We start from the raw sequence: 110,299 nt of genomic DNA, 5'->3' as shown, positions 1-110,299 counted from the left end.
CTCCGCAGCGTGTGGGGCTGGGAGATCGGAGACCTGTCGACGGTCACGGTGACGACGCGAAGGCTCCGGGAGAAGATCGAAGCCGACCCCGGCAACCCCGTGGTACTGGTGACCGTGTGGGGCGTCGGCTACCGCCTCGAACTCGGAGGCGCCTGATGCCCTTCGCCGACATCGCCGCGATCGCGGGGATCGCTCTGTCCTGTGCCCTCGTGGTGGGCGTGCTCGGCGTGATCGTACTGTGGCTGGTGCGACGGCGATCGCTCATGCTGCAGTTGTGCGTCGTGATCGGCAGCGTGGTGCTGTCGTTCGGCGCCGGTGTCCTCGCCGTCGCCGAGGCGATGTACATCTCCCCTCACGATCTCCTGGTCGTCGTCGTGGTGACCGTGATCTCGTCCGTCGTCGCCCTGGCCGTCGCGGTCCTGCTGGCTACGCAGCTCATCCGAGGCACGCGCTCGCTCCAGCGACTGACGCACTCGGTCGGTGACGGCGAGAGACTCGGCTCTACCGGTGCCCTCGCCGTGAACGCAGATTTCGCCCGGGTGGCCGACGAACTCGTCATGACGAGTGAGCGTCTAGCCGTCGCGAGAGACGAAGTGCAGATGCTCGACCGGTCGCGTCGCGAGCTCATCGCGTGGATCTCGCACGATCTGCGAAGCCCACTGGCGGGCCTGCGCGCCATGACCGAGGCTCTCGACGACGGCCTCGCCGACGACCCCGCGCGCTTCCACCGGCAGATGCGACGCCAGGTCGACCACATGACCGACCTCGTGGACAGTCTCTTCCAGCTGTCGAAGATCACCTCCGGAACGCTCGTCCTCCACCCCGAGCCGATGTCACTGCACGACCTTGTCAGCGACGCTGTCGCCGAGCTGGCGCCGATCGCTCGCGCGAAGCAGGTTTCGCTCGTCGAACTGACCAGCTCTGATCACACCGTCGTCGGCGACGCCCGCGAACTCGCTCGCGTCATGATCAACCTCCTCGCCAACGCCATCGAGCACACGCCAGCGGGAGGAACGATCCGCATCAGCACCGCCCGCGAGGAGGAGACGATGGTGCTTTCGGTCGAGGACTCCGGGTCGGGGATCCACGAGGCCGACCTCACCCGGGTCTTCGAGCCGGGATGGCGCGGCACCGACGCCCGCACGCCCGGCGTCGATATCCATGGCACCAGCGGCGCGGGTCTCGGCCTTGCGATCGCGCGCGGCATCGTCGAGGCGCACGACGGCGTAATCAGCGCCCACCACGTCGAGGTCGGCTCCCGGTTCGACATCCGCCTCCCCGCGCAGATCTGAGCCGCGATCACTGCCATCAGCGGCGGGCGCCGCGGCACTAGATCCGTACGACGATGCCGGTAGATGATCAAGGCGTCTTCGCCCGAAGTCCGGGAACCGCCCCTCTTGAGTCAACGAAGTCCTCGAAAACAATGAGGTCGTGTCGCGCTTCCTCCGAGAGGGCGCGCCAGTAGCCCGATTGATCATCCCGCCGTACGCGACGGCCGTGAATCGGTTGAACTGACAGCTCAGGCGATTGACGGGTCCAGGAAATCGCCGCGCCAAGAACGGGATGGCGAAGTCCCGCGTGGGGGTGAGGAACGGAAGCGGGAGCGAGGCGACGAACGGGATGCCGAGTCGTTCCGCGATGTGGATTCCGGCCAGCGCCTTGGGGGTGGGACACGATGATGGTCGGTTCGACCGTCTGCGCCACCGCCCACTGGTCGGTAAGGGAGAGTCGCATCGTGCCATCCGCCGGGCGACCGCCGCGGCTTCGAACGGTCCCTGTGCGTCGGCCCATCAGCGCCCGCATCGCCGCATGCATGGCATCGCCCATGGGCTCGAACCCGATGCCCCGACGTTCGAGGTCTTCGCGGTACGCCTCTGGAGCGGACAGAGTGACGTCATGGCCCTCACGCTTCCGCCGTTCGGCGAGGGCCGCGTAGGGCTCGACATCACCCCGCGTGCCGAAGGTCGAGATGAGTGCGCGCATCGACTCAGCCGATCACGTCGCGGCGGTGCAACGTCCACCCGCATGCCGCGACGAGCGCGAGACTCAGGCCCCAGAGCGCGATGGCACCGTTCGGACTGAGTCCCTCCACGAGGGGAGGCTGATGGAATGCCCAGGAGTACGGCGAGATCGCCCGTAGCCATTCCGCCTCCTCAACCTGGTTCGCGATCGCGTTGAACGCGTACCCGGCGACAGCGGTCCCCGCGCCTGCGGCGATCGCCCAAGAACGTCGACCGAAGAGCGCACCCACGAACAGCGCGGCGCTCCCCGCGAGCATCGTGAGGCCGACGAAGACGACGGTGGCGTCGACGATGCGGATCGGATCGATGTCGAGCTGGGCAGAATCGTTGAGCAAGGCGACCACAGCGCCCGCGAACACACCCAGCCAAACGAGCCGGACCAAGATCGAGGCGGCGGACTCCAGCGCGTAGCTCACCCGACCCACACCATGAGCCAGGTCGATTTCGAGACGCCCGGACTCTTCAGCTCCGGCGATGGCGCCGGCACCCCAGGAAGTGGCGGCGATGGTCAGCAGCAGGAATCCGATGAGGCCGTAGAAAGTGCCCTGCGCGTATCCGGCGCCGGTGCCGATCTGATCGTAGCCGAGCGCTCCCACCAGCTCGGGTGGCAGACTGTCGATGATCTGCTGCATCTGCCCGTTGCCTCCGATGCTGGGAAACAGCGGCAAGTACATGAACAGCACCGCCGCGACGCCGACGGTCCAGCCCAGCGTCCCGCGCCAGCTCTCACGCAGCGAACGACGGAAGATGGGAAGCGCGTCACGCATCGCGCTCACCCGTTTCCGGACGCGAGGGTTCACCGTAGAGCCTCAGCACGGATTCCTCCAGGTCGGGCTCCTCGACTGCAAGATCGATGACTCGGCATTGGGCGAGCCACTTCACCAAAGGATCGATGTCGCCGTCGACGGTGGCGCTCACCCGCACGATGTCCGTCTCGCTGCGCACGTCCAGCTCCGAGATGTGCGGCAGCGCACCGAGCTGTTCGCGGATCACGGTCGCATTCGTGGCGGCGAGACCGACGCGCACCCGCCGGATCGCACCGAGTCTGAGTGACGCCACGTCACCTTCCGCGACGATCTTCCCCTGGCTGAGGACGGCGACGACGTCTGCTGTCTGCTGGATCTCGCTGAGCACGTGCGAGCTCAGCAGCACGGTCTGGCCCCGGTCTCTCGCGTCCGTGACGAGGCGGAGGAACTCTCGCTGGACGAGCGGGTCGAGTCCGCTGGTCGGCTCGTCCAGAACGAGCAGCGGCGGTTCGTGCATGAAGGCTTGGACGATGCCGAGCTTCTGCTTGTTGCCCTTCGAGAGCGCGTGCACCGGGCGGCTCAGGTCGAGGTCGAGCCGGTCCGCGAGACGGTCGATCGTGCCGGAGGTCACTGGACTGGACACCTCGCTGTAGAAGTCAAGCAGGCGGCGTCCGGTCATCCGGCCGTCGAGCCGCAGCTCACCGGGAATGAAGCCGATGCGTCGCCGAAGTGCGGGACCGCCTCGACGGGGATCCTCACCCAGGACCCGGATGGCGCCTGCCGTAGGGCGGATGATGTCGAGGATCATGCGCAGCGTGGTGGTCTTTCCGGCCCCGTTGGGGCCGATGAGTCCGAAGACGCTGCCGGGCTCGATGCGCAGGTCGAGGGAGTCGACGGCCGTGCGTCGGCCGTACTGCTTGCGAAGACGGGTCAGTTCGATGGCAGGGGTCATTTCCCTGCTCCTTTCGGAAGAGTGGAGAGGAATCAGGTTCGGAGGTCGCGTCAGCGCGGCGGATCCGGGTCTTGATTCGGGTCGTTCTCTCCCTTGTCCGAACGAGGGCCGCTGCGCCGGGACAGCGCCTCTTTCGCGGCGACGAGCAGACGGTCATCGGCATAGAGACCGTGCGTGTACAGCTCCAGCACCGGGATCGTAGAGCGCTCCAGCAACGACGTCGTCAGCGTGTTCTCCCCGAAGGCGCGTGCGAGGTGGCGGCGCAGGATAACGGGACCGAGGCCGTAGAGCGTCATGTACACGGCGGTGGCTTCGAGGTCGGACTGCTCGCGCATCGTGCCCGCGGCGATCTGCTCGCGCAACATCTCTCTCGTGCTGGCGAGGAACGTATCGAAGAGCCGGTCGGACGCGGCAGAGTCGTCGACGAGCATCCCAGCGAGGTAGTCCAGCGCGACGCTGCGCCCCTCCAGTGAGTCCAGCGCCTCCCGCATCAGGCGTGAAGCGTCGGCACCCGTCATGCCATCCCGCTCTGAGAGGAGTGTGTTCACGACGTGCGCGTCGCACGCCTCCCGCAGCCCCTCCTTGCTTCCGAAGTGGTGCAGGATGAGCGCCGGGCTCACCGCCGCATCCTGCGCGATCTGCCGCAGACTCGTACCGGCGAATCCGCGCGCGCTGAACCGCGCGATCGCCGCGTCGCGAATGCGCGCCCTGGTCGTGAGATCTTCGGATGCTGAACGCATAATCAGTATGCTAAACGCTCGTTCAGCCAACGGTAAGGGCTATTGCTCACCCAGAGTGTTAGTGACTAACATGGCTTCATGAACGCTCTTGTTCCCACCTCTGAGCGCCTCCGCGAGTCGGCGCTGCGATTGTTCTCGGAACGCGGCTTCGACGCCGTGACGGTCGAGGAGATCGCCCGTGACGCCGGGTTGTCGCACATGACGTTCTTCCGGTACTTCCCGACGAAGGAAGACGCCATCCTCGACGACCCGTACGACCCCTTCATCGCGGATGCGGTGGCCGCGCAACCCGTCGATCTCCGACCCCTGGAACGCGTGCGACGGGGCCTGCTGCGCGCGTGGGAGTCCGCGCCGGAGGCGACGCCGGAGGAGACTCGCACTCGGGTGGCGATCATCGCCGCCCATCCGCGGCTGCGTGCACGGGCGTGGCAGAACACCCAGCAGACGGAATCCCTCATCGTTGAGGCGCTGACCGCGCAGGGAACGTCGAGGCGAGAGGCGGTCGTCGCCGCGGGCGCCTGCCTCGGCGCCGTGATGGCAGCCCTTCTAGAGTGGGGATCCGAATCCTCCGCTGCCCCGCTGGGCCCGAGGATCCTCGAAGCGCTCAGCATGCTCGTCCCCGAGGCGACGGCATGACCACCGAGACGGCATCGCAGGTGATGCTCTCCGCCCATCAGGTCCACAAGAGGTACGGCGACGAGACAGCTCTCAACGATGTGAGCCTCGACCTGCGCAGTGGCAGCATCCATGCGCTCGTCGGCTTGAACGGAGCGGGAAAGACCACGCTCATGCGATCGATGCTCGGCATGATCCGCGCTGACGCCGGCACGGTGCGCGTGCGGTGCGACGAGGAGATGATCCCGCTGGATCGTCTGCCGCGATCGGAATGGCGTCACGTCGGTCATCTGATCGAGACGCCCTTTGCCTATGCCGAGCTCACGGTCACGGAAACCGTGATTGCCGCTGCCCGGCTGCGCGGCGTGCCGCGTGCAGTCGCCGCGGCTGCGGCGTACGACACTATCGAGCAGCTTGAGCTCGGCCACTGGACGCACCGGAGAACGCACACCCTGTCACTCGGGAACAGGCAGCGACTGGGGCTGGCCAGCGCGGTGGTGCATCGTCCTCGTCTGCTGGTACTCGACGAACCCGCTAACGGACTCGACCCCGCGGGCGTGCACGTCATCCGCCGGATGCTGCAGCAGGCCGCGGCGAGCGGTGCCGCGATCCTGGTCTCGAGCCATCATCTCGACGAGATGGCGCGCATCGCCGACACGATCAGCGTGATGCATCGGGGAAGAGTCATCGGGACGCTCCCGCCGCGGGGGATCGACATCGAACGGCAGTTCTTCGACATGGTCTCCGCCAGCGAGGGAATCTCGACGCGAGGCGTCGCGTGAACGCCGCGCTTCACCTCGAGTGGCTCAAGGCGCGTCGCGCGACGACGGTGCGCGCCGCGACTGTCATCCTCGCTGTCCTCGTCCCGGCGATGAGCGCCGGGCTACTCGCCGTGGTGCGCTCCGATTCGGGCAGCTCCCTCGCTCGGAAGGCCACCGCGCTCCTCACCGACACGGGCTGGGCGGGCATCACCGGCTTCTCCGCGCAGATCATGTCGGTCGCAGGCCTGCTCGGCGTCGGGATCGTCGCCTCCTGGGTGTTCGGGCGGGAGTTCACCGATGGGACGTTTGGGGCGCTTTTCGCCACGCCCACACCGCTGGGTTCCGTCGCCACTGCGAAGCTTCTCATCGTGACGGCATGGGGCGTCCTGACGTCCTGTCTCGCGGCTCTTCTCACACTCGCGGCCGGCGTGCTGATCGGACTCGGCGTCCCCGACTCCGACGCTTGGGTCGGGGCGGGGCGTATCGCGGTCGTCGGCGCCCTCACGGTGCTGCTCACGTTGCCGCTGGCACTGGTCGCCAGCTTTGCGCGAGGCTATCTCCCCGCGATCTCGGCGTTGCTCGCACTCGTCGTGATCACGCAGGTGGTCGTCGCGCTGGGGGCAGGATCCTGGTTCCCGTATGCTGCGCCGGGGATCTGGTCGGGCCTCGGTGGTCCGGAGCTCGCCGATACAGTGACCGCACCGCAGCTGCTCCTCGCGCTGCCCGTCGGTGTCACTGCAGCCGCAGGGACCTGGCTGTGGTGGCAGAAGGCCACTGTGCCGTGAGAGGTTTCCGGCACCCGTCGGATCAGACGTCGTCGTCAGAGTCGTCAGAGGTCGCGAGCCGCCGGTAGCGGCGATTGCGGGCCCCGAGGAGCACCGAGGCGCCGACGGCAGCGATGACGGATGCGGTCAGGATGGCGACCTTGGCGTGGTCGTGATGCTCGCTCGTGACGGCGAAGCTGAGCTCGGCGACCAGAAGAGAGACCGTGAACCCGATGCCGGCGAGGAGGCCGACGCCGATGATGTCGATCCATCTCAGGGATGGGTCGAGGTTGATGCGCCGGATTCTCGTGATGATCCAGGTCGCCGCGGTGATCCCGAGCGGCTTCCCGATCACCAGGGCGAGGACGATACCGACCACCACGGGGTCTGCGAAAGCCGACGCGAATCCTTCCCCGCCGCCGATCGCCACACCCGCCGAGAAGAACGCGAAGACAGGCACCGCGAAACCGGCCGACAGCGGGCGGAACCGATGCTCGAAGACTTCGGCGAGCCCCGGGCCGGCATCCGGTCCGCGGTCTGCCTTCTTGTGGAGCACGGGGATCATGAAGCCGAGCAGCACACCGGCGATCGTGGCGTGGATGCCCGACGCGTGCACGAGTGCCCAGGCGACCACACCGATGGGCAGCAGGATCAGCCAGGCGGCGGTCGGGCGCAGGTGGAAGAAGGCGCGGTACCGCTGCGCGATCACGCCGTACACCGCGATCGCGATGAACGCGAGCACCAGGGGCAGGACCTCGATCGTCTCCGTGTAGAACAACGCGATGATGCCGATGGCGATGAGGTCGTCGACGACCGCCAGGGTGAGCAGGAAGATCCGCAGCGCGCTCGGGAGGTGCGATCCGATGATGGCGAGCACGGCCACTGCGAATGCGATGTCGGTCGCGGTCGGGATCGCCCACCCGTGAGATTCCTGCGCGGAACCGGCCACAACGGCCAGGTAGATCACGGCGGGCACGATCACCCCGCCCACCGCCGCGACGATCGGGACCACTGCCGTGCTGAACTTGCGCAGGTCCCCGGCGACGAACTCCCGCTTGAGCTCGAGACCGACCAGGAAGAAGAAGATCGCGAGCAGGCCGTCGGCGGCCCAGGCGCCGAGACTCAGGCGTAGATGCCAGGGCTCATATCCGATCTCGAAGTCCCTCAGTGCGAAGTACGACTCCGACCAGGGCGAGTTCGCCCACAGCAGCGCGATCACCGCGAGGGACACGAGGAGGATTCCGCCAACCGTCTCCTTGCGCAGGATCTCGCCGATGCGGCGTGACTCGGTGCGGGAAGCGGAGGGAAAGACGGCGCGGACTCTGGCGAGACGCGAGGAAGACTTGTCCATGAGGGAGCTTTCGGGTCGATGAGCGTGCAATCGTCGACCAGGCTTCCCGACACTCCGCGTACCATTCTAGCCGGGCTGCGTCTTCTCATCCTGTGCGAAGCGGACTACTGTGAGTGCTCGGTGTGCCGGGAAGTCTGGTCGGCGTCTCTTCTTCGACCCCAAGGAGCCTGTGATGACGCAAGCCCAGCCGAGCTTCCGGATCGCGCGATTGCGGGCGCCGGTGCGCTGGATCGCCGACATTCCGCGTCGGTCTCCGGCGCGAGCATCGATCGTCGTGTTCGTCCTCGCGGCGATGCTGTTCACGGTTCTGTTACGCCTCCCGATCGCCGCAGCCGATGGCGTCGCCGTACCGTGGCAGGACGCGACGTTCACCGCGTCATCGGCTGTGACCGTCACCGGGCTGACATCCGTCGACACTGGGACGTCGTGGTCGCTGTTCGGGCACATCGTGATCCTGCTCGCCATCCAGACGGGCGGCCTTGGAATCGTTACGGTGGCGCTCCTCCTCACCCAGGCGGTCACCCGCCGACTGGGCCTGGGAGGGCGCGTCTTCGCTCAGCAGGTTATGGGGGCGACACCGCTGGGTGACGTGAAGCGACTGCTGAAGATCGTCGTGCTGACCACGTTCGTCATCGAGGGTTCGCTCTGCCTTCTGCTGCTGCCTGCCTTCATCATCGAAGACGGCTGGGTTCGCGGCCCGTGGCATGCACTGTTCTACAGCATCTCAGCCTTCAACAACGCAGGGTTCGTCCTCGACCCCGGCGGACTCGCCGTCTATAGCCACAACGTCTGGATCATGACCTTCCTGGTCATCGGAGTAGTCGCCGGCAGCCTCGGGTTCCCGGTCTACCTCGCCGTCATCGCCCATCTGTGGGGACGCGGACGCTGGTCTCTTCACACGAAGCTGACCGTCATGACGACGCTCCTGCTGTTCGTGGTCGGCTCGGTCAGCTGGGCGGCGAGCGAGTGGAACAACGCCGCGACGATCGGCACCCTGAATCCGCTCGATCGGATCCTCCACGCGCTGTTCGCGTCGACGATGATGCGATCCGGCGGATTCGCGATCATCGACACGGAACAATCCACATCGACGACCCTGCTTCTCACCGACGCGCTCATGTTCGTCGGTGGCGGGTCGATCTCCACTGCCGGCGGTATCAAGGTGACCACGCTCGCCGTCCTCTTCCTCGCCATCGTCGCCGAAGCACGAGGCACCAAGCACATTACGATCTTCGAACGCCGGCTGCCCGACAGCGTCCTCCGGGTCGCTATCTCCGTAACGTTCCTCGGGGCCTCGCTCGTGCTCGCGGGCACCGTGCTCCTCACCCTCACGAACAAGGCTCCGCTGGACCATATCCTCTTCGAGGTCATCTCGGCCTTCGCGACGTGCGGGCTCTCGGTCGGGCTGTCCGCGGACCTCGACCCCTTCGGCAAGTACGTGCTGTCCGCCCTGATGCTCGCGGGGCGCGTCGGGCCTATCGGTCTCGCCGCCGCCCTCGCCGTGCGACAGCGCACCGAGCACTTTACTTACCCCACCGACCGCCCGATCCTCGGATGACCGCTTCGACACGCCTGCGCGGACGCCCGGGCCCGACCCGTGCGGCTTAGACTTCCTTCACGCCCGCAGTACGGGCCGGAGAGCCGGGAAGCCTGGTCGGCACCATCGATCAACGACCGAGAAGACCCGATGCACACCACAGTCGCGTACATGGGTGACGTCGCCGACGCCCATCCCTCACAGCTCCCCGCAGGCGGGACGGCCCAAACCTGCTGCCTCGTCTGGACCATCGACCTGTCCGGTGTCGAACGGCCCCGGGAAGCACGACGCATACTGCGTTCGGGCGCGGCCGAGGCCCTCGCTTCCAGCCGGTTCTATGGCGATCTCAGACACCTCATCATCACTTACCGGAAAGCCGGTGTGCGTCGACGCGCACTGCGCTCCACTGCGCAGAGCATTGCGCGCCGACTGCACAGCGAGTTCGAGCGCGCGCGCGGCCGATACGTCGATGTCGTCGTCATCGACCTTTCCGGGATCGACAGCCAGAGCCTCCTCCCGCAGCGCATCGAGGAGCTCGCCAGTACCGGCCGCGGCATCGTCGGGTACGCCGCCATCCCCTGGGAGGACCTGCGCGGCGAGAGCATCCGCGATACCTGCACCCGCGAGGTTATCTAGCGTTTGCTTACCACTTCGGACGAGGGTGCGGAGAAGGTCCTCGAGGGATCGCCCCGAAGTCGATGCGGCGCGTAGCGTGGAACGCATGCCAGATGGACCTCCCACTCTCTCGGCCAAGCCAGCGAATCCGACACATCTGAAACCGCAGACGTGGCTATATGCGTGGCGTCGCACGCTGCAGGAGTTCGTGCGGGACGGTTGTGTCGACGCGGCGGGCGCGCTGACATTCTTCGCGGTGCTGTCGGTCTTCCCCGCGGGCCTGGCGTTCATCGCTTCGATCGGAGTGATTGCCGATGGCGAGGCGGTTCTGGATCGGCTTCTCTCGCTGTTGGGTGAAGTCGCGCCGGCGGAGGTGGTCGAGACTCTTCGAACCCCTCTGACCGAAGTCGCAGAGTCATCGGCTGCCGGCTTTACCCTGATCGTCGCGATCGCCACAGCGGTGTGGTCGGCATCCATCTACGTGGGAGCTTTCGGGCGCGCGCTCAACCGGATCTATGGGGTCGAGGAAGGGCGGCCATATTGGAAGCGCAAGCTCTCGCAACTCGCCGTCACGGTCGTCTTGCTGTTCCTCCTCGCGATCATGGCAGGGGTCGTCGTTCTCTCCGGTCCCATCGCTCGAGTCGTCGGCGATGCCCTCGACATTGGTGACACCTCTCTGGCCGCTTGGGACATCCTGAAATGGCCGCTCCTCGCTGCCGCAATCGTCACCACGATCACGCTGCTGTACAAGGGAACCTCGAACCTGACGCAGCCGCCGCTGCGGTGGCTGACCCTCGGCGCGGGTCTAGCCGTGCTGACGCTCGCGATCGCGTCCGCGGGCTTCGTTCTCTACGTGTCGAACTTCGCCGACTACAACCGCACCTTCGGGGCATTGGCCGGAGTGGTGATCTTCTTGCTCTGGTTGTTCCTTATCAACCTCGCCCTGTTGCTGGGGGCTGAGTTCAACGCCGAGGTCGAGCGCGGACGGCAGCTGCAGGCGGGACAGCAGGCGGAGTCGCGGTTGCAATTGCCCGTGCGCGACACCGCTGTGAGTGAGAGACGCACTCGTTCCCGGAAGCTCACCGAACAGCGGGGCACACGGCTACGCCAAGGACAAGCGCTACCGCCGAGGCGGGACTCGCTGTTTGCCTGGGCTTTGCGGTTGGTGCGGGGTACGTGGCGCCGACTAACCCGCAGGGCCGACTGACCCGGAGGCAAGGGGTCAGTGACCGGCACCAAGGTTGCCGGTGAGGCGGCCGTGGAAGGCGGCTGCCGTGTCGTTGAGGCCCTGGATGGTGACGTTCTTCCCGTGGTTCTCATACTTGGTGACGATCGCGTCGAGGGCTGCGACGGTGGAGGCATCCCAGACGTGAGATCGGCTCATGTCGATGACCACGGTGTCTGGGTCATCGGCGTACTCGAACTGGGTGGTGAGGTCGTTGCTGGAGGCGAAGAACAGCTCGCCGTCGACGGAGTAGTACGCCGTCGCGGTGTCGTCACTGATGGTGCGGGTGACGCTCACGAAGTGAGCGACGCGGCGGGCGAACATGATCATTGCAGCGATCACACCGAGGATGACGCCGACCGCGAGATTGTGTGTCCAGACGGTCGCAATGACGGTGATGAGCATCACGGCGGTCTCGCTCTTGGGCATCCGCTTAAGGGTGCCCCAACGGATGCTGTGCCAGTCGAACGTGGCGATCGAGACGACGACCATGACGGCAACAAGCGCCGCCATGGGGATGATCGCGACGACTTCGCCAAGGGCGAGAATGAGGACGAGCAGGAACACTCCGGCGAGGAAGGTCGAGATGCGGGTGCGTGCGCCGGAGGCCTTGACGTTGATCATGGTTTGTCCGATCATCGCGCAACCGCCCATGCCGCCGAACGCTCCCGAGAGGATGTTCGCAGCCCCCTGGCCAAGTGCCTCGCGGGTCTTGCGCGAGTGGGTGTCGGTGATGTCGTCGACGAGCTTCGCGGTCATGAGTGACTCGAGAAGGCCGACGACGGCCATGGCGAGAGCGTAGGGGGCGATGATCTGCAGAGTCTCTAGGTTCAGCGGCACGTTCGGGATGAATAGCTCGGGCAGGCTCTGGGGGAGTTCGCCTTGGTCACCCACGTTTGGGACGTTCCAGGCGAAGACGACGACGGCAGCTGTGAGCAGCACGATCGCGACGAGCGGAGCCGGGACGACCTTCGTGATGCGCGGCATGAGGAACATCACCAGGAGTCCGACTGCCACGAGCGGGTAGACCAGCCAGGGCACGTCGAAGAGCTGGGGAAGTTGGGACGTGAAGATGAGGATCGCCAGGGCGTTCACGAACCCGACCATCACCGAGCGCGGGATGAAGCGCATCAGTTTGGCGACGCCGAGGAGGGCGAGGACGATCTGGATGAGCCCGCCGAGAAGAACAGTGGCGATGAAGTAGTCCATGCCATACTCGCGGGCCACCGGCGCGATGACGAGCGCGATCGCGCCGGTCGCCGCGGTGATCATCGCGGGACGGCCACCGAGGAACGCGATCGCGACCGCCATGATGAACGACGAGAACAGGCCTACGCGCGGGTCGACCCCCGCGATGATCGAAAATGCGATCGCCTCCGGGATCAGCGCGAGGGCGACGACGAGGCCCGCGAGCACTTCACGGGTGAGCAGACGCGGGCTGCGCAGCGCCTGCATGACGGTGGGTTCGATGCGGTAACGGGAGGCGGAATCGCGGGTGGGTGTGACGGCAGTCATGTGCCCTCCGAGTGTTGGGCTCTCTCGTGAGAGCGTGGATACGAGTGGGAGCGCAGAAGTGCGCAGGCATCGGTCAGGCCGACGCGAGAAGATGAGGGGTAGGGGCGCAAGAACCACGCCGAACCCAACTCTAACGTAACGTGAGTGTTGCGAGGAAATTGATAGGAGGCACCCGTTGGGCGACGACGAAACCATGCGCATCGGTGAGGTCACCGAACGTACATCCCTGTCTCTCCGTACCCTCCGACACTGGGAAGATGCCGGCCTTGTGGCACCGTCCGCGCGCACCGAGGGCAATTTCCGGCTCTACACCGAGAAAGACGTCGAACGTCTCCTGCTTATCCGTCGTATGAAGCCTCTCGGATACACCCTCGATGAGATGCGGGAGCTACTGGACGTTGTCGATGCTCTGGCGCTGACACCCGATAGTGCTCCTCTGCGTGCCCGTCTCGACGACATCAGAGAGGGTGCGCGGGTTCGACGAGGGAAGCTCACCGAACAACTCGCAATGGCCGACGAGTTCGTGGGATTGCTCAGTCACCTGTCATCGGGAACGCCACTGCCTTAGCCCACGCCTATCTGAGTTCGGAAGCGCAGGCTCGGAAGGTGAGGACTTCTCAAGGGCGGCCAAGATCATCGAAACGGTCGACCGCAGTTGCGATCTTGTCGACGTTCTCGAGCGTGAGGCCCACGAACTTGTCGGGCCGCACGACGAACGCAGGAACCTCTGCCCTAGTCGATCGACGCCTCGGGCGTCGGGACCGAACATGAGCGCGACTGGGGGCGTCCCCTGAGCCGAATCCCGACACACTCTCGTGAGACAAAACGGGCAGTCCCCATCCTTGTACGATCAGTGCGGTGCCCCTGCACCGCACCACGCAGTCGCCGGAAGCAGTGAATGAAGTTCATCGAAGTCCCCATGCTCCCGATCGTGATTCCGTTCGGAGTCGTGATCTTCTTCGTGCTCATCGGGGTTCTCCGCTCCCGCGGGCGCGTCACGCTTGCCCGGGCGAGTGTCGCCGCGGTCCTCGCGGTCTACGCGGGCGGAGTGCTCGCCAACACGGTCTTCCCGATCTTCCTCCGGGTCGGCACAGGGTTCTATGACGGGCCGCGCCCGTTCCCGCTCTACCTCGTGCCGTTCGTCGACTACGGGTTCGAGGACGCTCTCATCAACGTCGCGGTGTTCGTGCCGCTCGGTGGGCTCGTCCCTCTGCTCACCGCGCGGCCGAGCTGGTGGAAGGTGTTGGCGATCGTTGCCGGTGCGAGCCTCTTCATCGAGCTGGCGCAGATGGCCACCTCGCGGCTCGCCCTCAGCGGACACCTCGCGGACATCAACGACTGGCTGACGAACATCCTGGGCGGGATGATCGGGTACGGCCTGTTCGTCGTCCTGACGCGCTCGAAGACGATCGCTGGATTCGTGCAACGGTTCCGGTGGCCAGCGCGTCAGCGCGCGAACAGCCAGCCAGCCTGAATCCGGAGGATGGGCCGGGGGCGGGTCAACCGCGGTCGAGAGATTCGGTCTGCCTGAAGTGGGATCCGTGAGCTGCCGAGTCGTCATCTGCGGCACGAGAGCGCCCGGACCGAGCCCGAATCGCATGCCGTGCGAGGCGTCAGCAGACTTCGTGGAGCTTCTGGAACCGGCGGCGACCTCTGGTTCGGTCACGCGGACGAGGGGCTCTGGCTTTGGCCGCTCCCGGCCGTCGATCACCTGCGCCTCAGTGCCCGGTGGCCCGCGTTCGCGGTCGAAGAATCGTCGATCGAGATCGATGCCTCGAGATTCGGCGAACTCGCCGCGCACTCCGAATCCCTCTGGGCTCGACGGTGAGACGCAGCATCCGCGCCCTTCTGTCTCTCGCGGCCGCCATGGAGCCTCGGGCTGCGCTGCCACGGGCAAGCGCGTCGAAGTAGAGCTCAGAGCGTCGGCGGGCGTTCGGGCGCGGGGGCGGGCCAGGTGCCGTACCGGCGGTCGAGGTCGGAACTGGAGAGCTCCAGAGACGATCCATCGGCATACCTCTCCGAAGCGATGTCCAACGATGCGAGGAGCGCCTGGGTGGTGTCGACCGTCTGACCAGGTGCGTCGAACGTGAATCGCACGAGGCGGCCCCGATCGATCTCGGTCTGGGAGGCGAGCTGGCCCAGCGCATAGTCGATGAGGGCTGCAGGATCTCCCTCAAAGGTGTCGCTCGCCGAGAGCGTCGCGGTGACGTACGAAGTCGTGCCATCCCACGCGCGCGCGGCCGTGAAACGCACCCCGGGGATGTCGTCGACCGCTGCTTCGACGGTTTCCATCGATCTGGCCTCCGGCTGGGGAGCAGGGGGCGTTGCGGGGTGGCCCCCGAGCGAGCATCCGCTGAGCAGGACGCCGATCAGGATCGTGACGGCCGCGAGGAGCGCGGTGCGTCGCGCGCGGATCATGAGGCACTCGTCTCGTGCGGGGGCGCAGAACGGCGAGTGAGCATCGACATCCACGATAGCTCGACTCCCAGGCGGCAGTGACGACGCGAATTGATGCCTGACCTCGACCGAGGCCTAGGATCCCTTGCTATGGACTCGACGGTGAGACGCAGCATCCGCCCCCTTTCGTCTCTCGCGGCCGCCGTGCTGGCGGTCGGGCTCGTGGGATGCGCGCCTCCGGCCGGGCCGGTCGATGCAGCGTCGCCCTCGCCCTCTCCGACGCCGACGGCGGCGTGCCCGCAGGTGGAGGGTGTCGACCTGCCACCCGACTGTGCTCCTTACGATCCTCAGGAATCGATGGATCTGAACGATCAGTACCGCGATCGCATGGACATCGACGAGGCGGCGCGCGAGGCGAGCACCGGGCCCGCCGAGACGGTGCGTGCCGAACTCGAAGGTCTCCGAGCCGCAGGCGATGTCACGGTCGATCAGGTGCAGGAAGTGCTGATCTCGGCCGGGCTGGCCGATCCGTTCGTGCGAGAGGACTACGGCGACGTGCTCTTCGGTGTGAACGGACCGAAGGGCGGATGCATCTTCGGCGAGGTGAGCGCTGAGGCCGTCGTCGTCGATGTCGGCGGCTACATCCTCGACGGCGGATGCCTGCCCGCGCAGTGAGCGTGGCAGTTGCGGCTCGTCGAGCCCATTGGTAGCGTCACCCGGATGTTCGTGATCGGAATCATCGTCGCCGTGGTCGGGATCATCATCTTCGTGGCCGGTCTCCTGCGCACCGCGCGGGCCAATCCCGAGGACCGCGTGCCGTACTTCGGCGAAGCGAAGACATCCCCGAGATGGACCTATGCGATGCGGGCGAGCGGGGCTGCACTGGTCGTCATCAGCGGTTCCCTTCTGGGCGGGGAGTCCTGGTGGTGGGTGGCCGGCGTGCTCGTCGTGTGGCTGGGCGCAACGATCGCGGTGATCGCTGCGCACAATGCGCGCGTCGCCGCGTGATCAGGCCTCGACGTATTCCTGCCGCACGGCCCCTCGGGTGGCTTCCTCGATGTGACCGAAGTCGTGATCGGAGTTCAAGATGACGGCTTGGTTCACGAGCGCGTAGGCGGCGATGAGGCAGTCGAATGCGGCCGCCGCACGTACGAGGCCGCTGTTCCAGAGCGTCTGCTGAATGTCGAAGGCATCCTGTTCTGTTGGATGCTCCCAGGCAGGGAGCAAACCTTCCATGTCTGCGCGCAGTTCGCGATACTCCTCAGGGGACCGGGCTGAGTGGCAGTATTCGAGCACCTGCGGAGGGCAGGTGATGATGAGGTCCTGTGGGGAGATCTCGCGCAGACGGCGCGCGATGGCATCGCTGGTCGCCGCCTTCTGCCAGATGCTGTCGTCGACGAGGTAGGTCGTCACGACGCAGTTGATGATGGGGTGATCGTGGGCGCGTCGATCTGATCTGCCTCGAAGCGTCGGGCGATGATTCGCTCGACGGCTGCAGGCTGGCGGCGCACGGCGATGAGTGTGCGCAGGGCGAGATCGACGGTCTCGCGATTGGAAGTCGTTCCCGCGAGTTCCTTCGCCTGGCGAAGTTCTTGAGGATCGATGTCGATCGATGTGACGGTCATGCGACTCCCTTCCTTATATAGGCCACTATACAAGGATCATCGGCTCCGAAGGACCCCTCGGATCGAGACATCCGATGATTGAGGTTGCGTTTCTCGGCTCGTCGTAGTTATATTACGACGTAAAGTAATCCTCCCCCCGAGAGGGAAATCATGACGCTCGACGTTGAGCAAGAACTCCCCACCGCCCCCGCGGTGGCGACCGAGACGAAGGTTCGCGCACCCCGCAGTTCGCGGTTCAAGCGCAGCCTGCGCCGGTACTGGCAGCTGTACCTGCTGCTTCTCCTGCCGATCATCTGGTTCATCGTGTTCCGATACATCCCGATGGCCAACGCGGTCATCGCGTTCAAGAACTACAACCCGATCGACGGCGTCTGGGGAAGCCCCTGGGTCGGCTTCGACAACTTTGCGAACCTGTTCCGCAACCCGGTCTTCCCGCGGCTCGTCGGCAACACCTTCATCCTCGCGGCGTACACGCTGATCGCGAGCTTCCCGCTGCCGATCATCCTCGCGCTCGCGCTCAACGAGGTGCGACTGCGGTTCTTCAAGCGCACCGTGCAGCTCGTCACCTACGCGCCGTACTTCATCTCGACCGTCGTGGTCGTGTCGATGACGATCCTGCTGCTGTCGCCCCGCGTCGGACTCCTCGGACGCACGCTCAGCTTCTTCGGGGCCGGCCAGGTCGACCTGCTGGCGGATGCCGACTTCTTCCGCCACATCTACGTCGCCACCGACATCTGGACGACCACCGGCTACTCGGCCGTGATCTACCTCGCCGCGCTGGCCTCGGTCGACACCTCGCTCTACGAGGCGGCGAAGATCGACGGCGCGACCAGGCTGCAGAAGATCTGGAACGTCGACATCCCCGCCCTCCTGCCCACGGCCACGATCATCCTCATCCTGGGCGTCGGCAACATCATGGCGATCGGGTTCGAGAAGGCCTTCCTGCTGCAGAACGCGCTGAACCTCTCGACCTCCGAGATCATCCCGACGTACGTCTACAAAACAGGCATCCTGAACGCCAATTTCAGTCTGGGAGCGACGATCGGACTCTTCAATGCCGTCATCAGCCTCGTGCTGCTGCTCGTGGTGAACGGCGTATCCAAGCGAGTGACGGGTAACGGGCTATGGTGACCACGATCAATACCGAGGCGCTCCTCACCGAGGAGATCGTCGTCGCGAAGAACAAGAAGCGCCGCCGCCAGCGCGACCCGCTCTCGCGGGGCGTGAAGGTCAAGGAGACCCGCGCCGACCGCACCTTCGTGATCGCCGCGTACGTGCTTCTGACCGTCTTCCTGCTGGTCGTGCTGCTGCCGCTGCTGAACATCGTCGCCAGTTCGCTCTCGAGCCCGCAGGCGGTCTCGTCGGGCCGGGTGCTGTTCTGGCCGGTCGACTTCACCTTCCGCGGATATGCCGAGGCGCTCGCCAACCCCGCGATCCTGCGCGGCTTCGGCAACTCGCTCTTCTACACGGTGGTCGGCACCGCGATCAGCATCTTCGGCACCGTCGCGATCGCCTACCCGCTCTCGCGCACCCAGCTGTTCGGACGCAAGGTCATCACCGGCGGTGTCGTCTTCACGATGCTGTTCAGCGGCGGCGTGATCCCGATGTACCTCGTGGTGCAATCGCTCGGCCTGCTCGACACCCGCTGGTCGATGCTGCTTCCGAACGCGATCGGCGTGTGGCAGGTCATCATCGCGATCGTGTACTTCCGCTCGGCGGTGCCGGACGAGGTCTACGAGGCGGCCCAGCTCGACGGCGCGAGCGAACTGCGCATCCTCTGGACCGTCGTGCTGCCGCTCGCCAAGCCGCTGATCGCCGTCATCGCTTTGATGTACGCGATCATGCAGTGGAACTCGTACTTCGACGCCCTGCTCTATCTGCGCAACGCCGATCTGCAGCCCCTCCAGCTCGTGCTGCGCGGCCTGCTCATCCTGAACGATTCGGGTGCCGGCGGCGATGTCGCCGAGCAGCTGCGCCGTCGGGAGCTGGCCGACCTGCTGCGGTACTCGACCGTCGTCATCGCGACGATCCCGATGCTCGTCGCCTACCCGTTCGTCGCCAAGTACTTCAACAAGGGCATCATGGTCGGCGCCGTCAAGGGCTGACCCGCATCCCCCACAGACCCACCACACACATCCATGAACCGGTCGAAGGAGATTCCGGCAATGAGACACAGCATCATCAGAGGTGCCGCCGCCGTCAGCGTCATCGCCATGGCGACGTTCACGATGGCCGCCTGCACATCGCCCAGCGACGACAACGGGCAACTCGTGGCCTTCGGGCCGCAGGGTGAGAACGGCTCACTCGAGGACAACGCGTTCACCCAGGCTCTCGAGAAGAAGTTCGACATCGACTTCGACTGGCAGACCACCACCTACGACGGCAGCGTCGCGGGCGAGAAGCGACAGGTGTCGCTCGCCAGCGGTGACTACCCCGACGCGTACTTCCTCGTGCCGTGGGTCGACGCCTTCTCGCGCAGCGAGATCCTCAAGTACGGCCAGCAGGGCGTGCTCGTGCCCCTCGAAGACCTCATCGACGAGTACGCGCCGAACCTCAAGGAGCGCTTCGACGAGAAGCCCGACTGGAAGGAGTCGGTCACCGCGCCCGATGGTCACATCTACGCCATCACCCAGTGGACCGAGTGCTACCACTGCAGCTACCCGTCGAAGCTGTGGATGAACACGACCTGGCTCGACAAGCTCGGACTCGAACAGCCCACGACCACCGAAGAGCTGCGCGAGGTGCTGCGGGCGTTCAAGAACGACGACCCCAACGGCAACGGTGTCGCCGATGAGGTGGCGCTGAGCGCCTCGGCATCCGAACCCGTCATCAACTACTTCATGAACGCGTTCGCCTACGCCCCGTACGGCAGCCCGTCGAGCCCGCCCCCGCTGGTGCTCGACGGCGACAAGGTGGCCATCTCGGCGACGTCCGACGGATGGCGTGCGGGCCTGCAGTACATCGCCTCGCTCGCCGATGAAGGACTCATCGACACGGCATCGTTCACGCAGAACGGCAACGCGCTGCGTGCGCTGGGCGACAATGCGGATGCCGAGATCCTCGGGTCCGCCGCCGTGCTGCACCCCTACGAGATCGTTACGGCCGAATCGCCCGACGGTCGCGACACGCACTACGACGCGGTTCCTCCGGTGAAGGGTCCCGACGGCACGCAGTTCGCCACGTTCCGCTCGCCGGTCAGCCCGCTCGGCATGTTCGCGCTGACGAACAAGTCGACCGAAGAGGAGCGCATCAAGGCGATCAAGGTGATCGACTACCTCGTGACCGACGAGGGCGACAAGCTCGGTGCCATGGGCCCCGAGGGCGAAGCCTGGGTGCCCGCCGTCGAGGGTGACGTCGCGCTCGACCCCGAGCTCGAGCCGACGTTCAAGCCGCTCACGTACGACGAGACCTCGAACGCCGCGTGGCGCTCGATGGGTCAGTACTGGGACTCGCTCGAGTACCGCAACGCGCAGGTCGTGCCGGAAGACGTGTACTCGCCCGACGGCTACGAGCGCCGGCTGCTCAACGCATCGAAGGAGTACGAGCCCTTCGCCCCCGACGAGAGCATCCTGTTCCCCTCGGAGAAGCTGTGGCCGAACCCCGACACCTCGGCCGAGCTCGCCGAACTGCAGACGAACATCGCCACGTACATCACGCAGGCCCAGGCGGAGTTCGTCACCGGTCAGCGCGACGTCAACGACGACGCGACATGGCAGGCGTACATTGACGACCTGAACGGTCTCGGTGTCGAGCGCTACCTCGAGCTGCAGCAGGAGCTCTACGACGCCCTGTGATCTGAGGGTCAGGAACTGCCCGGTGGGATGCTCCCGCCGGGCAGTTCTGCGTGCGGGGGCGACGCTTCGACAGGCTCAGCGACCCCAGGGTGCGGGTGGGTCCCTGAGCCCGTCGAAGGGCCCGGGACGGATGCGCGCGTCAGCGGACGAGCGCCTGGATGGCCGCCGCGGCCGCGCCGCGCGCCCAGTCCTGGAAAGTGTGGGGTCGCGTGATGATCGGGCAGCGGGCGGCAGCGCCGAACGCGTGCGCGTCGAACGCGTTGCGGAGCGTCTCGTCGAAGAGGTCGAAGTTCGACACGCCCTCGCCGCCGATGAGAACGACCTGGGGGCCGGTCAGGTTCACGAGCGTCGCAATCGCCGTGCCGATGATCGTCGCCGCCTCGCGGAACGCCGCTTCAGCGGCGGGGTCTGCGTCGTGGGCGAGGCGCACGGCCTCGTCGATGCCGATCGGGCGACCGTGCGCGGCAGACACCGCTGCCTCGATCGCGCCGGTCGATGCCGCAGCTTCCACGCAGCCCCGTCGCCCGCACGGGCAGAGGTGCCGGGGGTCGGCGAGCGGCAGGTGGCCGATCTCGCCCGAGACCCCGTAGGCGCCGGTGACGACTTCGCCGTTCAGGTGCAGGCCGCTGCCGATGCCCCGCCCGATCGTGACGATCGCGAACGAGTCGGTTCCGACTCCCACCCCGAACCAGTGCTCACCGACGGTGAGGGCGTGCACGTCGTTCTCGAGCGTGACGGGGCGACCGAGGCGTTCCTGCAGCGCGCCGCCGAAGTCTTCGTCGGTCCAGCCCATGAGTGCGGAGTCGCGCACGATGCCGGTCTCGGAATCGACGTCGCCCGAGACCGAGACGCCGAGGCCGGCGATCGCATCGGCCCTGCCGTCGAGCTGTCGCTCGAGCTCACCGACGACGTCGACGATCGCCTCGAGCACCGTCTCGGGGTCGTGCGCGGCGAGCGGGCGCCGCTCACCGGCGAGCACGGTGGTGGTGAGGTCGGTCGCGACGGCGATGATCTCGTCGACGTTCACCTTGACGCCGAGCATGATCATCGCTCCGGGGATGATCGAGACGGGGGCGACCGGGCGTCCCGGGTTTCCGTCGCGGTGCGCGGCGGGCGGGGCGTCAACGAGACCGGCTGCGACGAGCGGGGAGACGGCCTTGGTCACCGCCGCCTGCGACAGGCCGGTGTGCCGGGCGATGTCGATGCGGCTGATCGGGCTGCGCGTGAGGATCGTCGCGAACACCTTCGACCCGGCATCCGACGCGGAGCGGATGAGGGTGGTGCGTGCTGCGGTGTCGTGATCCATCGGTTTCCTCGCTTGTCATCGGCAACGCTAGCGAATCGGCGCGAGATGCGTCGCAGCGAACTCGAGTGCGTTCTCTTCGTCGAGGTCTCCGCCGGCCTCGTGCCCGTTGTAGGGCCACAGCACGATTCGCTTCTCGCCGGCGTAGGCCGTGAAGGCGGGCAGGACGGATGCCGGGGGCGTGACGCCGTCGCGCAGGCCGGTGCTGAGCAGCGCCGGGGCGTTGGCCCGCTTGGCGTGGTTGACGCCGTCGAAGTAGCGCAGGGTGTCGAGAGCCGTCGCCGTGTCGAGACGGCGATCGGCGAAGTACTGGGTGAGCAGGGCGTAGGGGGCTTCGTCGCTGAGGTCGGCCGCCCGGTCGAGTTCGCTCAGGAACGGTGCCTGGATGATCGCGACCGCCAGGTCGGGCACGAGTCCGGCCATCGCGAGTGCGATGCCGCCGCCCTGGCTGGCTCCGACGACGCCCACCCGCGCGGGGTCGACCCGGGGGAGCGAGCGCAGCGCCTCGACGGCCCGCACGGCGTCGGCGTACACGCGACGGTAGTAGTACTCGTGGGGGGAGCGCAGGCCCCGGGTGAGGAATCCGCCTGCCGACGGACCGCCATCGGGATGGTCGTCGTCGGTGTCGCCGTGCCCTTGTCCGCGGGCGTCGACGACGAGGTGCGCGTAGCCCGCGGCGGCCCAGCGCAGATCGCGCAGCGCGTGCCCGCGTCCGTTGCCGTAGCCGAAGAACTGCACGAGTCCGGGCAGTGGTTCCGTGGCGCCGTGGGGCACGCGCAGCCAGGCGTGGATCTGGGCGCCGCCGAACCCGGCGAACGTCACCTCGTACACGTCGATGACCGTCAGGAGCGTCGGGTGCGGTTCGATCGTCACGCCCAGCGGATGCTCGCGCGTCTCGGCGAGCGTCTCGGCCCAGAATGCGTCGAAGTCGTCGGGTTCGGTCTGGGTGGTCGGTTCATCGACCACGGTGAACTCACCGCGCATCGCGGCCTCCCGCGGCGAGGGCGAGAGTATCCGTGAGTTCGGCGACCGGCACCGCGACGGTCGCGCCTGCGGGCACGTGCACCGACACGCGGCTTCCGCGGTGCTCGACGACGACCGTGCGGTCATCGGTGAGCCGGTTGTGCAGCTGCGCCTCGATGAGCGCTCCGTCACTCCAGGCGAGGTCGGCGACCAGGCCGGTGCGCACGCCGATGCCCTGCGCATCGCCCTGCGTCCATGCGGCGGGGAGCGCGGTCAACAGGCGCACGACGCCGCCGTGACTCTGCACGAGCATCTCGGCGATCGCCGCCGGGAAACCGAGGTTCGCGTCGATCTGGAACGGCGGATGCGTGCTGAAGAGGTTGGGAAGCAGCCCGCCCCACTCCGAGCCGTCGACCGGACCGTGCCGGGTCGCGTCGCCGTCGAACGGCGTGAGCGCCTCGTCGAGCAGCGAGGCCGCGGTCTCGCCGTCGCCGATGCGGGCGCGGAGCGCGATCTTCCACGCCCACGACCAGCCCATCGCGCCCGGACCGCGCGCGTCGAGCAGACGCACGGCGGCGTCGAACAGCTCGGGCGTGCGCTCGCGGGTGGTGATGTCGAGCGGGTACACGCCGACCATCGGGGTCATGTGGCGGTGCAGCGGCTCGACCTCGGCCACGTCGGCCGACCATTCGCCGATGCGTCCGTCGGCGCGGATGGTGAGAGGCAGGAGTGCGGCGAGCGCCTGCTCGATCTCTGCGACCAGGCCGGCCTCATCGACGGCGAGCGCGTCGATCGCGGTCAGCGCGCGTTCGAGCAGGCCCTGGATGAGCAGCAGGTCGGATGCCGAGGTCAGGCCGATCGCGGTGCCCTCGCCGTCGGCGGCGAAGAACGAGTTCTCGGGCGAGGTCGACGGCGAGGTGCGCAGTCGTCCGTCGGCGTCGGGAACCAGCCAGTCGAGGCTGAACTCCACGGCGCCGCGCAGCACCGGCCAGATGCGGGTGCGCAGCAGGTCGACGTCGCCGCCGAACTCGTACGCATCCCAGAGGTTGTGGCTCAGCCACACGCCGCCGAGCATCCAGATCGCCCAGCTCGGCGCGCCGTGTCCGCCGCCGACGGGGAGCGCCCAGCCCCACACGTCGCTGTTGTGGTGGGCGACCCAGCCGCGCGCCCCGTAGAGGTCGCGGGCGACGTCGGTGCCGTTCTCGGCGAGCTTCTCGACGAGCGCCAGCAGCGGTTCGAGCGAGTCGTCCATGCCGAGCAGGGGAGCCGACCAGTAGTTCATCTCGGTGTTGATGTTGATCGTGTAGTTCGACGACCAGGCGGGCTGCAGCTGGTCGTTCCAGATGCCCTGCAGGTTGGCGGCAGGGCTGCCCGCCCGCGATGCCGAGGCCAGCAGGTACACGCCGAACTCGGCGATCACCGTCGCCTTGAGCGACGGGTCGGAGCCGTGCAGGATGTCGTGGTCGACATCCCACGTGCCCTCCCGGCGACCGCCGATCGCGAACCTCGCCCGCACGAGGCGCCGCCGGTCGGCGACGTGCTCGTCGAACAGTGCGGATGCGTCGCGGCTGGCCGCGGCATCCGCCCGTGTCCTGGCGAGGTCCCGGATCGCCTCGCGTGAGGCGGTCCGCCACTCCTCGTCCGCGCCGGCCCACCACGACGCGGCGCGGGACGAAGTGGAGAGGGCGATCAGCAGCCGTCGGGCTCCTCGGATGGTCGTGCCCGTGGGCGTGACCTCCGCGAGGCCGTCGGTGCGCCAGGTGGCGGCGACCGCGGCGAAGGCGTCGAAGCCTTCGTCGCCTTCTTCCGCGTACCGCAGCGGGTGCACCGAGGATTCATGCAGGGGCGCCCCGTCGATGGGCGCCACCACGTCGAGTGCGATCCGGTCGCTGCGCACGTCGAGGCCGACGCCGCGCAGGGGAGTGGTGAGCGCGACGGATGCCGTGAACTCCACGTCGCTCTCGATCTCGACGATCAGGGCCTGCGCGGGCGCCGAGACCCACGAGCGTCGGCGCACGGTGCCGCCGGGAACGGTCAGCGTCTCGATGAGCACCGCCTCATCGAGGTCGAGAATGCGTGCGGGGTCGGCGGTGACGGCATCCGCGATGTGCACCTCGAGATCGCCGAGTGGCAGGAACTCCTGCGAGTAGGGGCCTTCGAAGGCCATCAGCAGTTCTTCGGCGGTGCGCACGTCGCCCGCGTCGAGCGCGGCGCGGATCTCGGCGAGGCGCTCGGGCCCGGCTCCGGCGGCGAGCACATCACGGAGTGCGGTGGCGGGCCCGTCGGGTGTTCCCGACCACAGGGTGGAGTCGTTGAGGGCGTATCGACCGGATGCTCCGCCGAACGCCATCGCTCCGATACGGCCGTTCCCGAGTGGGGCTGCCTCCTCCCAGGTGGAGGCCGGCGCGGGCCAGCAGAGCTGGAGCGTCCGGGCCGGGTTCGAGGGGGTTTCGGCGGCTGAGAGCGACATGCGTCTTCCTGTGGGGATCCGGCGGCATCCTGGCCCTCGCGGGGATTCTGTCATCGATGGCAGACCTCGGATGTTTGCTTGCGGTCTCAGCGTATTCATGATTAATTACCGATGTCAAGTAATTGGCCGGGGCGGCGAGAGGTGTTTTGGGGGCCACTCGCAACCCGGCTCTTCTGGGGACCGCGCGACGGAGCGCTGGGGTGTTTCACCGTCGAAACCACCGAGAGGAAATCATGATCGATACGACCCATGCCACCACGAGATGGCGAGGGGTGGCGGCATTCGTCGCCGTCGCGCTCGCACTCGGATCCGGCACCGCCGCCGCGAACGCGGCGACACCGGCCGAAGCATCCGCCACCGGAGCGGCAGCAACGCTCGTCGCCGCCACGAACACCGATGAGGAACCGCTCGGCTCACGCCCCTACATGGGCTGGAGCAGCTACAGCATGCAGGTCTACGCGGGCAACGGCCAGTCGTGGATCACCGCCGACCGCATCATCTCGCAGTCCGACGCCATGCACGAGAAGCTGCAGGACGCCGGCTACGAGTACATCAACATCGATGCCGGCTGGAACGGCGGCGTCGACGACTACGGGCGTCCGGTGCCGAGCACCACCCTGTATCCGAACGGACTGCAGGCCGTGATCGACCACGTGCACGGCAACGGCCAGAAGATCGGCCTGTACTTCATCCCCGGCATCTCGGCCGAAGTCTACGAAGCCGAGCTGCCGATCTTCGGCGCCCCCGAATGCACCACCGGCGACGTGGTCAAGCGACCGCTGCAGCAGGCCGACTACTGGGGCATCGGGCACCGCATCGACTTCTCGACCCCGTGCGGGCAGGCGTACATCGACTCGATCGCCGACATGCTCGGCGAATGGGGCATCGACTTCGTCAAGTTCGACAGCGTGACCCCCGGGTCGGGTGTGGGCGACCTCTCGCTCGACGCCCGCGATGACGTGGCCGCGTGGTCGCAGGCGCTCGAACGCAACAACATCTGGTTCGAGCTCTCGTGGGCCCTCGACATCCGCTATGCCGACTACTGGAAAGAGCACGCGAACGGCTGGCGCATCGACTGGGATGTCGAGTGCTACTGCGAGAACGAGGCGCTCACCACGTGGGACAACATCGCACGGCTCTTCCCGAAGGCCGCCGAGTGGTGGCGTCACGCCGGACCCACGTCGGGCTGGAACGACTTCGATTCGCTCAACGTCGGCAACGGCAAGATGGATGGCCTGACGAAGGACGAGCGCCGCACCGCGGCCACGTTCTGGGCCGTCTCGGCCGCGCCGATGTACGTCGGCAATGACCTGACGAACCTCGACGACTACGGCCTCGAACTGCTCACCAACAAAGAGGTCATCGCCGTCAACCAGGCGGGGCGCCCCGCGCATCCGGTGTCGACTGCCACCTCGCGCCAGACCTGGTTCTCGACCAACCCCGACGGGTCGGTCACCGTGGCGGTGTTCAACCTCGGACGCACCGATGCCGACATCACCGTGTCGCTGGCCGATCTGGGCATCGCCGGCGAAGTCAAGGTGCGCGACCTCTGGGCGAAGAAGAACCTCGGCAAGACGACCGACGCGTTCGTCGCCACCGACGTGCCCGTGCACGGCACGCGACTGTTCACCTTCACCCCCGCGAAGAAGAGCACGATCACGCTCAACGACGACGACGCGCGTCTGGGTTACGAGGGCGCGTGGACGCGCAACGGCGGTGCCGAGGTGCCCGCCCGTGCGCAGGCGCTCACGGTCTCGTCGTTCGACTCGTCGCAGGGCGGTCAGGCCCCCGAAGCCGGACCGTCGAACGTGCGCACGATCAACAACAACGACCCCGGCATCGTCTACAGCGGAACCTGGAGTCAGAGCGGCGGTCGCGGGATGGGCGACTATCAGGACGACGTGCACTACGCCGAGGCCAACGGGTCGGCGTTCGAGTACTCGTTCGTCGGCACGGGCATCGACTGGTTCACCGAGAAGCATTCCTCACAGGGCGAGGCCGAGATCTATCTCGACGGCGTGCTGGTCGAGACGGTCGACACCTTCCAGGCCGATGGCCGCGGGGTGCAGCAGAAGGTGTACTCCGTGCGCGATCTGCCGAACGGATCGCACACGCTGCGTGTCGTGAAGAAGTCGGGGCAGTTCCTGCTGAGCGACCGGATCAACATCGTGCAAGAGGGCGTGATCGACGTCGACCACCTGGCGTTCGATCGGGCGCAACCGGAGGATGCCGTCGTCACGCTGCTGCGGGACCCGAGCGAGCTCCTCGGCATCTACCGTGACGGAACAGGGCTGGTGAGCGGTGTGGACTACACGATCGAGGGCGACGAGCTGACGTTCCCCACGGCGCTGCTGGCGTCGCTGCCCGATGGTGACTCGGCCCTGGAGTTGCGCTTCCGCGGCGACTTCCGTGACGACGTGCATGCCACGGCCGACGACGGAGCCGCCGTCTCGATGACGGTCAGCGGTTCGAGCGTGACCGTCACCGGCGCGATCGGCCCCGACCAGGGCACGGCCGAGATCTATCTCGACGGCCAGCTGGTCGAGACGGTCGACCTGCACGGTGACGTGCGGCTCACCCAGCAGGAACTCTTCACCCGAGCAGATCTCAAGAAGGGGGAGCACACGATCAAGATCGTGAAGACCTCCGGCGATCTGCTGCGCATCGACGCGCTGTCGTACGTGACGCGCTGAGCACCGGGGTGCAGGCGGCGGCCGAGCGTCGCCGCCCGCACCGCGTACGAATCCGACGGCGGGACATTGACCTCCCGAGACCTCGATGCAGGTGCTTGACTGGGAGAGACCAGCGGAAGGATTTCCCATGGGCACGACGAACGAAGCGGATGACGATCTCGTAGAGAGGCTCTCCACCGCGGCATGCTGGCAACTGCTCGAGCAGGGCGAGTTGGGACGGCTGGCTGTCGACGGGGTCGATGGTCGTCCGGATGTCTTCCCGGTGAACTACCTCGTTCACGCGGGCTCCCTCTTCATCCGCACCGCGCCGGGCTCCAAACTCGCCGATATCGCCGCGCATCCGGATGCCGCGTTCGAGGTCGACGGTGAGGGCGAGGCGTTCCGGTGGAGCGTGGTCCTTCGTGGTTCCGCGCACGTCGTGGAGGACGATGACGAGATCCGAGCGTCCGGTGTCGATTCCCTGTCTTCGTGGAACCCGACGCGCAAGGACCGGTTCATTCGGCTGACACCGGTGACCGTGACGGGGCGCCGGTTCCGTCGTCGGCTCCCGGACGTCCGTTCCCATGCCGCGACGGGCGGAGCCGACGCGGCCTCAGCATCGGGTGATCAGGCGTCCGACGCCGACACGCGTCACACGCGGCCGGTGCCGATCCCTCACTTCCCACCCGCGCGGGAAGAGCCGGTCTAGCACGGGGCGTTCCGCCAGGGAGAGGAACGCGGAGGCGATCTCATCCGCCGTGCGCGAGCACCTGTAGCCCGATGACCGCGAGGCCGAGCACGGCTTCGGCGCCGAGGGCGACCAGCCGCTGGAACCAGGTGAGCGGAATACGCCGCACGGCGACCCAGCCGATCACGACCAGCGAGACGACGAGCGCGATCGCTCCCGCGAGCAGCGCCGTGTCGGTGTCCCAGACGTCGAGCGCCGCGAGCCCGAGGAAGATGAACGGCAGTGCGACGGTGCTCAGCGCCCCGAAGCTCGTGCCGACCGCGTGGCGCAGCTCGGGTTGCGTGAAGAGCCGGCCGTGCACGACGAGATGCGAGACCAGATCGGCGGTGAACACGGCGAGCAGGGTGCCGAGCACGGTGACGATCAGTGTCGTCGCCGCCCCGCCGGGCGTCACGTGTCCGTGCACCGAGAGCGTGATCACGACGGCCAGCGACGCGAACGTCAGGTAGATGCGCTCCTTGAGGTGAGCGGCTCGGGCCGCGCGTTCGGCCTCATCGATCTCGGGGGTCATCCCAGTTCCTGTCGGGTCGGCCGTGCGGAGTCAGCAGTTCGTGTCGAGATAGTCGCGAATCGTCGTGGCGGGTGCATCGATCTCTTTGACGATCTCGAAGATGCGCGTGTTGGCGACCGGTCCATTGTCGGGGATGGTCTCGGCGATGTCGACGGTCTCCGCGTACAGATCGCGCACCTGGGTCCACTCGGTGGCGATGTCGGCCGGCGGCGTCGTGGCGTCGAAGATCTCGACGCGCGACGAGAGATCGGCGATGGTCGTGTCGGCGGGCATCGCGACCTGGAAGATGCCGGGAGTCGCGAGCGTGCCGCCGGCATCCTCGTACTCCTGGCAGAAGTCGCCACCCGAGGCTGCGGGGGCATCGGACGCGGGCGACTCGTCGCTCGACGATGTGGCTCCGCCCGTGCATCCGGCGAGCACGGCGACAGCGGCGATCGCGATGACGGACTGGGTGAGCGCGAGTGCGCGGGTGCGGGGCACGGGATTCTCCTCGAAGTAGCGGAGCGTCGCTCGCGGACGATGACGCGGGGAAGGTCGCTTCCAGCTTGGTTGCGGCCGCGCGATCGTCGGGGAGGCCGGGCGGGATGTCGAGTTCTCGCTCCTGCTCAGCTCGCGTTGCCGGGCGCGATCACCAACCGTGTGCCCCAGGGGTCGGAGAGGCGCAGTGCGCGGCCGTCGTCCGCGCTGTCGATGCCGTGGGAACGCACGCGCTCGCCGAGGGCCTCGACGTCGTCGCGTGTGGGCACGACGATGCGCACGTCGCCCAGCCCGAGCGAGGCGGCGCGGGGCCCGGCGCCGGCACTGTTCCACGTGTTCATGCCGAGGTGGTGGTGATAACCACCGGCCGAGACGAACAGCGCGCTGCCCAGGTCAGCCGTCACGTCGAAGCCGAGCACATCGACGTAGAACCGCTTCGCGCTCGGGATGTCGCCGACCTGCAGGTGAACATGGCCGATCGTCGCCGTGTCACCCTGCGCGACGGCATCCTCGTCCTGCAGCCAACGGTGCAGGAACTCGTTCGGATCGAGCGGTAGCGACCCCATCTGCACCGATCCGTCGGCGAGCACGTTCCATTGGTCGCGCGGGCGGTCGTGGTACAGCTCGAGGCCGTTGCCCTCGGGGTCGGTGAAGTAGAACGCTTCGCTGACGAGGTGATCGGCGGAGCCGGCGTAGGTGTGCGGCACGCGTTCGGCCATCGAGCGGAGGGATGCCGCGAGCCGCTGCTCATCCTGGAACAGGATGGCCGTGTGATAGAGCCCGGCGCTGCGCGGACTGCCGGTCGGGAGATCCTTCTCCTGGCGCAGCGTCATGATCTTCTGCGTGCCGCGCCCGAGCACGGTGTTGGCGCCCGACTGGTCGAGCACGTCGAGCGTGACGGCGCGCTGGTAGTAGTCCGTCATGGCATCGAGGTCGCGCACGAGCAGCTCGACGGTGTCCATCTGCGTGCCGTCGGGGGCTGCACCGTTCGTGCGGACGGATGCCGCGCGCCACGCGTCGGCGGAGGGGAGCGAACTCATCGGATGCTTCTTCCTGCGAGATTGTTGATATTTCAACTAACCGGCGCGAGGTGGAGAGTATTCCCCGGTCGGAGCGGCCGTCGGATCTTCATGAGCCCTTCTGATGCGTCTACCCAGCGGCCCGGAAGACGTCGCTCGCCCGGCGCCGGGATTTGCGATGTTCCGCGGCGCCGGTACGCTCTGCTGCGAGTGGAAGAGGTCCCATGACGCGTTACGGCCCGTTCACTGAGGTCGCTTCCGATGGCCAGAAAGGCTGGCTCACAGACGACTACCGTCCGATCCCTGAGCACCTCCGCAGGATGCTCGGCTTTCTAGATGGCGAGAAGGAGTACACCTACGCCATCTGGCGAGGCGCTGATCCAGAGAGCATCATCGGATTCCGCGAGCCTGCCGGGGATTCATTCATTCAGGCGGCGGGGGGAAGCGCCGGAATCACCGTCGAGGTTCGGCTCCCTGCCCCCGATGGCTTGAGCCGCTTGTACACGGTTGGACGTCCGGAGTCCACCGATGGGTCGAGCGTGCTGATCCCCATCAGCGACAAGCGAGCGGTTCGCGTAGGGGTGAACGAAGTGTTCACTGCTGACGAAGCCGCTGAGATCTTCTACAAGTTTTACTTGAGTGAAAGTGTCTCAGAGCCGTACGTCCTACGGGAACTTGACCTCGCGCAGCAGCTCTCGGAAGAGAGATGAAGGCATAGGAGAACGCCGCTCTCGCTGTAGGTGATGACTACTCCGCATTGAGGTCGCGCACGAGCAGCTCGACGGTGTCCATCTGTGAAGAGGGCTGGTTCATTTCGGATCATGGGCTCTACCGTTCGAACCCTTCTTGCAACCGACCTCCCGCATGTTCCAGTTCTTCTGCGACACGATCGGCGAATAGCTCATAGTTCCGTTCGAGCAACGGCGCCGCGAGCGCCTCTGCACGCCCGCGATCGAACTCGCGCAAACGTCGGGGGAGATACTTCCCCGCACCGATCCAACGCTTATTCGTGAGAAGAACGAGTTCAGCCGTCCGTTCGAAAAGTAGCGACGCGAGCACGGTGCGTTCCAGTTCGTCCGTCGAGTCGCGAAGATCATCGAGAACATCCGTGATCACGTAGCGACGAATTGCGGATTCCGAGGGAATGAGCGTCGGGCCCGCCGCGTACTGGTCACTCCAATCCTGGCGGTGGCGTTCCCGTTCTTCCGCGCCTCTCACGGTGATGCCGTCCATGAGCATCTGGACGATCACGGGGCGATACTGCTCGAACCTCGCCGAGCCCAGGTCGCAAACCCTTCAGGCGTGTAGGCGAAGACCTCGAACACCTCGCCCTCGAACCGGTACGTTGCGGCGAGGCTGACTCGTCCGTCTGGGAAGACCGCATCGCCGATGATCAAAAGGTCGATGTCACTCGTCGCGGTCCGCTGAGATCGAGATGTGCTCCCCGCGAGGACCACGACGCTCGCCTTCGGGAAGTTCGCTGATACGAATCGTTCGGTGACGTCGAAAAACTCCATGGCAGCCGAGCATACTTCCACGTTCCCGGCACATGGTCAGAAAGCACCCTCCGCGACCCTTTAGACTGGTGCCTACCAAGGGGAGTACTCCGACACGGTGGTTTCGTCATTACGGATGCAGTCGCATCCCGGGCCACCGGTTCCTGATCTCAGGAATGGAGAAGACTTTGGCGCTGCTTTTGCATACGCCGAGTCTGGAGCCCCTGTTGGACGTCACACCTCTCATCTGGATCATCACGATCGCGGTCACGATCGCGTTCTTCGTCTACGAGTTCTTCGCGCACGTGCGCACGCCGCATGAACCCACCATCGGTGAATCCGCTCGCTGGTCGGTGTTCTACATCAGCCTCGCGCTGCTGTTCGGCGTCGGCATCGGTGTCGTCTCGGGATGGACCTACGGCGGCGAGTACTTCGCCGGGTATCTGACCGAGAAGGCGCTGTCGATCGACAACCTCTTCGTCTTCCTCATCGTGATGACCGGGTTCGCGGTGCCGAAGAAGTACCAGCAGAAGGTGCTGATGATCGGCATCATCATCGCCCTGATCCTGCGTGGCATCTTCATCGCGGTCGGTGCGACGCTCATCGAGAACTTCTCGTCGATCTTCTACCTGTTCGGTGCACTGCTGCTCGTGCTCGCGTACCGCCAGGCGTTCAGCAACCACGAGAGCAACCCCGCCAACGGGCGCTTCATGACCTTCGTGCGCCGCCACCTGCCGGTGAGCGACGAGTACAACGGCGACAAGCTCACGGTCGTGAAGAACGGGAAGCGCTTCGTCACCCCGATGCTGCTCACGATCATCGCGATCGGATTCATCGACCTGGTGTTCGCGGTCGACTCTATCCCCGCGATCTACGGCCTCACCGACCAGGCGTACATCGTGTTCACCGCGAACGCGTTCGCCCTCATGGGTCTGCGCCAGCTGTACTTCCTCATCGGCGGCCTGCTCGAGCGTCTCGTGTACCTGGCGCAGGGCCTCGCGGTCATCCTCGCCTTCATCGGTGTGAAGCTCGTCTTCCATGCCCTGCACGTCAACGAAGTGCCGTTCATCAACGGCGGCGAGCCCGTGCTCTGGGCCCCCGAGATCCCGATCTGGTTCTCGCTGCTCTTCATCGGCGCGACCGTCGCCGTCGCCATCATCGCGAGCCTCGTCAAGACGCGCCGCGACCCGGCATCCGTTTCTTCCTCGACCGACACTCACACCACCATCGACAACAAGGAGCACTCTTGAGCGCGCAGCGCTGTTCTGACTCTTCGGACTCTGACAGTACGAGCGTCCGGTTCACGCCGGGCGCTCACCCCACCACAGAGAAGGATGCCCGTTGATGGGCGATCTGCTCTGGAACATCGCTCTCGTCTTCGCGTTCGTGCTGATCGGCGGTGTCTTCGCTGCGACGGAGATGGCGCTCGTCACACTGCGTGAGAGCCAGATCACCGCGATCGGGCTGCGCGGCAGGCGCGGAGCCAAGGTCGCCGCTCTCGCCCGCAACCCCAACACCTTCCTCTCGGCGGTGCAGATCGGTGTCACCGTGGCGGGGTTCGCGTCGGCCGCCTACGGTGCCACATCGATCGCGCCATCCCTGGCGCCGCTGATCGAATCGTGGGGCGCCGCACCCGCCCTCGCACTCACGATCGCAACGCTCGTGTTGACCCTGATCATCGCGTATCTGTCGCTCGTGCTCGGCGAGCTGGTGCCCAAGCGCCTCGCGATCCAGCGCAATGCGCAGTTCGCGTACGCGGTCGCGCCGGCCCTCAACGGCTTCGCGACCGTGATGCGTCCGGTGATCTGGTTGCTGTCGGTCTCGACCAATGGGCTCGTGCGCCTGCTCGGCGGCGACCCGCACAAGACGTCCGACGAGATGAGCGACGAAGAGGTGCGAGAGATCGTCGCGTCGCATCAGGGTCTTCCCGATGACGAGCGCCGCATCCTCGACGACGTGCTGTCGTTGCGAGGACGCCAGATCAGCCAGGTCATGCGGCCCCGCCCCGAGGTCGTCGCGCTCGACGAGACCGCCTCTGTCGCCGAGGCGATCGCCCAGGCGCGCGATCTGCCGTTCTCGCGCTATCCGGTGTCGAACAAATCAATCGATGACATCACGGGCTTCGTGCACGTGCGCGACCTGTTCGAGGCCGCAGCCGATGATCCTTCGCGACCGGTGCAGGCGCTCATCCGGGCGATCCCGTACATCCCCTCGACGGCGCGGGTGCTGCCGACGTTGACGCGCATGCGCGCCGACGGCCACCACATCGCCGTCGTCGTCGATGAATACGGCGGCACCGACGGTCTCGTCACCCTCGAAGACCTCGTCGAAGAGGTCGTGGGCGAGATCTTCGACGAGTACGACACGGCCGAGATGGATGCCCCCGGCGGAGGCCTCGACGGACGCCTCAACCTGCAGGACTTCGAAGAGGCGACGGGACTGGAGCTGCCCCGCGGTTCGTCGGACACGATCGCCGGGTTCGTCACCGAGAGCCTCGGCCGTCTGGCCGTCGTCGGAGACACCGTCGAGGTGTCGGGCGCGACCATCCAGGTCGCGGAGCTCGATCGCCGTCGCATCGCGCGGGTCCGAGTGACACCGCGCGTCGAGGTCGACCCGGTGGTCTGATCGCCGGGCTGACGCGGCGTCGGCCGGGGCTGGTTACGGATACCGATACGCTGGCGGGGTCACCGACCCGGGGGGAACCTTCCATGCGCACATCTCGTCTTGCCCTGCTCGCCGCTGCCGGCCTCATCGCCGTGGCGCTGACCGGCTGCACGTTCTCGGCCTCGGCCACCATCGCCCCCGACAAGATCGCGAGCCTCGCCGAAGACGCGCTCGAGGCGCAGATCGGCACCCGCCCCGAGATCGACTGCGGTGAGGACAATATCGACCTGAAGCAGGGCACCACGGTGCCGTGTCTGCTCACCGACCCGAGCACGGGTTCGGAGTTCGACGCCGACGTCACGCTGTCGAAGGTCGAGGGCACGAACGTCACGGTGTCGGTGAAGGTTGCGGATGCTCCGAACAACGCCTCGGAGGAAGAGCCCACCAAAGCCCCGTCGACGGGCACCGGAACCCTCACGCTGAGCGCCGAGGAGATCGCCAAGACCGCCGAGAAGGCGCTGGTCGACGCCGCCGTGCTCACCAACCCCGGCGTCGTCTGCCCGGGCGCAGACCACGAGGTGTCCAACGGCTACAGCCTGGAGTGCACCGTGATCCAGGGCGGCGACCAGTACGCCGCCACGGTCACGATCTCCGAGGTCGACGGCACGTCGTACTCCGTCAACGTCGTCATCCCCGAGCTCGCCGGCTGACCGCCCGTCAGGCCGTCGACCAACGCTGACTCTGGGGGCTCCAGGTGCCGCTCGTGCGCTCTCGGAGAAGGAGTGGACCCACGCACGCCTGAACTGCGGCCAACGCCGCATCGAGTGTATGAAACTCGGCCGGATACTCCGCGTATGTCCGCGCTGCTGCGGGAAACCCTGCAATCCAGTCCTCTCCCGGTGCCCTCATCCGAGAGGGGAGGCTCACGCCGCGCCTCTGCTCTTCTCGTTGCAGAACGGTAGCCAAGCGCTGGGCGTCAAGCTCTACGGCATGGATCAAGCGAACGGAATCGGCGAGGTCGCGGAACCGAGTCGACGCCGTGGTGCCATCCGGCCCGTGCAGTTCGTAGAGTGCGCAGATCTTGTCCGCGAGGTGGTTCTCAGCGGGAGTGGTGGGCACTGCCGGCAAATCGTGAAGTGTGGGATGGTCGATGATTGCGCGAAGCGGAACCATGCTCACCGGCATGTCCAAGTGCCGACGCGTGGTCAGGTCGATGGTGAAGGTTTCGAACACTGAGTCCAGATGGGCGCGGACGTGAACCTTAGCCGTTTTTGCCCCATATCCGAATGGGTCGGGCTCCGAGTGCGGCCTGATCTTGTACAACTCGAATCGGAACGGATCCTCGCCGCTTGGCTCGCCCACGAGCTCCGTGAGCTCGTGCAAAACTGCGTGGGGATCCTCCCAATCGTCTGCGCGCGCCATATCGATGTCTTGCGTGAATCGTCCTCCTCCGGTGCGGATGAGGAGAGCGTTCCCGCCCAAGAGCGTCCAGCGCGCAGCAGTCACGTTTGTGAAAGCGCGGCGGAGGAAGATCGTGAAGATGTATTGCTTCCGGATGAGTGTGACGTCGACTCCGCGCCGTCGGGCTTCAGTCCTGAGCTGATTCGATAGCTCGCGATTCAGTCTCGCCAGCGCGAGAGGGTTTGTTTCCACGGGATGCATCCTCGGGCATTGCGTTGCGTACTGCTTCGATCATGGGTCGTAGGTCGTCTGCGGAAATGGCAGGCAATTCGGCGAAGATCGGAATTATCGCGCGCAAGATGTTCTGTGCTGCGGCGTTCATGTCGACGTGAACAGCAGAGCGCAACCTCGCCAACGCGTCGATGGTCTCTGGAGGCAGCCTGACGTTGGAACTCGCGGCGAGTTGCGTTGCGAGATCGGCGAGGTTCGTCGGCACTTGGGGAACAAGACCTTCAAGAACGGCCGGACCGGAACTGTAGCCGTAGTGCTTGGCGCGAGGCTCCAGCGCGGCTGCGAGCTCGGTGATCTCAGTGCCCTTGCTGCGAATCGCGTCGCGAAGTACCTCCCGCAAATGGTCCTCGTCGATTCCGGCCTTCACCAAGTCGGCTACAGTCCGCGCTACCGTCGTGACGGGAAGCCCGTCAACGGTGGTCACGTCGGTGAGCGGAAGGTCGCGTCGTGAGACGCGGACATCCGGTAGTGAGCTTTGCTTCCTTTTTGCGGACACGAATTGATGCTGAGAGGGAAGCACGTCACCGAGCTGATGGACCACGGCCGCAGACTCGCCTGCGACGACGAGTGGCTCAGCATCGGCAAGCCGCTCTATCGCTGTCCGCTTCGGGTCGGTGGCGAGCCAGGCGGCGTAGAGGTCTTGCCTTCTAGCCGACCCCGAGGAGGGCAGAGCATAGACACCGTGTCGGACACGTTGCAGGGTGCCGGTGTCGGCCAACCGGGCGAGTCTTACATTCGAGAGACCGTGGGCTCGCGCTTGAGCCGTGGTCACGAGGCCCCACTGATTCGCTCCCAACAACTCCAGTGTTTCTAGGGCTTCGAAAGCTCTCACATGTCACCTCCTTTGTCTGTTGTCTTCAAAAGTATCACTCTGAGTGAAACTATTGAAGTCGGTGATTGCCTCACGCAATTCCCGTCGCCACCTCGGCGGCTGCCCACAGCGCGCCGCCAAGAGCGGGATCGCGCACGGCATCCGACGCGGTGACTCGAACGGGAGCCCCCCGGAACTCGAGCCATCCGCCGGGGCCCCAATAGTCACCACCCGTGACCTCCGCCGCCGTCGCCGCGTGCACGATCGGCAGGGCGCCGCCGTCTTTTCCCTGCACGAGACCGCGGGTGACGGCGGCGAAGGCACGCGTCGCACGAGGCACCTCGAGCACGCCCTCACGATCCGGGGTGAGCGGGTCGACCGCGTAACCGGGGTGCGCGATCACCGCCGACCGTGACGAGCTCGACCACCGGCGGTCGAGCTCGAACGCGAACGCCATCAGCGCGGCCTTCGAACGCCCGTACTGACGCAGCGATGATCCGCGCCACGGCGCCGTGATCTGCGCGGGGTCGAGGCGGGCGAAGCGGTGCGCCAGCGACCCGACGGCCACGACCCGCGCGTCGGGCGTGAGCGCGGCGTCGAGCCGCGCGAGCAACGCGAAGTGCCCGAGGAAATTCGTGCCCATCATCAGGTCGAGACCGTCGCTGGTGCGGGCATCGCGGTTCGCCGCCTTGACTCCGGCATTGCAGATCACCGCGTCGAGCTTCTCGTCGACCGCGGCCGCCGCCCGGGCGATGCTGTCGAGCGACCCGAGATCGAGAGGGAGCACGCGCAGGTCGGCATCGGGAACGTGGGCCCTCACCGCGTCGACCGCGACCTGGGCTCGCTCGGTCGAGCGGCACCCGAGCAGCACCCGTGCTCCCCGTGCGGCCAGCTGCTCGACGCACCAGTAGCCGATCCCGGCATTCGCTCCGGTGACGAGAATCGTGCGGCCACGCAGGTCGGAAGCATCCATGCCTCCAACCTACGCGGCCACCCTCTCAGGGGCTCCGTGGTGATGGCGCCCTGCGACCCTGGACCAACCCCGCGGCCACGTCGACCACGAGGAAGCCGATCACCGTCCAGCCGACGAGGGGGAGCCAGAGCGCGACGAGCACGCCCGCCGCGGCCACGGCCAGCAGACCCCACCAGGGCACGTCGCGCAGCACCCCGCGGCGCGGTGCCGTGCCGAATCGTCGTTGCGCGCGCGGCGGTCGACGCTTCCACCACATCACATACCCGAGCACCACCATGCCGGCGATCGCCACCGCGGTCAGGAACAGCACGATCTGGTTGGCGAGCCCGAACATCACCCCCATGTGCAGGTCGATGCCCCAGCGGGCGAGCTTCGCCGGCAGGGAGTAGTCGGCGAAATCGACCCGGTCGACCACCTGCATCGTCGTGCCGTCGATCGCGACGGTATCGACTTCGGTCGGGAAGCTCGACTTGATCTCCCGCACCACCCAGGCCGAACCCGGCGCCTCGGGCGGCTTGATCTCGACCAGCCCGGTGTTGACGTTCGTGCGCTGCGCGATCGCGAGCACCGCGTCGAACGTGGCCGGATTCGCGGCTCCGGTCGGAGCCGACGCGGCACCGTGGTGGCCCGCATGCTCGTCGGCCGGAGCATCCGCCTCGCCATCGAGCGATGTGGTGAGCGCCGGCGTGCCCCAGTCGAGCGACGCCCGCAGGTTCGAGACGTTCGTGCCGGCGAACTGCGACCAGGTGATTCCGGTAGCCGAGAGGAACAGGGCGCCCAGGAGCACCCAGATCCCCACCGAGGTATGCCAGCCGAACGCACGTCGATACCCGGTGTGCTTCGGGTTCGGACGCACGAAGTCCTTCTTCGCGCGCGCCTTGCGCATCCGGATGATCCACAGTGCGAGCCCGGCGAGTGCGACGATCCCGAGCCAGGATGCCGCGAGCTCGCTGTAGATGCGACCGAACTCGCCCAGCTGCAGATTGCGGTGCAGCTGATCGATCCAGGTGCGCAGCGGCAGGGCGCCGCTCGTGCCGTAGACGGTCAGATCGCCCCGGATCTCTCCGGTGCCGGGGTCGACGAACACCGCTCGGGACTCGCTCGAGCCGAGACCGTCCTGCGCGAACAGGATGCGGGTGGTGTCGCCGGGTTCGGGAGCCGGCCGCACGGCCGAGAGCGTCGCTTCGCCGGCGATGTACGTCTCGGCGATCGTGATCTGCTCGGCGAGCGCGAGCGGCGCGTCGGTCTCGGGTGCATGCAGCTCGTGCGCGTAGACCGCCTGCTCGAGCGTCGGCGTCAGCGCATAGAGCGCACCGCTGAGTGCCGCGACCAGAATGAACGGCCCCACCAGGATGCCGGCGAAGAAGTGCAGCCGCAGCATCAGCGGCCCGAACCAGCGAGGCTTCGGGCGCTGCGGGCGCGGCGTGACGGGAGCCGCTTCGGCCGTGACCGTCACGATGCCCCGCCCCGCAGCGCCTCAGCCAGCAGCGTCTCGCCGATGAAACCGCCTTCCGCGCACCCCGGCGGGATCGCGAACACCGCGGAGCCGATCGGGGTCGTCCACTCGTTGAGCAGATCGAGGTCGGCGAGACGTTGCTGCATCGGCGTGAACTGGCGAGCGATGTCGGCCTGGAACGAGACGAAGATCAGGCCCGACTCCGAGACACTGGCAGCGCCCGGCCGCTCGTCGTAGTTGTACGCGCGCCGGAAGATCTTCTCGCCGTCATCGCCGCGCGCCCGCCGGATGTGGGCGAACTGCGGGATCACGGGAAAGCCGACCGCACTGGTCGCGTCGAAGTCGGGTTCGTCGAACTCCTTCGTGCCGGTGAGCGGGGCCCCGGTGGCCATGGTGCGTCCGACGGATGCTTCGCGCCCGCTGCGATCCAACCGATCCCACTTGTCGAGATCCATGCGGATGCGCCGCACGACGACACCCGTGCCGCCGGCGAGCCAGCCATCGGATGCCCAGACGACGGAGTCGAACTCCGAGGTCCCCGGCTGCGGGTTGGCCGTGCCGTCGACCTGACCGAAGAGGTTGCGCATCGTCGTGCCCGGACGCTCCGTGCCGTAGGCGCGGCGGAAGCCCTGCTGGCTCCAGCGCAGGGTCGCGAAGCTGCGGGCATCCTTCAATAGCATCCGTGCCGCATGTGCGACCGTGAGCGGATCGTCGGCCGCGATCTGCAGCAGCAGGTCTCCGTCGGAGAACTCCGGCTGCAGCTGGTCGATCGAGAACGCCGGCAGGGGAGCGAGCCACGACGGTGCGGTCGCGGCCGCGCGGGCGACGAGGCGGGGACCGAACCCGAACGTGACCGTGAGCCGGGCGGGCGCCAGCGCGAGTTCCGGTTCGGAATCGGCCAGTGCCGCCGTGCCCTGTGTGAGCCGGGCCGCGTCATCGGTGAGGATGCGCAGCAGCCGGGTGAGGCCCTCGCGATCGGTGGTGTCGAGAAGGTCGAGCGCGAGGAACACACCGTGCGCCTGCGCCGCGGTGTCGATCCCGGCCTGGTGGGCACCGAAGAACGGCACCGTCTCCTCGCCGTTCATCGGTACGGACGGAGTCGTGGCATCGGCATCCTGCCGATTCAGGGCGTAGTCGACCCCGATCGCTGCGACCGCGCCGACACCGGCGACAGCTCCTCCGAGGAGGAACTGCCGCCGGGTCGACCCGGAGCGATCGGAGCGCGCACCCTCAGTGCGCGCGCGCATCAGTGATCCATGCCCTCGTGGTCGTCGCTCTCCTCGTAGTTCTCGTTCGCGCCCGAGTAGTCCTTCACGGGAGCCGTGAATTCGTACGTCGAGTCGTCGGAGAACGTGAGCGTCACGGTGACCTCGTCACCAGCGACCAGGGCGCCGGTGAGACCCATCAGCATGATGTGGTTCGCGCCCGGCTCGAGCAGCAGCGATCCGCCGGCGGGGATCGAGAATCCGCCCTCGATCTCGCGCATGACCATCTCGCCCGCTTCGTTCTCGACGGTCTCGTGCAGCTCGACCATGCCCGCGGCATCGGTCTCGGCCGACACGACGGTCACCTTCGCGGAGCTGGTGTTGGTCAGTGTGCCGAATGCGGCCGACATGTCTTCGTCGGTCGCCTTGACCCAGGCGTCTGCGATCGTGACGGACTCGCCGGCGGGCGCGACCTCGGCGGGAGCCGCGGTGGTCGTGCACCCCGTGAGTGCGAGCAGCGACACGGCGACGAGTGCCGTGAGGCGGGACAGATTCTTCTTCGTGGAATGCAGAGAAGGTGCGGTGTTCATGACAGGGCCTTTCAACGTTCTTCCGCGGCGTCGACGTCGTCGACCGCTGCGGGTACCGTCCTCGGACGGCGAAGGATTCGATAGAGGACGAAGGCGACAGCGGCGACCGCCGCGCCCACGCCGCCGACGAGCAGCACACGCATGCCACTGTCGGTCTCGTCTGTGTTCTCTGCGGCCTGATCCGAGGCATCCGGTGTGTATGCCGGGGCGTCGGCATCCGTCGGCGCCTGCGTCGCGGTCATCGGTTCGGCGTCGCCGATCGTGAACGGCACGATGCCCGAGATCGGATGCCCGTCTTCCGAGACGACCTGCCAACGCACCTGGTAGCCCGCGTCGGGCATCCCGGGCTCGACGGCAGCGGTGACCGTGTTGCCGGTCACCGTGACCTCGCCCGTGGCCCAGTCGCGACCGTCTTGATCGATGACGAGCACGACGGCGCCCTGGGTCGATTCCCCGAGTACCAGCAGGTCGCCGGAGTACGTCAGGGTGATGCTCTCCGGTGCTGCGGCCAACCGTTCGTCGGCTTCGGGAGTGCTGTGGACGAGTGAATCATGGGCGGATGCCGGCACGGCGGTCGCGAGAATCGCGACTGCCGCCACCGCCATCCCGACCGCGAATCTGCGGACAGGAGACATGGAAGGACAGACCTCTCAACGGGCGCCGAGAGCCGACGCCGAGCGTGCGTTCGGATGGCTCGCGCGGCGAAGGCGCCGGACGCGAGCACGGATCACCACCCGGCAGAGCGCCGGGCAGCGTGGATCAGACCGCAGCGGCGAGAGGAGGAGCGCGACCCCGAAGAGTCGACAGGAGAAGCGCGCTGCGCAGCACGACGGCATCCGTCGCGGGCAGCGGAGCGGCGTGCACACGCGAGCGCGGCGCGACGGAGACGACGGCGACACGGCGCTGCAGCCAGCGGATGCTCTGCTGCGCGAGGTCGCGAAGACCCACGAGCAGGCGCTCGCCGCGGTGGAGGGCGACGATCGTCACGGCCGCGGCGAAGAGGTGGCCGATCCACATCGTGCCGTCGGCGACGACGGCCTCGGGGATCGCGGTGCCGGCGGGAAGAACCAGCGGGGCGCCGTGCACGTGCGGGGCGACGACTCCTGACGGGGTGACGGTGCCCAGCACGAACAGCACGTGGAACAGGAACTGGCTGACCGCGACCGAGATGCTCAGGCGGGTCGCCGACAGCTTCCGTCCGGCGAGCAGAACGCACACCATGAATGACAGCATCCACGGCACGACGATTCCCAGGGGGCCGGGCATGGCCCCGCCCGCCGTGACGTGACCGGCCAGCGCGACGAAGATCGCCACGGCGGATGCCGCGAACCCGCGCACGACGGCGGGTCTTCTGGACGGGTGCACGCCTCCATTCTGTCAGGTCGTCTCTGCCTCGATGTGCTCCCCGAGCTGCACAAACGAGTGAGTCCCCGAAATCTGACGATGTATTCAAATTCATGTAATTCGCGTAACAGAACGGCCGGGGTCACGTCTTTCTCCATGGGGGATCGATGCGAGGCATGGGGCTTCGCTGGGGAGGAAGAGAAGGAAATGCCTGTATTCACGAAGAGCACACGACGGAAGATCTGGGGTGGTGCGGCCGTCGGTCTCGCCGCAGCACTGATCGTTCCGGCAGCAGGATGGGCGGCAGTGACGCCGGACGAAGGGCCGATCGAAGGCGGCACGACCGTTCTGATCGACTGCGTGGACCTGTCGTCGATCGGCATGTTCGCCGCCGGTGGACAGAACGCGATGATCGTCACCACGACCGACGACGTACTGAGCTGGGGCGATTGGCAGCGCGGTGCGAGTGGCAGCGGCGGAGGATCGTCTCCCGCCCAGATCGCTCAGGGAGCGATTCCGGTCGACGCCGACATCGTCGATGCCGACTACGGCCTCTGGAACGGTTACGTCCTCGCGTCGGACGGCAGCGTCTACTCGTGGGGCATGAACAGCTCGGGCGAGCTGGGCGACAACTCGTTCCCCGCCGTGGCGGAGTCGTCGGTCAGCGTCAAGGTCAGCCAGGGCGCGATTCCGTCCGGCGTGAAGGCGACGTCGGTCGTCGCCGGTTCCGGCAACGCCGGTGTCGTGACCGACAGCGGCTGGATCTACACCTGGGGCAGCGGCGTCAGCGGTATCAACGGCGACGGCACGACGGCGTGGCGCGATGAGCCGGTCGCCCTCGTGCAGGGGCAGATTCCTGCGGGAGTGACCCTCACGCAGCTGGCGATCGGCAACGGCAACGGCTACGCGCTGGGCAGCGACGGGTGGATCTACTCGTGGGGCGCCAACTTCGAAGGCGCTCTCGGAAACGGATCGACGAGCGGTCCCGACCAGACATCACCGGTTCGGGTCAGCCAGGGCGCGGTGCCGGCGGGAGTCACATTCACGCAGATCGCTGCCGGCAACTACAGCGCCTATGGCCTCGGCACCGACGGCAAAGTCTACTCGTGGGGTTACAACGGCAACGGCCTGCTCGGAATCGGCGACACGGTGACCCCGCGGATCAACGTTCCCGCGCTCGTCACCGGTGGCGATCTGCCGGCGGGAGTGACGGTCACCAAGGTCATCGCGAGCGAACTGCACGCCATGATCGTCGCCTCTGACGGCAACGTCTACAGCTGGGGAAACAACGAATCGGGTCAGCTCGGAAACGACACCATGACGAAGTCGGCATCGCCGGTGCGCGTTGTGATGACCGATGTGCCTGCGGGAGTCACCTTCACCGATGCGGAACTCGGTGACCGGGCATCCTACGCGCTCGGCTCTGACGGACGCCTCTACAGTTGGGGCGCCATGCTGTCGGATCAGACGTCGTTCCTGGGCAGCAACGCGACCGAGGGGCGGATGCGTCCGGCACTCGCCGTGAGCTTCGGCGCGACCGAGGTCACGTTCGACGGAATCCCCGGCACCAACCTCGACGCCTCGGGTTGCCCGATCAGCGTCGTCACGCCGCCGCACGCGCACGGGTCCGTCGACGTGGTCGTGACCACCGGCCTGATCGCGGGCACCACGCCCACGAGCTACCAGAGCCAGACCACGATCCCCGGTGGATTCACCTATGTCGAGCCGCCGGTGATCACCACGCCGACGCTGCCCGACGGACTCGTCGACCAGGCGTACACCGCCACGGTTGCGACCACGGGTGCGGGTCCGATCACCCTCGCTGTCACGGCGGGCGAGCTGCCCGCGGGGCTGACGCTCGACCCGAACACGGGGCTCGTCTCGGGCACACCCACCACGGTGGGTTCGTACACCTTCACCGTCACGGCCACCAATCAGTACGGCACCGACACGCAGGAGTACACGATCGTGATCCGTGACACCCGCACGCCGGCCACCTCGACGCCCACCCCCACCACCACGACAGGGTCGGCCACCGCGGGCGGCACCTCCGGCGGTACGGGCACCGGTGGAGCCACGCTCGCCATCACCGGTGGCACGGCGGCCTTCGCGGGCATCGCCGGCCTGATCGGAGCACTGCTCACGATCGGCGGCAGCATCTACCTGGTCATCGCCCGCAAGCGCGCTCGCGCGTAAGCGGGAACGGATGCTCGACGCATCCGTGACCTGAAGAGGGGAGTCGCTCGGAACCCATGTTCCGGGCGGCTCCCCTCTTGTGCGCCCACGACTCTCATTCGGGAGGAGATCGGCGGTGGGGAGGAGCATCCGCCCGAATCCGCCCTCCCGAATGCCGATCTCCTCCCGAATGCCGCCTCTCGGGCACCGCGTCAGATTCTGCGGCGACGCTCGTTGGTAGTGATAGGCCCTTCCCCAGGGCCGATGTGATCTCCCCGATCACAACGGTGCTTCGGGCACCATTCCCGAGGGGCGGCGTTCCCCACATGCCGCCCCTCATCCCTTTTCATGCACGCCGAAACGCCCTGCCCGCGCAGCCGAAGCTCGCGCCGACAGGGCGTTCGTGTGCCGCCGTCAGCTGACGACGGAGAGTGCGCCGCCGACGATGATCGCCGTGATGGTGGTCCAGCCGATGATGGCGATCGCCTGCCAGAACAGCACGCGCGCCTTGTTGATACCGGATGCTGCGAGCATCGTCGCCGTGAACTGGGTGGGCAGCAGGAGCGGGCCGAGCAGGCTGACACCGGGAACGCCGTAGCGCTCGAACGCGCGCTGGAACTTCTGCTTGCGAGCGCTGCCGTGGGCGGCGTCGATCTCGGCGATGGTGGGATCGGCGGCCGTCGCGCCGTCGGCGGTCACGAGCTGGCGGGTGCGGTTGCGCTGCACGATGGCGTTCCGTGCGCCGGAGCTCGCGAGCACCAGCACCATCACGCAGAGGAAGTTCCCGGCCATCGCGGCGATCGCCGCGATCACGGGGTGGATGCCGCCGATGATGCCGATCGCGGTCGCGCCCTCTCCTTCGATGAAGGGAATCGCGCCGGCCAGGGCGACGATGAGTGGCTGCACGAGTTCGGGCACCTGGGCGACGAGGTTCTGGAAGGTTTCGATGAGGTTCACGGTCTGCTCCTTTTCGGATCGGATGGTCGTTCGGTGGTGATGACTCCAGTCCAGTCGCTGCAGGGGATCGGCGACAGTGTCGCCCTGTCACCGGTATGCGGGCACTGTGCACGGCCGAGGGGTGACAAGTGTCACGCCCGTAGGGTGGTGGGGTGCACACCCAGAGAGAGTCGGCGATCGCCGGCCCCCGATGCCCGGAGCCCGCCAGTTGGCCCGAGGAATCACGGCGACCTGGTGGTACACGCTGACGGCGGTCATGGCCTTCGAGGTGATGCTCGTCGTCGCCTGGACGGCTGTCGCCGTCATCGAGGGTCAGGATTCGATCGCGCGCATCGTGGTCGGTGGCGGCGGGTTGGTCTGGTGCGCTTCCACCGTTCTGCTGCTGCGCGCATACCGCCATCGCGACGATGCGGAGCCCGGCATCGACTGGCTGCTGCTGCTTCCTCCGATGCTCGTGGCCGTGGCCTTCGGCGCCGCGGCCGGGTCGCTCGTGGGCAGTTGGCAACTCGCGCTCATGCCGTTCGCGCAGTCGCTCAGCCTGTTGAACTGGCCGCGTGGCGTGCGATATCGGGTCACGATCGCGGCCACTCTCGTGCTGGCCTCGCTCGTGTACATCGATTCCTCGCGCATATCCGTGCCCGATGAGGGCCCGTGGTGGCTGGCCGTCGTCTACACGGCGATCCTCCCCGTGATGACGGTCAGCTCCCTCTGGTGGTGGGACGTGCTCAACACGATGGATCGTGCCCGTGCGGCGGAGTCGCGGCTCGCCGCCACCCAGGAGCGTCTGCGGGTCGCGACCGACGTGCACGACCTGCAGGGGCACCATCTGCAGGTGATCGCCCTGCAGCTCGAACTCGCGGAGCGGCTCATGCCGGTCGATGCGGATGCCGGAATGGAGCAGTTGCGTGCGGCGCGGGGGAGTGTCGACGATGCGCGCCAGGGCACGCGCGACCTCGCGATGAGCTTCCGTTCGGTGCCGCTCGGCGACGAACTCGCCAACGCCCGTGACCTCCTCAGCGCAGCCGGCCTCGAGGTGGAGGCGCAGATCGCTGCGGACGCGGCCCAGGCGCCGGCATCCGCTCTCGGCCCGGTGATCCGCGAGACGACCACCAACGTGCTCCGGCACGGCGGGGGCACGCGCGCGCGGCTGGCGCTTCGGCGCGAGGGAACCGACTGGTGCTATCTGATCGCCAACGACCGCGTCGCGGCCGGCGAGACGGATGCCGAAGGGTCGGGGCTCGAGGGCATCCGTCGTCGGCTCGCCGAGGTGGGGGGAACCCTCGAAGTGCAGCGGGAGCCCGACGAGTTCACCGTGATGGCGAGAGTGCCGGCACGGCCGACGACAGGGGAGGGCACGCGATGATCCGGGTGCTGCTGGCCGATGACGAGGGCATGATCCGCTCGGCGCTCGCCGCGTTGCTGCGCCTCGAAGAGGACATCGACGTCGTCGCCGAGTGCGAAGACGGCGAGCAAGCCGTGGCCGAGGCGCTGCGACTGCAGCCCGACGTCTGCCTGCTCGACCTCGAGATGCCGGGACTCGACGGCGTCGAGGTCGCCGAGAGACTGCACCGCGCCATCGCGACGCGCTGCGTCGTCGTCACGCGGCACGCGCGCCCTGGAGTGCTGCGCCGTGCGCTCGCCTCCGGTGTCGCCGGGTTCCTGCCCAAGTCGCGGGGAGCAGACGAAGTTGCGGCCGTCATCCGCCGGGTGGCCGCCGGCGGCAGATACGTCGATCCCGAGATCGCCGCCGACGCCCTCAGCGACGAACGGTCACCGCTCACCGACCGTGAACTCGACGTGCTGCGCGCCGGGCGTCGGGGTGAAACGACGGGACAGATCGCCCGCAGCCTCTCGCTGGCGCCGGGCACCGTGCGCAACCACATCTCGACGATCCTCGGCAAGCTCGCCGTCGGCACCCGCCAGCAGGCCGTGCTGGTCGCCGAGGAGCGCGGCTGGATCTGAGCGCGTCGCGCCTTCGCTGCGTGCGACCTCAGCGGTGGTCGTGGTTGTGGCCGTGGTGGTCGTGGTCGTGGTCGTGGTCGTGGTCGTGGTCGTCGTGACCGTCGTGGTCGTCTTCGAGGATCGTGCCCACCGATGTGGCGCAGGCGTCGCCCTGCCAGGCCTCCCAGCCCTCGCGCACGGCGAAGGCGGCGATGACGAGCCCGGCCACGGCATCGGCCCACCACCATCCGAGCAGGCTGTTGAAGACGAGTCCGAGCAGCACCGCGGCCGAGAGATACGTGCAGATCAGGGTCTGCTTCGAGTCCGCGACGGCGGTGGCCGAGCCGATCTCGCGACCTGCGCGACGTTCGGCGAACGAGAGGAAGGGCATCACGACGACGCTGACGGCGGTCAGGATGATGCCGATGGTGCTGTGTTCCGGACGCTCGCCGGTGACGAGGGCGAGCACCGACGACGCGGTGACGTAGATCGCCAACAGGAAGAACGCGACGGCGATCACGCGCAGAGTGGGCTTCTCCCAGCGCTCCGGATCGCGGCGGGTGAACTGCCACGCGACGGCCGCTGCCGAGAGCACCTCGATCGTGGAGTCCAGCCCGAACCCGATGAGTGCGGCCGACGATGCCACCGAACCGGCGGTGATCGCGATGACGGCTTCGATGAGGTTGTAGCCGATCGTGATCGCGACGATCAGGCGGATGCGCCGGTGCAGGGTCGACCGACGCGTCGGGGTAAGTGTCGTCGACATCAGCAGGTGCATCCTTCGCCGGCGCAGCAGTCTGGTTCGACGAGCAGCACGACGCGCAGCAGCTCGTCGAGTGCGGGCGCCAGGTGCGGGTCGGTCAGCTGGTATCGGCTGCGTCGTCCGTCGGGAACGCTCTCGACCAGACCGCATCCGCGCAGGCAGGCGAGCTGGTTCGACATGACCTGCCGCGAGACGCCCAGAGTTTCGGCGAGGTCGGCGGGGTACGCCGTCGCCGTGCGCAGAGCGAGCAGGATGCCGGCGCGCGTCGGGTCTGCGAAGGCATGCCCGAGCCGGGCCAGAGCGGCGGTGTGGGTGAGAGTCGCGGAAGTCACCTCCTCAAACTACACGATTTGCTGAATTCACAACATGCTGTATTTGTTGCCCGAGGTGAGGGGTCAAGAGACGCCGCAATCGGATGCTGTCGCGCGGCGTGTCTCGACCCCTCAGGCGCAGTCCGGCCGCACACGCGGAGGTAAGTTCGCTGTATGTCGTCGTTCGGAACTCTGCCCACGCCCGTCGGCGTCGTCGGCGTGCTGAGCGACGGAGCGGCGATCACGCGCGTCACCTGGATCACGACGCCTCCGGTCGGCGCCGACGTCGCACCGGATCCGCTGCTGTCCGAGGCTCTCGCACAACTCGAGGCGTACTTCGACGGGCGGCTCACCCACTTCGACGTGCCCGTCGACCTGGGAGACCAGACCGTCACCACTCGTTCCGTGCTGACGGTGCTGTACGAGACCGTCGGCCACGGCGAGACGCTCACGTACGGAGCGCTCGCAGCACGCAGCGGCACGACGGTGCCGGCCCGAGGCATCGGCTCGATCATGGGGGCGAATCCGGTGCCGTTGATCGTGCCGTGCCACCGCGTCGTCGCCGGCGACGGCCTCGGCGGGTACTCCGGCGGAGAGCCGGGGCAGGGTCTTCAGACCAAGCGCTGGCTGCTCGAACACGAGGGCACCCTGCCGACCTCGCTGTTCTGAGCGCGACAGCATCCGTCATCCCGTCATCGAGCGGTCCGGCGCCCTGCGAGAATAGACGAGCCGAGTCCCGAGCCGAGGAGCCAACGTGCAGTTCATCTCCACCCGCGGCGGCATGCAGCCGCAGCCGTTCAGCGAGACGCTGTTGGAGGGCCTCGCGCCCGACGGAGGACTCGCCGTCCCCGCCACCATGCCGAGCGTCGACTCCGAGACGCTCGAGCGCTGGCGCGCGCTCACCTACCCTCAGCTCGCCACCGAGGTGCTCGGGCTCTTCGCCACCGATATCCCGCGCGAAGACCTCGCCCGCATGACCGAGGCGGCCTACGAGCCGTTCCCCGGCAACGTCGTGCCGCTGCGTTCGATCGGCGACGGCCTCACGCTCGTCGGCCTGTCGGAGGGGCCCACGCTCGCCTTCAAGGACATGGCGATGCAGTTCCTCGGGCAGGTGCTCGAGTACGTGCTCGAACGCAAGGGCGCGGTGCTCAACATCCTCGGAGCGACATCGGGTGACACCGGGTCGGCCGCCGAGCACGCTCTGCGCGGCAAGGACCGCGTCTCGGTTTTCATGCTGTCGCCGCAGGGGCGCATGAGTGCCTTCCAGCGTGCGCAGATGTTCTCGATCGACGACGACAACGTGCACAACATCGCGATCGAGGGAGTCTTCGACGACTGCCAGAACCTCGTGAAGCACCTCGCCGGAGACCTCGACTTCAAGCGGGCCCAGAACCTCGGTGCGGTCAACTCGATCAACCTCGCCCGTATCACCGCGCAGACGGTCTACTACTTCTGGGCATGGCTGCGCGCCACAGACACCGACGGTCCGACCGAGGTGTCGTTCACGGTGCCGTCCGGCAACTTCGGCAACATCCTCTCCGGCTTCTTCGCGAAGCAGATGGGACTCCCGATCCGCCGTCTCGTGCTCGCCGCGAACGAGAACAACGTGCTCGACGACTTCTTCCGCACGGGCGTCTACCGCCCGCGTACGGCCGAGAACACCCTCGCGACGTCGAGCCCCTCGATGGATATCTCGAAGGCGTCGAACCTCGAGCGCTTCATCTTCGAACTCGTCGGCCGCGACCCCGAGCGCGTCGTCGGCGCCTGGCGCGACCTCGACGAGAACGGATACTTCGACTTCGCCGGCGACCAGCCGCGCTTCGCCGAGGAATTCGGTATCGTCAGTGGCACGTCGACCCACGCCGACCGCCTCGAGACGATCCGCGCCGTGCATGCGTCGTCGGGCGAGATCATCGATCCGCATACCGCCGATGGCGTCAAGGTCGCCCGTCAGTACGTCGAAGAGGGCGTGCCGATGCTCGTGCTCGAGACCGCCAAGCCGCAGAAGTTCGCCGAGACCATCAACGAGGCGATCGGCGTCGAGCTCGACTACTCGAAGGACCTGCGCGAGATGCTGGGCGCACCCCAGCACGTGACCGAGATGGCCGACGACGAGCACGCGCTCCGCGCCTTCATCGAGGCCCGCGCGCTGCGCTGAATCCGTCGCGCTGGCCTGACAGAGAGAGCCGGGGTCATTCCTCGGGATCGCCGTGCAGCATCCAGGCGATGCCGAAGCGGTCGACGAGCATCCCGAACGTGCCGCCCCACGGCGGAACATCCAGCGGCATCGTGACGGCGCCGCCGTCGGCGAGTGCGTCCCAGACCTCTCGGGTGCGGGCCTGGGTGTTGCCGCTCAGCGAGACCGAGATGCCGGCGGGTGCCTCGTACGGCATGCCGTCGGGGGTGTCGGATCCCATGAGCACCAGGCCGTCGGGCGTCGTGAGTTGGGCATGCATCACGAGGTTCTGCTGACTGGGGTCTTGCATCATGTCGGGGAAGTCGCCGAACACACTGATCTCGAGGTCACCGCCGAGCACGCTCCGGTAGAACTCCATCGCTTGGCGGGCTTCGGTGCGGAACGACAGATACGGGTTGAGATTCGCCATGACTGCTCCTGGTGAGAGGGATGCCGCGGGTTCGAGGCACGCTCATTGTGCGCCTCGCCTCGCGCTCTCACAAGGGGAGTTCGGCTCATCGTCCTCGCTCAGGCGGGAAGTGCCTTCACCGCCGCGGTGAGCACCTGGGGGACGGTCGGCACGCCCTCCGCTCGGAAGACGGTTACGCCCGAATCGTCGCGGATGATCACCGTGGGGGTGAAGCGGATGTCGAGTGCCTCTGCCGCCTCGGGATCGCGCGCGACATCGATCTCGGTGACCGTCGCATCGGGGAGGAACCGCACGGCGTCGTTCAGCACGGCGCGGGTGCGGGAGCACGCCCCGCAGAATGCGGATGTGACCAGCGTCAGCTGCATGTTCATCCCTGCCGATGGCGGATGCCTCGACGAGAAATGCAACCGCGGATGGGGGAGGAGTGTTCCCGCGCCCGCTGCGATCCGCGGGCTCCGGTCAGAACGCGGTGCGCTTCACCAGCCCGCGGTTGGTGCGGATGTGCTCGTAGTCCCACTGGATGTCTCGGGACTCCTGCAGCCAGCGCCCGAGGGCCTCCGTGTCGATATCTCGTGCGTCGACGAAGCGCACCTCGCCGGCCTGGAAGGAACCGGATGCGGCGAGGCCGGGAGTCGCGAACGACTGCCCGCTCCAGAACATGAGGCGTACCGCGTCTTTCAACCGGTCGTATCCGACGATCGGGTTGCCGTCGAGGAACCAGACCGGATGCGCGTGCCAGACCTTGCCCGTCGCTTCTGGGAGGCCCTGCTCGATCTCGGACGAGAGCACATCGGCGATCTCGCGGTCATGCGGAGCGAGTGCGAGATGGTATTCATCGATGTCGGCTGCGCGGGTCATGCGGTTACTCCCTGTCCAGTCCGAAGGTGCGTTTCACCAGTGCCTGCACGTCGCGGTCGAGCCCGTCGATGCGTGTGCCGACCACCTCGAATCGCGCGTTCATCTCGGTGCGCAGCCCGCCCATCTCGGAGCGGAGTCCGCCGATCTCGGCGCGCAGCACGCGCACGAAAAGCGTCGAGACCACGGTCATCATGCCGAACATCAGCGCGGTGAAGGCACCCATCATCGTCCAGGTCTGCGGTTCGGTCAACGCGATCATCTCCCTATTGTGAGTGGCTGCGTCCATCCTGCCAAGGCTCCTCTTCTGACGGAGCCAGGGGTGCATGACCGGTGGAGAACTCGTCCTCGAGTCGGGCTGTGCAGAGGGCGGCCCAGACCGCGGCTACCGCTCCCGGGCGGACGCACGCGGATGCAGCACGCCCGACGCCGCGCCCAGTACCGCTCCCACGATCGTGTCGATGATCCGCTCTCCGGCGACATCGAGCGAGCCGATGCTGCCGGTGGCCGCTCCCGTCAGCAACAGCACCAGCGGTGTGATGAAGACCAGCGCCAGCGCGTAGTGGCGCACGACCACGAGTTCGATCGTGAACTGCAGGGCGCCCAGGAGCAACGCCAGCCACAGTCCGGCCGGGGGCAGGAGCGCCAGTGCGATGTAAAGACCGGCGCCCACGACGGTGCCGAGCATCCGGTGCAGTCCGCGCTGGAACGCGGCCCGTCGTGCGGCGGCGACACCGATCACGGCCACCGCCGAGCCGACAATCCAGTACGTGCGATCGGGGTCGATCACGAGTCCCAGCAGCACGCCGACCACGGCCACGATGACGACCCGCAGCAGGAGCATCCGCGCGTCGTCGTTCAGCGCAGGGCCGGGGAGCAGCTCGCGAAGAGGGCGGGCGGGGATCGCACGGATCCGGCGCCGCAGCAGAGGCGAGAGCGCCACCAGGAACGAGAAGAGGCATCCGGCGGCGAGGGCGGCGAGATAGACCAGGGGGTGGATGGTTCCGGCCCCGACCACGTGGGCCGACAGGCCGTAGACCAGCACGAAGAACAACGGACCCGGAGGGCCCAGACGGAAGCCGAACGCCAGAGCGGCGCTGGCCGCCGCGACCGCGACCACGCCGATGCTCACCACGAGGGCGTTACCCGCCACGAGCACCCCGAGTGCTGCGCTGAGCAGAAGCCCCAGGCCGACGAGCGGCAGGACGCGGGCTCGATCGATCACGGCCGCCGATCCCGCGTACAGCACGGTGAATGCGCCCGACGCGGCGATGTACCCCAGCGGGGCCTGGCCGATCATCGTCATGACCGCGATCGGAGCCGCTATGCCCACGGCCGCCTGGGTCGCGAGGGGCCAGCGTGGCCCGCGGGACGGGGCGAAAGCGAACAGACTCACCCCTCCATTCTCCGCCCGTTGCGGCACGCCCCGTGTCGATACGATGGCGAACGTGACCTCACCGACCGTGCGCCCCGGCGTCGACGAACGCCTCTCCCGGATGATCCAGCTCCCGACGGTGTCGGCCGAGCTCGACCAGCGAGGGCCGCAGCCCTTCGAGGACTTCGTCACCCTGATCGCGGATCTCTACCCGCGGACCCATGCGCAGCTTCACCTTGAGCGCCACACCGATTTCGGTCTGCTCTTCCATTGGAAGGGTCGTGCCGGAGCATCCGATGGCCCCGTCGTCCTGATGGCGCACTACGACGTCGTGCCCGTCGATGAGAGTGACGACTGGACCCACCCGCCCTTCGCCGGCGTGATCGCCGACGGCATCGTCTACGGTCGGGGCGCACTCGACGACAAAGGCCCGCTGATCGTGGTGCTGGAGGCCGTCGAGAATCTGCTCGCCGACGGTTTCGTTCCCGCCCGCGACGTCTATCTGTCGTTCGGGGGGAACGAAGAGACCTACGGGCACGCGGCGGAGCAGATCGCCGCCGCGTTCCGCGAGCGCGGGATCGTTCCCTGGCTCGTCGTCGACGAGGGCGGCGCCGTGGTCGATGCGCCGCTGCCGTTCGTGCCCGGCCGCGCTGCGATGATCGGCGTCGGCGAGAAGGGCGTGATGACGGTGAAGCTCTCGGCCCGGAGCGAGGGCGGCCATGCCTCCGCTCCGCCCTCGCTCACCGCCGTGCGTCGCATCGCCCGCGCGGTCGACCGGCTGGGGCCCGCGACGTTCCGCCCGCGGGCATCGAAGGCGATTCTGCGGATGCTGTCGCGCCTCGCCGACCAGACGCCGGGGTCGGCGCGGCACCTTCTGCGCCTGCTGGGCTCGGCGCCTCTGCTCACCGCCCGGGTCTTCGCGTTGCTCGGTGGCGAGCCGGCGGCACTCGTGCGCACCACCGTCGCGCCCACCATGCAGTCCGGCGGAACCGCCGCGAACGTGCTCCCGTCGCAGGCATCCGCCACCGTCAATCTGCGCATCGCGCTGGGCGAGACGACCCAGCAGACCGTGCTGCGGGTGCGTCGGCGCGTGCGCGACCCGCTCGTGACCGTCGAGGTCATCGAGGCCAGCGAGCCGTCGCCCGAGTCGTCGACCGACAACGCGCAGTTCGCCCTGCTCGCCGAGGCGCTGGAGGTTTCGCATCCGGGGGTGCCCGCCGTGCCGTACGTGATGATGGCCGCCACCGATTCTCGGCACTTCCACCGCTTCTCGCCCGCGGTCTACCGCTTCGCCCCGCTCGACATGTCGAACGCGCAGCGTGCATCGATCCACGGCGTCGACGAGAACGTCGAGATCGCCGCTCTCGAACGCGGAGAGCGGTTCCATCGCGCGCTCCTCGAACGGCTAGTGTGATCTCAGCCGCCCCTCGATGGGTTCAGGGGCCGAACGAGAAGCAGGAGTCGCGATGACGCGCACCCGAACGCTGGGCACCCTCGCGGCTGTCGTCGGCTACCTCGCCTTCGTCGAGTTCACGAGCGGTGTGCTGCAGGGGTACTACACGCCCATGCTGACCGACATCGCTCGGCATCTCGGCATCCATGACGCGGATGTGAACTGGCTCGAGGGCACGCAGCTGATGCTGTCGGCACTGGTCGTTCCGGCATTCGCGAAGCTCGGCGACATGGTCGGGCACAAGCGGATGCTGTTGATCTCGACCGCCCTCACCGCCGCGGCGGCTCTCGTGCTGCCGTTCACCGACTCGTTCGGGGTGTTCCTCGTGGCGTGGACGCTGATGGGCTTCTACGTGGTGTGGCTACCGCTCGAGATCGCCCTGATCTGGTCGCGGTCGCGGCGGATGGAAGGGCGTTCGACGATCACCGCCAAGGCCGCCGGCCTCCTTGTCGCTGCGCTCGAGGGAGGAGCCATCCTCGGCGCTCTCGCCGGAGGTGCGCTGGTCGACATTCTGCCGCTGACAGTCGTGCTGCTCGTACCGGCGATCCTCATCGTGGTGTGCTTCTTCGTGATCCTGTTCGGGGTGAAGGAGTCGCCCGACCCGGCCGGGGGTGCATTCGACACCGTGGGGCTCATCCTCATCTCGCTCGCCCTCGTGTGCTTCACCGGCGGCCTGAGCCTGCTGCGCCTTGAGGGAGGGCTGGTGAACCCGTGGTCGTGGGCCGTGGTGCTGCTCGGCATCGTGCTCGTCGTGCCCTTCGCCCTCTGGGAGCTGCGCCATGACGACCCGCTCATCGACGTGCGCATGTTCCGCTCACCGGCGCTGGGCCCGGTCTTCCTCACCGCAGGACTCTTCGGCGTCAGCGTTCTCGGTGCGCAGGCACCCCTCTCGACCTTCGCGCGCACCGATCCGGGTGTGCACGGGTACGGTCTCGGAACGTCGGGATTCCAGACGTCCCTGATCATCGGTCTCTACCTGATCGCGATGATCGCGGGAGCCCTGCTCTTCCCCCTCATCGCGCGCCGCACGACACCGCGTCTCACGTTGATGGGCGCCTCCGTGCTCGTCGGCATCGGATTCCTGCTGTTTCTGCCGTTCCACGACACCTATCTGCAGGTCGTCACGAACATGGTGATCGCGGGTCTCGGTTCGGGAGCCCTCGTCGCGGCTCTTCCCGCGGCGGCGGCATCCGGTGCGCCGGCCACGCAGACGGGAGTCGCCACCGGTCTCACGAACTCGGTCAAGACCATCGGCGGTGCGATCGCCTCGTGCGTCTTCGGCATCGCGCTGCTGCACGGCGTCGCCGAGGCAGCGGGCTCGGCCGCCGAAGGCACGGCCGGTTCGCTGGCCGGATACTTCACGGTCTGGATCGTCTGCGGCGTGACGGCTCTGGTCGCCGCCGTGAGCCTGGTCTTCGTGCCGAAGACGGCGTTCACCGATCGCCCGGCCGAGGTCGAGGTCGCCCCGGCGGTCTGACCGGCGCCTCGTCGCGATCGAGGCTAGTCGCGGTCGAGCCCCCTAGTCGCGGTCGAGGCCGAACGTGCGCTTCACGATCGCCTGCACGTCGCGGTCGAGACCGTCGATGCGGGTGTTGACCGCATCGAAACGCGCAGTCATCTCGCCACGTAGTCCGTTCATCTCGCTGCGCAGTCCGCCGATCTGCCCGTTCATCTCGCTGCGCAGTCCGCCGATCTCGCTGCGCACGACGCGGATGAACAGGGTGGAGACGACGGTCAGCATGCCCAGCATCAGCGCCGTGAAGGCTCCGATCATCGCCCAGATCTGCGCGTCGTTCATGAATCCCATCCCCACATGATCACATCGATTCGACGAGTCTGCCAGCGTCGCAGGGAGGAGTCCCGCGAAGGTGGCGTGATCCGTGGAGAACCCACGAACCACGCCACCGGTGCAGAAGAGCTCAGTCGCCCTTCACGTTCACGATCTGCCGCAGCGTGTGCCGGATCGACACGAGGCTCGCGGCATCCGCCATCACCTGATCGATCGGCTTGTACGCCTGCGGGATCTCGTCGATGAAGGCATCCGTGTCACGGAATTCGATACCGACCATGGCCTCCCGCAGCTGCTCGTGCGTGAACGTGCGCCGCGCCGCCGACCGGGAGTACTCCCGCCCCGCGCCGTGCGGCGAGGAGTTCAGCGACAACGGGTTGCCGAGCCCCTCGACCACGTACGAGGCCGTGCCCATCGATCCCGGGATGAGCCCGGGCCGACCGACGTCGGCCTGGATCGCACCCTTCCGCGACACCCACACCCGCTTGCCGAAGTGCACCTCCGACTCGGTGAAGTTGTGGTGGCAGTTGATCCGCTCCTGCGCCTCCACGGGCGAACCCGCGAAGTCGGACACCTGCCGGATCACCCGGTCCATCATCTCCTCCCGGTTCAACAGGGCGAAGTGCTGCGCCCACCGGAGCTCTCGGATGTACCGCGTGAACTCCGGCGTGCCCTCGACGAGGTACGCCAGGTCGGGGTCGGGAAGCTCGATCCACCACCGCTTCGCCAGCTTCTGCGCCACGGAGATGTGGTGACCCGCGATCCGGTTGCCGACACCCCGCGAACCCGAGTGCAGGAACAACCACACCCGATCGAGCTCGTCGACCGACACCTCGATGAAGTGGTTGCCGGAGCCGAGGGTGCCGAGCTGCAGTCGCCAGTTCTTCGCATACGACTCGGGGTCGAACTCGTTCTTCTCGGCGAGAGCCTCGAGCTCGGCGATGCGCGGCTCTGCCGTCGCGACGACCTTGTTGTTGTAGCGTCCGGCAGACAACGGCACCGCACGTTCGATCTGCTCCCGCAGCGGGGCGAGATCGCGACCGGCGAAGTCGTCGCTCGTGAACTGGGTGCGCACGGCGATCATTCCGCAGCCGACGTCGACACCGACGGCGGCGGGGATGATCGCGCCGAGCGTCGGGATGACCGAGCCGACCGTCGCCCCCTTGCCGAGGTGCGCATCGGGCATGAGCGCCAGGTGCGGGTGGATGAACGGCATGCGTGCCGTGGTGTGCGCCTGATCGAGCGTCTTCTCGTCGATCAGCGATGCCCACGACAGCAGCCGCGCGGAGAGCTTCTCCATGATTCCTTTCCTTCGTGATGTTCAGCCACAGGTCGGGAGCCACAAAAAAATGCCCCGGACCTGACGGTGCGGGGCAGCAGGACAGCGGATGCTGTCACACGGCGCGCGCCGGAGGGTACGACTCGAAACGGTCTTGGCGCTTCTGCTGAAGGGCGTCGACCGTGGCGATGGGAAGATTCCGCAGGGCGGTCATCCGTCGTCTCCTCGGGCTGCATGCTGCGCCGATCGGCACAGCTTTGCCACATTAGGGGGAGTCGGTGCGGGGTGTCAAGCCTCGCGGGGCGGGTTGTGCATGAACTCGATGCGGATGCCGCTGTCGTCCTCGACGAACGAGGCGAAGTACCGATCGCTGAAGCGCGGGTAGTCCTTCGGGTCGCGCACGGCCGTCCAGCCCGCGGCGATTGCGATGTCGTGCAGTCGCTCGACCTCGGCGCGGGAGTCGACGGCGAAGGCGAGGTGCTGCCAGCCGACCCGGCCGTGCCGGTGCGGCGCGGGGTCGTCTTCGCGCGGCGCCATGAGGATCAGTTCGGTCTCGCCGTCTTTGTTCCAGGAGAGCGAGTGGTCGTCGCCGTAGCCGCTCTCGAAGCCGAGGGCGAGGAGAACGGGGTGGAACTGCGCGCGCCCGCGCTCGAGGTCGGCGACGGTGATGCCGAGGTGATCGAGCAGCGGCATCAGAGCTCGATGCCGTGGTCTTCGTCGTTGACACCGGCGTTGTGGCCTCGGCGCGACTCGTAGCCGAGGAACCAGCCGAGCCAGACGATCGCCGCGAGCAGGACCCCGAGCCACACGTTCTGGAAGATCAGTCCGATGACGATCCCGAGAACGAGCAGACTGCCCGTCACGATGAGGCGGAGGGCGAGACGTTGCCGCGGTGCGTTCATGGTCACAGCCTAGGGCTAGCGCGCCCGATGGTCTTCGGGCGCGAGGCGGGGACCGCGCCGCGGCTCCTGCACGCCGCTCACGGTGATCAGGCGCACCACGCGCTGCCGGTGCCCGGTCCAGCGGGCGAGGAGTTCGAGCATCCCGTCGTCGTCGGTCCGCTTGCCGGTGAGCGCATAGCCGACCTGGTGGGCGAGGTGGTAGTCGCCGACGCTCACGGCATCGGGGTCGCCGAGCGCCCGGATGCGGGTCTCGGCCGACGTCCACACCCCGACGCCGGGCAGGCTCGTGAGCACGCGGTCGCGCTCGGCGCCCGTCGCAGCGGCGCGCATCGCGCGCTCGATGCTGTCGCCCCGCTGTGCCGCGCGGACGATGGTCTTCGACTGCGGCGGCTCGACTCCGGCGCGCTGCCACACCCACGAAGGCACCAGTCGCCAGGCGGATGCCGGGGGAGCGGCGAACATCGGACGCGGGGTCGGGCCTGGCGCGCGTTCACCGAGTCGGGAGACCAGGTAGCGCCAGGCTCCGAAAGCCTGCATGCCGGTCACCTTCTGCTCGATGATGGCGCAGGCGAGCGCGTCGAAGACCTCGTCTGTGCGGGTGAGGCGCAGTCCGGGGTGCCGGTGTGCGGCATCGGCGATGAGCGGATGCCCGGACGGGTCGAAACCGGACGGTTCGTCGTCGGACCCGCAGAGGCGGGGCACACGATCGAGGGCATGCCCGGCTCCCGGACCCCAGGCGGTGGCGCGCACCTCGCCGCCGATCGAGCGCAGCGCGAGTGTCGCCGGGCCCTCGGGGGTGCGCAACGCGCGCCAGATCACTCCGCCGTCGATGACGGTGGTGGGGTCGGTGCGTCCGCGACGCAGCATGCCGACCGTGCGGATCAGGTCGAGCACGTGCGGAGGGCGGTACGTCGTGTCGTGCGGAGTCGCCGGTAGGGCGGCATCGGCCGCTCCGGCATCCGCAGTCAGGGTCATGCGCTCACCCTACGCGCGGCCCCTGACACTGGAGCGGGGTGCGCTCAGAAGCGGTCGGGCGACGGCGTGCCGTGGCCGTAGCGGATCACGACGTCGGCGTGCCGATCGAACCGGTATCCGATGCCGCGCACCGTGCGGACGATGTCTTCGTAGCGGCCGAGCTTGGCGCGCAGGCGACGCACGTGCACGTCGATCGTGCGCTCACCCGGAGTCTCGTCGTCCTGCGCCTGCCACAGAGCCGAGACCAGCTCGGAGCGCTCGATCGTGCGACCCTCGCGCAGCACGAGGTACTGCAGCAGCTCGAACTCCTTGTACGTGAACGCCGCGGACTCGCCGTCGATGAGCACGCGCTTGCGAGAGATGTCGACGGTCACTCCGCCTTCGACGTCGACGGCGTCGTCTTCGGTCGCGGCCTTGGTGCGGGCGATGGCGCCGGGCTCGTGCAGGGCGAGGCGCACCACGTCGAGATCGCGGCCCCCGGAACCGTGCGGGGCGAGGGCGACGGTGGCGTGCGTCTCGGCACCGGGCGCGAGTTCGGCGAGCGTGCGGCGCAGGGTGTCGACGAGCAGCGGAAGGCTGACGCCCGCCTCGGCGGCCTTGATCTCGTCGAGGCCGACGTAGAGGGCGAAGCCGCGCGGCGAGCGGGCCGCGGGAAGGTCTGCGGCACCGTTCAACGGGGCGTCGGTGTCGGCCTGCGTGGGAACGGTGCGGAGCTGAGTGGTGGGGTGCTCGAGAAGTGCGGTGTTCGACATGATGATGAAGTCCTCAGGACGTGAGCCGGGGGCTCAGATGCGTTGCATGAATGACCGGGGCGAGCCGGGAAGCGAGCAAGGGTGGATGCTCGGGGACTCAGGCTTCGCAGATGGCGAAGAGTCGAGTCGGGCGGGTGGCTGATCGTTCAGCGACACATTCGGCAACACATGCCAACGCGACCGGGCATCATCATCCCGGCAGCCCCGTTCGCCTCCTGGGCGGACAAAGGGCGTGCGTTGGTGGTCATGGGGGGATTATGTCTGATCATTTCGGTCCGTGTCAAAACGACGACACCGGCGTGGGGCGGGCGTAACGTGGATGCGGTGTCGACATCTTCACTCGCTTCCGGCTTCATCCTCACCGACGAGAAGGACGCCTCCCGGTACACGCTGACCCGCGACGGCCAGCTCGTGAGCGTCCTCGATTACCGTGACGACGGGCAGACGATCGCTCTCACGAGAGCCTTCACAATCCCGACTTTCCGCGGCCACGGCTATGCCGGGACGGTCGTGGAGGGCGCTGTCGCCGAGATCGAGGCCCGCGGCGATCGCACGGTCGATGCGGTCTGCTGGTACGTCTCTGACTGGTTCACGGCGCACCCCGAGAAGGCGTCGTTGCTGCGTCGGCGATGACGCCCCGCTCCGTGACGTTGTGTTACGGCGACGATTTGCAAGGATGGAGCGCATGAAACTCGCCGAGGCCCTCACCGCGCGAGCAGACCTGCAGCGCCGCATCGAGCAGCTCCGCTCCCGCATCACCGCGAATGCGCGCTTCCAGGAGGGGGAGGAACCCTCCGAGGACGCGAACGTACTCCTCGGGGAGGCGGAGACCGACCTCGCCCGACTGCGCGAGCTCATCGGTCGGATCAACGCCACGAACGCGCGACTCGCGATGGGAGCCGACGGCACGATGACCGATGCCCTCGCCGCTCGTGACGTGCTGCGGCTCCAGCACTCGGTCCTCTCGGATGCGGCGGCCGCGGCATCCGGCTCCGGCGTCGCCTTCGGCGGCCGTCAGATGCGTTCGGAGCTGCGGCAGATCTCCGCACTTCCCGTCGCCGAGCTCCGGGCCAAGGCCGACCGGGTGGCGCAGGAGCTGCGCGAGCTCGACAACAGGATCCAGCAGGCCAACTGGCTGAACGACCTGGAGGAATAGCGGAAGTCGGTAGTCACGACGAGGCGGGCACAACCCCAGCCGGGAGGGGCAAGTTCCGGCACCTGTGGGCGGAGGGCAGCCCAGATTTCGCATCGCGCAGCCCCGCACGCCGCACAGGTGATCGCGTATCGCGCATCTTGCATCACCGCGTGTCGATCGTCGTGACGAGGGTGGGTCAGGGGACCTTCCGCTTACGAACCTCGTGACGGGCTTGTTATAGTCGTGGTCTGCTCAGCCCCGTCGGCTGAGGTGGTCGGGCGCCTCAGGCGCGCTGGTCCGAGGCTCGAAACCTCCGGCATCCTTCACCAGACACCGGAGGTTTTTCCATGTCGTCATCCCTGCGCGCCCGCCCTCAGACCCGATGGTGGGCGCTCATTGTCCTGTCGCTGACGCAGCTGGTCGTCGTCCTCGACGGCACCATCGTCAACATCGCGCTTCCCCGCGCCCAGGCCGCACTCGAACTCACCGACGGGCAGCGCCAGTGGGTCGTGACGGCCTATGCCCTCGCCTTCGGCGCGCTCCTGCTGCTCGGCGGCCGCATCGCGGACTACATCGGACGCAAGCGCGCATTCATGATCGGGATGCTCGGATTCGGAGCGGCATCCCTGTACGGCGGCCTCGCCCAGCAGGGGTGGGAACTGATCCTCGCGCGTGGTCTGCAGGGGGTTTTCGCCGCGCTCCTCGCTCCGGCCGCGCTCGCCCTGCTGACGGTGACGTTCCCGACCGGACGCGAGCGCAACACCGCGTTCGCCGTCTTCGGCACGGTCGCCGGCACCGGAGCCGCCATCGGGATGCTCCTCGGCGGCGTTCTGACCGAGTTCGCCGACTGGCGCTGGTGCTTGCTCGTCAACCTCTTCTTCGTCGTCATCGGCGTGGTCGGGGGTGCGATCGTGCTGACCGAGAGCGCCGCCGATGGCAGCAAGCGCCTCGATGTGGTCGGCGCGGTCACCGTCACGCTCGGTCTCGGGGCGCTCGTCTACGGCTTCAGCCTCGCGGAGAACGGCTGGGGCGAGCCCCTCACCATCGGATTCCTCGCGATCGGGGCGGTTCTGCTCGCCGTCTTCGTCTGGGTGGAGAGCCGGGTGGCTCATCCCCTTCTGCCGCTGCGCGTGGTCGCGCATCGAGTGCGCGGGGGAGCGTTCCTCATCCAAGGTGTCGCCGGTGCGATCATGATCGGCGCCACCGTCTATCTGACCTTCCACCTGCAGTTCGTGCTGGGCATGGGTGCGCTGCAGGCCGGTCTCGCGAGCCTTCCGCTCCCGATCGCGACCATGCTGCTCGCCCCCGTCGCGATGAAGCTGCTGCCGCTGATCGGCCCGCGTCCGATGCTCATCGTCGGACCGCTGATCGCGGCGGTCGGGCTGTTCACGCTGTCGGGCATCACGCCCGATGGTGCCTATCTGGTGCAGATCGCGCCGGCGCTCGTGCTGCTCGGCATCGGCATGGGCTTCGTGTTCATCCCGCTGCAGAACCTGGCCCTCTCGGGGGTCGCCTCGCACGACGCAGGAGTGGCGTCCGCGGTTGCGAACTCCACGATGCAGATCGGCGGTTCGATCGGGCTCTCCGTCTTCACCGCCGTCTACGCCGCCTCCGTCGGAGGGCATGCGCAGACCGATGTCACCCCGGAGGGCCTGACCGACGCCTACGGATGGACCTTCATCGTCGCGGCGATCTTCATGGTGGCGGCCTCGATCATCGCGGCGTTCATGGTTCGCGGTTCCAAGAGCGAACTGCTCCTGTCGCTCGGCGAGGCGATGCCGGCCGCGCACTGACAGCGGGGTGCCGCCGCAGCGATCGGCCGACGGATTCCGCGTGATCCGTCGGCCAGGAGCGGATGCTGCGGCACGCCTCGGCCCGAATGTCGGTGACCCTTCGTACGTTGTGAGTATGCGAATCCTGCACACCTCCGACTGGCACATCGGCCGCACCTTCCATGGCACCTCGACCATGGACGCGCTGGCCGAGGTTCTCGGAGCGCTGACGGAGCAGGTGCGCACGAAATCCGTCGATGTGGTCGTGGTGGCCGGAGATGTCTTCGACTCGGCGACGCCGTCGGGCGCGGCCTACACGCTTCTCGGTGATGCCCTCGTGGCCTTGCACGAGACCGGCGCGAGCGTCATCGTGACGAGCGGCAACCACGACTCGGCCGCGCGCCTCGGATTCCAGGCGCGGCTCCTGCGCGACGGCATCCGCGTGCTCACCGATCCGCTCGACATCGGCACTCCGGTGACCGTCGACGACGCCACCGGCCCCGTCCACTTCTTCGGCATTCCGTACCTCGAGCCCGCGATCGTGCGTCAGCACTGGCCCGACGGCGATTCCGCCGGGCGTCCGTTGCGCACCCAGGCGCAGACGATGGCGCACGCCATGGACCTGGTCCGTGCCGGCATGCAGCAGCACCCCGGCCGCTCGGTGGCCATCGCGCACTGCTTCGCCGCCGGAGTCGATGCCACGATCGGCCTCGAGCGCGAGGTTCGACAGGGCGGCCTCGACGTCGTGCCGCTCGAGGTCTTCGACGGACCGGACTACGTCGCCCTCGGGCACATCCACGGCCGCAATCAACTCAGCGAACGCGTGCGCTACGCGGGCGCTCCGCTGCGCTACAGCTTCGGCGAGCAGAACAAGCCGCGAGGGTCGTGGCTGGTCGACCTCGACGACAGCGGACTGGCGCGCGTCGAGTGGCTCGATCTTCCGGTGCCGCGGCGCCTCGTCACGCTCACGGGCACCCTCGACGAGATCCTCTCCGCCGACAACATCGCCGCCCATGCGGGCGATTGGGTGTGCGCGGTCTACACCGATGCGGTACCGCAGACCGAGCCCATGCGCCGACTGCGCGAGAAGTTCCCGCACTGCGCGATGGTGCAGCATCAGCCGCCCGTCGCCGTCGAGAGCGGAGTGGGCTCCTACGCCCAGCGCCTGCGCACCGCCGAGACCGACACCGAGCGCATCGACGCGTTCCTCACGCACGTTCGCGCGGGGCAGGGGCCGACCGAGCGCGAGAGCGAGCTCATCCGCGAAGTGCTCGACGACCGGGTGCGCGCCGAGGCGCTCGTCTAGATGCGTCTGCATCGCCTGGAGGTTGAGGGGTTCGGCCCTTTCCGATCTCGGCAGGTCGTCGATTTCGACACCTTCGCCGACGACGGCATCTTCCTGATCGCCGGTCGCACGGGAGCGGGAAAGTCGAGCATCCTCGATGCCGTCTGCTTCGGCCTCTACGGGGGTGTGCCGCGGTACGACGGCGGTGAGAAGCGGCTGCGCAGCGATCATTCCGAGCCCGATGACATCTCCGAGGTCGTCGTCGAGTTCAGCACGCCGTCCGGTCGATATCGGGTGACACGGTCTCCCGAGTACCTCCGCCCCGCGAAGCGCGGTGGTGGAATGACCAAGCAGGCCGCCGCCGTCTCCCTCGAAGAGCACGGAACGGCCGGCTGGGTCGGCAGGGCAGCACGTGCGGTCGACGTCGGGAACGAGCTCGACGAGATCCTGCAGCTCAGCAGAGAGCAGTTCTTGCAGGTGATCCTCCTCGCGCAGAACCGCTTCTCGGAGTTCCTCCTCGCCAACAGCAAAGACCGCCAGGCGCTGCTCCGTCGACTGTTCGGCACTGAGCGCTTCGATGACGTGCAGGCGCGATTCGACGAGCGCCGGCGGGCATCCGAACGCGCGGTGGAGACCCGGATGGCGACGATCGGTGCACGGCTCGAGGAAGCCGAGCGGCTCGTTCTCTCAGAAGGTCTCGGCGGATCGTCCGACGAGGGAGATGACGTCGAGATTGCCGAGCCCGTCGGTTCGCTCAGCACAGCGAGTCGACTCGAAGCCCTGCGGCGAGCGGAAGCCCGGGCGGCGTACCGCGCGGAGCGTCGTGCTGCGGAACGCGACGACGCGGAACGCGCGCTGGCTGCCGCCGACGTCGCGCTCACCGAGGTGAAGGAGCAGCGGATCGCGCAATCCGAGCGCGACCGTGCTCGTCGGTCGTTGGAGTCGCTCGATGCCGAGCGCGACGACATCGAGCGGGCACGGGGCGAGCTCGAACAGGCGCGACGGGCCGAGGTGCTGCGGGGGGTCATCGACGCGGTGACTCGCGCGGAGCACGCCGCCACCACCGCCGCGAGCGGGGTGCAGGAGGCAGCATCCGCCTGGGAGGCCGTGGGCGGGGAGATCGACGGATCCTCGGCATCGGCACTCCAGGACTGGGCGTCAGCTCAGACGCGCGAGAGCGGTGCCTGGGCGCGCGCGGCGACCCTCGAAGTCGAGACGGCGGGCCGCCGTGCGACCCTCGATGCGGCCGCCGACATGGTGGCTGCGACGTCGGCACGCGTCGACGCCCTCGTCGCCGAGCGCGAGGGGCTTCCGGCAGCGATCGCCGAGGTGACCGACGCCCGTGATGCCGCGCGGCGACTGGCCGACCGCGCCGGTGACCTCACGCTCCGCCGTGACCAGGCGCAGACGCGTCGCGACGCGGTTCGCGAGGTCGAACGCCTCAGTACGGCGAAATCCGCGGCCGACAATGACCTCGCCGACGCGAGCATCCGCCTCGCCGACGCGCAGACCGCGTTGGCTCACCTGCGTCGCCGTCGTCTCGACGGCTTCGCCGGCGAACTCGCCTCGACCCTCGTCGATGGCGCCTCGTGTCCGGTGTGCGGGGCGGTGGAGCATCCCGCGCCCGCGGTCCACGCAGACCCCGTCTCCGCTGACGACGTCGACGCGGCAGAGGTCGTCCGTGATGCGGCCGCAGCGCGCGAACGCGACGCGTCGGAGCGCTGTGCGACCCTGCGTGCCGAGCTCGCCGTCGCCGTTGCCGCCGCCGAAGCGCGCACCGCAGACGAAGCCGACGCCGAACTCGGCACGCTCGACGAGCAGCTCCACGCAGCCATCGCGGCGGGTGCTGAGCTGTCTCGCCACGAGGCCGAGCTCGCCCAGCTGCTGAAGCGCAGCGCGGCCCTCGACGACGATCACCTCGTCGCAACCCGTGCGCTCGCGGAGGCGCGAGAGAACCTGGCCGCACTCGAGCAGAGTGCGCGCGAGGCCGACGCGCTCATCGCCGAAGCGCGCGGAGACTTCGACTCGGTCGCTCAGCGAGTGACCACGACGAACAGTCGCATCACCGCGGCGACAGCTCTGGCATCGGCGCTGGCCGACCAGCGTCAGCGCGACGTCGCCCTCGCCGAGGCGATCACCGCACGCCAGAGCGCCCTCGATGATTCGCCGTTCGTGCAGGTGAGCGAGGTTGCAGCGGCACTCCGCCCGGCGCGCGAGCAGGCAGCGCTCGACGAGAAGATCACACGCCACGCCGTGCAGCGCGAGAAGGAGAAGGGGATCCTGCTTCCCCTGGAACTGCGCGGACTGCCCGAAGAGGCGATCGACCTGGGGCCGGCCGAGACCGCGGCACGCGATGCGCGGTCGACCTGGATCGCCGCCGTCGACATCACCGGCAAGGCAACGGTCACAGTCGAGCGACTCAGCGGCCTTATCGCCTCGGCCGCCGACGAACACGAGCGCAGCGCCCATGACGCCGCCGAGCACGAAGTGCTCCAGAACCTCGCCGACACCATCGCCGGGCGCGGCCCGAACACCCGCAAGATGACCCTCGAGACCTTCGTGCTGGCGGCGGAACTCGAAGAGATCGTCGCTGCAGCCAACCGGCGCCTGCACGACATGTCGACCGGGCGATACCAACTGCAGCACTCCGATGCGCTCGCGGCACGGGGTGCCGCATCGGGGCTGGGCATCGTCGTCTTCGACGCCTTCACCGGGCTGACACGTCCCGCGCAATCCCTGTCGGGCGGCGAGACCTTCCTCAGCTCACTGGCCCTCGCACTGGGGCTCGCCGAGGTCGTCACCGCACGGGCCGGCGGCATCCGCCTCGATACGCTCTTCATCGACGAGGGGTTCGGCTCCCTCGACGGCGACACCCTCGACATCGCGATGCGCACGCTCGACGAACTGCGACAGGGCGGGCGCACGGTCGGCGTGATCAGCCACGTCGAGGCGATGCAGGATCAGATCCCCGCGCAACTGCGCGTGCGCGCCACGCGTGAGGGCCCGAGCATCATCGAGACCCGCTGACAGCTGGCCGCCGAGAGCGCCCCGCCGAGAACGCCCCGCCGAGACCGGCCCGTGCGGTCACGACCGGCGGGCGGGGCAGATCAGACCCCGTACTCCTGACGGATGACTTCGCGCAGCTGGACGCTGCACCGGGCGATGGCCGCGCGGAAATCGACGAGGGCGCCTTCTTCGGCGCGATCGGAGATGGCACGGAACGCGCGGATCGGCACGCCGAACTGCTCGGCGACCCAGATGTACGCGTAGGTCTCCATGTCGACCAGGCCGGCGCCGGACGGGCGGATGACCGCCGTGATTCCGGCATCCCCGACGAAGCTGTCGCCCGTCGCGATCAGCACGCCCTCGCGTCCTGTCGACACGCGCGCCGGCAGCGACACGTGCTGGCCGGCCACCCCGTCGAGATCGAAGACATCGTGCTGGAGCGCGCTGCCGATCTCGTGCACCGTGGCATCGAGCTCCGGGTCGATTCCCCCGGCCGTGCCCACGACCACGACTTCGGTGTACGGCTTCGCGGCGAGAGCGCGCGTGAGCGCGTAAGTCGCCTGGAGCTTGCCCTCTCCCGTGACGATCTGGTCGAAACCGTCGAGTTCCGCGGGGAATGCTTCGAGTTCGGAGGCCATGGCGGCGACGAGGAGTTTCACCTCGCCATCCTGCCAGGTCGCTCATCGTGCGACGAAGTCGCCGCACCTGTCAACCGTCATCCTCATGTAACAAGTCGGGGAGATACTGGGGGTACCAACGAGTGGAGGATCCGTGTCCCTGCAGCAGCAGATCTCTGAAGCGCTCGGCGTTCACGCCGAGATCGATCCCGAGGCCGAGGTCGAACGGCGAGTGCAGTTCCTCGTCGACTACCTGCGCACGACCGGAGCGCGGGGCTTCGTGCTCGGCATCTCCGGAGGCCAGGACTCGACGCTCGCCGGGCGGTTGGCCCAGCTCGCGGTCGAGCGCGTGCGCGCCGAAGGCGGCGAGGCCCGCTTCCTCGCGGTACGCCTGCCGTACCGGGTGCAGCACGACGCGGCGGATGCCGAGGCCGCTCTCTCGTTCATCGCTCCCGATTCATCGGTCGAGGTCAATATCCAGAACGGCGTCGACGGTGTCGAGGAAGACATCGAGTTCGCGGTCACGAGCGACATCAGCGACTTCAACCGCGGCAACATCAAGGCTCGCGTGCGCATGGTGACCCAGTACGCGCTCGCCGGTCACGACGGCATGCTGGTGATCGGCACCGACCACGCGGCCGAGGCCGTGACCGGTTTCTACACGAAGTTCGGTGACGGGGCGGCCGACATCCTTCCGCTCTCGGGGCTGACGAAACGTCAGGGGCGGTCGCTCCTGCAGCTGCTCGGAGCACCGGATCGTCTCGCCTTCAAGGTGCCCACGGCCGATCTCCTCGACGGTGTGCCCGGCCGTGCGGACGAAGACGAACTGGGGCTCACCTACGAGCAGATCGACGACTTCCTCGAGGGGCGACCGGTCGATCCGGAAGCTGCGGGGCTCATCGAGGCGAAGTACCTCGCGACCCAGCACAAGCGCAACCTTCCGGTGACGCCCGACGACACCTGGTGGCGCTGACCTCGCTCATGTTCTGATCGCCCGCGCGGGCGCCCGGTGTCGGATGCCGCAGCTAGTGTCGAAGCACCGAGGAAATGGAGCATCGTGCGGATCGACACTCAGGCGCAGCGCGTCATCTGGAGCGCCAGCGACCTCAAGGCGGCCGCCGAATGCGAGTTCGCATGGTGCCGCGCCATCGACGCGAAGCTCGGGCGGGTTCCGGCCGTCGAAGAGCCGGAAGACGCGACCCTCGCGCGGGCCGCGCTGCTCGGCGATGTCCACGAGCGCAATGTGCTGGCGCGCTACATCGACGACCTGGGCGAGAACGATGTGCACCAGATCGCCAAGGTCTCGTCGATCGACGCCGAGGCTCTCGCCGCAGCCGTCGATGAGACCATCGCGGCGTTGCGGTCCTCGGCTCAGGTCGTCTTCCAGGCGGCGTTCGCGACCGACGAGTTCGTGGGGTTCGCCGATTTCCTGCGCAAAGACGTCGACGGCCGCTGGCGGGTGCAGGACTCCAAGCTCGCCCGTAAAGCGCGGGTGACCGCCCTGATGCAGTTGGCGGCATATGTCGACCAGCTCGATCGTCTCGCCATTCCGCGGGCCGATGAGGTCGATCTGATCCTCGGCGATGGCACGCTCAGCACCCACGCCGTCGACGATCTGCTGCCGCTCTTCCAGGTGCGGCGGGCGCGGCTGCGCGCGCTCATCGCCGACCGTCGCATCGATCAGGCCGAGCTCGGCGAGCCCCTGGCCTGGGGCGACGACCGCGGCGACCTGCAGATCGTCGCCTGCGGCCGATGCGCCACGTGCGAAGAGCAGGTGATCGCTCACCGCGATCTGCTCATGGTCGCGCGCATGCGGCCGGTGCAGCGCGCTCGCCTGCGCGCCGCGGGCATCGAGACGATCGATGGCCTCGCCGCCGCCGAAGCCGCCCCCGAGGGCATGAACGTCGACACGTTCGAGAGCCTTCGCGCGCAGGCGCGGCTGCAGCTCCGGGCCGACAGCGACGGTACCCCCACGTACGAGGTGCACTACGCGCAGGCGATCCACACGCTGCCGGTGCCGAGCCACGGCGACATCTTCTTCGACTTCGAGGGCGACCCCCTGTACACCGAGCCCGCCGCAGACGGTGAGGCCCACTGGGGCATCGACTATCTCTTCGGCTGGGTCGACAACAGCGATCAGTACACGGCGCTGTGGGCGCACAGCTTCGCCGACGAGCGCCGGGCGTTCGAGACGTTCCTCGACTTCGTCGCGCTGCGCCGCACCACGCATCCGGGCATGCACATCTACCACTACGCCCCGTACGAGACCTCGCATCTGGTGGCGATGGCTGCGCACTACGGCGTGCGCGAGAGCGAGGTCGATCGACTCCTGCGCGAGGGCGTCTTCGTCGACCTCTATCCGCTGGTGCTGCGCACGGTGCGGGTGGGGTCGCGCTCCTATTCGATCAAGAAGCTCGAGCCGCTCTACATGGGTGACGACGTGCGCACCAGTGACGTGCAGAAGGGCGACGACTCGATCGTCCAGTACGTCGCGGCGCGCGAGTTCGCCGACGCGGGGGAGCAGGCCGAGGCGGATGCGGTGTTCGCCGACCTCGCCGACTACAACCGCTACGACTGCGTGTCGACGAGACGACTGCGCAACTGGTTGATCGACATCGCCCGTGAGAAGGGCGTCGCTCCCGCCCCACCCGACGCGGCAGACGAGGTCATCTACGAGCCTTCGCCACGTTCGGTCGCTCTGCTCGCCGACGCCGAGCGCGCGGTGGCCGCGGGCGACGACGGTCAGGTGCATCGCATCGCGGCCGCGGCGATCGACTACTTCCCGCGCGAGGCCAAGAGCTTCTGGGTCTCGCACTTCCAGCGGCTGCGCGAGCCCGTGACGATGTGGGACGGCACGCGCGACGTCGTCCGTGTCGATCGCGCATCATCGGTCGTGCGTCGGGACTGGAGCGTCGGCGAGGGTCGACGTGTCATGTCGCGCGACATCGAGATCCGGGGCGAGGTGTCGCCGGGCACGACGCTCGGCGCGGGGTCCCAGCCGTTCGCCCTGTACGACGCACCCGCACCCTTCGACACCGAGGTTCCGTCGCGGGCGGTGCACGTGCCCCATTCGGTGACCGTCGCCGAAGCTCTCGACGACGGCTACCTGGTCACCGAGACGGCGGTGCAGGGGCAGACGTGGGACGATCTGCCGCTCGCGCTGACGCCGGCAGCCCCGCCGCGCGTGATCTCGCTTCAGGGGGCCATCGACGAATGGGCCGACGCCGTGCACGCTGCCGCGCCCGAATTCCCCGCCGATCCTGCCACCGACATCATCCGGCGCATCCCGCCGCGCACCCTCTCCGGCAACCCGCTTCCCGCGGCCGAGAACCACGGTGACACGGTCGATGCGATCGTGCGCGGAGTGCTCGATCTCGACCGCAGCTACCTCGCCGTCCAGGGGCCTCCGGGCACCGGCAAGACCTACACGGGTTCGCGCGTGATCGCGCGACTGGTCAACGAACACGGGTTCCGCATCGGTGTGGTCGCACAGTCGCACGCCATCATCGAGACGCTGCTCGAGCGCATCGTGGCCGACGGCGTCGCTCCCGCTCAGGTCGCCAAGGCGCCGAAGTCCAGTGAGGGCGACCCTGCGTACACGGTGATTCCCAAGAGCGGCATGGCCTCGTTCCTCGCCGAGCACAGCGGTGAGGGCGTCGTCGTGGGCGGTACCGCGTGGGACTTCAGCAACACCTCTCGCGTCGACCGCGCCGGTCTCGATCTGCTCGTGATCGATGAGGCCGGGCAGTTCTCCCTCGCCTCCACGATCGCCGTGGCGGCAGCGGCGAAGCGACTCCTCCTGCTCGGCGATCCGCGGCAACTCCCGCAGGTGAGCCAGGGCGCGCATCCGGAACCGGTCGACACGTCGGCGCTCGGGTGGGTGATGCACGACGACGCCGTCGTGCGCCCGGAGTACGGGTACTTCCTCGCTCGGTCCTGGCGCATGCATCCGTTCGTCGCCGCGCCGGTCTCGAAGCTCGCCTACGCCGGACGACTGGCGTCGGCTCCCGGCACCGAGAAACGTTCCCTGCAGGGCATCGATCCGGGGCTCCACGTGGTGCCTCTCCGGCACCGGGGCAACGCGACGCAATCTCCGGAAGAGGCCGCAGAAGTGGTGCGGATCGTCGGCGACCTCGTCGGCCGCACGTTCACCGACAACGACGACGACGCGACCGAGCGCCCCCTTGCGCCGGCCGACATCATCGTCATCACGCCGTACAACGCCCAGCGCCAGTTGGTGCACGACGCTCTCATCGACGTCGGCTACCCCGATGTGCCGGTGGGCACGGTCGACAATTTCCAGGGCAAAGAGGCCGTGGTCTCGATCACGTCGCTCGCGGCATCGAGCGGGCGGGATGCTCCGCGCGGCCCCGAGTTCCTGCTTCTGCAGAACCGGCTCAACGTCGCGATCTCGCGCGCACAGTGCGTGGCCTACCTCATCCACTCGCCGGCCTTGCTCGACGACCTCCCGTACACGCCCGAAGGCGTCGCCCGCCTGAGCGCTTTCGCGCGCCTGGTGGGTGCGGCGGACTGAGCGGCACGGGCCCCGCCATGCATTCGACCGAAGAGATCCTCCGTGCTGCCGCGGAGTGGACCTGGTTCCCCCGAGGCAGCGAGAGAGATGACTCCGAGCTGCTGTTGGTGCGCTACCCGGCGCGCCTCGGCGGTCGCGTGCGCGCCTCGCAGGTGCATTCGCGTGCAGATGCCGCGACCGTGATCGAGCACGCGGTCGACCGCACGCGAGCGTGGGGCGCCTCCGAGATCACGTTCTGGAGCAACCCTTCCGACAGCCCCGACCTCGAGTCCGAGCTGCGTCGGCGCGGCGCGGAGCACATCGACACCGTGGCGGTGTTCGCGGGCGCGATCGATGCCGTCTCGATCGATGTCCCGCACGACGCGACGGCCGAGGTCATCCGCACCCTCGAGCAGGTGCGCGAGGCCGACGCGATCAATGCGCCGGTCTGGGAACAGGATCCGCTCGACGAAGACGGTCTGCGCGCCGAACTCGCCGACGTCCACGAGGCGCTCGCCTCGGGCGCGGGCATCCATGTTCTGGGTCGCCTCGACGGCGAAGCGGTGAGCACCGGCGGCTGCACGATCGTCGACGGGTTCACCCGCCTCTGGGGCGCGGCGACCCTCCCGACGGCACGAGGTCGCGGTGCGTATCGGGCCGTTCTCGCCGAGCGACTGCGTCTCGGCGCCGAGCGCGGTGCGACCACGGCGCTCGTCAAAGGTCGAGTGTCGACGTCAGCGCCGATTCTCGCCCGCGCCGGTTTCCGCCACTTCGGCGACGAACGCGCCTATCGGCTCGTGATCCCCGCCGGCAGCACTCGCATGCCCCGGGAGCGCGCGAGCGGTCAGACCGTTCCGTAGAGACGATCTCCGGCGTCACCGAGACCGGGGACGATGTAGCCCTTCTCGTTCAGACGCTCATCGAGAGCGCCCAGCACGAGAGTGACGTCGCGGTCGCCGGCCATCGCTTCGATCGCTGCGACGCCCTCGGGGGTGCCGAGCAGGCAGATCGCCGTGACGTCCTTCGCACCGCGGTCGAACAGGAACTGGATCGCCGCGGCCAGCGAGCCGCCGGTCGCGAGCATCGGGTCGATTGCGAAGCACTGGCGATCGCTGAGGTCGTCGGGAAGACGCTCGGCGTAGGTCGTCGGTTCGAAGGTCTCCTCGTCGCGCACCATGCCGAGGAACCCGACCTCGGCGGTCGGGAGAAGCTTCACCAGGCCTTCGAGCATGCCGAGACCGGCACGCAGGATCGGCACGACGATCGGACGCGGTTCCGAGATCTTCACGCCCATCGTCTTCGTCACGGGGGTCGTGATCTCGACCGGAGACACCTTGACGCCGCGGGTCGCCTCATAGGCGAGGAGCGTCACGAGCTCTTCCGTCAACTGCCGGAATACCGGGGACGGGGTGCGCACATCGCGCAGCACCGAGAGCTTGTGGGTGATGAGGGGGTGGTCGGCCACGTGAACACGCATGGAATACAGGCTAATGCGCTGCGCGCTCCCGCACGACATCGGATGCTCCGCACCCCTGTCGTAGGCTCGACCCATGACGGCTGCCGACCTCCCCGCGATGCGTCGTGCGCTCGCCCTCGCGGCGGAGGCGGGCGACCGGGCGGAGATCCCGGTCGGCGCCGTGGTCGTCGACCCGGCGGGCCGGATCGTCGCCGAGGGACGCAACACCCGCGAGGCCACCCACGATCCGACCGGTCACGCCGAGATCGAGGCCTTGCGGAGCGCCGCAGCATCCGTCGGCTCCTGGAATCTCGACGGCCACACCCTGGTGGTGACTCTCGAACCGTGCATCATGTGCGCCGGGGCCATCCTGCAGGCGCGCATCGGACGGGTCGTCTTCGGAGCCTGGGACGACAAGGCCGGCGCTGCGGGGTCGATGTACGACGTGCTCCGCGACCGACGGCTGCCCTACCGCGCCGAGGTCGTCGGGGGAGTCGAGGCCGAGGCGGCGACGGCGCTGCTGCGCGAGTTCTTCGAGCAGCGTCGTTGACGGCATCCGCCCGCTGATCGCGACGGTCGGCGGGAGTCAGTCCGAGGACTTGAGGACGAAGACGTCGGTCGACGGCTCGGGATCGATCGCCGGGCGGTAGACGTCGGGCTCGATGTAGATGACCCGGGCTGCCGGGACGGCGTCGCGGATGCGGGCCTCGATCTCATCGATGTCATCTGCTGCCTCGCGCACGGACTTGTCGGCCGTGAGGGCGACCTTGGCGGCCACCATCAGCTCATCCGGTCCGAGGTAGAGCGTCTTGATGTGGATGATCTTCTCGATCTCGTCGCCGGCCGTGATCGCGTCGACGATGCGGTCGAGGTCGGCGCTCGTCGCGCCCTCGCCCACCAGCAGGCTCTTCGTCTCGATGCCCAGGATGATCGCGATCAGCACGAGCAGAACGCCGATCATCAGGGTGCCGAGCGCGTCGAACACCGAGTTGCCGGTGATGACCGTGAGCCCCACGCCCAGCAGGGCGAAGGTGAGACCGGTGAGGGCTCCGGCGTCTTCGAGCAGCACCACGGGCAGCTCGGGTGCCTTCGCGCGGCGGATGAACGAGGTCCAGGACTGGCCCTTTTCGCGAACGAGATTGCTCTCCTTCACGGCGGTGCGCAGCGAGAACGACTCCAGCCCGATCGCGATCACGAGCACGACGAGCGGCAGCCACCACCAGGTGGGGTCGAGTTCGTGCGGGTGGCGCAGCTTGTCGATGCCCTCGTAGATGGCGAAGAGCCCACCGAGGGAGAACAGGATGATCGAGACCAGGAAGGCCGACACGTAGCGCTCGCGCCCGTAGCCGAACGGATGGGCGCGGTCGGCCTCCCGGCGTGACTTGCGTCCGCCGAGCAGCAGGAGCAGCTGGTTGCCGGAGTCGGCGAGCGAGTGCACGGCCTCGGCCAGCATCGACGCCGAGCCGGAGAGGAGCCACGCCACGAGCTTCGCCAGGGCGATGCCCATGTTCGCCAGGAACGCCGCGATGATCGCCTTGCCGCCGCCGGATGCACTCATGCGTCGAGTCTAGATCGGTGGACCCATGGATCGCAGGTGCGCCCGCCGTAGGATGACGACATGGCTGACTCTCTCCCCGCCCTCGCGTTCCTCGGTGCCGGATCGATGGGGGGAGCGATCCTGCGTGGCGTCGTCGCCTCGGGGGTGGCCGTCGACGGTGGCATCACGGCCACGAACCGATCGACCGAGAGCGCCGGGGCCCTGCGTGACCTTCCCGGCGTGACGAGCATCGCCCTCGAAGAGCAGCCGGACGGCAACAGGGAGGCCCTCGCATCCGCCCGCATCGTCCTCGTGGGCGTGAAGCCGGCGATGGTCCCGGATCTGCTTCGCGAGATCGCACCGCACCTCGCGACCGACGCGATCGTCGTGAGCCTCGCGGCCGGCGTCACCCTGCAGACGTTCGCGGATGCGCTCGGCGCCGAGGCGCACGTCATCCGCTCGATGCCCAACACCCCCGCCACCGTCGGCAAGGCGGTCACCGGTCTTGCGGCGGGGCCGGCGTCGACGCCCGACGACATGGCCCTCGTGCGCCGGTTGTTCGAAACGGTGGGCGCCGTCATCGAGGTGCCCGAATCGCAGATCGACGCGCTCTCGACGATCTCCGGCTCCGGCCCCGCCTACGTGTTCCTGCTCATCGAGGAGTGGACGAAGGTCGGACTCGGACTCGGATTCAGCGAGGCAGATGCCCGTCTCATGGCCGAGCAGACCTTCATCGGCTCGACCGCGCTGCTCGAGGCGTCCGGCGAGACGCCTGCGGAGATGCGTCGCCGCGTCACGAGCCCGAAGGGCACGACCGAGCGCGCGATCGCGGTGCTGCAGGATGCGCATCTCGAGACCACCTTCGCCGAGGCCTCGGCCGCGGCCCTCGCACGGGCCAGGGAACTCGCCGCCGGGGCGTGACATGCGGCTGCGGTTCACGGGGGAGATCTGGGAATGGCGCGGGCCTGCGCCGTACCATTTCGTGACCGTGCCGCCCGTCGAGGCCGAGATGATCGGCGAGATCGCGGGCATCGTCACCTACGGATGGGGCATGATCCCGGCGTCCGTCACGATCCGTGGCACGACCGTGACGACGTCGCTCTGGCCGAAGGACGGCGGCTACGTCGTGCCGATCAAGAAGGTGCTGCAGCATCGCGAGGGCGTCGCGATCGGCGACGTGGTCGAGATCGCCCTCGACATCGACGCCTGACGACTCAGCGGTCGAGGGCGGCGAACCGCTCGATGTCGCTGTTGGTGCCCGAGACGATGATGAGGTCGTGGTTCGTGACGATCGTGTTCGCCTCGGCGTAGCGGAACGGCTTGCCCGGGCTCTTCACACCCACGACGGTGACCTTGTACTTGGTGCGCACACCCGACTCGTTCAGGCCGATGCCGCGGATGAACTTGGGCGGGTACATCTTCGCGAGCACGAAGTCGTCGTCGAAGCGGATGAAGTCGAGCATCCGCCCGCTCACGAGGTGCGCCACGCGCTCGCCGGCCTCGCGCTCGGGGTAGATGACGTGGTTCGCGCCGACGCGGGCGAGGATCTTGCCGTGCGACTGCGAGACGGCCTTCGCCCAGATCTGGGGGACCTTGAGGTCGACGAGGTTGGCGGTGATGAGGACGGATGCCTCGATCGACGAGCCGACGGCCACGACCGCGACCTGGAAGTCCTGCGCGCCGATCTGACGGAGCGCGTCGATGTTCTTGGCGTCGGCCTGCACCGTGTGCGTGACCCGGTCGGACCACTTCTGCACGAGTTCGAGGTTGCCGTCGATCGCGAGCACCTCGCGGTCGAGGCGGTCGAGCTCGCCCGCGCAGGCGGCGCCGAACCGGCCGAGGCCGATGACGAGGACGGGCGCGTCGTTCCGCAGGACTTCAACCAACGATCGGCCTTTCCACGGGCAGCGAGTAATACTGCGATCGCGATGTCGCGGCGACTGCCGCGGCGAGAGTCACTGTACCAATGCGCCCCATGAAGATGGTGACGGCCAGGACGTACGAGCCGGAGTCGGGGAGTTCGGCGGTGAGCCCCGTCGACAGTCCCACGGTGCCGAACGCCGAGATCACGTCGAACAGCACATGACTGATGTCGGCCTTCGTGATCTGGGCGATGATGATCGTCGACAGCGCGACGATGGTCGCGCCCCAGGCGACGACGCTGAGGGCCACGCGCTGCACGTCGCTGGGGATGCGCCGGCCGAAGGCCTCGACGGACTGGCGCCCCTTGGCCTCCGACCATACGGCGATCGCGAGCACCGCCAGGGTCGTGACCTTGATTCCACCGGCGGTCGAGGCCGAGCCGCCACCGACGAACATCAGCATGCTCGCCGCCACGAGCGACGAGCCGTTGAGGTCGGCGATGTCGATCACGTTGAAGCCGCCCGAGCGGGTCATCGCCGACAGGAAGAAGGCCTGGAAAGTGGTGTCTCCGGCATCCATCGACCCGAAGGTCTTGGGGTTGTTGAACTCGAGCACGAGGAAGACGATCGCGCCGAGGATGAACAACAGCACGGTCGTGACGAGGGTGAGCTTGGTGTGCAACGACCAGCGCTTCACATGCCACACGTGCTTGGCGAGCGAATAGATGACCGGGAATCCGATGCTGCCGAGGAAGACGCCCACCATCAGCATCGAGAGTACTAGGTAGTCGTCGGCGAAGACCGCGACCCCGCCGTCGTTGGGGGCGAATCCCGTGTTAGTGAAAGCCATGGCCGCGAAGTATGGCGCCTCCCACAGCGCGGCGATCGGGTCGACCTTCGCCATCACGAGTGACGGGTAGAGCAGTACGGCGAGGGCTGCTTCGATGATCAGCGACGAGACGGCGACGGTGCGCAGCAGCTGGCCGACCTCGCCCAGGCGCACGGTCTGGCTCTCGTTGACCACACCGCCATGGGCGCGCAGGGGGTTCGTGTCGCCGGCGGCCATGAGCTTGGCGCGCAGCCCGAGCCGCTTCGAGATGACCATGCCCATGAGCGAGGCGAGCGTGAGCACGCCGAGACCGCCGATGTTCACGCCGATGAAGATCAGCACGTGACCGAACGGCGACCAGTGGTTCGCCATGTCGACGGTGGCGAGACCGGTGACGCAGATGGTCGAGACGGCGGTGAACAGCGCGTCGCTCAGCGGTGTGACTTTTCCGGACGTCGAAGCGATCGGCAGTGAGAGGAGCACCGTGAAGACGAGGATCAGCGACGCGAAGATGACGATCGCGAATCTCGACGGCGACGAGGTGATGATGTGCCGTGCGCCTGCGGTGGCATTGCGGAGACGCTGTTTGGGGGACGACGCCGAAACGATGCCCGACATCGCGTCCCCTTTCGTCTGTCTCCACCGCCGATCGGCGGTCGCTCGGCGGTGGTGGCGGAGCCTTCGTCATGGTACTCCGTGCCGGGGACGACTACCCTGATCACATGACCGACATCTTCGACGTGATCGCAGACGGTACGAGGCGTGACATCCTCCAGCTCCTCCTGCGGCGTACGACCGAAGGAGAGGCCGGAACGAGTGTCAGCCAGATCGTCACCGACCTGGGTATCAGCCAACCCACCGTCTCGAAGCACCTGAAGGTGCTCCGCGACGCCGAACTCGTCACGGTCCGCGAAGACGGGCAGCGCCGGTTCTACAGCCTCGCCGTCGAACCGCTCGAGGTCGTCGACGACTGGCTCGTGCCGTTCCTCGTCGATGCCTTCGGCGATGACGCCCCGAACTACCTGTATCCCGCCGGTCCGCTGCCCGACAGTGCGGCGCACGCGGCCGAGGTCGTCGGTCGCGCGGCGGCGTCTGCCAAGCATGTGGTCGCGACGGCGCTGAAGCGCCTGGGAGCCTGACGAAGCGATCTTCCCGGACGTGACTCGCCCCTGACGATCGGGGGGCAGTCGTCAGGGGCGAGGTCCGCAGGTCCCACACCTGCTGAACGGGGACTGGTGCCAGTCCGGGTCTTGGCATCAGACTGGCACTCGTGTCTGAGTGAAGCTCGCGGAACAGCTATGTCTCCGCTGTGACCGGTGTACACGCGAGAATTGAGTCCCACTCGCACCACTGATCACACCGGCCACACGGGTTTACACGTGTCCCACCTAGCCCATAGAGTGTGCACATTCGAGAAAGGGGTACGTGGGATGCCCGAAGTACCTGACGTCAAGTTCCTGACCGTCGCCGAGGTCGCAGCGATCATGCGCGTGTCGAAGATGACCGTCTATCGCTTGGTGCACTCCGGCGAGTTGCCGGCGATCCGATTCGGTCGCAGCTACCGCGTGCCGGAGTCCGCGGTGACCGACGCTCTGCAGCGTCCCATCGCCGACGTCGGTTGATCGTCCGGCGGTCGTTTTCGCTGCGGTGACGGTGAACCCCTGACGATTTGCTAGACTGACCCGAGGCATTTTTCCGTGCCCGTACCCGGGCGTCCGATTTCGGGACGCCTAGCCACTGACTTAGTGAGGTTTCCGTGGGTTCTGTCATCAAGAAGCGCCGCAAGCGCATGGCGAAGAAGAAGCACCGCAAGCTGCTTCGTAAGACTCGCCACCAGCGCCGCAACAAGAAGTAAGCGGCCAAGACACGAGCGCCCCCGACAACTCTGCGGAGTATGTCGACAGGGGGCGCTTTGTGTCTCTGCCGTCGGCATCGATCCACAGAAGGAAGTCATGAAGTCGATCACCGTCACCGAACTCGCCGACCGTTCCGGCACACCGCTCGTCGATGTGCGTGAGAAGGACGAGTTCGCCGCCGGGCATGTCCCCGGCGCCGTCAACATCCCGATGTCCGAGATCGGCAACCGTCTCGAAGAGCTTCCGAGCGAAGCGTTCGACGTGATCTGCCAGGCCGGCGGACGCTCGGCACGCGTCGTCGAGGCTCTGGAGTCGCGCGGCTACGACGCGACGAACGTCGAGGGCGGGACAGGTGAATGGATCGCGCAGGGTCGCGCGGTCGAGGTGCCCTCGGCGTGACCACGCTGACACTCATCGGCAAGCCCGACTGCCATCTGTGCGATGTGGCCGCCGAAGTGATCGATGCCGTCGTGGCCGAGCTTCCGGATGCCGCGGCCGAGCAGGTCGAGATTGTCGAGGCATCCATCCAGGACGACCCCGCCCTGTACGAACTGTGGTGGGAGAAGATCCCCGTCGTGCTGATCGACGGGGAACTGCACGCGCACTGGCGGGTATCGCCCGACCGGCTGCGAACCGCCCTCGAGGAGGCTGCCCGATGACCATCCGCCACGTCGTGTCCTGGAAGCTGGCCTCCGACGACGCCGCAGAGCGCGCCGCCCAGGCCGCCGAGGTCGCCCGGCGCCTCAACGCGCTCGAGGGCGTCGTGCCGCAGCTCCTGTCGATCTCGGCCGGCGCGAATGTCGTGCTGCCCGACGCGAACTGGGACGTCGTGCTCGTCGCCGACTTCGCCTCCGTCGAGACGCTCGACGAGTACCAGGTGCATCCCGCTCATCTCGAGGCCGCCGCCTACATCCGCTCCGTCGTGAGCGCACGCGTCGCGGTCGACTTCGAGGTCTGATGCTCCCGGTCGCGTAACGCACCGAAACAAAACCGTAATCAGGGATCGGGCACTCTTAGTAGGGCATCCGTTCGGCGCATGCCAGGATGATGACCTATCAGCCCACCAACGGTGGGCTTTACCCTGCCCTCGATTTTCAGGAGCTGTTATGCACCGTCGCAATACCTTCGCCGGCCTCGCACTCGTGGCTGCGGCAACCCTTGCACTCGCAGGATGTGCCGGCGGAACCGACGAGTCCGGTTCCGGCGAGCCCGCCGCCGGCGACGAGTACGGCCTGGTCACGGCCGGCACGCTCACCGTCTGCTCGGACATTCCCTACGCACCGTTCGAGTTCGAGGGTGGCGACAACGGCACCGGATACACCGGTTTCGACATCGACCTGCTCGACGCGATCGCCAAGAAGCTCGACCTCGAGCTCTCGGTGCAGGACGTGGGCTTCGACGCGCTGCAGTCGGGCACCACCCTCGCGGCCGGCACGTGCGACATCGGCGCATCGGCGATGACCATCACCGACGAGCGCAAGGCGAACATCGACTTCTCCGACCCGTACTACGACTCGCTGCAGTCGCTGCTCGTTCGTACCGACTCGGGCATCGAGTCGATCGACGACCTCTCGGGCAAGAACGTCGGCGTCCAGCAGGGCACCACGGGCGAGACCTACGCCTCCGAGAACGCGACGGGCGCCGAGCTCGTGCAGTACCCCTCCGATGGCGAGCTGTGGCCGGCCATGCAGTCGGGTCTGATCGACGCGATCCTGCAGGACCAGCCGGTGAACCTCGAGCACGAGAAGGCCGACAGCGCCTACAAGATCGTCGAGACGTACAACACCGACGAGTCCTACGGATTCGCGTTCGCCAAGGGTGAGAAGTCGGAACTGCTCAAGGCTGTCAACGAGGCTCTGCAGGAGCTGCGCGACGGTGGCGAGTACGACACGATCTACGACTCCTACTTCACCGCGAACTGATCGGTGAGTAAGCGCTTCGGAGGTCCTTCACAATGGCGTTGAAACGGACGACCAAGAGCAAGCTGTATCGGTACGCCGTCTACGCGGTGCTGATCGCCATCGTCATCTGGGCGGCGGTCACCACCAACTGGGCGAAGATCGTTCCCTTGTTCTTCAACCTCGATATCGCAGCGAAGATGTTCCCCGGGATCATCACGACCGCGCTCGTCAACACGCTGTGGTTCACAGCCGTGGCGTTCGTGCTCGGTCTGGTGCTCGGGGTCATCCTCGCCCTGCTGAAGATGTCGGCCATCGGCCCGTTCCGGTGGATCGCGACGGCATGGATCGAACTGTTCCGCGGGCTTCCCGCGATCCTGACGATCTTCGCCGTGGCGTTCATCCTGCCGATCGCGTCGGGGATCCCCGGCAAGGACCTGGGCGGCCCCGTCGTCCTCGGCCTGATCGGTCTGATCCTCGTGGCCTCGGCCTACATGGCCGAGACGATCCGCGCCGGAATCCAGGCTGTCCCGAAGGGGCAGACGGAGGCATCGCGCTCCCTGGGCATGTCGCCCATGAAGACGACGTTCTGGATCATCGTCCCGCAGGGGTTCCGCATCATCATCCCGCCGCTCACGAACGAGTTCGTGCTGCTGCTGAAGGACACCTCGCTGCTGTTCATCGCGGGAACCTTCATCTGGTCGAAGGAGCTCACCAACTTCGCCCGTGACGCTGCGACGCAGAACTCGAACGCGACGCCGCTGATCATGGCGGCGATCCTGTACCTGATCGTGACGATCCCCCTCACGCGCTTCAGCGCGTGGCTCGAGCGAAGGATGGCGAGGCAGCGATGATCACCGACCTGATTGATGTCCACGCCCCGGCGATCGATGTGCAGGGGCTCGTCAAGAGCTTCGGCGACAACGAGGTGCTCAAGGGCATCGACCTCACCGTCACCGCAGGAGAGGTCGTCTGCGTCATCGGACCCTCGGGTTCCGGCAAGTCGACCCTGCTGCGTTCGGTGAATCTCCTCGAGGAGCCGACCGGCGGAAAGATCCTCATCGAGGGGATCGACATCACCGACCCCGAGACCGACATCGACCGTGTGCGCACGCGCATCGGCATGGTGTTCCAGAGCTTCAACCTTTTCCCGCATCTGAACGTGCTGGGCAATCTCACGATCGCTCAGCAGCGCGTCAAGAAGCGTTCGAAGGCGGAATCGGAGCGGGTCGCGCACGAGATGCTCGCGCGCGTCGGTCTTTCGGAGAAGGCGGATGCCTACCCCGGTCACCTGTCGGGTGGACAGCAGCAGCGCGTCGCGATCGCGCGGGCGCTGTGCATGAACCCCGACATGATGCTGTTCGACGAGCCCACCTCGGCGCTTGACCCCGAGCTCGTGGGTGAGGTGCTGCAGGTGATGCGCAGGCTCGCCGACGAGGGCATGACGATGCTCGTCGTCACCCACGAGATGGGCTTCGCCCGGGAGGTCGGCTCTCGCCTGATCTTCATGGACGGCGGACACATCGTCGAAGAGGGCAACCCGCACGATGTGATCGGAAACCCGCAGCATCAGCGCACCAAGGACTTCCTCTCGCGCGTGCTGTAGGTCGCTCGGGGGTCATCGCGACTCCCCGACAATGATGAGGCCCCCGGGTGCATCTGCACCTGGGGGCCTCATCGTGATCTGAGGGCGGCGGTCAGGCCTCGACGACCTCGGCGTCGGGTGCGCTCCGGCGCACCGACTCGATCCCGCCCAGAGCGGCGGACTTCGACGAGTAGCCCTCGCTGGTCGCGATGACTTCGCCGTTGCCGGCCTTCAGACGGAACCGGTACTCGCCGGACTTGTCTGTGTACAGCTCGAACTTGCCTGCCATGAGGCATCCTCTCTGTCGTGTCGTAGAGGCGACGGGCCCCTCGAGCATCACCGTATCGGCCGGTCCCGTGTCGCGGAAGAGTGAGATCAGCTGCGCGGATGCACCGCCACGGCCTCCGGGGCCACGGCGATGCGCACGCGATCGCCGAACGCGGGGTGGATGCTCGGAGCGTGCTGCACCCGGACGAGGTCTCCGGATTCGGTGCGCACGAGCGTGCGGCGCATGCTGCCGAGGAACGTGCTCTCCTCGACGATCGCATCGGTCGCGGCATCCGCCTCCGACGCGAAGTACACGTTCTCGGGACGCAGGTAGACGTCGACCGGGCCGTCGGCCGGGGTCTGCAGCGGCAGGGTCTGCCCCCACACCACGACGTGCTCGCCGTCGGCGACGCCCGGGACGACGCTGGACAGCCCGACGAAGGCCGCCACTCCCGCGGTCGACGGCGTGGTGTACAGCTGCTCGGGCGAGCCGATCTGCTCGATGCGTCCGGAGTTCATCACGGCGATGCGATCGGAGACGGCGAGCGCCTCCTCCTGGTCGTGCGTGACGAAGACGGTCGTGATGCCGAGACGCAGCTGGATGCGGCGGATCTCGTCGCGCAGCTGCACGCGCACCTTGGCGTCGAGCGCCGACAGCGGCTCGTCGAGCAGCAGCACCTTGGGCTCGGTGACCAGCGCGCGGGCGAGCGCGACGCGCTGCTGCTGGCCTCCGGAGAGCTGATGCGGGAAGCGGTCGGCGAACTCGGCGAGTCCGACCAGGGCCAGGGCGTCTTTCGCGCGCTTCGCCGACCCCGTCGCCGAGACACCACGACGACGCAGGCCGAAGGCCGTGTTCTCGGCGACGCGCAGGTGCGGGAACAGCGAGTACGACTGGAAGACCATGCCGATGTCGCGCTTGTTCGTCGGCGTGCGCGACACGTCGCGTCCACCGAGGAGCACCGCGCCCTCGTCGGATCCCTCGAGGCCGGCGAGCACGCGCAGGAGGGTCGTCTTGCCGCAGCCCGACGGACCGAGCAGCGACACGAACTCACCCGGGGCGATGTCGAGGTCGACACCGTGCAGCACGCGGTTGCCGCCGTAGCTCTTCACGATGCTCTGCAGCTGCACCCGGGTGCCTTCGCCCGCCTCGGCGAGCAGCAGATTGTCTTTGGTGCGGGGGAGTGCGTGATCGATGGTCATGAGCGGGCCTTTCCGTTGCCGCGGGCGACGCGGCCGATGACGAGGAGCAGGATGAAGACGAGCGCGAGCGCCAGCAGGGTGAAGATCGCGGGCGCGTAGGGGTCCTGCTTCTGCACCACGACCATCGCCGTCTGGAACACCTGCTTGTTGAGGAGCGAGGCGATGGTGAACTCGCCGAGCACGACCGCGATCGAGATCAGCGAGGCCGCCAGCAGTCCCTGTCGCAGGTTCGGTGCCAGGACCTTGAGTACGACCGTGGGCCAGCTCGCCCCGAGCGAACGGGCGGCCTCGGAAAGCGTGCGCAGGTCGGCGGCATCGATGGATGCCTGGATCGAGCGGTAGGCGAACGGCAGCACGGTGATGCCGTAGGCGAACGCGAGGGTCCAGGTGCCGGTGCCGAGCGATCGACCGATCTGCAGGTAGATCGGGGCGAGGCCGACGACGAGCACGATCGCGGGGATCGAGATCGGCAGCAGCACCGTGAACTCGAACATCGGCTTGAGCTTGCCGAATCGTAGGTTGACCAGGATCATCGTCGGCGCGAGGACGAACAGCACGATGGCGACGGTGACGACCGCGAGGATGAGCGAGTTGCCGAGGCCCGTCCAGATCGGCTTGATGGCGGCGGACGCCGCCGGGTCGAACAGGGCGATCCAGTGGGCGAACGAGAGCCCGCCGTCGGTGTCGCGAAGCGTGTAGAGGAACGTCGACACCAACGGGATCGCGAAGAACAGACCGACGAGGATGCCGATGATCCAGCGGGTCGTGAGCGACGGGGCGAGACGGTTCACGACTGCCACCTCGCAGCCCGTCGCTGGATGAGCGAGTACAGGGCCATGATCACTCCGACGATCACGATCATGCCGAGGGCGAGCGCCCCGGCGAGGTTCTCGCGACCGAGCACGGTCTCGCTGGTGAGCGCGGTGCGGATCTGCAGCGGCACGATCTGCGAACCCTGGCTGGCGAGCGCGGCGGCCGTCGCGTACGACGAGAAGGCGTTCGCGAACAGCAGCAGCAGGCTCGCGAAGAACGACGGGGCGAGCACCGGCAGGCCGATGCGCAGCCAGAAGCTGGCGCGGGTGCCGCCGAGCGTGAGGTTCGCCTCGGCCCACTGCGGCTTGAGCGCGGCCAGGGCGGGCATGAAGGTGATGACCATGAGCGGGATCTGGAAGTAGATGTACGGGAGGATCAGCCCGGGCAGCTCGTAGAGCCACGTGCCGTTCTCGTAGATGTTCACGCCGAACGTGTCCTTGAGGAACACGGTGATGACGCCCTGGATGCCGATCGTCGCGATGAAGGCGAACGCCAGCATGACGCCGCCGAACTGAGCGAGCACCCCGGCCGCGGCATCCACCGTCGAACGGATCGCGCCGTCGGGGTTCATGCCCAGCAGGGCATAGCAGACGAGGGCGCCGACGACCGCGCCGACGACGGCGGTGAGCAGCGAGAGACCGGCCGAGTTGGCGAAGGTGTTCAGCACGACCGGGTCGCCGAGCGCCGACACGTTCGTCCAGGTGAACGAGCCGTCCTTCGTGAAGAAGCCGGAGCCGATCGCCAGGAGCGTCGGCACCGCGAGGAACAGCACGATGTAGCCGGCGAAGGGGACGAGTCCCAGCCAGGCCCAGGACGCACCGGACCGCCGGGCCCTCGCGGTGTGCGAGGGCCCGGCGGGGGAGGAGGGGGCGGATGCCGGAGCATCCGCCCCCGTGTCGACGAGGGTGGTCACTGGACCGCCGCTGCCCACTTCTCACCGAGCAGCGTGCCGGCGTTCGTGGACTGCTCTTCGGTCGGGACGACAGTCTCTTCGGGAACCTCGGGCAGAGCCGCAGCCAGGTCGGCGTCGATCGTGCCGGCCTCGGTCATGGCCTCCATGCGCACCGGGCGAGCACCGCCGCCGAGCCACAGGTTCTGCACCTCATCGCTGTAGAGGAACTCCTGCCACAGGCGAGCCGCCGCCGGGTGCGGGGCGTCGATGTTGATCGCCTGGTTGTAGTAGCCGGCGTAACCGGTGCCGTCGAGCACGACGACCTCCCAGTTGGGGTTGTCGGCCTTGTGCGACGCGTTCAGGTAGTCCCAGTCGAAGACGACCGGGGTCTCGCCGCTCGCGACGGTCGCCGTGGTCACGTCGACCTTGAGCATGTTGCCGGCCTTCTGCAGCTCCGAGAAGAAGTCGATGCCGGGCTGGAAGTCGTCGAGCGAACCGTCGGACTGCACGGTCGCCAGGCCCACGGCGGCGAATGCGGCGCCGGCCTGGGTCGGGTCGCCGTTGATCGCGACGGCGCCCTTGTAGTCGGCCGAGAGCAGGTCGGAGAGCTCGGCCGGAGCGTCGAACTTCGACGAGTCGTAGCCGATCGACATGTACCCGCCGTAGTCGCCGACGAAGAGACCGGTGGGCTCCTTGAGCTCGTCGGGGATCTCGTCCCACGTCTGCACCTTGTAGGGGGCGAAGGTGTCGGTGTTCTGCAGGGCCACCGTCAGGCCGATGTCGAACACGTCGGGGGCGGTGTCGAGGCCCTTGTTGGTCTCGGCCGCCTGGATCTCCTCGGCGCTCGAGACATCTGGGGAAGCCTCGTTGATCGTGATCTCGGGGTACTTCTCGGCGAACAGGTCGAGGATCTCGCCGTAGTTCGCCCAGTCGCGCGGAAGTGCGATGACGTTGAGCTGCCCCTCGGCCTTGGCCGCGGCCTCGAGGTCGGCGAACGAGCCGAAATCGGTGACGGAGGTGGCCGTCGCAGCGTCGGTCGATCCCTCGCCCGCGTCGGTGGCGTCAGCGGTGCCGGAGCAGGCGGTGAGCGCCAGGGCGGCCGTGGTGACCAGAGCGATGCCGGCGCCGATGCGCGCGCGGCGGGTGAAGCGTGCCATGAGTGTCCTCTCGGTGTCCGGCGGTGCGCCGGTTCGGGTTGCGAGAGGAAACTATTGCTCCGGAGTTACCGGCCGGAGCGGCACGGGTGAACGAGAGATGTCGAGGGGGTGGCGGGGCGGGGCCGAGGCCTGTCGCCGCCTGGGCGTCAGCGCGGGGTGACGGCGTATTTGAAACCGAGATGTGACCCGATATACCCGAGACGCTCGTAGAAACGATGTGCGTCGGTGCGCGCGGCATCCGATGTCAGCTGCACCATCGACGCATCCACGGCGGGTGCGGCGATCTCGCCGACCCAGCGCATGACCGCCGAACCGATGCCCGACGAACGCAGATCGCTCTGCACGCGCACCGCCTCGACCAGAAGGCGCCGGGCGCCGCGACGCGCCATCCCGGGGATCGACGTCAGCTGCAGGGTGCCCACGATCGCACCGTCGAGTTCGACCACGAGCAGATCGTTCGACGGCTCGGCGAGGATCTCGACCAGCGCCGCGGCATACGCCGGGCGGTCGTCGTCGGATGCTACGTCGCCCCGTGCCGCACTGATCGGGTCATCGGCGAGCAGTGCGATGACGGCATCCGTATCGGCGGCCGTCGCCCGGCGCAGCAGCGCGCTCCCGGCACGCGAATCGAACGGATGCGGCAGCGGCAGGGTCTCGAGCATGGTTCCAGTCTGTCAGCGCCTCGCGCGGATGCCGGTGCGCGCCCGACTCTCTGGAATCATGGCCAGGTGGATATCGGCGCCGTGCTCGGACTGGAGCAGCTCACCTGGGGGATGCTGCTGCTCATCGTCGTCGCGGCCTTCGCCGCCGGGTGGATCGACGCCGTGGTCGGCGGAGGCGGGTTGCTGCAGCTGCCCGCACTGCTGCTGATTCCCGGCATCGCGCCGATCCAGGCCCTTGCCACGAACAAGCTCGCCTCGGTGTTCGGCACCGCGACCAGCAGCATCACCTACTACCGCCGAGCGAAGCCCGACATCCGCACGGCGATACCCATGGCGGTGATCGCGCTCGCCGGATCGTTCGGGGGAGCGGCGGTCGCGACGATCCTTCCCGCCGCCGCCTTCAAGCCGATCATCGTGGTGGCGCTGCTGGCCGTGGCGCTCTTCACCGCGTTCCGGCCGCAGATGGGCGCGGCGACCATGCTGCGGTTCTCCGGGCACAAGCACCACATCATGGCGGGTGCCGCCGGCCTCGTGATCGGTTTCTACGACGGCATGATCGGCCCGGGAACCGGCACCTTCCTGGTGATCGCCCTCGTGGCCCTGCTCGGCTACGACTTCCTGCAGGCGAGCGCGAAGGCCAAGATCGTCAATCTCGCGACCAACATCGGCGCCCTGCTGCTCTTCATTCCGCACGGCTCGGTGCTCTGGGTGCTCGGCGGGATCCTCGCGATCGCGAACGTGGCCGGCAGCTACGTCGGTTCGCGTATGGCGATCTCGCGCGGCACGAAGTTCATCCGCATCGTGTTCCTGGTCGTCGTGATCGCGCTGATCGCGAAGCTGGGGGTCGACGTGTGGAACGAGAACATCGCGCCGGCTCTGGGCCTGGCGTAGCCGCGGACCTGGGCCCTTCGACAGGCTCAGGGACCCAGTAACGCGACAGGCCCAGCACCCGAACTGGGTTGCTGAGCCTGTCGAAGCATCCCCCGCAGGGGCGAGGGTCAGGCCTCGTCGTCTTCCGGCTCGAAGTCGACGCCGGCCTCGGCACGCTGCTCCGGCGTGATCGGAGCGGGGGCGGCCGTGAGCGGGTCGTAGCCGTTGCCCGACTTCGGGAATGCGATGACCTCGCGGATCGACTCGGTCTTCGTCAGGTGCTGCATGACGCGGTCCATGCCCAGCGCGATTCCACCGTGGGGCGGTGCGCCGAACTTGAACGCGTCGAGCAGGAAGCCGAACTGCTCGTCGGCCTGCTCGTCGCTGATGCCCATCACCTGGAAGACACGCTTCTGGATATCTTCGCGGTGGATGCGGATGGAACCGCCGCCCAGCTCGGAGCCGTTGCAGACGATGTCGTACGCGTAGGCGAGCGCGGAAGCGGGGTCGGTGTCGAAGGTCGCCTCGAACTCGGGCTTGGGGCCCGTGAACGCGTGGTGCACGGCGGTCCAGGCGCCGGCGCCGACGGCGACGTCACCCGAGGCGACGGCATCCGCCGCGGACTCGAACATCGGGGCGTCGACGACCCAGGTGAAGGCGAACTCGTCGGGGTTCAGGTAGCCGAGGCGGCGACCGATCTCGACGCGTGCGGCACCGAGCAGTGCGCGGCTCTCCTTCGTGGAACCGGCGGCGAAGAACACGCAGTCGCCGGCCTCGGCGCCCACGAGTTCGGCGAGGCCCGCCTGCTCGGCCTCGGACAGGTTCTTGGCCACGGGGCCACCGAGCGTTCCGTCTTCGTTGAAGAGCACGTACGCGAGGCCGCGGGCGCCGCGCTGCTTCGCCCAGTCCTGCCAGGCGTCGAGCTGCTTGCGGGGCTGACCGGCACCGCCGGGCATGCGCACGGCGCCGACGTACTCGGCCTGGAACACGCGGAACGGCGTCTCGGCGAAGTACTCGGTCGCCTCGACGAGTTCGAGACCGAAGCGCAGGTCGGGCTTGTCGGAGCCGTACTTGGCCATGGCGTCGGCGTAGGTCAGACGCGGCAGCGGCACGGAGACCTCGACGCCGATCGTCGCCCACATCGCCTGCACGAGCGACTCCATCAGCGTGATGACGTCTTCCTGGTCGACGAAGCTCATCTCGATGTCGAGCTGGGTGAACTCCGGCTGGCGGTCGGCGCGGAAGTCCTCGTCGCGGTAGCAGCGGGCGATCTGGAAGTACTTCTCGACGCCGCCGACCATCAGCAGCTGCTTGAAGAGCTGCGGCGACTGCGGGAGGGCGTACCAGCTGCCCGGGCTCAGGCGAGCGGGTACCAGGAAGTCGCGGGCGCCCTCGGGCGTGGAACGCGTGAGCGTCGGGGTCTCGACCTCGGTGAAGTCCTGACGGTGCAGCACATCGCGCACGGCCTTGTAGACGTCGGAGCGCAGGCGCAGGGCGGATGCCGGGGCCGGACGGCGCAGATCGAGGTAGCGGTACTTGAGGCGAGCCTCTTCACCGACTGTCTCGCTCTCGGCGACGGCCGTCGACACCTGGAAGGGGAGGGGAGCGGACTCGTTGAGCACCTCGACCTCGGTGGCGATGAGCTCGATCTCGCCCGTGGGCAGGTTCGGGTTCGCGTTGCCGTCGGGGCGGCGGGAGACCTCGCCGGTGACCTTCAGCACGAACTCGTTGCGCAGCGGGTGGGCGATCTCTTCGTCGCGGATGACGACCTGGGCGATGCCCGACGCATCCCGAAGATCGATGAACGCGACTCCTCCGTGATCACGACGGCGATCGACCCACCCCGCGAGGGTGACGGTCTGACCGATGTGCTCGGCTCGCAGTGAGCCTGCCGAGTGGGTGCGAAGCACGGAGTATTCCTTCTGTTCTGGGAACTGGTGAACCCGCCCATTCTACGGGGGAGCGCTGTGTCCCTCCGGCGTGTTCTGCGGGCCCGTGCCGATCGTCAGTAGGATCACCACGACACAGAAAGGTGCGCGCACCATGGACAGCAACGGCATCTCCGATCTCTACGCGTCGATCTTCTCCGGAACGACGGGTCTCATCGCCCTGGTCTTCTACGTGCTCGTCGTCATCGGGCTCTGGAAGGTGTTCACGAAGGCCGGCCACCCCGGGATCCTCGCGATCATCCCCATCGTGAACGTCATATACCTGGTGCGCATCGCCGGGATGTCCGGCTGGTGGGCGCTGCTCTATCTGATCCCGATCGTCGGATTCGTGCTCGGCATCATCGTCGCCATCAAGCTCGGTGAACGCTTCGGCAAGGGCGGGTTCTTCTCGTTCTTCCTGCTGTTCGTCTTCCCCTACATCGGCTACCTGATCCTCGGGTTCGGGGACTCCCGCTACAGCAAGGCCTGATGTGCCGGCATCCCGTCTGCACCTCGTCCGTCACGGCGAGGTGCACAATCCTGCCCGCGTGCTCTACGGCCGGTTGCCCGACTTCCACCTGAGCGAAGACGGAAAGCGGATGGCGCAGGCCGCCGCCGACCACGTCGCCGCACTCGGTCGCGATGTCGAGGCGCTGCGCTGCTCACCCCTCGAGCGCACACAGGAGTCGGCCGCCCCGTTCGCCGAGCGCTTCGGTCTCGAACCGGTGCTCGACGAACGGGTCATCGAACCCACGAACGTGTTCGAGGGCACCCAGATGCGCCGCTCGCTCATGAATCCGCTCAACTGGTGGCACCTGCGGCAGCCGGCGACGCCGAGCTGGGGCGAGGCATACTCCTCGACCGCCGCGCGCATGCGTGAGGCCATGGACGAGCTGTGGCACACCACCGAGGCGGGCGACGCGGTGATCGTGTCGCACCAGGCACCGATCTGGATCACGCACCTCTCGGTGGCGGGACTGCCGCTGCGCCACGACCCGCGCACCCGCCGGTGCGCTCTCTCGAGCGTCACCTCGTTCGAGCGCGTCGGCGACGTGTGGCGCGAGGTCGACTACGCCGAGCCCGCCCCGACCGGCGGTGCCGTCGACGTCGGGGCCGTCTGAGCGCCGGCGTCGACGGCATGCTCGCCCGGTTCTGAGTGCCCGCGGAGGGCCCTCTCGTCCGGGCGACGCATAGGAACTTCGGCGTAAACTCGTAACCGTGCCACTCGCCTCGTCGATCCACCCGATCCGCAGCGGCCGCCCCTCCCGCACTCGACTCTCTCGTCGTGCGGTCGGAGCCGCGCTCGCCGCGGTGCTCGCCGTCGGTCTGAGCGCCTGCGCGCCCGACCCGGTCAGCGAATCGTTCCTCAGCGGCGAGAACACCGGCTACGTGGCCGCCGACGGCGCGATCGTCGAGATCCCCGAGGCCGAACGCGGAGAACCCGTCGAGTTCGCCGGCGTCACCGAAGACGGCGAGGCCTTCGACAGCGCCGACATCGCCGGCAAGGTCACCGTCGTCAACTTCTGGTACGCCGGCTGCGCGCCGTGCCGCATCGAAGCCGGCGACCTCGAGGCCGTGTGGCAGCAGCACGGCGGCGACGATGTCGCATTCATCGGCATCAACACCCGTGATCAGGCCGACACCGCCAAGGCATTCTCGACCGAGTTCGACATCACCTACCCGAGCCTCATCGACGTCGACACCGCGCAGGCCAAGCTCGCCTTCGCCGCGGCCACACCGATCCAGGCCACGCCCACCACCCTCGTGCTCGACAAGCAGGGCCGCGTCGCCGCCCGCATCATCGGGCCGATCGACGGGACCTCGATCCTGTCCACGCTCGTCAAGGACGCGCTCGCGGAGAGCGTGTGAACCCTCAGGAGATCATCGGTTCGGGAGCGCTCTGGTTGGCGATCCCGGTCGCCATGCTCGCCGGACTCATCTCGTTCCTCTCTCCCTGCGTGCTGCCGCTCGTACCCGGCTACCTCGGATTCCTCGGGGGAGCGGTCACCCCGCGCCCGACCCGGGGAGCCGTCGCCGGTACGGATGCCGTCACCGCCATGACGCGCGGCCGGCTCGTGCTCGGCGTGCTGCTGTTCATCGCGGGCTTCAGCGCCGTCTTCGTGTCGATCACGGCACTGGGCGGTGCGGGCAGCGTCTTCCTCGTGCAGTGGGGCGACCTGATCACCCGCATCCTCGGCGTCGCGATCGTGCTGATGGGCCTCGTCTTCCTCGGCCTGTTCGGCTTCGCGCAGCGCGAGTTCCGCTTCCACGTCGACTCGAAGTACGGCGTGATCGGTGCGCCGCTGCTGGGCATCGCGCTCGGTATCGGGTGGGCGCCGTGCCTCGGGCCGACCCTGCTGGCGATCTTCGCGCTGTCGTTCAACGCGGGCGATCCGGTGCGCGCCGGGTTCCTCGGCCTCGCGTACTCGCTGGGTCTCGGCCTGCCGTTCCTGCTGGTCGCGCTCGGCTTCGGCTGGGCGACCACGGCCATCGGCTTCCTGCGCCGCCACATCCGCGTCATCAACATCATCGGAGGAGCGCTGCTGATCGCACTCGGCGTGCTGATGGCGACCGGGCTGTGGACCGACATCATGTCCCGACTGACGGCGGTGATGAACAGTGTCATCCTCCCGCTCTGATCAGCAGAAGAAATCCCCGGACCGGAAGAACAAGAGAGCCGTGAGCAGCAAGACGACGACTTCCAGCGACCCGCTGCGGCCCTCCGACCACGTCGACGGTGACGAGTCGATCACCCAGCCCCGCCTCGGCCTCGTCGGCTGGCTGCGCTGGGGGTGGCGTCAGCTCACCTCGATGCGCACGGCGCTGATCCTGCTGCTCGTGCTCGCCGTCGCGGCCATCCCCGGGTCGATCTTCCCGCAGCGGATGGCCGACCCGAACGGCGTCACTCAGTGGGAGCGCGACAACCCCGATCTCTTCCCGATCCTCGACGGTCTCAAGCTCTTCGACGTCTACCTGTCGCCGTGGTTCTCGGCGATCTACCTGCTGCTGTTCGCGTCGCTCGTCGGCTGCGTCATCCCGCGCATCCGGCACCACTGGAAGGCGCTGCAGGCGCGTCCGCCCCGCACACCCGCACGGTTGAAGCGTCTCGACGACTTCCGTGCCGTGGTGCGCGACCCTTCGACGGGCTCAGGGACCGCGGGAGGCTCAGGGATCGCGGGCGACTCAGGGGCAGCGGATGCCGAGGCCGAAGCATCCGCATCGATCGACATCGCGACCAAGCAGCTCAAGGCCCTCGGATACCGTGTCGAGCGCTACGACCGCGGGCACACGTTCTCGGTGTCGGCGGAGCGCGGCTACTGGCGCGAGTCGGGCAACCTGCTCTTCCACCTGGCGCTCGTTGGCGTGCTGGTCACGGTCGGCGTCGGCGGCGGTTTTGCGTACACCGGCCAGCGCGTGCTGGTCGAGGGCGAGACGTTCGCGAACACACTGGTCGACTACGACTCGATGAACCGCGGACGGTTCGTCGCCGACGATGCCCTCGCGCCGTACTCGATGCGCCTGGACTCGTTCGACGTCACGTACCAGCCCTTCGGCGAGGCCGGCTCCGGCCAGGCCGGCGACTTCTCGGCCAACGTCACCCTCACCGAGAACGGCGAGGAACGCACCGGGGCGGTGCGGGTCAACGAGCCGCTCGCGGTCGCCGACGACGACGTCTTCCTGCTCGGCAACGGCTATGCGCCCACCATCACGGTGCGCAATGCCGAGGGCGAGGTCGTCTTCACCAACAGCGTGCCGTTCCTGCCGCAGGACAACAACATGACCTCGCTCGGCGTGATCAAGGTCACCGACGGGCTGCCCGAGCAGCTCGGACTGCTCGGCTTCTTCTACCCGACCACGGCCGTGCTCGACACGGGCGCCTTCGTCTCGGGGTACCCCGACCTGACCAACCCCACCCTCACGCTCGACGTGTACAGCGGCGACCTGGGCATCAACGAGGGCACGCCCCGTTCGGTGTACGTGCTCGACACGACCGACCTGACCCAGCTCACCGGGCGCGCCGTCGATGTCGACTCGATCGAGTTGGCTCCGGGTGAGACCGCCGATCTGCCCGACGGCATGGGCACGGTCACCTTCGAAGACGAATCGCCCGAGGGGGCGACGGATGCTTCGCAGTCGGTCAAGCGCTTCGCGTCGCTGCAGATCCACCGGGACGAATCCGGCGTGTGGGTGCTCGTGTTCGCCGTGCTCGCGCTGGGCGGCCTCATGCTCGCCCTCTTCGTTCCCCGCCGACGCATGTGGGTGAAGGCGTCGGTCGACAAAGGCGCCGTGGCGCTCGAGTACGCCGGTCTCGCCCGCGGCGAGGACCCGATGATCGCCGTCGCCGTCGACGACCTCGTCTCGGGTCATGCGCGCCTGCTCGACGCGGCCGGAGTCACGGTCGCCCGCGCCGACGACGACCCCGACGTCTCTCCCGCCGACGAGCCGGACGCCTCTCCCGCCGACGACGCGCAGCCGTCAGAGGCCGCAGCGCACGACGACTCAGACCCCACGGATACCGACCCGACGGCATCCGACTCCCCGAAAGTAGACTGACACCATGTTCGACCTCGAAGTGATCTCGCCGGTCCTGCTGTGGACCGCGATCGCGATCTACGCAGCGGCCTTCGTCGCGTACGCCTTCGACCTGGCACGTCGGTCGCAGCTGAGCGCCGATTCGCAGACGGTGCGTGAGGCCGAGCTCGTCGGCGTCGGAGCGCGCGGGGCGAAGGGCGCAGGCTCCACCGGCTTGTCGGCCGAGCCCGCACCGCAGCGCTTCGTGATGGCGCGCATCGGCACGTCGCTCACCGTTCTGGCTTTCATCTTCCACCTGGGCGCGACGCTGAGCCGCGGCTTCGCCGCCGGGCGCGTGCCGTGGGCGAACCTCTACGAGTTCGCGATGATCGGCACGCTCCTCATCATCGCCGTGTACCTGCTGATGCTGATCAAGGTCGACCTGCGCTTCCTCGGCACGTTCATCACCGGCCTCGTGCTCGTGCTGCTCGGTCTCGCCGCCACGAACTTCTACGTCGACGTCACCCCGCTCATGGATCCGCTCAAGAGCGTGTGGCTGGTCATCCACGTCTTCGTGGCCTCGCTCGGCACGGCGTTCTTCGCGCTGGCCTTCGCCCTGTCGGTCATCCAGCTCATGCAGTCGCGCCGTGAGCGACTCATCGCCGAGGGCGCCGAGAAGACCGGCCCCGGATTCCTGCGCACGTTCCCGGGTGCCGACCGCCTCGAGAGCATGGCGTACCGTCTCACGATCATCGGGTTCATCCTCTGGACGTTCACCCTCATCGCCGGCTCCATCTGGGCCTACTACGCCTGGAGCCGCTTCTGGGGCTTCGACGTCAAGGAGACCTGGACCTTCGTGATCTGGGTGCTCTACGCCGGTTACATCCACGCCCGTGCGACGCGCGGATGGCGCGGCAACCCGTCGGCCTGGCTGGCGATCGTGGGCTTCACCGCCGTGATGTTCAACTTCACGATCGTGAACGTGTTCTTCAAGGGCCTGCACGCCTACTCCGGGCTCTCCTGAGCAGCATCCTCACCCTCGAAAGACGGCCCGCCCCTTCGGGGGGCGGGCCGTCTTCGTATGGGTATGCGCCTTGTGTCGCGGCATCCGTCCCGCCAGCGACGTTCCCGCCCGCACAATTTCGGAGATCAGGCACGACGCGCCACGGCCGAGGGGTGACGTGCGGCGTGTTGCGGCGGATCTCCGAAGTTATGCAGGGGAGCGGCAGGCCAACCCCGGATGCTGCGGCTCAGGTGGCGAGCACGGCCTTCGCCGAGGTCGTGCGTCGCAGCGTCACCGCGAGGGTCGTGGCGCCGAGGGACAGCACGCCCCAGACGATCAGTGAGGCCACGGCCGAGCCGCTCCCGGCGATGAGGCCGGCGAACGCGGGTGATGTCGGAAGGGCGGCGCCGAGCCCCGCCAACCATCCGGGAACGGTCGAGATCAGCCCCGTCGCCACGGCGAGAACGCCGATCAGTGCGCTGATCCAGCGACCGACGCCTCCGAAGATGGCCACGAGCGTCTGGTTCACGGCGGCGAAGGCGACGCCCGCGAGCACGGCTGTTCCGGCGAACGACCACCAGGCCGCTGCGTCGTACGAGGCGACGATCTGCACGATGAGCGAGACGAGCAGGCCCTGGCCCGCGCCGATCAGCGCGGCCGGCCAGAACGCGCGCAGCGTCAGCGATGCCGACGAGCGTCGTGACGTGAGCGTGCGCGCCGTGTGCGCCCGCATCACGATGAACGAGGCGAGGCTGCCGAACCACAGCACGACGGCGGCGAGCAGCGGAATCGCTGTGGGGCCGAAGATCGTGTTCATCGAGGAGTCCGTCGAGACCGGGTCGGCGATGACCGAGGCCAGCGACGCCGACTCCGAGTCGCTGAACGAGGGGAGCGAGTCGGATGCCGTGCGCAGGCCGCCCGCGAGATCACCGGTTCCGGTCGCGAGGGTGTCGAGGCCGGTGGCGAGCTCGGTCGCGCCGGTCGCCAGCTCGGTCGCTCCGGTCGAGAGCTGTCCTGCGCCGGTCGAGAGCGCGCGAGCCCCGGCGGCCGACTGATCGACGCCCTGGCTGGCGAGCTGGTTGAGGCCGGTGGCGAGCTGGGTGGCACCGGTGCCGGCCTCGCGCAGCTGGGCGGCGATGGTTGCGGGAGCCTGCGTGGCCACTCCCTGGATTCCGGCAGCGGTGCCCGCCGCCCCCGTGGCGAGTTCCTTCAGGCCGTCGCAGTACTCGGCCCCGAGGAGCGTGGGGTCGCAGTTGTCGGCGTAGGTCTTGATGCCTTCGGCGACGCTGCTCGCGCCGGCCGTCAGCTCGGCCGGAACGATGCCCTGCGCTTCCAGCGTCGCCGCGCCGCCGGTGAGTCCGGCGCCGAGCTGTCCGGCGCCGGTCGCGATCTGGCGGGTGTTCGCGGCGATCGTGTCGAGCCCGGTCGCGAGCGAACCTGCGCCGGTGCTGAGCTCGGAGGCGCCGTTCGCGAGCTGAGTGGCGCCCTCGGGGATCGCCGCGGCTCCGGTCGCGGCATCCCGTGCGCCGTTCGCGAGTTCCAGGGCGCCCGATGCGGCGTCACCGATCTGGTCGCCGATGGTCGTGAAGCCGACGAGCACGTTCTCGGTCGTCGCCTCGGTGAGCATCGTGCCCATGGTGGTGGTGGCGACGTTCGCGATCTGGCTCGTGATGAGGTCGTCGGCGACGAGGCCGTCATCGGGAGTGGTCACGCTGATGGTAGCCTGCTCGGCCTCGCCACCGCCGTCGGAGATCGCCTGACCCGCCGACGTCGCGGCCGCCGAGAAGTTCTCGGGGATCGTGATGACCGCCTGGTACTCGCCGTCGGCGAGCCCGTCGGCCGCGTCTTCCTCGTTCGAGATCACCCAGGTGAGGTTCGAGTCGAGGTCGTCGGAACCCTCGACGAGACCCGAGGCGAGCTGCCGCCCGAGCGGGGTCGTCTGCCCGTCGATCTCGACCGGTTCGTCGAGGTTGACGATCGCGGCGGTCATCGAGTCGAGTCGCTCGGTCGGGTTCTGCAGGGCTGTGACGAGGATGCCGCCGATCGCGGCCGGCAGCAGCAGGATGCCGAGGATCGTCAGCCACGTGATGGGCTTGCGGGAGCGTGCGCGCTCGATGGGGAGGGTCATGCGGTCACCTCGGTGGCTTCGGTCGCCCGACGAGGGGCACGGGTATCGAGTGTTTCGGCGGTGGGCCATCCGGCCTCCGCGAGGATGGCGCGGGCGGCGCCGGCATCGGATGCCGTGGCGAACACCGCGAGTGCGCGACCGGCCGCGGCGTCGCGCAGCATGGCGGTCGCCTGGTCGCGTTGGCCGCCGGCGAGGCGATCGAGTCCGTCGATCACGACGACCTCGGACCGACCGCGGAGCGCCTCTGCCAGATCGGCGAGTGCGGCATCCGCATCGTCGACGAGCACGCAGCCCACGTGCGCACGCACCCAGGCCGCGCGGCCGGGCAGCAGATGGCCGGCCACGCGCAGGCGGCCGTCTTCGGCGGGAATGCGCCCGGCGATCGCGAGGGCGAGGGCGCGACGGGTGCGGGTGTCACCGCCGGTGGCGACGAGGGCGCCTCCGGGGAGCACGCGCAGCGACAGGTTCTGCACGACGGGAGCATCGGCGACGATGGTGAGGTCGTCGGCGGCCACGACGGAGTCGTCGCCGGGCCACGACCTCAGGTGGCGTTCGCGTTCGACGGCCTCGCCCTCGATGTCGACGTGCGGGAGGATCTTCTCGAGCCACGCGGGGATCTCCCACGCCCGTTCGCCGAGGATCGCCATGAGCGCGGGGATCAGCGTCATGCGCACGAGGAACGCGTCGATCGCGATGCCGGCGGCGAGGCCGAGCGCGATCGGCTTGAGCGAGGAGTCGCCCTCGGGAACGAAGGCCACGAACACCGCGAACATGATGAGTCCGGCCGCGGTGACGACCTTCGCCGATCCGGTGAATCCGCTGCGCACAGCGCGGAGGGCGGCCTGGCGACGCGTGGCGCGCGACGCGGCCTTCGCGTCGGGGTCGTGCACGAAGTCTTCGCGCATGCGCGAGACGAGGAACACCTGGTAGTCCATCGCGAGGCCGAAGAGCACGCCCATCAGCACGATCGGCATGAAGCTGATGATCGGTCCGACCTTGGCCACGTGCAGCAGATCGGCGAACCAGCCCCACTCGAACACCGCGCCGACGATGCCGAACGCGGCGATGATCGACAGCAGGTAGCCGAGGGCGGCGGTGATCGGCACCCAGAGCGACCGGAAGACGATGGTCAGCAGGATCAGCGACAGGCCGATCACGAAGATGCCGAAGGGCAGCAGTGCATTGCCGAGCTGGTCGGAGATGTCGATCGCGACGGCCGTGAAGCCGGTGACCTTCAGGTCGATGCCGAACTCGTCGAGCCATTCGTCGTGGTGCGAGCGCAGTTCGCGCACGAGGTCGGCCGTGGCCGGGTCGTCGGGAGCGGTCTCGGGGATGATCTGAACGATGCCGGTGTCGGCGGTCTCGTTCGGGGTGGAGAGGGCGACCTCTTTGACCCCGTCGATGTCGGCGACGGCGTCGCCGAGGTCTTCCATGAGACCGAGCGGGTCGGTCGAGGTGATGATCGTCCCGGTGAGGATGAGCGGGCCGTTGAACCCGGGACCGAACTCCTCGCCGACGATGTCGTAGCTCTGGCGGGCCTCGGAGTCCTTCGGCAGCACACCCGCATTGGGGAGCGCGAGGTTGAGGCTCAGCGCGGGGACGGCGACGATGCCGAGGCCGATGACCACGGCGAGCGAGACGAGGATCGGACGCTTGGTGACGCCGGTGACCCAGCGCTCGCTGAAGGCCCGACGGGGCGCAGGAGCGGGAGCATCCTTCTTCGCCTTGCGCACGCGCACCGGGCGGCCGACGATGCGACCCTTCATGAAGCCGAGCACGGCGGGGGTGAGGGTCACGGCGATCAGGACCGCGATGGCGACGGCGGCGGAGGCGGCGATGCCCATGGTCGTCAGGAACGGGATGCCCGCGAAGCCGAGGCCGATCAGCGCGATGAGCACCGTGACGCCGGCGAACACGACGGCGGATCCGGCGGTGCCGACGGCGCGCGCCGCCGACTCTCCGGGGTCGACGCCGGAGCGCACCTGGTCTTGATGTCGGGCCATGATGAACAGCGCGTAGTCGATACCGACCGCCAGCCCCAGCATGAGGGCGAGCAGCGGGGTGGTCGACGAGACGGTCGCGAAAGCGGTGGCCGTGAAGATGCCGGCCATCGAGATGCCGACTCCGAGGATCGCGGTGAGCAGGGGGAGACCCGCCACGACGAACGAGCGGAACGTGACGATGAGCACCAGCAGCGCGATGAGCAGGCCGACCGCCTCGGTGAGGGTGACACCGGGGATCGAGGTCGCGAAGAGGTCGCCGCCGAGCGCGGTCTGCGAGCCGTCGGGAAGAGCGGCGGAGAGGTCGTCGACCACGGTGCCGAGCGCGTCCTTGGTCTCATCGGACACGTCGGTGGACTGGCCGTCGAACTGGAGGCGCACGATGGCAGCGGTCTCGTCGTCGTTGATCATGCCGCTGACCATCTCGTCGTAGGGCGAGTTCGCAGCGAGCACCCCGTCGACGTCGGCCAGTTCGTCGACGGCATCCTCGATCTGATCGCGATAGTCGTCGTCGGTGACGTGGTCACCGTCGGCCGCCACGACGACGAACTGCGCGTTCGTTCCGCTCACCTGGGGGAACGAGCGGGAGAGCTGCTCGAGGCCCGCCTGTGACTCGGTGCCGGGGATCGAGAAGCTGTTGTCGGTGCCCGCGCCGAGCACGAGCGCGCCGGTGCCGGCGAGGCCGAGGACGAGCAGCCAGGAGGCGAGCACGCGCCAGGGGTGCCGGAAAGACCAGCGACCGAGCGAGGACAGGAGAGTGGACACGCATTCCTCCGAGGGGGGTTGTGTGGATACACAGGTGTATCCAATACATAGATGTATCGTAAGGTCACCGCTGCTCTCAAATCTGTGCGCGGGGTGTGAGAATCGTCTCGAGGACGAATACCTGGAGGTTTCGATGTCGATACCGGCTACCCGGAGTCGCGAGAACACGCGCGCCCGCCTGCTCGAAGCGGCGGCGCAGGTCTTCGCCGAGGTCGGACTCGACGGCGCCTCCGTCGAGGAGGTCTGCGAGCGCGCCGGCTTCACCCGCGGTGCCTTCTACTCGAACTTCGAATCCAAGGACGAACTCTTCCTCATGCTCGCCGGCAGCGTGGCCGACGTGCGCGTGAGCGCGGTACGCGATCGCGTCGCCGAGATGACGGCAGAGGGCGGGATTGCCCCCGGATGCGACCCCACCGAGCTTCTGCAGAGGGTCATGGACTCCGGCAGCGACGATCGGATGGGCGTCTTGCTCATGAGCGAGATCCGCATCCGCGCACTGCGCGACGAGCAGTTCGGCGCCGCCTACCTCGCGCAGGAGCGCGAGATGATCGGCAGCATCGGCCAGATCATCACCGACATCGTCGATGCCGGTGGCCTGCAGATCCGTCTGCCCGCCGATGTCGCTGCGCGCATCCTCATGATCGTCTGGGAGGGCATGGCGGTGCGCAGCGCGATGGCCGGGCACGACGACGCGCAGCTGCGACGCGCGGGCAGCGCCGAGCTCAGCCGACTGGTCGAGCTGCTGATCGTCGAATAGTCGGGGAAGCGGGGCACACCCCGCTCTCAGACGGCGGCGGCGCCGCGCTCCGACAGCTCCCGGTAGCTGCGCTCCAGTCGCGCCAACCACCAGTCGCGTCGGTCGTCGTCGGCGGCGAGGCGCTGGAGAGCAGCGGGGTCCGGCGTCGCGCGTTCGGCCGAGATCACGCCGTTCTGCGGGCGCCGGTCGGCGACGTCGTCGAGGAACAGCGAGGCCGTGCCCAGCCCGCAGTCGTGGTCGAGCTGGGGCAGAGCGGCGGCGAGAGCCGCACCCTGCGAAAGTCCGATGGCGGTGTCGAGCGCGCTCGAGACGACCGCGGGAAGACCGGCGGCGGCGATGAGTTGCAGCGAGTGTGTGACGCCGCCGAGCGGTTGGGCCTTGACGATGAGCAGGTCGGCGGCCCCGGCGCGAGCGACGGCCAGCGGGTCGGCGGACTTGCGGATGCTCTCATCCGCGGCGACGGGGATGCCGAGGTACTTCACGCGCTGCCGGAGTTCGGCGAGTTCGGGGACAGTCGCGCACGGCTGCTCGATGTACTCGAGGTCGTACTCGTTGAGTGCATGCACGGCGTGCTCGGCCTCGTCCACGTTCCAGGCACCATTCGCATCCACGCGGATGCGGCCCTCCGGCCCCATGGCTTCGCGCACGGCTCGCACGCGGACGACGTCGTCGGCCAGCGTCTGGCCGGGTTCGGCGACCTTGACCTTGGCCGTGCGGCATCCGGCGAACCGCGCGAGCACCTCCGGCACGCGGTCGGCGGCGACGGCGGGGATGGTGGCGTTCACGCGCACGCTGTCGCGCAGGGGTGAAGGCTGCGGGCGCCAGGCGAAGTCGATCGCCGCTGCGAGCCAGGTGGCGGCCTCGGCATCCGCGTATTCGACGAAGGGCGAGAACTCGGCCCAGCCCTCGGGGCCTTCGAAGAGCAGCGCTTCGCGGGTGTCGACGCCCCGGAAGCGCGTGTGCATCGGGAGGGCGACCACCCGGGCGGATTCGAGCAGGTCGGCGAGGGTGGCGTTCATGTCAGTCGTTCTCCAAGATCTTCGGGAGCAGGCCCGCTGCGTTGAGGCGGCGGATGAGGCGAGATGCGAGAGGTCCCCGGCTCAGCGAGAGACGGTAGAAGCGAGGTCCTTCATCGGCTTGATTCAGGAGCCCGCGTTCGAGCAGCGCCCGAATCGCCCGTGACCGCTGCGAGGCGCTTCCAGGTATCGCTGACTCGAGGTCGCCGGCTTTGACCACACCTTTTTCGAGGATGATCCGCAGCGCTCTTTCGTCCGCGACTCCGAGGACTCCATCGGCGACGAGCTGGCTCAGTGCAGGGCCGACGAGTGCCGTGATCACGAACTGGTGGTCCTGCAATTGGATCAGTCGGGCCAGGTCATCCCGAATTCCCCGGGCGAAGAACGTCATCCATGCCGTGGTGTCGTCGGTCGCGAGGGAATCTGCAGTCTCGAGCGCTGCGATGTACGCCGAACGGTCGTTGCCGAAGACGGCTGTCGGGTTCAGCGCGCTGAATCCTCGTGTGGCAAAGATCCGCGTGCGGAGCATGGCATAGGTGAAAAGGCGAGCGACCCGACCGTTGCCGTTGCGGAAAGGGTGAATCCAGGCGAAGCGATGATGGGCCAGTGCGATCTGCATCATCTGCTCGTGGAGAGGACGAGCTTCGTTCGCGAAGTCGAGGAGCGCAGACATCTCTGGATGTACGGTCACCCAGGTCGGTGGTTCGTGGTCAGAGCCGGTGATTGCGACGTCTTGGCGGCGATAGTCACCAGGAGTGGGATCACCTTCTCGTGTCAGCCCGCCGACGGTTCGCGAATGAAGGTCGCGTATGAGCGAATGGGTCAGGGGCTGCGTGGGGTCCAGCGTGTCGAGAAAACGAACGGCCTCGACGATGTTCGCGATCTCATGGAACTGCTCATCGCGGCGATCGAGGCGGGTATGACTCATCGACTCGACAGCCTCATACACCGTCGTGTGGTTGCCTTCGATGCGAGCGGAGATGACGCTCATCACTGTGTCGAACAGCTGATGCAACTCGGCGTAGACCTCGGGCGGCGTCGTTCCCGTGCCGATATCGGCGCGAAGACGTTCGATTTCGAACAGAAGAGGAACCAGGGGAGAGTCGAACGACGGGTGGGGAAGCTCGTAGAGGTCGACCATGGTGCGATTACCCGGACCAATCGCACGTTTTTGCAGGAGATGCGAGCATTTTTTGCACTTCATCCCCTTCAAAGTCTTTATTCTCAACGACTCTCACTGTTGAGCATCCGATAAGAATTTGCCTGCCACTGTAACATCATGTGCCACTTTCGCCACCTCTTTTTGCTCGCGGCGACGCGCGATGGGAGCGCGTAGGCTCGTGCAGGCCTTGCCACACACAGAGTTGTGTCATTGACAATGGTGTGTGACGCACAGTAATGTGACCGACATGAACGAGACGCTCGACACGCACCTGCAGGAACTGCGGCGCGGCACCATCGTGCTCGCGTGCCTGCAGCTGCTGCGCACCGCCGGCTACGGCTACGGCCTGCTCGAAGACCTCGAGAAGCGCGGGTTCGCCACCGACGCCAACACGCTCTACCCGCTGCTCCGCCGACTGGAGAAGCAGGAGTACCTCACGAGCGAGTGGAACACCGACGAGGCCCGACCCCGCAAGTTCTACCGCACCTCCGACGCGGGCATCCGCCTCGCCGACACCCTGACCGAAGAATGGCGCGCACTGACCACCGCGATCGCCTCTCTCACCGCAGAGGAGAACTGACATGACCTCCACCGCCGCGCTCACCGAGCGCTACATCGGCGCCACCATCCGCAGCCTCCCGCCCACCGCGCAGGCCGACATGCGAGCCGAACTCGAAGCCTCCATCGCCGACGCGATCGACGCGCGCCTCGAACAGGGCGAGACGCCCCTCGAAGCGGAGCGCGCCGTGCTGACCGAGCTGGGCGACCCCGGCATCCTCGCCGCGAGCTACGCGGAGCGCCCGCTGCACCTGATCGGACCGCGGTTCTACCTCGCCTGGTGGCGACTGCTCAAGCTGCTGCTCATCATCGTGCCGGTCTGCGTGCTGGGCGGGGTCGCACTCGGCCAGGCCATCGCCGGGGCACCGGTCGGCGAGGTCATCGGGTCCTCGATCGTCGCGTCGCTCGGCTCCGTCGTGCACATCGCGTTCTGGACCACCCTGGTCTTCTTCGTGCTCGAGCGCACCGACAATGCCTCCGCGCTCCCCGCCTGGGAAGTCGACCAGCTGCCCGAGTCGCCTGAGAACGGCGCGGGCAGGGCAGAGGTGATCGCGGCGCTGATCTTCCTCGGCGTCGCCGCCGGAGCCGTCTTCTGGGACGCCATGCTCGGATTCTTCCCGACCGGCGGCGCACCGATCGCGATCCTGCACCCGGGCCTCTGGCCGTGGGGCATCACCGTGCTCTTCGCGCTGATCGTCGCCGAGATCCTTCTCGCCATCGCCGTGTACGCCCGCGGTCGGTGGACCACCGCGCTCGCCGTCGTCAACACGGTGCTCGCGGTGTCGTTCCTGAGCTGGGCGCTGACGCTCTTCGTGCGGGGCGATCTCGTGAACCCCGAGTTCCTGCAGTTCGTGGCCGGCGACGTCGATGCCGACGCGCTGCGCGTGGTCGGCGTCGTCACCGGATTCTGCATCGTCGCCTTCCCCGTCTGGGACATCGTCGACGGCTGGCTGAAGACGGCCCGCGCGAACCGCGTCGGCGCATGATGCGGTGTCGCGAGGAGTCGGGAATAGGGTGGATGCCGTGACCAGTGCATTCGTCTCCGACCTGTTCGACCCGGCCGAGTGGGTGCTCGCGCCCGGTGCCGAGGCCTACACCGACATCACGGCGCACGTCTCGCACGACGGCGGCATCGCCCGCATCGCGTTCCACCGCCCGGAGGTGCGCAACGCCTTCCGCCCGCACACGGTCGACGAGCTGTACCGTGCCCTCGACATCGCCCGTCAGGATCCCCGCATCGGAGCCGTACTGCTCACAGGCAACGGTCCCAGCGCGAAAGACGGCGGTTGGGCGTTCTGCTCGGGCGGAGACCAGCGCATCCGCGGTCGCGACGGGTACAAGTACTCCGACTCCGAGACCACCGTGCACGACGCGGCCCGCGGCGGAAGACTGCACATCCTCGAGGTGCAGCGCCTGATCCGCTTCATGCCGAAGGTCGTCATCGCCGTCGTGCCCGGGTGGGCGGCCGGCGGCGGGCACTCGCTGCACGTGGTCTGCGATCTCACGATCGCGAGCGCCGAGCACGGTCGCTTCAAGCAGACGGATGCCGATGTCGGAAGCTTCGACGCCGGATACGGCTCCGCGTACATGGCCCGCCAGACCGGCCAGAAGATCGCCCGCGAGGTGTTCTTCCTCGCCGAGGAGTACTCGGCGCAGCGCGCCTACGAGATGGGGGCCGTCAACCGCGTCGTGCCGCACACCGAGCTCGAGGTCGAGGCGCTGAAGATGGCGCGCACGGTGCTCACGAAATCGCCGACCGCGATCCGCATGCTCAAGTTCGCGTTCAACGCCGTCGACGACGGTCTCGTCGGCCAGCAGGTCTTCGCCGGCGAGGCCACCCGTCTCGCCTACGGCACCGACGAGGCCGTCGAGGGGCGCGACTCCTTCCTCGAGAAGCGAGACGCCGACTGGTCGTCGTTCCCCTGGCACTACTGAGGTGCAGCGATGACCGCTCTGATCCCCATGGAGGCCGATGACCCGGCGCAGCTGGGGGTGGCGCTGCGTCGCGCGCTCGAGGGCGGGCCGGCGCTCGGCTTCGGAATGCTCGCCGACATCCCGGCCCACGTGCCGGTCGGCACGGCAGCGGTCATCGCGACGTCGGGCTCCAGCGGCATTCCCAAACGCGTCGCGCTGACGGGCGAGGCGCTGCGGGCCAGCGCCGACGCCACAGCCGCCCGCATCGGGGAGGGACGTTGGCTGCTCGCTCTGCCCACCGGGTACGTGGCCGGGCTGCAGGTGCTGGTGCGGTCGATCCTCGCCGGCACCGAGCCCGTCGCGCTGGAGGGGGCCTTCTCCTCGGAGAGCTTCGCACGCGTGACGTTGTCGATGCTGCGTCACGGCGACGAAGCGCTCTACACCTCTCTCGTGCCGGCGCAGGTCGCGACGCTCCTCGACGCGGCGGGCGACGTGGCGGTGCGTGCCGCACTGCAGGCCTATCGCGCGATTCTCGTGGGAGGGCAGTCGCTGCCCGAGCCGCTGCGCGAGCGTGCGGCCGATCTCGGCGTGCGTCTCGTGCGCACCTACGGCTCCACCGAGACCAGCGGAGGATGCGTGTACGACGGCGTGCCGCTCGACACGGTTTCGGTGCGGTCGGTGGACGGCGAGCTGCGCATCGCCGGGGCGATGCTCGCCGAGGGCTACCTCGGAGACGACCTGCTCAGCTCCCGCATCTTCGAACGCGATGAGCACGGCATCCGCTGGTATCGCACCGGCGACCTCGGCATCGTCGAAGACGGCGTCGTGCGGGTGCACGGGCGGGCCGACAACGTCATCGTGTCGGGCGGCATCAACGTCTCGCTCGACCGGGTCGAGCAGATCGTGCGCCAGGTGCCCGGCCTGCACGAGGCCGTGGTCGTCGGGATCGGCGACGAACGGTGGGGCGAGGCATCCGTCGTCGTCGCGCCGCGCGGCGAGGTGCTGCGACGCAGCGAGGCCGACCAGCTGGTGCAGGCGCGCGACGCGGTCGCCGAGGCGCTCGGCAAGCACGCGCGCCCCGCGAGCCTGATCCTCGTCGACGAGATCGCGACGTTGGCGTCGGGCAAACCCGACCGCGAGGCGATCCGTCGCATCGTCGCCGAGCTGCACTGACCGGCGCTGGCAGGGGCCGCACGCGTGGGGTGCCAGACTGAAGCGCATGGCCACGTACACGCACGGGCACCACGAGTCCGTCCTCCGCTCGCACAACAGTCGCACCATCGCGAACTCCGCCGCCTACCTCCGGCCGCATCTCGATGCGACGACGCGACTTCTCGACGTGGGTGCGGGGCCCGGCAGCATCACGGCCGAGTTCGCCGGTGTCGTCGCGCACGTCACCGCCACCGAGATCGACGAGAATGCCCTCGCGCTCTCGCGGGGTCTCGCCGCCGAGCGTGGCATCGAGAACATCGACTTCTCGATCGAAGACGTGCACGGGCTGACCTTCGCCGACGACAGCTTCGACGTCGTGCACACGCACCAGGTGCTGCAGCACGTGGGCGACCCGGTGCAGGCGCTGCGCGAGATGCGGCGCGTCACCGTGCCGGGCGGCATCGTCGCGGCGCGGGATGCCGACTACGCGGGGTTCATCTGGTTCCCCGTGCTTCCCGAGCTCGATCGCTGGCTGCATCTGTACCGCGAGGCCGCCCGCGCCAACGGCGGCGAGCCGGATGCCGGACGCCGCCTGCTCTCGTGGGCACGTGCCGCCGGGTTCGACGACGTCACGGCGACGGCATCGACCTGGTGCTACGCGACGCCGGACGAACGCGCCTGGTGGGGCGGGATGTGGGCCGACCGCATCCTCGAGTCGGCCCTGGCCCGACAGCTCGTCGACAGCGGCATGGCGACGCCCGCCGACCTGCAGCAGATCAGCGACGCGTGGAAGCGCTGGGCGGATGCCGGTGACGGCTGGTATCTCGTGCCGCACGGCGAGATCATCTGCCGCGCCTGACATGCCGCGGGATACATCGCCAGACGGACGCGCCCGCACGCCCGCTCGCGTAGCGTGAAAGGGTGTTCCGCCCCATCTCCCGTGCCTGGCTCGTCGTCGACATCATCGGCGCGGTCGTCGGGTTTGCCCTCACGGCCGCCGTGCCTCTGGCTCCGGGGTCGGGCGGGCTGAGCGTCTGGATCGCCGACGGCGGGTGGTCGACGGCGGC

At 67.9% G+C, this 110,299-nt stretch carries 117 protein-coding genes (2 of these 117 only partly in view); 62 read left to right on the top strand and 55 right to left on the bottom strand.

Annotated elements, in window-relative coordinates:
- Together ACIOSY_RS13770 and ACIOSY_RS13765 are read left to right on the top strand one after the other, a co-directional pair.
- Positions 1-156 carry the end of a response regulator transcription factor gene (locus ACIOSY_RS13770; protein WP_400854191.1) on the top strand. The gene continues 564 nt to the left of window position 1, outside the view, so the window shows 156 of its 720 coding nt (coding positions 565-720); the start codon falls outside the window, past its left edge; the stop codon is at positions 154-156.
- Entirely contained in the window at positions 156-1,292 is a 1,137-nt protein-coding gene (locus tag ACIOSY_RS13765; RefSeq protein WP_400854189.1) for a sensor histidine kinase, read from the top strand. Before ACIOSY_RS13770 ends, ACIOSY_RS13765 begins: the two co-directional genes overlap by 1 nt.
- Positions 1,293-1,359: 67 nt before the next feature.
- Here ACIOSY_RS13765 and ACIOSY_RS13760 read toward each other — a convergent pair whose 3' ends face one another.
- Genes ACIOSY_RS13760 through ACIOSY_RS13745 form a run of 4 tightly spaced genes read right to left on the bottom strand, consistent with a single transcriptional unit; the run spans position 1,360 to position 4,459 of the window.
- Positions 1,360-1,983, bottom strand: coding sequence for a glycosyltransferase (locus ACIOSY_RS13760; RefSeq protein WP_400854187.1), 624 nt, complete (start codon positions 1,981-1,983; stop codon positions 1,360-1,362).
- A 4-nt stretch (positions 1,984-1,987) separates the two neighbouring features.
- Positions 1,988-2,788 (bottom strand): ABC transporter permease subunit, encoded by an 801-nt coding sequence (locus ACIOSY_RS13755; protein ID WP_400854185.1) that lies wholly within the window; start codon positions 2,786-2,788, stop codon positions 1,988-1,990.
- A complete protein-coding gene (locus tag ACIOSY_RS13750) occupies positions 2,781-3,719 on the bottom strand; it encodes an ABC transporter ATP-binding protein (protein ID WP_400854183.1) in 939 nt (312 codons plus the stop codon). Before ACIOSY_RS13750 ends, ACIOSY_RS13755 begins: the two co-directional genes overlap by 8 nt.
- A gap of 50 nt (positions 3,720-3,769) precedes the next feature.
- Positions 3,770-4,459 carry a TetR family transcriptional regulator gene (locus ACIOSY_RS13745; RefSeq protein WP_400854181.1) on the bottom strand — a complete coding sequence of 230 codons (690 nt, stop codon included), beginning with the start codon at positions 4,457-4,459 and terminating at the stop codon, positions 3,770-3,772.
- Between the two features lie 78 nt (positions 4,460-4,537).
- Here ACIOSY_RS13745 and ACIOSY_RS13740 point away from each other — a divergent pair, with 78 nt between their 5' ends.
- From ACIOSY_RS13740 to ACIOSY_RS13730, 3 genes are read left to right on the top strand one after another with little or no spacing between them, the layout of a single operon-like run.
- Positions 4,538-5,095 carry a TetR/AcrR family transcriptional regulator gene (locus ACIOSY_RS13740; protein ID WP_400854179.1) on the top strand — a complete coding sequence of 186 codons (558 nt, stop codon included), beginning with the start codon at positions 4,538-4,540 and terminating at the stop codon, positions 5,093-5,095.
- Positions 5,092-5,856, top strand: a complete 765-nt coding sequence (locus ACIOSY_RS13735) for an ABC transporter ATP-binding protein (RefSeq protein WP_400854177.1) — start codon at positions 5,092-5,094, stop codon at positions 5,854-5,856. The genes ACIOSY_RS13740 and ACIOSY_RS13735 overlap by 4 nt, the downstream gene beginning before the upstream one ends.
- A complete protein-coding gene (locus ACIOSY_RS13730) occupies positions 5,853-6,620 on the top strand; it encodes an ABC transporter permease (protein WP_400854175.1) in 768 nt (255 codons plus the stop codon). The genes ACIOSY_RS13735 and ACIOSY_RS13730 overlap by 4 nt, the downstream gene beginning before the upstream one ends.
- 22 nt (positions 6,621-6,642) lie before the next feature.
- On the opposite strand, the gene nhaA is transcribed toward ACIOSY_RS13730, so the two are convergent.
- Positions 6,643-7,950 (bottom strand): Na+/H+ antiporter NhaA, encoded by a 1,308-nt coding sequence (gene nhaA / locus ACIOSY_RS13725; protein ID WP_400854173.1) that lies wholly within the window; start codon positions 7,948-7,950, stop codon positions 6,643-6,645.
- Between the two features lie 172 nt (positions 7,951-8,122).
- On the opposite strand from nhaA, the gene ACIOSY_RS13720 reads away from it, so the two are divergent.
- From ACIOSY_RS13720 to ACIOSY_RS13710, 3 genes are all read left to right on the top strand, one after another.
- Positions 8,123-9,508 (top strand): TrkH family potassium uptake protein, encoded by a 1,386-nt coding sequence (locus ACIOSY_RS13720; RefSeq protein ID WP_400854171.1) that lies wholly within the window; start codon positions 8,123-8,125, stop codon positions 9,506-9,508.
- A gap of 150 nt (positions 9,509-9,658) precedes the next feature.
- Positions 9,659-10,123 carry a hypothetical protein gene (locus ACIOSY_RS13715; protein WP_400854169.1) on the top strand — a complete coding sequence of 155 codons (465 nt, stop codon included), beginning with the start codon at positions 9,659-9,661 and terminating at the stop codon, positions 10,121-10,123.
- Positions 10,124-10,208: 85 nt separating this feature from the next.
- Entirely contained in the window at positions 10,209-11,309 is a 1,101-nt protein-coding gene (locus ACIOSY_RS13710) for a YihY/virulence factor BrkB family protein (protein ID WP_400854167.1), read from the top strand.
- Between the two features lie 15 nt (positions 11,310-11,324).
- Here the strand turns inward: ACIOSY_RS13710 and ACIOSY_RS13705 are convergent, their stop codons facing one another.
- On the bottom strand, positions 11,325-12,842 hold the full coding sequence (locus ACIOSY_RS13705) for a SulP family inorganic anion transporter (RefSeq protein ID WP_400854165.1): 1,518 nt from the start codon (positions 12,840-12,842) through the stop codon (positions 11,325-11,327).
- Between the two features lie 193 nt (positions 12,843-13,035).
- Here ACIOSY_RS13705 and ACIOSY_RS13700 point away from each other — a divergent pair, with 193 nt between their 5' ends.
- Entirely contained in the window at positions 13,036-13,410 is a 375-nt protein-coding gene (locus ACIOSY_RS13700; RefSeq protein ID WP_400854300.1) for a MerR family transcriptional regulator, read from the top strand.
- 330 nt (positions 13,411-13,740) lie between these two features.
- Positions 13,741-14,316 carry a VanZ family protein gene (locus ACIOSY_RS13695; protein WP_400854163.1) on the top strand — a complete coding sequence of 192 codons (576 nt, stop codon included), beginning with the start codon at positions 13,741-13,743 and terminating at the stop codon, positions 14,314-14,316.
- A gap of 440 nt (positions 14,317-14,756) precedes the next feature.
- Here the strand turns inward: ACIOSY_RS13695 and ACIOSY_RS13690 are convergent, their stop codons facing one another.
- Complete coding sequence (locus tag ACIOSY_RS13690; RefSeq protein ID WP_400854161.1) at positions 14,757-15,260, bottom strand: hypothetical protein; 504 nt, start codon at positions 15,258-15,260, stop codon at positions 14,757-14,759.
- Positions 15,261-15,596: 336 nt separating this feature from the next.
- On the opposite strand from ACIOSY_RS13690, the gene ACIOSY_RS13685 reads away from it, so the two are divergent.
- Entirely contained in the window at positions 15,597-15,914 is a 318-nt protein-coding gene (locus tag ACIOSY_RS13685) for a hypothetical protein (protein ID WP_400854159.1), read from the top strand.
- 45 nt (positions 15,915-15,959) lie between these two features.
- The gene (locus ACIOSY_RS13680; RefSeq protein ID WP_400854157.1) at positions 15,960-16,247 is read left to right on the top strand and encodes a hypothetical protein; all 288 of its coding nucleotides are present in this window, start codon (positions 15,960-15,962) and stop codon (positions 16,245-16,247) included.
- Here the strand turns inward: ACIOSY_RS13680 and ACIOSY_RS13675 are convergent, their stop codons facing one another.
- Both ACIOSY_RS13675 and ACIOSY_RS13670 read right to left on the bottom strand, forming a co-directional pair.
- Entirely contained in the window at positions 16,248-16,652 is a 405-nt protein-coding gene (locus ACIOSY_RS13675; protein WP_400854155.1) for a PIN domain-containing protein, read from the bottom strand.
- Positions 16,649-16,864: a type II toxin-antitoxin system VapB family antitoxin gene (locus tag ACIOSY_RS13670; RefSeq protein WP_400854153.1), complete on the bottom strand. Its 216-nt coding sequence runs from the start codon at positions 16,862-16,864 to the stop codon at positions 16,649-16,651. The genes ACIOSY_RS13675 and ACIOSY_RS13670 overlap by 4 nt, the downstream gene beginning before the upstream one ends.
- Before the next feature lie 150 nt (positions 16,865-17,014).
- On the opposite strand from ACIOSY_RS13670, the gene ACIOSY_RS13665 reads away from it, so the two are divergent.
- From ACIOSY_RS13665 to ACIOSY_RS13655, 3 genes are read left to right on the top strand one after another with little or no spacing between them, the layout of a single operon-like run.
- Positions 17,015-17,995, top strand: a complete 981-nt coding sequence (locus ACIOSY_RS13665; protein ID WP_400854151.1) for an ABC transporter permease — start codon at positions 17,015-17,017, stop codon at positions 17,993-17,995.
- Positions 17,989-18,969 (top strand): carbohydrate ABC transporter permease, encoded by a 981-nt coding sequence (locus ACIOSY_RS13660; protein ID WP_400854149.1) that lies wholly within the window; start codon positions 17,989-17,991, stop codon positions 18,967-18,969. Before ACIOSY_RS13665 ends, ACIOSY_RS13660 begins: the two co-directional genes overlap by 7 nt.
- A gap of 60 nt (positions 18,970-19,029) precedes the next feature.
- Positions 19,030-20,658 (top strand): extracellular solute-binding protein, encoded by a 1,629-nt coding sequence (locus tag ACIOSY_RS13655; RefSeq protein ID WP_400854147.1) that lies wholly within the window; start codon positions 19,030-19,032, stop codon positions 20,656-20,658.
- A 139-nt stretch (positions 20,659-20,797) separates the two neighbouring features.
- On the opposite strand, the gene ACIOSY_RS13650 is transcribed toward ACIOSY_RS13655, so the two are convergent.
- Genes ACIOSY_RS13650 through ACIOSY_RS13640 form a run of 3 tightly spaced genes read right to left on the bottom strand, consistent with a single transcriptional unit; the run spans position 20,798 to position 25,394 of the window.
- Complete coding sequence (locus tag ACIOSY_RS13650) at positions 20,798-21,964, bottom strand: ROK family protein (protein WP_400854145.1); 1,167 nt, start codon at positions 21,962-21,964, stop codon at positions 20,798-20,800.
- A 27-nt stretch (positions 21,965-21,991) separates the two neighbouring features.
- Positions 21,992-22,945 (bottom strand): acetylxylan esterase, encoded by a 954-nt coding sequence (locus ACIOSY_RS13645; protein WP_400854143.1) that lies wholly within the window; start codon positions 22,943-22,945, stop codon positions 21,992-21,994.
- Complete coding sequence (locus ACIOSY_RS13640; protein WP_400854141.1) at positions 22,935-25,394, bottom strand: glycosyl hydrolase family 95 catalytic domain-containing protein; 2,460 nt, start codon at positions 25,392-25,394, stop codon at positions 22,935-22,937. The genes ACIOSY_RS13645 and ACIOSY_RS13640 overlap by 11 nt, the downstream gene beginning before the upstream one ends.
- Positions 25,395-25,627: 233 nt before the next feature.
- On the opposite strand from ACIOSY_RS13640, the gene ACIOSY_RS13635 reads away from it, so the two are divergent.
- Together ACIOSY_RS13635 and ACIOSY_RS13630 are read left to right on the top strand one after the other, a co-directional pair.
- Positions 25,628-28,087, top strand: coding sequence for a X2-like carbohydrate binding domain-containing protein (locus ACIOSY_RS13635; RefSeq protein WP_400854139.1), 2,460 nt, complete (start codon positions 25,628-25,630; stop codon positions 28,085-28,087).
- 127 nt (positions 28,088-28,214) lie between these two features.
- On the top strand, positions 28,215-28,775 hold the full coding sequence (locus tag ACIOSY_RS13630) for a pyridoxamine 5'-phosphate oxidase family protein (protein ID WP_400854137.1): 561 nt from the start codon (positions 28,215-28,217) through the stop codon (positions 28,773-28,775).
- 40 nt (positions 28,776-28,815) lie between these two features.
- Here ACIOSY_RS13630 and ACIOSY_RS13625 read toward each other — a convergent pair whose 3' ends face one another.
- The 3 genes from ACIOSY_RS13625 to ACIOSY_RS13615 all read right to left on the bottom strand — a co-directional run bounded on the left by ACIOSY_RS13625 (position 28,816) and on the right by ACIOSY_RS13615 (position 30,842).
- Positions 28,816-29,325, bottom strand: coding sequence for a hypothetical protein (locus ACIOSY_RS13625; protein ID WP_400854135.1), 510 nt, complete (start codon positions 29,323-29,325; stop codon positions 28,816-28,818).
- A 30-nt stretch (positions 29,326-29,355) separates the two neighbouring features.
- Positions 29,356-29,805, bottom strand: coding sequence for a hypothetical protein (locus ACIOSY_RS13620; RefSeq protein WP_400854133.1), 450 nt, complete (start codon positions 29,803-29,805; stop codon positions 29,356-29,358).
- Positions 29,806-29,930: 125 nt separating this feature from the next.
- The gene (locus ACIOSY_RS13615; RefSeq protein WP_400854131.1) at positions 29,931-30,842 is read right to left on the bottom strand and encodes a VOC family protein; all 912 of its coding nucleotides are present in this window, start codon (positions 30,840-30,842) and stop codon (positions 29,931-29,933) included.
- A 203-nt stretch (positions 30,843-31,045) separates the two neighbouring features.
- On the opposite strand from ACIOSY_RS13615, the gene ACIOSY_RS13610 reads away from it, so the two are divergent.
- Complete coding sequence (locus ACIOSY_RS13610) at positions 31,046-31,531, top strand: hypothetical protein (RefSeq protein WP_400854129.1); 486 nt, start codon at positions 31,046-31,048, stop codon at positions 31,529-31,531.
- 118 nt (positions 31,532-31,649) lie between these two features.
- Here the strand turns inward: ACIOSY_RS13610 and ACIOSY_RS13605 are convergent, their stop codons facing one another.
- Positions 31,650-32,072 carry a hypothetical protein gene (locus ACIOSY_RS13605; RefSeq protein WP_400854127.1) on the bottom strand — a complete coding sequence of 141 codons (423 nt, stop codon included), beginning with the start codon at positions 32,070-32,072 and terminating at the stop codon, positions 31,650-31,652.
- A complete protein-coding gene (locus ACIOSY_RS13600; protein WP_400854125.1) occupies positions 32,069-32,338 on the bottom strand; it encodes a nucleotidyltransferase domain-containing protein in 270 nt (89 codons plus the stop codon). Before ACIOSY_RS13600 ends, ACIOSY_RS13605 begins: the two co-directional genes overlap by 4 nt.
- A 206-nt stretch (positions 32,339-32,544) precedes the next feature.
- Between ACIOSY_RS13600 and ACIOSY_RS13595 the strand changes: the two genes are divergently transcribed.
- The 3 genes from ACIOSY_RS13595 to ACIOSY_RS13585 all read left to right on the top strand — a co-directional run bounded on the left by ACIOSY_RS13595 (position 32,545) and on the right by ACIOSY_RS13585 (position 35,631).
- Positions 32,545-33,567, top strand: coding sequence for a TerC family protein (locus ACIOSY_RS13595; RefSeq protein ID WP_400854123.1), 1,023 nt, complete (start codon positions 32,545-32,547; stop codon positions 33,565-33,567).
- A gap of 94 nt (positions 33,568-33,661) precedes the next feature.
- The gene (locus ACIOSY_RS13590; protein ID WP_400854121.1) at positions 33,662-34,942 is read left to right on the top strand and encodes a hemolysin family protein; all 1,281 of its coding nucleotides are present in this window, start codon (positions 33,662-33,664) and stop codon (positions 34,940-34,942) included.
- Positions 34,943-35,025: 83 nt separating this feature from the next.
- Complete coding sequence (locus ACIOSY_RS13585; protein ID WP_400854119.1) at positions 35,026-35,631, top strand: DUF4333 domain-containing protein; 606 nt, start codon at positions 35,026-35,028, stop codon at positions 35,629-35,631.
- 7 nt (positions 35,632-35,638) lie between these two features.
- On the opposite strand, the gene ACIOSY_RS13580 is transcribed toward ACIOSY_RS13585, so the two are convergent.
- The 8 genes from ACIOSY_RS13580 to ACIOSY_RS13545 all read right to left on the bottom strand — a co-directional run bounded on the left by ACIOSY_RS13580 (position 35,639) and on the right by ACIOSY_RS13545 (position 43,013).
- Entirely contained in the window at positions 35,639-36,574 is a 936-nt protein-coding gene (locus ACIOSY_RS13580; RefSeq protein WP_400854117.1) for a nucleotidyl transferase AbiEii/AbiGii toxin family protein, read from the bottom strand.
- Positions 36,510-37,445 carry a type IV toxin-antitoxin system AbiEi family antitoxin domain-containing protein gene (locus ACIOSY_RS13575; RefSeq protein ID WP_400854115.1) on the bottom strand — a complete coding sequence of 312 codons (936 nt, stop codon included), beginning with the start codon at positions 37,443-37,445 and terminating at the stop codon, positions 36,510-36,512. Before ACIOSY_RS13575 ends, ACIOSY_RS13580 begins: the two co-directional genes overlap by 65 nt.
- Positions 37,446-37,515: 70 nt before the next feature.
- Positions 37,516-38,397, bottom strand: coding sequence for an SDR family NAD(P)-dependent oxidoreductase (locus ACIOSY_RS13570; protein ID WP_400854113.1), 882 nt, complete (start codon positions 38,395-38,397; stop codon positions 37,516-37,518).
- A 25-nt stretch (positions 38,398-38,422) separates the two neighbouring features.
- On the bottom strand, positions 38,423-39,853 hold the full coding sequence (locus ACIOSY_RS13565) for a PepSY-associated TM helix domain-containing protein (protein WP_400854111.1): 1,431 nt from the start codon (positions 39,851-39,853) through the stop codon (positions 38,423-38,425).
- On the bottom strand, positions 39,850-41,100 hold the full coding sequence (locus tag ACIOSY_RS13560) for a Dyp-type peroxidase (protein WP_400854109.1): 1,251 nt from the start codon (positions 41,098-41,100) through the stop codon (positions 39,850-39,852). Before ACIOSY_RS13560 ends, ACIOSY_RS13565 begins: the two co-directional genes overlap by 4 nt.
- The gene (locus tag ACIOSY_RS13555; protein WP_400854107.1) at positions 41,100-41,648 is read right to left on the bottom strand and encodes a copper chaperone PCu(A)C; all 549 of its coding nucleotides are present in this window, start codon (positions 41,646-41,648) and stop codon (positions 41,100-41,102) included. Before ACIOSY_RS13555 ends, ACIOSY_RS13560 begins: the two co-directional genes overlap by 1 nt.
- Before the next feature lie 11 nt (positions 41,649-41,659).
- A complete protein-coding gene (locus tag ACIOSY_RS13550; RefSeq protein ID WP_400854105.1) occupies positions 41,660-42,253 on the bottom strand; it encodes a copper resistance protein CopC in 594 nt (197 codons plus the stop codon).
- A gap of 154 nt (positions 42,254-42,407) precedes the next feature.
- Positions 42,408-43,013: a hypothetical protein gene (locus tag ACIOSY_RS13545; protein ID WP_400854103.1), complete on the bottom strand. Its 606-nt coding sequence runs from the start codon at positions 43,011-43,013 to the stop codon at positions 42,408-42,410.
- A 186-nt stretch (positions 43,014-43,199) separates the two neighbouring features.
- On the opposite strand from ACIOSY_RS13545, the gene ACIOSY_RS13540 reads away from it, so the two are divergent.
- Positions 43,200-45,188: a putative Ig domain-containing protein gene (locus tag ACIOSY_RS13540; protein WP_400854101.1), complete on the top strand. Its 1,989-nt coding sequence runs from the start codon at positions 43,200-43,202 to the stop codon at positions 45,186-45,188.
- Between the two features lie 393 nt (positions 45,189-45,581).
- On the opposite strand, the gene ACIOSY_RS13535 is transcribed toward ACIOSY_RS13540, so the two are convergent.
- Entirely contained in the window at positions 45,582-46,124 is a 543-nt protein-coding gene (locus ACIOSY_RS13535) for a small multidrug efflux protein (RefSeq protein ID WP_400854099.1), read from the bottom strand.
- Positions 46,125-46,314: 190 nt separating this feature from the next.
- On the opposite strand from ACIOSY_RS13535, the gene ACIOSY_RS13530 reads away from it, so the two are divergent.
- On the top strand, positions 46,315-47,487 hold the full coding sequence (locus ACIOSY_RS13530; RefSeq protein ID WP_400854097.1) for a sensor histidine kinase: 1,173 nt from the start codon (positions 46,315-46,317) through the stop codon (positions 47,485-47,487).
- Positions 47,484-48,086 (top strand): response regulator, encoded by a 603-nt coding sequence (locus tag ACIOSY_RS13525; RefSeq protein WP_400854095.1) that lies wholly within the window; start codon positions 47,484-47,486, stop codon positions 48,084-48,086. Before ACIOSY_RS13530 ends, ACIOSY_RS13525 begins: the two co-directional genes overlap by 4 nt.
- A 28-nt stretch (positions 48,087-48,114) precedes the next feature.
- Here ACIOSY_RS13525 and ACIOSY_RS13520 read toward each other — a convergent pair whose 3' ends face one another.
- Positions 48,115-48,831, bottom strand: coding sequence for a cation diffusion facilitator family transporter (locus ACIOSY_RS13520; protein ID WP_400854093.1), 717 nt, complete (start codon positions 48,829-48,831; stop codon positions 48,115-48,117).
- Complete coding sequence (locus ACIOSY_RS13515; RefSeq protein ID WP_400854091.1) at positions 48,831-49,160, bottom strand: ArsR/SmtB family transcription factor; 330 nt, start codon at positions 49,158-49,160, stop codon at positions 48,831-48,833. The genes ACIOSY_RS13520 and ACIOSY_RS13515 overlap by 1 nt, the downstream gene beginning before the upstream one ends.
- A gap of 153 nt (positions 49,161-49,313) precedes the next feature.
- On the opposite strand from ACIOSY_RS13515, the gene ACIOSY_RS13510 reads away from it, so the two are divergent.
- On the top strand, positions 49,314-49,808 hold the full coding sequence (locus ACIOSY_RS13510) for a methylated-DNA--[protein]-cysteine S-methyltransferase (RefSeq protein ID WP_400854089.1): 495 nt from the start codon (positions 49,314-49,316) through the stop codon (positions 49,806-49,808).
- Between the two features lie 85 nt (positions 49,809-49,893).
- On the top strand, positions 49,894-51,297 hold the full coding sequence (thrC, locus tag ACIOSY_RS13505) for a threonine synthase (protein ID WP_400854087.1): 1,404 nt from the start codon (positions 49,894-49,896) through the stop codon (positions 51,295-51,297).
- 34 nt (positions 51,298-51,331) lie between these two features.
- Here thrC and ACIOSY_RS13500 read toward each other — a convergent pair whose 3' ends face one another.
- The 5 genes from ACIOSY_RS13500 to ACIOSY_RS13480 all read right to left on the bottom strand — a co-directional run bounded on the left by ACIOSY_RS13500 (position 51,332) and on the right by ACIOSY_RS13480 (position 53,996).
- A complete protein-coding gene (locus ACIOSY_RS13500) occupies positions 51,332-51,745 on the bottom strand; it encodes a VOC family protein (protein ID WP_400854085.1) in 414 nt (137 codons plus the stop codon).
- A gap of 98 nt (positions 51,746-51,843) precedes the next feature.
- On the bottom strand, positions 51,844-52,110 hold the full coding sequence (locus ACIOSY_RS13495) for a glutaredoxin family protein (protein WP_400854083.1): 267 nt from the start codon (positions 52,108-52,110) through the stop codon (positions 51,844-51,846).
- Positions 52,111-52,204: 94 nt separating this feature from the next.
- Positions 52,205-52,603, bottom strand: a complete 399-nt coding sequence (locus tag ACIOSY_RS13490; RefSeq protein ID WP_400854081.1) for a DUF1801 domain-containing protein — start codon at positions 52,601-52,603, stop codon at positions 52,205-52,207.
- A gap of 4 nt (positions 52,604-52,607) precedes the next feature.
- Positions 52,608-52,862, bottom strand: a complete 255-nt coding sequence (locus tag ACIOSY_RS13485) for a hypothetical protein (protein ID WP_400854079.1) — start codon at positions 52,860-52,862, stop codon at positions 52,608-52,610.
- Positions 52,863-52,985: 123 nt separating this feature from the next.
- The gene (locus ACIOSY_RS13480) at positions 52,986-53,996 is read right to left on the bottom strand and encodes an FUSC family protein (protein WP_400854077.1); all 1,011 of its coding nucleotides are present in this window, start codon (positions 53,994-53,996) and stop codon (positions 52,986-52,988) included.
- A 52-nt stretch (positions 53,997-54,048) separates the two neighbouring features.
- Here ACIOSY_RS13480 and ACIOSY_RS13475 point away from each other — a divergent pair, with 52 nt between their 5' ends.
- The gene (locus tag ACIOSY_RS13475; protein ID WP_400854075.1) at positions 54,049-55,389 is read left to right on the top strand and encodes a M20/M25/M40 family metallo-hydrolase; all 1,341 of its coding nucleotides are present in this window, start codon (positions 54,049-54,051) and stop codon (positions 55,387-55,389) included.
- Between the two features lie 52 nt (positions 55,390-55,441).
- Positions 55,442-56,905, top strand: a complete 1,464-nt coding sequence (locus tag ACIOSY_RS13470) for an MFS transporter (RefSeq protein WP_400854073.1) — start codon at positions 55,442-55,444, stop codon at positions 56,903-56,905.
- 42 nt (positions 56,906-56,947) lie between these two features.
- Here ACIOSY_RS13470 and ACIOSY_RS13465 read toward each other — a convergent pair whose 3' ends face one another.
- The 6 genes from ACIOSY_RS13465 to ACIOSY_RS13440 all read right to left on the bottom strand — a co-directional run bounded on the left by ACIOSY_RS13465 (position 56,948) and on the right by ACIOSY_RS13440 (position 61,125).
- Positions 56,948-57,226: a hypothetical protein gene (locus ACIOSY_RS13465; RefSeq protein ID WP_400854071.1), complete on the bottom strand. Its 279-nt coding sequence runs from the start codon at positions 57,224-57,226 to the stop codon at positions 56,948-56,950.
- A gap of 121 nt (positions 57,227-57,347) precedes the next feature.
- On the bottom strand, positions 57,348-58,517 hold the full coding sequence (locus tag ACIOSY_RS13460; protein WP_400854069.1) for an RtcB family protein: 1,170 nt from the start codon (positions 58,515-58,517) through the stop codon (positions 57,348-57,350).
- 267 nt (positions 58,518-58,784) lie between these two features.
- Positions 58,785-59,189 (bottom strand): VOC family protein, encoded by a 405-nt coding sequence (locus ACIOSY_RS13455; RefSeq protein WP_400854067.1) that lies wholly within the window; start codon positions 59,187-59,189, stop codon positions 58,785-58,787.
- A complete protein-coding gene (locus ACIOSY_RS13450; protein WP_400854065.1) occupies positions 59,189-59,398 on the bottom strand; it encodes a hypothetical protein in 210 nt (69 codons plus the stop codon). Before ACIOSY_RS13450 ends, ACIOSY_RS13455 begins: the two co-directional genes overlap by 1 nt.
- Before the next feature lie 15 nt (positions 59,399-59,413).
- Positions 59,414-60,373, bottom strand: a complete 960-nt coding sequence (locus ACIOSY_RS13445; protein ID WP_400854063.1) for a DNA-3-methyladenine glycosylase family protein — start codon at positions 60,371-60,373, stop codon at positions 59,414-59,416.
- 44 nt (positions 60,374-60,417) lie between these two features.
- Positions 60,418-61,125 carry a winged helix-turn-helix domain-containing protein gene (locus ACIOSY_RS13440; RefSeq protein ID WP_400854061.1) on the bottom strand — a complete coding sequence of 236 codons (708 nt, stop codon included), beginning with the start codon at positions 61,123-61,125 and terminating at the stop codon, positions 60,418-60,420.
- 324 nt (positions 61,126-61,449) lie between these two features.
- On the opposite strand from ACIOSY_RS13440, the gene ACIOSY_RS13435 reads away from it, so the two are divergent.
- From ACIOSY_RS13435 to ACIOSY_RS13415, 5 genes are all read left to right on the top strand, one after another.
- Positions 61,450-61,758, top strand: a complete 309-nt coding sequence (locus ACIOSY_RS13435) for a GNAT family N-acetyltransferase (protein ID WP_400854059.1) — start codon at positions 61,450-61,452, stop codon at positions 61,756-61,758.
- A 52-nt stretch (positions 61,759-61,810) separates the two neighbouring features.
- Positions 61,811-62,281 carry a DIP1984 family protein gene (locus ACIOSY_RS13430; RefSeq protein ID WP_400854057.1) on the top strand — a complete coding sequence of 157 codons (471 nt, stop codon included), beginning with the start codon at positions 61,811-61,813 and terminating at the stop codon, positions 62,279-62,281.
- Positions 62,282-62,607: 326 nt separating this feature from the next.
- Positions 62,608-64,053, top strand: coding sequence for an MFS transporter (locus tag ACIOSY_RS13425; RefSeq protein ID WP_400854055.1), 1,446 nt, complete (start codon positions 62,608-62,610; stop codon positions 64,051-64,053).
- A 115-nt stretch (positions 64,054-64,168) separates the two neighbouring features.
- On the top strand, positions 64,169-65,338 hold the full coding sequence (locus ACIOSY_RS13420; protein ID WP_400854053.1) for an exonuclease SbcCD subunit D: 1,170 nt from the start codon (positions 64,169-64,171) through the stop codon (positions 65,336-65,338).
- Positions 65,339-68,344 (top strand): AAA family ATPase, encoded by a 3,006-nt coding sequence (locus ACIOSY_RS13415; protein WP_400854051.1) that lies wholly within the window; start codon positions 65,339-65,341, stop codon positions 68,342-68,344.
- An 80-nt stretch (positions 68,345-68,424) separates the two neighbouring features.
- On the opposite strand, the gene ACIOSY_RS13410 is transcribed toward ACIOSY_RS13415, so the two are convergent.
- Positions 68,425-68,982 (bottom strand): nucleoside phosphorylase, encoded by a 558-nt coding sequence (locus tag ACIOSY_RS13410; protein ID WP_400854049.1) that lies wholly within the window; start codon positions 68,980-68,982, stop codon positions 68,425-68,427.
- Positions 68,983-69,094: 112 nt separating this feature from the next.
- Here ACIOSY_RS13410 and nadE point away from each other — a divergent pair, with 112 nt between their 5' ends.
- The 3 genes from nadE (at position 69,095) to ACIOSY_RS13395 (ending at position 74,313) form a co-directional block, all read left to right on the top strand.
- Positions 69,095-69,913, top strand: coding sequence for an ammonia-dependent NAD(+) synthetase (gene nadE, locus ACIOSY_RS13405; RefSeq protein ID WP_400854047.1), 819 nt, complete (start codon positions 69,095-69,097; stop codon positions 69,911-69,913).
- A gap of 84 nt (positions 69,914-69,997) precedes the next feature.
- Positions 69,998-73,474, top strand: coding sequence for a TM0106 family RecB-like putative nuclease (locus tag ACIOSY_RS13400; RefSeq protein WP_400854045.1), 3,477 nt, complete (start codon positions 69,998-70,000; stop codon positions 73,472-73,474).
- A 17-nt stretch (positions 73,475-73,491) separates the two neighbouring features.
- Positions 73,492-74,313: a GNAT family N-acetyltransferase gene (locus tag ACIOSY_RS13395; RefSeq protein ID WP_400854043.1), complete on the top strand. Its 822-nt coding sequence runs from the start codon at positions 73,492-73,494 to the stop codon at positions 74,311-74,313.
- Here ACIOSY_RS13395 and upp read toward each other — a convergent pair.
- On the bottom strand, positions 74,298-74,930 hold the full coding sequence (gene upp, locus ACIOSY_RS13390; RefSeq protein ID WP_400854041.1) for a uracil phosphoribosyltransferase: 633 nt from the start codon (positions 74,928-74,930) through the stop codon (positions 74,298-74,300). The genes ACIOSY_RS13395 and upp overlap by 16 nt on opposite strands.
- A gap of 73 nt (positions 74,931-75,003) precedes the next feature.
- On the opposite strand from upp, the gene tadA reads away from it, so the two are divergent.
- Positions 75,004-75,459 (top strand): tRNA adenosine(34) deaminase TadA, encoded by a 456-nt coding sequence (gene tadA / locus ACIOSY_RS13385; protein WP_400854039.1) that lies wholly within the window; start codon positions 75,004-75,006, stop codon positions 75,457-75,459.
- A gap of 36 nt (positions 75,460-75,495) precedes the next feature.
- On the opposite strand, the gene ACIOSY_RS13380 is transcribed toward tadA, so the two are convergent.
- Positions 75,496-76,467: a cation diffusion facilitator family transporter gene (locus ACIOSY_RS13380; RefSeq protein WP_400854037.1), complete on the bottom strand. Its 972-nt coding sequence runs from the start codon at positions 76,465-76,467 to the stop codon at positions 75,496-75,498.
- Positions 76,468-76,527: 60 nt separating this feature from the next.
- On the opposite strand from ACIOSY_RS13380, the gene proC reads away from it, so the two are divergent.
- Together proC and ACIOSY_RS13370 are read left to right on the top strand one after the other, a co-directional pair.
- Positions 76,528-77,367: a pyrroline-5-carboxylate reductase gene (proC, locus tag ACIOSY_RS13375; RefSeq protein WP_400854035.1), complete on the top strand. Its 840-nt coding sequence runs from the start codon at positions 76,528-76,530 to the stop codon at positions 77,365-77,367.
- A 61-nt stretch (positions 77,368-77,428) separates the two neighbouring features.
- On the top strand, positions 77,429-77,656 hold the full coding sequence (locus ACIOSY_RS13370) for a DUF1905 domain-containing protein (protein ID WP_400854033.1): 228 nt from the start codon (positions 77,429-77,431) through the stop codon (positions 77,654-77,656).
- Positions 77,657-77,660: 4 nt separating this feature from the next.
- Here the strand turns inward: ACIOSY_RS13370 and ACIOSY_RS13365 are convergent, their stop codons facing one another.
- Positions 77,661-78,332, bottom strand: a complete 672-nt coding sequence (locus tag ACIOSY_RS13365) for a potassium channel family protein (RefSeq protein ID WP_400854031.1) — start codon at positions 78,330-78,332, stop codon at positions 77,661-77,663.
- A complete protein-coding gene (locus ACIOSY_RS13360; protein WP_400854029.1) occupies positions 78,325-79,755 on the bottom strand; it encodes a TrkH family potassium uptake protein in 1,431 nt (476 codons plus the stop codon). Before ACIOSY_RS13360 ends, ACIOSY_RS13365 begins: the two co-directional genes overlap by 8 nt.
- Before the next feature lie 104 nt (positions 79,756-79,859).
- Between ACIOSY_RS13360 and ACIOSY_RS13355 the strand changes: the two genes are divergently transcribed.
- The 9 genes from ACIOSY_RS13355 (at position 79,860) to ACIOSY_RS13315 (ending at position 84,497) form a co-directional block, all read left to right on the top strand.
- Positions 79,860-80,276, top strand: coding sequence for an ArsR/SmtB family transcription factor (locus ACIOSY_RS13355; protein ID WP_400854027.1), 417 nt, complete (start codon positions 79,860-79,862; stop codon positions 80,274-80,276).
- A gap of 291 nt (positions 80,277-80,567) precedes the next feature.
- Positions 80,568-80,759, top strand: a complete 192-nt coding sequence (locus ACIOSY_RS13350; protein WP_400854025.1) for a helix-turn-helix domain-containing protein — start codon at positions 80,568-80,570, stop codon at positions 80,757-80,759.
- Positions 80,760-80,893: 134 nt separating this feature from the next.
- Positions 80,894-80,992 (top strand): 30S ribosomal protein bS22, encoded by a 99-nt coding sequence (locus ACIOSY_RS13345; RefSeq protein ID WP_003792170.1) that lies wholly within the window; start codon positions 80,894-80,896, stop codon positions 80,990-80,992.
- A 97-nt stretch (positions 80,993-81,089) separates the two neighbouring features.
- Positions 81,090-81,392 carry a rhodanese-like domain-containing protein gene (locus tag ACIOSY_RS13340; RefSeq protein ID WP_400854023.1) on the top strand — a complete coding sequence of 101 codons (303 nt, stop codon included), beginning with the start codon at positions 81,090-81,092 and terminating at the stop codon, positions 81,390-81,392.
- A complete protein-coding gene (locus ACIOSY_RS13335) occupies positions 81,389-81,652 on the top strand; it encodes a glutaredoxin family protein (RefSeq protein WP_400854021.1) in 264 nt (87 codons plus the stop codon). The genes ACIOSY_RS13340 and ACIOSY_RS13335 overlap by 4 nt, the downstream gene beginning before the upstream one ends.
- Complete coding sequence (locus ACIOSY_RS13330; RefSeq protein WP_400854019.1) at positions 81,649-81,951, top strand: Dabb family protein; 303 nt, start codon at positions 81,649-81,651, stop codon at positions 81,949-81,951. The genes ACIOSY_RS13335 and ACIOSY_RS13330 overlap by 4 nt, the downstream gene beginning before the upstream one ends.
- 148 nt (positions 81,952-82,099) lie before the next feature.
- Complete coding sequence (locus ACIOSY_RS13325; protein WP_400854017.1) at positions 82,100-82,915, top strand: basic amino acid ABC transporter substrate-binding protein; 816 nt, start codon at positions 82,100-82,102, stop codon at positions 82,913-82,915.
- Between the two features lie 32 nt (positions 82,916-82,947).
- Positions 82,948-83,745 carry an amino acid ABC transporter permease gene (locus ACIOSY_RS13320; RefSeq protein ID WP_400854015.1) on the top strand — a complete coding sequence of 266 codons (798 nt, stop codon included), beginning with the start codon at positions 82,948-82,950 and terminating at the stop codon, positions 83,743-83,745.
- Complete coding sequence (locus tag ACIOSY_RS13315; protein ID WP_400854013.1) at positions 83,742-84,497, top strand: amino acid ABC transporter ATP-binding protein; 756 nt, start codon at positions 83,742-83,744, stop codon at positions 84,495-84,497. The genes ACIOSY_RS13320 and ACIOSY_RS13315 overlap by 4 nt, the downstream gene beginning before the upstream one ends.
- 91 nt (positions 84,498-84,588) lie before the next feature.
- Here the strand turns inward: ACIOSY_RS13315 and ACIOSY_RS13310 are convergent, their stop codons facing one another.
- The 6 genes from ACIOSY_RS13310 to ACIOSY_RS13285 form a co-directional block, all read right to left on the bottom strand.
- A complete protein-coding gene (locus tag ACIOSY_RS13310; RefSeq protein WP_400854011.1) occupies positions 84,589-84,765 on the bottom strand; it encodes a YegP family protein in 177 nt (58 codons plus the stop codon).
- 86 nt (positions 84,766-84,851) lie between these two features.
- Positions 84,852-85,943, bottom strand: coding sequence for an ABC transporter ATP-binding protein (locus ACIOSY_RS13305; RefSeq protein WP_400854009.1), 1,092 nt, complete (start codon positions 85,941-85,943; stop codon positions 84,852-84,854).
- Positions 85,940-86,734, bottom strand: a complete 795-nt coding sequence (locus tag ACIOSY_RS13300) for an ABC transporter permease (protein WP_400854007.1) — start codon at positions 86,732-86,734, stop codon at positions 85,940-85,942. Before ACIOSY_RS13300 ends, ACIOSY_RS13305 begins: the two co-directional genes overlap by 4 nt.
- Positions 86,731-87,687 carry an ABC transporter permease gene (locus ACIOSY_RS13295; RefSeq protein ID WP_400854005.1) on the bottom strand — a complete coding sequence of 319 codons (957 nt, stop codon included), beginning with the start codon at positions 87,685-87,687 and terminating at the stop codon, positions 86,731-86,733. The genes ACIOSY_RS13300 and ACIOSY_RS13295 overlap by 4 nt, the downstream gene beginning before the upstream one ends.
- Positions 87,666-88,805: an ABC transporter substrate-binding protein gene (locus ACIOSY_RS13290; RefSeq protein WP_400854003.1), complete on the bottom strand. Its 1,140-nt coding sequence runs from the start codon at positions 88,803-88,805 to the stop codon at positions 87,666-87,668. Before ACIOSY_RS13290 ends, ACIOSY_RS13295 begins: the two co-directional genes overlap by 22 nt.
- A gap of 146 nt (positions 88,806-88,951) precedes the next feature.
- Positions 88,952-89,467: a GNAT family N-acetyltransferase gene (locus tag ACIOSY_RS13285; RefSeq protein ID WP_400854001.1), complete on the bottom strand. Its 516-nt coding sequence runs from the start codon at positions 89,465-89,467 to the stop codon at positions 88,952-88,954.
- A 111-nt stretch (positions 89,468-89,578) separates the two neighbouring features.
- Here ACIOSY_RS13285 and ACIOSY_RS13280 point away from each other — a divergent pair, with 111 nt between their 5' ends.
- The gene (locus tag ACIOSY_RS13280) at positions 89,579-90,358 is read left to right on the top strand and encodes a sulfite exporter TauE/SafE family protein (protein WP_400854298.1); all 780 of its coding nucleotides are present in this window, start codon (positions 89,579-89,581) and stop codon (positions 90,356-90,358) included.
- A gap of 107 nt (positions 90,359-90,465) precedes the next feature.
- Here ACIOSY_RS13280 and aspS read toward each other — a convergent pair whose 3' ends face one another.
- On the bottom strand, positions 90,466-92,247 hold the full coding sequence (gene aspS / locus ACIOSY_RS13275) for an aspartate--tRNA ligase (RefSeq protein WP_400853999.1): 1,782 nt from the start codon (positions 92,245-92,247) through the stop codon (positions 90,466-90,468).
- A gap of 133 nt (positions 92,248-92,380) precedes the next feature.
- On the opposite strand from aspS, the gene ACIOSY_RS13270 reads away from it, so the two are divergent.
- The 6 genes from ACIOSY_RS13270 to ccsB all read left to right on the top strand — a co-directional run bounded on the left by ACIOSY_RS13270 (position 92,381) and on the right by ccsB (position 97,801).
- Complete coding sequence (locus tag ACIOSY_RS13270; protein WP_400853997.1) at positions 92,381-92,755, top strand: DUF5684 domain-containing protein; 375 nt, start codon at positions 92,381-92,383, stop codon at positions 92,753-92,755.
- A 1-nt stretch (position 92,756) separates the two neighbouring features.
- A complete protein-coding gene (locus tag ACIOSY_RS13265; protein WP_400853995.1) occupies positions 92,757-93,386 on the top strand; it encodes a histidine phosphatase family protein in 630 nt (209 codons plus the stop codon).
- A 97-nt stretch (positions 93,387-93,483) separates the two neighbouring features.
- Positions 93,484-94,134 carry a TlpA family protein disulfide reductase gene (locus ACIOSY_RS13260; protein WP_400853993.1) on the top strand — a complete coding sequence of 217 codons (651 nt, stop codon included), beginning with the start codon at positions 93,484-93,486 and terminating at the stop codon, positions 94,132-94,134.
- Positions 94,131-94,904: a cytochrome c biogenesis CcdA family protein gene (locus ACIOSY_RS13255; RefSeq protein ID WP_400853991.1), complete on the top strand. Its 774-nt coding sequence runs from the start codon at positions 94,131-94,133 to the stop codon at positions 94,902-94,904. Before ACIOSY_RS13260 ends, ACIOSY_RS13255 begins: the two co-directional genes overlap by 4 nt.
- Before the next feature lie 40 nt (positions 94,905-94,944).
- Positions 94,945-96,819 (top strand): cytochrome c biogenesis protein ResB, encoded by a 1,875-nt coding sequence (locus ACIOSY_RS13250; protein WP_400853989.1) that lies wholly within the window; start codon positions 94,945-94,947, stop codon positions 96,817-96,819.
- Positions 96,820-96,823: 4 nt separating this feature from the next.
- A complete protein-coding gene (gene ccsB, locus ACIOSY_RS13245) occupies positions 96,824-97,801 on the top strand; it encodes a c-type cytochrome biogenesis protein CcsB (protein WP_400853987.1) in 978 nt (325 codons plus the stop codon).
- A 226-nt stretch (positions 97,802-98,027) separates the two neighbouring features.
- Here the strand turns inward: ccsB and ACIOSY_RS13240 are convergent, their stop codons facing one another.
- A complete protein-coding gene (locus tag ACIOSY_RS13240; RefSeq protein WP_400853985.1) occupies positions 98,028-99,908 on the bottom strand; it encodes a YhgE/Pip domain-containing protein in 1,881 nt (626 codons plus the stop codon).
- Entirely contained in the window at positions 99,905-102,673 is a 2,769-nt protein-coding gene (locus tag ACIOSY_RS13235) for an efflux RND transporter permease subunit (RefSeq protein WP_400853983.1), read from the bottom strand. Before ACIOSY_RS13235 ends, ACIOSY_RS13240 begins: the two co-directional genes overlap by 4 nt.
- Positions 102,674-102,806: 133 nt before the next feature.
- Here ACIOSY_RS13235 and ACIOSY_RS13230 point away from each other — a divergent pair, with 133 nt between their 5' ends.
- The gene (locus ACIOSY_RS13230; RefSeq protein WP_400853981.1) at positions 102,807-103,430 is read left to right on the top strand and encodes a TetR/AcrR family transcriptional regulator; all 624 of its coding nucleotides are present in this window, start codon (positions 102,807-102,809) and stop codon (positions 103,428-103,430) included.
- Between the two features lie 26 nt (positions 103,431-103,456).
- On the opposite strand, the gene ACIOSY_RS13225 is transcribed toward ACIOSY_RS13230, so the two are convergent.
- Entirely contained in the window at positions 103,457-104,449 is a 993-nt protein-coding gene (locus ACIOSY_RS13225) for an o-succinylbenzoate synthase (RefSeq protein ID WP_400853979.1), read from the bottom strand.
- 1 nt (position 104,450) lies between these two features.
- Entirely contained in the window at positions 104,451-105,587 is a 1,137-nt protein-coding gene (locus ACIOSY_RS13220) for a Fic family protein (protein WP_400853977.1), read from the bottom strand.
- Positions 105,588-105,855: 268 nt separating this feature from the next.
- On the opposite strand from ACIOSY_RS13220, the gene ACIOSY_RS13215 reads away from it, so the two are divergent.
- The 6 genes from ACIOSY_RS13215 to ACIOSY_RS13190 form a co-directional block, all read left to right on the top strand.
- Positions 105,856-106,188: a PadR family transcriptional regulator gene (locus ACIOSY_RS13215; RefSeq protein WP_400853975.1), complete on the top strand. Its 333-nt coding sequence runs from the start codon at positions 105,856-105,858 to the stop codon at positions 106,186-106,188.
- Position 106,189: 1 nt separating this feature from the next.
- The gene (locus ACIOSY_RS13210; RefSeq protein ID WP_400853973.1) at positions 106,190-107,152 is read left to right on the top strand and encodes a permease prefix domain 1-containing protein; all 963 of its coding nucleotides are present in this window, start codon (positions 106,190-106,192) and stop codon (positions 107,150-107,152) included.
- 37 nt (positions 107,153-107,189) lie between these two features.
- Positions 107,190-108,101 (top strand): 1,4-dihydroxy-2-naphthoyl-CoA synthase, encoded by a 912-nt coding sequence (locus ACIOSY_RS13205; RefSeq protein WP_400853971.1) that lies wholly within the window; start codon positions 107,190-107,192, stop codon positions 108,099-108,101.
- Between the two features lie 9 nt (positions 108,102-108,110).
- Positions 108,111-109,253 (top strand): AMP-binding protein, encoded by a 1,143-nt coding sequence (locus tag ACIOSY_RS13200; RefSeq protein WP_400853969.1) that lies wholly within the window; start codon positions 108,111-108,113, stop codon positions 109,251-109,253.
- A gap of 46 nt (positions 109,254-109,299) precedes the next feature.
- On the top strand, positions 109,300-110,091 hold the full coding sequence (locus ACIOSY_RS13195; RefSeq protein ID WP_400853967.1) for a class I SAM-dependent methyltransferase: 792 nt from the start codon (positions 109,300-109,302) through the stop codon (positions 110,089-110,091).
- 62 nt (positions 110,092-110,153) lie between these two features.
- Positions 110,154-110,299, top strand: the start of a protein-coding gene (locus tag ACIOSY_RS13190; protein WP_400853965.1) for a sensor histidine kinase. 1,048 nt of this gene lie beyond the right edge of the window; 146 of the gene's 1,194 nt are visible here — the first part of the coding sequence; it begins with the start codon at positions 110,154-110,156; the stop codon falls past the right edge of the window.

The organism is Microbacterium sp. NPDC087665, assembly GCF_044743285.1.
GTDB lineage: Bacteria > Actinomycetota > Actinomycetes > Actinomycetales > Microbacteriaceae > Microbacterium.
This window is presented reverse-complemented; position numbering and strand designations above follow the sequence as displayed.

Excerpts from the sequence above, each read along its gene's own strand:
- ACIOSY_RS13765 (WP_400854189.1), top strand. The coding sequence starts at position 156 with ATGCCCTTCGCCGACATCGCCGCGATCGCGGGGATCGCTCTGTCCTGT.
- ACIOSY_RS13745 (WP_400854181.1), bottom strand. The coding sequence starts at position 4,459 with ATGCGTTCAGCATCCGAAGATCTCACGACCAGGGCGCGCATTCGCGAC.
- ACIOSY_RS13220 (WP_400853977.1), bottom strand. The coding sequence starts at position 105,587 with ATGGTCGACCTCTACGAGCTTCCCCACCCGTCGTTCGACTCTCCCCTG.
- ACIOSY_RS13680 (WP_400854157.1), top strand. The coding sequence starts at position 15,960 with ATGTTCGTGATCGGAATCATCGTCGCCGTGGTCGGGATCATCATCTTC.
- ACIOSY_RS13755 (WP_400854185.1), bottom strand. The coding sequence starts at position 2,788 with ATGCGTGACGCGCTTCCCATCTTCCGTCGTTCGCTGCGTGAGAGCTGG.
- nhaA (WP_400854173.1), bottom strand. The coding sequence starts at position 7,950 with ATGGACAAGTCTTCCTCGCGTCTCGCCAGAGTCCGCGCCGTCTTTCCC.
- ACIOSY_RS13280 (WP_400854298.1), top strand. The coding sequence starts at position 89,579 with ATGCTGCTGCTCATCGTCGTCGCGGCCTTCGCCGCCGGGTGGATCGAC.
- ACIOSY_RS13500 (WP_400854085.1), bottom strand. The coding sequence starts at position 51,745 with ATGGCGAATCTCAACCCGTATCTGTCGTTCCGCACCGAAGCCCGCCAA.
- ACIOSY_RS13230 (WP_400853981.1), top strand. The coding sequence starts at position 102,807 with ATGTCGATACCGGCTACCCGGAGTCGCGAGAACACGCGCGCCCGCCTG.
- proC (WP_400854035.1), top strand. The coding sequence starts at position 76,528 with ATGGCTGACTCTCTCCCCGCCCTCGCGTTCCTCGGTGCCGGATCGATG.
- ACIOSY_RS13600 (WP_400854125.1), bottom strand. The coding sequence starts at position 32,338 with ATGGAGTTTTTCGACGTCACCGAACGATTCGTATCAGCGAACTTCCCG.
- ACIOSY_RS13225 (WP_400853979.1), bottom strand. The coding sequence starts at position 104,449 with ATGAACGCCACCCTCGCCGACCTGCTCGAATCCGCCCGGGTGGTCGCC.
- ACIOSY_RS13670 (WP_400854153.1), bottom strand. The coding sequence starts at position 16,864 with ATGACCGTCACATCGATCGACATCGATCCTCAAGAACTTCGCCAGGCG.
- ACIOSY_RS13685 (WP_400854159.1), top strand. The coding sequence starts at position 15,597 with ATGGATCTGAACGATCAGTACCGCGATCGCATGGACATCGACGAGGCG.
- ACIOSY_RS13240 (WP_400853985.1), bottom strand. The coding sequence starts at position 99,908 with ATGACCCTCCCCATCGAGCGCGCACGCTCCCGCAAGCCCATCACGTGG.
- ACIOSY_RS13640 (WP_400854141.1), bottom strand. The coding sequence starts at position 25,394 with ATGTCGCTCTCAGCCGCCGAAACCCCCTCGAACCCGGCCCGGACGCTC.
- ACIOSY_RS13555 (WP_400854107.1), bottom strand. The coding sequence starts at position 41,648 with ATGAACACCGCACCTTCTCTGCATTCCACGAAGAAGAATCTGTCCCGC.
- ACIOSY_RS13660 (WP_400854149.1), top strand. The coding sequence starts at position 17,989 with ATGGTGACCACGATCAATACCGAGGCGCTCCTCACCGAGGAGATCGTC.
- ACIOSY_RS13395 (WP_400854043.1), top strand. The coding sequence starts at position 73,492 with ATGCATTCGACCGAAGAGATCCTCCGTGCTGCCGCGGAGTGGACCTGG.
- ACIOSY_RS13540 (WP_400854101.1), top strand. The coding sequence starts at position 43,200 with ATGCCTGTATTCACGAAGAGCACACGACGGAAGATCTGGGGTGGTGCG.
- ACIOSY_RS13360 (WP_400854029.1), bottom strand. The coding sequence starts at position 79,755 with ATGTCGGGCATCGTTTCGGCGTCGTCCCCCAAACAGCGTCTCCGCAAT.
- ACIOSY_RS13665 (WP_400854151.1), top strand. The coding sequence starts at position 17,015 with ATGACGCTCGACGTTGAGCAAGAACTCCCCACCGCCCCCGCGGTGGCG.
- ACIOSY_RS13340 (WP_400854023.1), top strand. The coding sequence starts at position 81,090 with ATGAAGTCGATCACCGTCACCGAACTCGCCGACCGTTCCGGCACACCG.
- ACIOSY_RS13355 (WP_400854027.1), top strand. The coding sequence starts at position 79,860 with ATGACCGACATCTTCGACGTGATCGCAGACGGTACGAGGCGTGACATC.
- ACIOSY_RS13200 (WP_400853969.1), top strand. The coding sequence starts at position 108,111 with ATGACCGCTCTGATCCCCATGGAGGCCGATGACCCGGCGCAGCTGGGG.
- ACIOSY_RS13380 (WP_400854037.1), bottom strand. The coding sequence starts at position 76,467 with ATGAGTGCATCCGGCGGCGGCAAGGCGATCATCGCGGCGTTCCTGGCG.
- ACIOSY_RS13310 (WP_400854011.1), bottom strand. The coding sequence starts at position 84,765 with ATGGCAGGCAAGTTCGAGCTGTACACAGACAAGTCCGGCGAGTACCGG.
- ACIOSY_RS13485 (WP_400854079.1), bottom strand. The coding sequence starts at position 52,862 with ATGATCGCGTTGACCGAACCGCAGACCTGGACGATGATGGGTGCCTTC.
- ACIOSY_RS13195 (WP_400853967.1), top strand. The coding sequence starts at position 109,300 with ATGGCCACGTACACGCACGGGCACCACGAGTCCGTCCTCCGCTCGCAC.
- ACIOSY_RS13510 (WP_400854089.1), top strand. The coding sequence starts at position 49,314 with ATGTCGTCGTTCGGAACTCTGCCCACGCCCGTCGGCGTCGTCGGCGTG.
- ACIOSY_RS13720 (WP_400854171.1), top strand. The coding sequence starts at position 8,123 with ATGACGCAAGCCCAGCCGAGCTTCCGGATCGCGCGATTGCGGGCGCCG.
- ACIOSY_RS13650 (WP_400854145.1), bottom strand. The coding sequence starts at position 21,964 with ATGGATCACGACACCGCAGCACGCACCACCCTCATCCGCTCCGCGTCG.
- ACIOSY_RS13635 (WP_400854139.1), top strand. The coding sequence starts at position 25,628 with ATGATCGATACGACCCATGCCACCACGAGATGGCGAGGGGTGGCGGCA.
- ACIOSY_RS13470 (WP_400854073.1), top strand. The coding sequence starts at position 55,442 with ATGACGCGCACCCGAACGCTGGGCACCCTCGCGGCTGTCGTCGGCTAC.
- ACIOSY_RS13715 (WP_400854169.1), top strand. The coding sequence starts at position 9,659 with ATGGGTGACGTCGCCGACGCCCATCCCTCACAGCTCCCCGCAGGCGGG.
- upp (WP_400854041.1), bottom strand. The coding sequence starts at position 74,930 with ATGCGTGTTCACGTGGCCGACCACCCCCTCATCACCCACAAGCTCTCG.
- ACIOSY_RS13490 (WP_400854081.1), bottom strand. The coding sequence starts at position 52,603 with ATGACCCGCGCAGCCGACATCGATGAATACCATCTCGCACTCGCTCCG.
- ACIOSY_RS13285 (WP_400854001.1), bottom strand. The coding sequence starts at position 89,467 with ATGCTCGAGACCCTGCCGCTGCCGCATCCGTTCGATTCGCGTGCCGGG.
- ACIOSY_RS13630 (WP_400854137.1), top strand. The coding sequence starts at position 28,215 with ATGGGCACGACGAACGAAGCGGATGACGATCTCGTAGAGAGGCTCTCC.
- ACIOSY_RS13585 (WP_400854119.1), top strand. The coding sequence starts at position 35,026 with ATGCGCACATCTCGTCTTGCCCTGCTCGCCGCTGCCGGCCTCATCGCC.
- ACIOSY_RS13750 (WP_400854183.1), bottom strand. The coding sequence starts at position 3,719 with ATGACCCCTGCCATCGAACTGACCCGTCTTCGCAAGCAGTACGGCCGA.
- ACIOSY_RS13760 (WP_400854187.1), bottom strand. The coding sequence starts at position 1,983 with ATGCGCGCACTCATCTCGACCTTCGGCACGCGGGGTGATGTCGAGCCC.
- ACIOSY_RS13560 (WP_400854109.1), bottom strand. The coding sequence starts at position 41,100 with ATGCGCGCGCGCACTGAGGGTGCGCGCTCCGATCGCTCCGGGTCGACC.
- ACIOSY_RS13615 (WP_400854131.1), bottom strand. The coding sequence starts at position 30,842 with ATGAGTTCGCTCCCCTCCGCCGACGCGTGGCGCGCGGCATCCGTCCGC.
- ACIOSY_RS13700 (WP_400854300.1), top strand. The coding sequence starts at position 13,036 with ATGCGCATCGGTGAGGTCACCGAACGTACATCCCTGTCTCTCCGTACC.
- ACIOSY_RS13520 (WP_400854093.1), bottom strand. The coding sequence starts at position 48,831 with ATGTCGACGACACTTACCCCGACGCGTCGGTCGACCCTGCACCGGCGC.
- ACIOSY_RS13590 (WP_400854121.1), top strand. The coding sequence starts at position 33,662 with ATGGGCGATCTGCTCTGGAACATCGCTCTCGTCTTCGCGTTCGTGCTG.
- ACIOSY_RS13440 (WP_400854061.1), bottom strand. The coding sequence starts at position 61,125 with ATGTCGAACACCGCACTTCTCGAGCACCCCACCACTCAGCTCCGCACC.
- ACIOSY_RS13315 (WP_400854013.1), top strand. The coding sequence starts at position 83,742 with ATGATCACCGACCTGATTGATGTCCACGCCCCGGCGATCGATGTGCAG.
- ACIOSY_RS13325 (WP_400854017.1), top strand. The coding sequence starts at position 82,100 with ATGCACCGTCGCAATACCTTCGCCGGCCTCGCACTCGTGGCTGCGGCA.
- ACIOSY_RS13215 (WP_400853975.1), top strand. The coding sequence starts at position 105,856 with ATGAACGAGACGCTCGACACGCACCTGCAGGAACTGCGGCGCGGCACC.
- ACIOSY_RS13415 (WP_400854051.1), top strand. The coding sequence starts at position 65,339 with ATGCGTCTGCATCGCCTGGAGGTTGAGGGGTTCGGCCCTTTCCGATCT.
- ACIOSY_RS13270 (WP_400853997.1), top strand. The coding sequence starts at position 92,381 with ATGGACAGCAACGGCATCTCCGATCTCTACGCGTCGATCTTCTCCGGA.
- ACIOSY_RS13570 (WP_400854113.1), bottom strand. The coding sequence starts at position 38,397 with ATGGATGCTTCCGACCTGCGTGGCCGCACGATTCTCGTCACCGGAGCG.
- ACIOSY_RS13710 (WP_400854167.1), top strand. The coding sequence starts at position 10,209 with ATGCCAGATGGACCTCCCACTCTCTCGGCCAAGCCAGCGAATCCGACA.
- ccsB (WP_400853987.1), top strand. The coding sequence starts at position 96,824 with ATGTTCGACCTCGAAGTGATCTCGCCGGTCCTGCTGTGGACCGCGATC.
- ACIOSY_RS13450 (WP_400854065.1), bottom strand. The coding sequence starts at position 59,398 with ATGAACGCACCGCGGCAACGTCTCGCCCTCCGCCTCATCGTGACGGGC.
- ACIOSY_RS13425 (WP_400854055.1), top strand. The coding sequence starts at position 62,608 with ATGTCGTCATCCCTGCGCGCCCGCCCTCAGACCCGATGGTGGGCGCTC.
- ACIOSY_RS13305 (WP_400854009.1), bottom strand. The coding sequence starts at position 85,943 with ATGACCATCGATCACGCACTCCCCCGCACCAAAGACAATCTGCTGCTC.
- ACIOSY_RS13350 (WP_400854025.1), top strand. The coding sequence starts at position 80,568 with ATGCCCGAAGTACCTGACGTCAAGTTCCTGACCGTCGCCGAGGTCGCA.
- ACIOSY_RS13655 (WP_400854147.1), top strand. The coding sequence starts at position 19,030 with ATGAGACACAGCATCATCAGAGGTGCCGCCGCCGTCAGCGTCATCGCC.
- ACIOSY_RS13610 (WP_400854129.1), top strand. The coding sequence starts at position 31,046 with ATGACGCGTTACGGCCCGTTCACTGAGGTCGCTTCCGATGGCCAGAAA.
- ACIOSY_RS13455 (WP_400854067.1), bottom strand. The coding sequence starts at position 59,189 with ATGCCGCTGCTCGATCACCTCGGCATCACCGTCGCCGACCTCGAGCGC.
- ACIOSY_RS13495 (WP_400854083.1), bottom strand. The coding sequence starts at position 52,110 with ATGCAGCTGACGCTGGTCACATCCGCATTCTGCGGGGCGTGCTCCCGC.
- ACIOSY_RS13525 (WP_400854095.1), top strand. The coding sequence starts at position 47,484 with ATGATCCGGGTGCTGCTGGCCGATGACGAGGGCATGATCCGCTCGGCG.
- ACIOSY_RS13550 (WP_400854105.1), bottom strand. The coding sequence starts at position 42,253 with ATGGCGGTGGCGGCAGTCGCGATTCTCGCGACCGCCGTGCCGGCATCC.
- ACIOSY_RS13740 (WP_400854179.1), top strand. The coding sequence starts at position 4,538 with ATGAACGCTCTTGTTCCCACCTCTGAGCGCCTCCGCGAGTCGGCGCTG.
- ACIOSY_RS13290 (WP_400854003.1), bottom strand. The coding sequence starts at position 88,805 with ATGGCACGCTTCACCCGCCGCGCGCGCATCGGCGCCGGCATCGCTCTG.
- ACIOSY_RS13465 (WP_400854071.1), bottom strand. The coding sequence starts at position 57,226 with ATGAACGACGCGCAGATCTGGGCGATGATCGGAGCCTTCACGGCGCTG.
- ACIOSY_RS13705 (WP_400854165.1), bottom strand. The coding sequence starts at position 12,842 with ATGACTGCCGTCACACCCACCCGCGATTCCGCCTCCCGTTACCGCATC.
- ACIOSY_RS13645 (WP_400854143.1), bottom strand. The coding sequence starts at position 22,945 with ATGCGCGGTGAGTTCACCGTGGTCGATGAACCGACCACCCAGACCGAA.
- ACIOSY_RS13460 (WP_400854069.1), bottom strand. The coding sequence starts at position 58,517 with ATGGAGAAGCTCTCCGCGCGGCTGCTGTCGTGGGCATCGCTGATCGAC.
- ACIOSY_RS13330 (WP_400854019.1), top strand. The coding sequence starts at position 81,649 with ATGACCATCCGCCACGTCGTGTCCTGGAAGCTGGCCTCCGACGACGCC.
- ACIOSY_RS13695 (WP_400854163.1), top strand. The coding sequence starts at position 13,741 with ATGAAGTTCATCGAAGTCCCCATGCTCCCGATCGTGATTCCGTTCGGA.
- ACIOSY_RS13430 (WP_400854057.1), top strand. The coding sequence starts at position 61,811 with ATGAAACTCGCCGAGGCCCTCACCGCGCGAGCAGACCTGCAGCGCCGC.
- ACIOSY_RS13445 (WP_400854063.1), bottom strand. The coding sequence starts at position 60,373 with ATGACCCTGACTGCGGATGCCGGAGCGGCCGATGCCGCCCTACCGGCG.
- tadA (WP_400854039.1), top strand. The coding sequence starts at position 75,004 with ATGACGGCTGCCGACCTCCCCGCGATGCGTCGTGCGCTCGCCCTCGCG.
- ACIOSY_RS13420 (WP_400854053.1), top strand. The coding sequence starts at position 64,169 with ATGCGAATCCTGCACACCTCCGACTGGCACATCGGCCGCACCTTCCAT.
- ACIOSY_RS13735 (WP_400854177.1), top strand. The coding sequence starts at position 5,092 with ATGACCACCGAGACGGCATCGCAGGTGATGCTCTCCGCCCATCAGGTC.
- ACIOSY_RS13625 (WP_400854135.1), bottom strand. The coding sequence starts at position 29,325 with ATGACCCCCGAGATCGATGAGGCCGAACGCGCGGCCCGAGCCGCTCAC.
- ACIOSY_RS13530 (WP_400854097.1), top strand. The coding sequence starts at position 46,315 with ATGCCCGGAGCCCGCCAGTTGGCCCGAGGAATCACGGCGACCTGGTGG.
- ACIOSY_RS13690 (WP_400854161.1), bottom strand. The coding sequence starts at position 15,260 with ATGATCCGCGCGCGACGCACCGCGCTCCTCGCGGCCGTCACGATCCTG.
- ACIOSY_RS13320 (WP_400854015.1), top strand. The coding sequence starts at position 82,948 with ATGGCGTTGAAACGGACGACCAAGAGCAAGCTGTATCGGTACGCCGTC.
- ACIOSY_RS13210 (WP_400853973.1), top strand. The coding sequence starts at position 106,190 with ATGACCTCCACCGCCGCGCTCACCGAGCGCTACATCGGCGCCACCATC.